This is a genomic window from Mesorhizobium sp. C277A (assembly GCF_040324395.1).
Classification (GTDB): Bacteria; Pseudomonadota; Alphaproteobacteria; order Rhizobiales; family Rhizobiaceae; genus Mesorhizobium.
Map to the genome: position 1 here is coordinate 1,178,424 of NZ_JAMYVW010000002.1, position 115,343 is coordinate 1,293,766.

Below are 115,343 nucleotides of genomic sequence, written 5' to 3' on the forward strand. Positions count from 1 at the left end.
TTCGCCGGCCTCCAGCGCGATCGCTTCCTGGCCGACGATGCGCGCGAAGCAGCGGCCGGCCGTACCACATGGTAGGAGATCAGATGGTCCGCACCGGGCAGGATCTTCGGCAGGATGGACGATGGCGCCGGCGAGCAGACGGCCCACGGCTCGTGGCCCTCAATGTCAAAAAACGTCGCGCCGGTAAGGCGTACCGTCCTCAACAGGTCAGACAGAGCATCCCCGGCCATTCCGTTTCGTCCCGCACCCGGCTAGCCGGTGAGCCATCCCTTTCGAGTTCCGGACGCGCTGTCAAGCGAGGCGGACGCCGTATCATTCAGTTCGCGGCCAGAACTCCTAAACCTGCACCGGTGCTCAAGCGCTGCCGAGAGTGGGCGCTGAGTGCTGTCGAAACCAACCAGGGACAAAAGTCATGACGGTACATAAGGGCGGGTGTTTTTGGCGCCGTGGAAATCGAAGTGCACGGAGCCGCCGAGGCAATGGGCTATTGCCATTGCGGTTCTTGTCGATCGTGGTCGGCGTCTCCCGTGAACGCATTCACGCTGTGGAAGCCTCAGAACGTCAAGGTCACCGGGGGCGCGGAGTTCCTGTCCGGGTTCGAGAAGACCGAAATGAGCGATCGCCAGTTCTGCACGAAATGCGGTGGTCATCTGATGACCGTTCATCCGCCGCTCGGCCTGGTCGATGTCTATGCGGCAACGATACCAGGCGTGAAATTCACGCCTGGGGTTCACGTCAACTACGCTGAGACCGTGCTGCCGATGAAAGACGGGCTGCCCAAGCTCAGGGACTTTCCGGCTGAGCTCGGCGGCTCCGGCATCGCGGTGCCGGAATAAGGGCCCGGCCACTGCTCGCCATTTTTGACAACGACAATTCAAGACAGGAGATTGTTCATGGAAATCGCAACATTTCGCGCCACGCAGGAGCCGATCAAGGATCTCTATCGCAGGGATGCGAAGGCCGCGTTCCTCACCTTGAAGGCCAAAGGCGTCGCCGACGCGTCCACCGTCACCTGCCAGGTCGAGACCGGACGCGGGCTGGCGCTTGCCGGCATCCATCCGATGGCCGGGGGCAGCGGCCAGGAACTGTGCTCCGGCGACATGCTGCTGGAGGCGCTGATCGCATGCGCCGGTGTCTCGATGCGCGCGGCGGCGGCCGTGCTCGAAATTCCGATCAGGTCCGCCGAAGTTTCCGCGGAAGGTGACGTCGATCTTCGCGGCACGCTCGGCGTGACTGCGGGTGTTCCAGTCGGCTTCAAGGAAATCCGCTTGCGGTTCGACATCGACACCGACGCTCCCCAAAGTCAGCTCGACCAACTGCTCGAACTCACGGATCGCTATTGCGTGATCTTCCAGACCATCCAGAATAGTCCCAGCACCACGGTGAAGCTGCACCGCGTCATCCAGTGACCAGAAAACCGGCCCGGAAACTCGACTTGAGCGAGATTCCGGGCTGGGAACGGGAGTGCCGGGCAACGCTTCTATCCTTTGACGTAACCCATCGCCTCGACGATCAGCTCGTCCGCGACACGCATCAGGTTGACGCCGCGGATGGAGTTGCCGTCGGCCATGAAGTAGCGCCAGCGGATCGTCGCCCGTTCACCGGCGACGAAGGTTTCCTCGAGGTCGAAGCGCGTGCCGGGCTGGGTGGCGATCGCCGACCATAGGTCAATGCATGCCTCTTTGCCGGCATGGCGGGCGCCGTCCGGCGCCGGCACGGTGTTTTCGATAACGCAATCCTGCGCCACCAACTCGGCAAGCGCGGACGGATCGTGCAACTGGAACACATCGTTGAAGCGACGCATGATCTCGGCCGTCTGCCGGGACAAATCATTCCCGACTGCGTCCATGATAAGCTCCTGTTTCATCATATTCTCCCGGTTTCATCGATCTTTGACGGCTTTGACCAGCACGGCCTTTAGGGTGATCTGAGGCACGCCGGCCAAGGCGCGCGAGACGAGGCAAGTCGCCTTGGCCGACTGCGCCAGGCGTTCGAACTCGTCTTCGGCGAGATCCGTGACCTCCGCCTCCGTTTCGAGCTCGATGCGGGTGATCGTCGGCCCGGCGGCGGTCGCGCCGAGATGCACCTTGGCGACGGTGCGGATGGTGCGGGCGACGTGGCCTTCCTGGCCGAGGATGAAGGTCAGCGCCATCGAGAAGCAGCCGGCATGTGCTGCCCCGATCAGCTCTTCGGGATTGGTGCCCGGACCGTTCTCGAACCGCGACGGAAAGGAATAGGCGCCTTCGAAGACGCCGCTGCCAAGCCGCAGACGGCCGCCGCCTTCCTTCAGCGTGCCTTGCCATTCTGCGGAAGCTTCACGGATGGTCATGGTCGTTCTCCTGGTTCGGGGTTGAAAAGCGGGCAATTGGGTCAGGCGCAGTCGATGACAACCTTCCCGAACACGTCGCCCTGCCGGAAGTGGCGGTACGCTTCGGGGGCTTCGGCAAAGGGGAAGACCCTGTCGATAACGGGCTTGAGGCGATGCTGCGACACGGCGCGCAGCATGGCCTCGAGATTGCTGCGGCTGCCGACGAACAGGCGGCTGATGGTGGCGAGGCTGCGCTGATAAAGCGCTGCCGGCATCTCGATCGATCTGCCACTGGCGTCCTGCAGCGTCAGCAGCACGATGTGTCCATAAAGCGTGCTGGCAATCAGCGACTGCGCGAAGGTGGCCGGGCCGCCGGTTTCGACGACGAGGTCGATGCCGCCTGTCTGCTCGCGCGCCCAGCCGCCCCATTCCGGTATGTCGGTGCTGGAGACAACGAGGTCGGCGCCCAGCGCCCGCAGCCTGTCGGCCTTCTCCGCGCGCGATGTGATGGCGACAACCCGGCAGCCGAGCAACTTGGCGAACTGCAGAGCAAACAGCGAAACGCCACCCGAACCGATGGTGAGAACCCATTGACCAGGCTTCGGAATCCGGGTCCCGGTCACCGCGTTCCAGGCCGTCACGCCGGCGCAGGTTAGCGTCGCCGCTTCGTGCCAGCTCAGATGATCGGGCAGTCGCGCCGCCCATTGTTCGTCGAGCACGGCAAACTCAGTCAGCATGCCGTCCAGCGTACAGCCGAGCTGGTCGATCAGACCGGCATTGATGCGGCCATCGATCTAGCGGGCGAAGTAGCTGCCGGTGACGCGGTCGCCGACGGCAAAACGGGTGACGGCATCGCCGATTGCGACGACGTCACCGGCGCCGTCGCTCAGCGGCACGATGCCTTGCCGCGCCGGCAACGGATAGGTGCCGCCAAGGATCATCGTGTCGCGCCGATTGAGCGAGGCGGCGCGGACTCGCACCACGATCTCATGCGGTTTCGGTTCCGTCCGCGCCTCGTCGCGCATCGCCAGGGATTCGGTTCCACCAAACCCTTCGAGCCGGTAGCTGCGCATGTCACTCTCCTTAATAGTATATAGACTGATCCACATATTATATAGACCGATTGTCATATTCTTGGCGAGGCCTATAATGCGTCACTGCTGACAGAGGTTGACATGGCCAACGACACCCGCACCCGCATACTCGAGACCACAGGCCTGTTGCTCAGGCAGCGCGGCTATCACGGCACCTCGCTCAACGACATTCTGGGCGCCAGCGGGGCGCCGCGCGGCTCGCTCTATTTTCATTTCCCGGGCGGCAAGGACCAACTGGTCATCGAGGTGACGCGCAACAGCGTTGCCGACGTCACGAAAAGGCTGGGCGAAGCACTGGCAGCCGAAAGCGATCCTGCAGTGGCCGTCCATCACATCTACCAGTCGGTCGGGCGCATGCTGGAGGACAATGATTTTTCGCTGGGTTGCCCCATCGCGCCGGTGGTGCTGGATTCACCCACCGATGTGCCGGAACTGGCGGAACTCTGCCGATCGGCTTTCGAGCAATGGATCGGCTTGCTGCGACAGGCCTTCGTCAGGGCAGGGGTGCCCGAACGCCGCGCGCACGCTTTGGCGCTGCTGATCGAATCGTCGCTGGAAGGGCTTATGGTGATTGCGCGGGCCACCCGCGACCGTGCACCGGTGCTGGTGGTGGCCGACGAGGTGGCGGCACTTGTCGAGCAGGCGGTGCTTGCAGGCAAGGTTGCGCGGCAGGCGGACAGCGCCGCCTAACCATCCGCTTTCCAAAACAAAAAAGGGCGCCTCTCGGCGCCCTTTCCGTATGCATAAGCCAGATAGCTTGGATTAGAAATCCATGCCGCCCATGCCGCCCATGCCGCCGCCGCCCATGCCGCCAGGCATGCCGCCGCCAGCCGACTCCTTCTTGGGAGCCTCCGCGATCATGGCTTCGGTGGTGACGAGCAGGCCGGCGACCGAAGCCGCGTCCTGGAGAGCGGTGCGAACGACCTTGACCGGGTCGACGATGCCCATGGCGATCATGTCGCCATACTCTCCGGTCTGGGCGTTGTAGCCGTAGGTCGCGCCCTTGTTGTCGAGGATCTTGCCGGCGACGATCGAAGCTTCAGCACCTGCGTTCGAAGCGATCTGACGGGCCGGAGCCTGCAGTGCACGACGAACGATGTTGATGCCGGCAGCCTGGTCGGCATTGACGCCGGTGACCTTGATGTTGGCCGAAGCGCGCAGGAGAGCGACGCCGCCGCCTGCAACGATGCCTTCTTCCACGGCCGCACGGGTCGCGTTGAGGGCGTCATCGACGCGGTCCTTCTTTTCCTTGACTTCGACTTCCGTCGCGCCGCCGACACGGATCACCGCAACGCCGCCGGCGAGCTTCGCCAGACGTTCCTGCAGCTTCTCCTTGTCGTAGTCCGACGTGGTCTCTTCGATCTGCTGCTTGATCTGGGCAACGCGGCCCTGGATCTCGGCCTTCTTGCCGGCGCCGTCGACGATGGTGGTGTTCTCCTTGGAGATCGACACCTTCTTGGCGCGGCCGAGCATGTTGAGGCCGACATTCTCGAGCTTGATGCCGAGGTCTTCCGAGATGACCTGGCCACCGGTGAGGATGGCGATGTCTTCCAACATGGCCTTGCGGCGATCACCGAAGCCCGGCGCCTTGACGGCGGCGATCTTCAGGCCGCCGCGCAGCTTGTTGACGACCAGCGTGGCCAGAGCCTCGCCTTCGACGTCTTCCGAGATGATAAGAAGCGGCTTGGAGGTCTGCACGACGGCTTCGAGAACCGGCAGCATGGCCTGGAGGTTGGACAGCTTCTTCTCGTGCAGGAGGATGTAGACGTCCTCGAGCTCGGCAACCATCTTGTCGGCGTTGGTGACGAAGTAGGGCGAGAGATAGCCGCGGTCGAACTGCATGCCTTCGACGACTTCCAGCTCGGTCTCGGCGGTCTTGGCTTCTTCAACCGTGATGACGCCTTCATTGCCGACCTTCTGCATCGCTTCGGCGATCATGGCGCCGACCGACTCGTCGCCATTGGCCGAGATCGTGCCGACCTGGGCAACTTCCTCGGAGGTCTTGATCTTCTTGGCAGCTTTGCCGAGAGCCGCGACGACTTCGGTGACGGCCAGATCGATGCCGCGCTTCAGATCCATCGGGTTCATGCCGGCGGCAACGGCCTTGTGGCCTTCCTGGACGATCGACTGCGCCAGAACGGTCGCGGTCGTGGTGCCGTCGCCGGCAATGTCGTTGGTCTTCGAAGCAACTTCGCGGACCATCTGCGCGCCCATGTTTTCGAACTTGTCTTCAAGCTCGATTTCCTTGGCGACGGTGACGCCGTCCTTGGTGATGCGCGGTGCGCCGAACGACTTGTCGATGACGACATTGCGGCCCTTGGGGCCGAGCGTGACCTTCACTGCGTCGGCGAGGATGTTGACGCCGCGCAGCATGCGCTCGCGGGCGTCGCGGGAGAATTTTACGTCTTTAGCAGCCATTTTTTAGCTCCTGGCAGGGGGCTTGCGATCAAGCCCGAAATTAGTTGACGGTGAGGCCGATGATCAGCCGATGATGCCCATAATGTCGGATTCCTTCATGATCAGAAGGTCTTCGCCATTGAGCTTGACTTCGGTGCCCGACCACTTGCCGAACAGGATGCGGTCGCCGGCCTTGACGTCCAGCGGGACCAGCTTGCCGGCTTCGTCGCGAGCGCCGGAGCCGACGGCGATGATCTCGCCTTCCTGCGGCTTTTCCTTTGCCGTATCCGGGATGATGATCCCGCCGGCGGTCTTGGATTCGGATTCGACCCGGCGTACGACCACGCGGTCATGAAGCGGGCGGAACTTCGACTTTGCCATTTTTTCTTCCTCGAATGAGAACGGTGAGAGCTGTTCCTCGATCCGGCGGTGCCGGATGTGCGTTAGCACTCACCTGGGGAGAGTGCTAACGTGCGCTGAAATAAGCGCGTGGCTTTCGAGAGTCAAGGCGAACGGTGAGCACAATTGTGCCAATTGGAGCCGTGCCGCGATCCGACGGCAGACCCTACCGGCGCCGCGGCGATATAAGCACCAGAAGCGGACAGCGTTCAGCCAGCCCATAGGTCCCTGTCGGCGCGAGGCGGACACTGTCAAAAAACCGGCTCGCCTCTTCGACCAGCGTCGCCGCCGGGGCGAAACTGTAGACAGTCTGCGAATTCGCATAGACATCGATGGTGCCGATGACCGGCATCTCCCATCCGGTCGTCGCGGCAAGGGCCTCCCGGTCGGCAAACAGCGCATCGAAGGCGTCGAGGATCGCCCGCACCGGAATGGCGCGGTCGGGATCGCCGCCGGCACAAGCCATGGCAATGCGCCATTTGAGTTCGTGGAAGGTCGCGACACCACCGGACAGCGTCAGCGCCCGGACCTCCTGCAGATCGTCCGGCACCTGAGGGCTTGCATAGGCGCGCAATGCAGCCCGCCCATCGGACTTCAGCACACGCGCGATCTCGGCAAGCAGCGCCTGCCGTGCAACCGAGGAGTCCAGCGCCGACAGACAGCCGTCGCCGATCACCGCCCCGGCGCTTTCGTCGCCCAGCGGCAACTCCAGCCAGTTGCCGATCACCGCCTTGCGTGAGGCGGTATCGCCCGGCCAGATGCCCGATATCATGGCAGTGGACTCGTCGATCGCGAGCATGGTCCTTCCGAGGCCGGCAAGCTCCGGCGTGACCCCGAGCAGCACCACATCGACTGATTGCAGGCTAAGTTCGCGCTCATAGGCGGCGACAGCTTCCGGGGGCGGACACAGCGGCGACCCGAGAAGCCGCCAATGACGGCGAATTGCGTCCCAATGCTCAGTCATGCGGAACGGTTTGGGGAAAGGCTGGACATATTTCCTTCCAGGCTGTTGGTTGCCTTGCGAGTTACCTCATGCAGGAAAGGCCATGGCCCGCATTGCCGTCATAACGCATGAATTTGACCGCTTCCAGAGCCGGCGGGGCCTCCTGCTGCGCCAGGACAGCCCCTACATGCTGTTCGACGTCCTGGCGGAGCTGAAACGGCGCGGTCACTCCGTGCAGATCATGCGTGGACCCTCGGCAAGTCATAACGCCGATATTGCCGTCCTGCATGTCGACGCGACAGTGACGCCATCGGACTATGTCGACTACGCGCGCGGATTTCCGATTTGTCTCAATCTTGGTGCAACCGACATTTCCAAGCGCCGCATCAGTGGTGCGATCCTCGAGGAGGGTGCCAACTGGAGCGGCCAGGTCATCGTCAAGAGCAACCTCAATCATTGGGGGACGCCCGAGGAGCAGCTCAACCGAAAATCCGTTCGCGCCGGCAAGGCAGTGCCTTTCCCGGGCGCGCAGACCTTCGGCCGTTATCAGGTGCATGCCTCGCTGGCCGATGTGGCGCCGGAGATTTTCAGGCGTGCCGACCTGATCGTGGAAAAATTCATTCCCGAAATCGAGCCCGACGGGTTTGCGGCGCGGTTCTGGATATTCTGCGGCGATCGGGAGCGCTGCACCCGCTATGTCTCGCCGCAGCGCCTGGTCAAGGGCGACGACACCGTCCGCCGGGAGCCGGTTGCGGTTCCCGACGAACTGCGCGCCTTGCGTCGGAAGCTGGGCTTCGACTATGGCAAATTCGACTTTGTCGTGCATGAGGGCAGGGCCGTGCTGCTCGATGCCAACAAGACCCCAGGTCGCGCCAGGAACCTGTCGAAGATTGTTGCCGCCGGCACAGCCAACCTGGCCGACGGCTTCGAAAACCTCATCCACCAGACCGGACGGGGTCGAATCGGGCGCTAGAGAAACAGTCCCAACTGCGTATGGATGATCGACCGGTAGTCCTCGATGGTGTGGCGGCTTTCCTCCTGGTTCTGGGTCAGCGCCATGCGCACGACGCCGCCGGCCAGCTGGAAGATCAGGAAAACCATACGGCCGAACTCATTGCGTCGCTCTGGCGCGAGAAAGGGGCCGACATGGTCGCAGAACATCGTCGCCTGGCGCCGGGTTTCGGCGATGTCGAGATTCTTCAGCGCCTTGTCAGCCTGGATGGCGTTTTGCAGGTCCTGAATGGCGGGGTCGCCGGCGACGCGCTCATAGTAGTCGTCGAGCAGCCGGTCGGCCGCAGCGATAACGTCGCTCAGCCCGCCGACGTCGGCAACGATCGCGGCAAGCCGGGCGCGGCTCACTTCGGAGAATCGCTCGTAGAGCATCGCCAGGATCGCCGACTTGTTGGGGAAGTAATGATAGACGGTGGCGATCGGCCCGCCGGCCTGTGCGCCGACTTCCTTCATGGTGACGGCGTCGATGCCTTTCTCGCCGATCAGCCGCATGGTCGTCGACAGGATGGCGTCGATGCGCTCGCGGCTGCGCTCCTGTTTGGGCCTGCGCCTCGGTTCGGTCGTCATCTGCACTGCTTCGTTCATGCCGCCATCCTCTCGATCGCCCAGACCATTCGATCGCCAAGACCATCCCCAGCCTTGTTGGTGCCAAGTCCCGCTACTGATTGACAAACGAATATGATCGAGTATCAGTTTCTAAATGCTGACAGACTGTCAGTTTTTTTGCCGTCAGGCAAGGACGTTGGGAGGCGACCGTGACTTCTGCTGGTAACGCGGATGCCGGGAACGGCGACTGGCTGGTCGGCAACCCCACTGGGGCGCAACTCGCCTCGGCATTGTGGATCGGCTCGGTCGGGCTGCTCATTCTCGGGCTGCAGCCGGTGCTTCTCGGCGCGCTCTACACCGAAGGGCATGTCAGCGGTGACGAACTCGCGCTGGTCGCCACGGCGGAGATGATCGCCATCGGCATCGGATCGGCGGCCATCGCCATGATGCTGTCCGCCCACAATATGCGCTTGAAAAGTGCCGTCCTTCTGCTCTTGCTGGCGCTGGCTAACTGCGCGACCGCCTATGCGCTGACCTCGACCTCGCTGATTGCCGCCCGCGCGGTGGCAGGCCTCGCCGAGGGTGGGCTGGTGGCGGTCGCCACGGAACTGATCGCCCGTTCACGCCGGGCCGAGCGCATCGGCGGCTTCTTCGTCACCCTTCAGACCCTGGCGCAATGCGCCCTTGCCCTGCTGCTGGCGCTTTACGTCATCCCGGCCGCCGGATCGGCGGGCGGCTTCATCGTTCTTGCCGTCGTCTGCATCGCCTCGGTGGCCGTCGCCTTCATCGTCCCGGATAGCTATGCCGACCTGCCCAAGGAGGAACAGTTCAGCAATGTGCTGACCGTTCCTTCGCTTGCCGCTTTGCTGAGCGTCTTCTGCTACTTCATGTTCTTCGGCTCGGTCTGGGCGTTTCTCGAGCCACTTGGCGCACAATACGGCATCGATGGCCGCACCGTCGGCCTGATCGTCTCGGCCAACCTCGCATTGCAGGTGCTGGGCGCAATGACGGCTACCGTCTTCGAGGCGCGCATCGATTACCGCTTCGCCATCGTGGCGATCGGCGTGGTCGCCGTCGCCAGTTCCGTGATGCTCGCCGGCAGCCCCGGCCTGACGGTTTTCTGGGTCGCGGCCTTGATCATGGGCTTCATCCTTCTGTTCATCGTGCCCTATCAGATCCGGCTGGCGATCACCGCCGACGAGACGCGCACGGCCGTGCTTCTGGTGCCGGCGGCCCAGCTTTTCGGTCTGGCGATCGGCCCGGTCGCGGCATCGCTGCTGATCGACGGCAAGGATTTTCGGCCGGTGCCGGAATTTGCCGCCGCCAGTGCTGCGGCCAGCGTTGTGCTGCTCGGCCTGTTCGTCCTGATCGCACGGCGCCGCCGCGCCATCGCCTGAGACACGACCGGGGGAGCATCTCCTCGATACTTGACTAAGTCAAATAAATGACCGATCGTTGAGGGGCAGGAGGCTTCCCATGACGATCCATCATCAACCCGGCAAGGAACGCATCGACGCGGTGCGGGCTTTCAACCGCTTCTACACCCGCCAGATAGGTCTGCTCGACGAAGGCCTGCTGAAAAGCGCCTTCTCGCTGACCGAGGCGCGGGTGCTCTACGAACTGGCGCATCGCGATGGCCTGACCGCCAGCGATCTCATCCGCGATCTCGGCCTCGACGCCGGTTATGTCAGCCGGCTCCTGAAGAACTTCGAGCACCTGCAGCTGATTGCGCGCGCGCCGCTGGCGTCGGATGCGCGGCAGTCGTCGATCACGCTGACGCCGGTGGGGCGGCAGGCCTTCGCGCCGCTGAACCGGGCTTCGCACGACCAGGTCGCGGCCTTGCTGGAGCGGCTTCCTGCTGCCGAACAGGACCGGCTGGTCAAGGCCATGCAGACGGTGCAGCAACTCCTGGGCGACAGCCCGGAGTCCAAAGTGCCGTATATGCTGCGCCCCTTGCAGGTCGGCGACATCGGCTGGGTGGTGCGCCGCCAAGGACAGATCTACGCACAGGACTATGGCTGGGACGAAACCTACGAGGCGCTGGTCGCCGAAATCCTCGGCGCCTTCGTAAAATCCTTCGATCCAGAATGGGAACGCAGCTGGATTGCCGAACGGCAAGGGGAGGTGGTCGGCTCGGTCTTCGTCGTGCGCAAATCCGACGCGGTGGCGAAGCTGCGCCTGCTCTATGTCGAACCATCGGCGCGCGGCCTCGGCATCGGCAAGCGGCTGGTTCAGGAGTGCATCGGCTTTGCTCGTGCCAAGGGCTACACGACGCTGACCCTATGGACCAACGACATCCTGACCGCCGCCCGCCACATCTACGAGAGTGCCGGCTTCAGGCTGGTGGACGAAGAGCGCCATCACGCCTTCGGCAAGGATCTGGTCGGCCAGAACTGGAACCTGGAGCTGTAGCGCCTTTTCACCGGAAGAAGGCAAGATCGCGCGCAAACGCTCTCACACTCTAACCGGAATCCATATCTCCAGCCCGCCATTGCCACTGCGCGGATCGAACTCCGGGCCGTAGCGTTCGAATTCGGGGCCGTCGGCTATATCGTGCCCCGAGGCCGGCAGCCATTTGTTCCAGATCGTGTTGACGGTGCGGCGGATCGTGGAGATGTGCTCGGCATGGGTGAACACGGCGTATTTCTGCGCCGGCACGCGCACCCGGGAAAGCTCCTTCGGCAGGTCGGAGAAATCCAGCACTTCGACGCCGGCGATGTAATCGAAATTGCCGGCATCGTCGCCATTGACGCAGACGCCATAGGCGACGTCGCCGGTCTCGCCCGGAATGTTGCCGATATAGGGACCGAAACGCTGCCACTGCATCGGAATGGCAGCGCTGGTCTCGCAGCTGTAGCGTTCACCGAGCCCGGCAATGAGGAAGGGGCGGCCGGTCTCGAAGCGCGGCGGCGGCAGTGAGGCGAGGAAGGACTGGTCCATCAGGATCGGCTCCACGAGGTCGAGATTGCTGAGGCTGCCCTGCGCGCGCACCAGTTCCGGCGTCGTGCCGAACTGGTCGCGGAAGGCACGGGTGAAGGCTTCGTGCGAGGCGTAACCGGCATCGAGCGCGACCGCGAGGATGTCGGGCGCGCCGGAGGCCAGCTTGCGCGCCGCTTCGGTCAGCCGGCGCGCGCGCATATAGCCCATCACCGAACGGCCGGTGGCGGCGCTAAAGGCGCGCGTCACATGAAAGCGCGAGACGCCGCTGCTTTGCGCGACATCTTCAAGCGAGATCGCTTCCGGCAGATGGCTCTCGACAAACCACAGCGCTTTCTCGGTCGGGTTCATAGGTCTCCTCGCATTTGGCGGCACATTTTGTCGGCTTTTTGCGAGGCCAGTTTGATCGAAATTGCGCCTGTCGTAAAATCGAAGGCGCTGGTCGACTGTGGCAGGTCACCATCGTGGAAAGCCGTTGCTGGGCGGCCTCGGCCTGGCTCGCTGGGACAATATCTGGGCGCGCTAGGTGCGGGCACCACCCTTGCCTATGCGCTGTGGAACCACCGCCGGCTCGATGCCTTCGCCGCCGGCGAAATGCCGCCGAAAGCCTAGGTGTGCCGGTGGCGAGGACGCGCAAGACGACATTTCTTCTCACGGCGTTCTCGACGGCAATTCACGTCTCGGTCGGGAGGTCATCCGCAACCGTCATTGCCTGTGCCATGACCGCATCTGCATGGCTGCCATCCCTCTTTTTCGGCTCTGGTGCAATGCGGCGCCTTGAATGGTAAGCACGCTTATAATATATACCGCTCATGATTTCCGACGGCATAGATAGATTGGGCTTTTTGATCCACGACGTGCAGCGCCTTATGCGCAAGCGCTTCGAGGCGCGCGCCAGCGGACTTGGCCTTTCCTCGGCACAATGGCGGCTTCTGGTTCGCGTTGCCAAGGAGGCGGGCGTCGCCCAGGCTCGCCTCGCCGAACTTCTCGAAATCGAGCCGATCAGCGTTTCACGCCTCGTCGACCGGATGGAGGAGGGCGGCTGGATCGAGCGGCGCTCCGACGCAACTGACCGGCGCGTGCGTATGATCTTCCCGACAGCCAAGGCGAACGCGGCCTATGCCGAGGTCAAAAGCCTTGCTGGCGAAGTTTATGAGGAATCGCTGGTCGGCGTTTCGCCGGACGACCGCCGCGTCCTTATCCGGGCGCTGGACACCATCGTGCAAAACCTGGCGGACGGCGAGACGTCGTCCTTGAAGAGTACGGAAGGGGCAGCAGCATGAACGCGGCAGCCAAGCTAGACGAGAATGTAACCAAGATCGAGACGCCGGCAAAGCCGGCCGCCGAAGCGCCTGCACAGCCGGCCGCAGCACCTGTCGCGGTGGCTCCCCCGGTGCAGCCCACTCCGGCTCCGGTCAAGAAGCGCCGCCTCGGCCGCTTGCTGCTGATGGTCGTCCTGCCGGCCGCGCTGGCCATTGGTGGCGGTTATGTCTGGGTGACCGGCGGCCGCTATCAGGAAACCGAGAACGCCAATTTGCAGCAGGCCAAGGTGTCGATCGCCTCGGACACCGCCGGCCGCATCGTTCAGGTCGGCATCTCGGACAATCAGCAGGTCAAGCAGGGCGATGTGCTGTTTGCCGTCGACCCCGAGCCCTACCGGATTGCATTGGCGCAGGCCGACGCGGCGGTCGCAGTCGCACGCGTCGGTATCGAACAGCTGCGCGCCGCCTACAGCCAGGCGCTGGCGCAGGAAAAGTCCGATGCCAGCCAGGTCGACTACGCGCAGTCGCAGTATGACCGCGCCGCCGACCTTGCCCAGAAGGGCATCAACGCCAAATCGTCGCTGGACGAGGCCAAGAACGATCTCGACAAGGCCAGGCAGCAACTGGCCGTTGCCGAGCAAGGCATCATCAGCGCCAAGGCGGCTCTCGCCGGCAATCCCGATATCGAGACCGACAAGCATCCGACGGTGATGGCCGCACTCGCCGCGCGCGACAAGGCCGCCTACGATCTGGCGCAGACCACGGTCAAGGCGCCGGCCGACGGCGTCATCAGCCAGGCCTCCTCGTTCAAGATCGGCCAGTATGTCGGTTCCGGCACGCCGCTGTTTGCGTTGGTCGAGACCGGCGACACCTGGATCGATGCCAATTTCAAGGAAACCCAGCTTACCCACATGGAGCCTGGCCAGAAGGCCGAGATCGTCGTCGACACCTATCCGGGCAGAACTTTCGAGGCCACCGTCAAGGCGATCGGCGCCGGCACCGGCGCGGAGTTTTCGCTGCTGCCAGCTCAAAACGCCACCGGCAACTGGGTCAAGGTCACGCAGCGCATTCCGGTGCGCCTGGAACTGACCGATGCCGACGCCAAAATGGCGCTGCGCACCGGCATGAGCGCCTCGGTTACGGTGGATACCGGCGTTGCTCGCGGGTTCCCCGCTATCTTCGGCCACGCCACCGCAGGCGAAGCACAATAGACTGTGAATGGACCGTGATCTCGAAAAGCAGGATCACGGCCCGGCAGAACGCCCGCCGCAGGCGAGGTGAAGTTGAGATGACAGGATCGGTCTGACGGCAGGTTGAACGAGGGGTGGATTGGACCGGGCCGCATCGCGGCCTGCCCAGAACCTGGACCATCTCGGCGCCCATCCTTCGGACCTTGGATTTCCGGGCGGCAAGCGCCTGATGTGTCGAGACCTTCGATCGATGTAACCCCCACATCGATAGATCGCGTCCCACCGCGATGAGGGTCTCTTCACCAGAGAAGGCCTCGCCGCCCGGAAACCTAATGTACACGTTTTTGTAACCTGTCGGAAGTTCCGCATCATGACCACACCAGAACCTTTCAAGGAAGTGCCGCATCGCGGCCTGATCACCGTGGCGCTGATGCTGGCGACGGTCATGCAGGCGCTCGACACCACGATTGCCAATGTCGCGCTGCCGACCATGACCGGCGACCTCGGCGCGTCGCCCGACAACATAAACTGGGTGTTGACCTCCTACATCGTTGCCGCCGCGATCATGACGCCGGTGACCGGCTGGCTGGCCGACCGCTTCGGCCGCAAGGAACTGTTCCTGGCGGCGGTTGTCGGCTTCACCGTGTTCTCGATGCTGTGCGGCATTGCCTGGAGCCTGGAGAGCATAGTGTTCTTCCGGCTGATGCAGGGCGTGTTCGGCGCAGCCATCGTGCCGCTGTCGCAGACCTTCCTGCTCGACATCAACCCCAGGGAACGCCACGGCCAGGCGATGGCCATCTGGGGCGCCGGCATCATGCTGGGGCCGATCCTGGGTCCGACGCTGGGCGGTTGGCTGACCGAGAATTTCAACTGGCGCTGGGTGTTCTTCATCAATTTGCCGGTCGGCATCATCGCCTTCCTCGGCATGGCAGCCTATTTGCCGGTCGTTGCCCGGCGGATCCGCAGCTTCGATTTCTTCGGTTTCGCCATGATTTCGCTCGGCGTCGGCGCGCTGCAGCTGCTGCTCGACCGCGGCGGCGAGGTCGACTGGTTTTCCTCGGTCGAAATCTGGATCGAGCTTGCTCTTTCGATCACCGGCTTCTGGGTTTTCATCATCCATACACTGACGGCGGAACGTCCTTTCATCGACCCCAAGATCTTCCTCGACCGCAATTTCGTCACCGGTCTGGCTTTCATCTTCGTCATGGGCGTGCTGATCCTGGCCTCGATGTCGCTGCTGCCGCCGATGCTGTCGACCATCTTCGGCTATCCGACCGTCACCATCGGCGTCGTCCTGGGGCCGCGCGGTGTCGGCACGATGATTTCGATGCTTGTCGTTGGACGGCTCATGAGCAGGATCGACGCCCGCATCCTCGTCGTCATCGGCTTTCTGCTCACCGCGCAGTCGCTCTACACCATGTCCTCCTTCACGCCGCAGATGGACAATTGGCTGATCCTCAGCTCCGGCGTCATCCAGGGCCTGGGCATGGGCATGGTGTTCGTGCCGCTGTCCACGGTGGCCTTCGCTACGCTCGACGTGCGCTTCCGCACCGACGCCACGGCCCTGTTCAGCCTGGTTCGAAATCTCGGTTCGTCGATCGGTGTGTCGGTGGTGACGGTTCTCATGGTGCGCAACACGCAGGTCAATCACACCGAACTGTCGGCTTTCATCAACCCGTTCAACCCCAATTTGTGGGCGGCCTCGCCGGCGGCAGCAGGCGGCGATCCGACGGCACTTTCGCAGGTGGACCGCATGGTCAACATCCAGGCGATGATGATCTCCTACGTCAACGACTTCAAACTGCTGATGGTGATGACGCTGGTTGCCATTCCGTTTGTCTTCCTGCTGCGCAAGCCGAAGACCGCTCCGGCCGGCGCGGCAGCTCCTGCCGCGCATATGGATTGAGGCGTGCGCCGGTAGCGCTGGCAGCAAGCTGGTTGCCCCTGATGATTTGTTGCTCGGATGATCGTCAAAACCCGCGTGTGCAAAAGAATATCGATAATGAGCCGTTGGAAGTTGATTTGAAATGACATTTGCACCTTTGGTATCTGGTTGCTGACGCCTCCAATTCCGTTACAGTTCATCTTGAATTAGCACATCTGTAACATTGTCAGTCGACTTTCGTCTGGCACGACAGAGGCCCTTTCTTGTTTCAGGTGCCAAACCGGAGGAGGTCTGTTTGGTCACGAAGTCATCCAGAAGATCCGTCGGGGCGCGCGGGCCGGTGGGCGTAGCCGCATTGGCAAGACTGGCTGACGTTTCCTACGATACGCTCGAGGGAGAACTTCGCACGACCATTGCGGGTCTCGAAGGGCAGACCCTGCGCTTCGAGACTGCGATCGAGAATATTTCGCAAGGCATCTGCTTTTTCGATGCCGATGAACGGCTGATCCTGAGCAACCGGCGCTATGCGGAAATCTACCGCATTGCGCCCGAGGAATTGCGGCCTGGCGTGACACTGAGCGAAATCGTCGAACGCCGCGTCGCCGCCGGCACGGCGGCGACGGCCGCCGACACCTATCTCGCAACGGCTCGCTCGATCAATTCGGGCAAGGCTTCGCGGCTCTGGACCGCCAAACTTGTCGATGGTCGCACAATCCAGATCCGTAACCAGCCCATGCCCGATGGCAGTTGGATCGCCACGCATGAGGACATCACTGAACTCCTCGCCAATCGGCAGATCGTCGACGAGCGCATTTCGCTGCAGGCGCTGATCGACTGGGTGCCCGATTACCTCTGGGTCAAGGATACGCAAAGCCGTTTCGTCGTGGTCAACAGCGCCCTTGCGACCGATAGCGGCCGCAACAAGACCAGCGACATGATCGGTTTGACCGATTTTGATCTCCACCCCCCGGAAGTTGCGCGGAAATTTCGCCTGGTCGAGCAGCGCCTGCTCAAGAGCGGACAACCAATGATCGACGCGGAAGAGTTTGTCGTCGATGCGTCGGGGAACGGCAAATGGCTTTCGTCGACGAAGGTGCCGTTGCGCAATCGCCAAAATGAAATCTTCGGCCTGGTTGGCATTGCCCACGACATCACCGCCCGCAAGCAGGCGGATGTCCTTCGCAGCGGGCAGGCGCAGATCCTCGAAATGATTGCCACGAGCGCGCCGCTGGAGGACGTGCTCGACCGCCTCATGCGCTTCGTCGAGGCTCAGTTGAAGGGGATATTCGGTTCCGTCCTGCTGCTCGACAAGGACGGCATTCATTTGCGTCACGGTGCGGCGCCGGGCCTGGCGAAAGCCTATACGAGCGCCATCGATGGGGCGGCCATCGGTCCCAAGGTGGGATCCTGCGGAACCGCCATCTACCGGCGGGAACCGGTCATTGTTACCGATATTCTGCAGGATCCGCTTTGGGACGATTACCGCGAACTGGCGGCACCCCATGGCTATCGTTCGTGCTGGTCAACCCCGATCCTGTCGCATCGGGGCGTCGTGTTGGGCGCCTTTGCCATGTATTCGATGACCGTGCGCGAACCCACCCATGCCGAGACCCGCCTGATCGAGTTCACCACACACATTGCCGGCATCGCGATCGAGCGCAAACTGGCGGAAGACCAGATCCACTTCATGGCCAACCATGATGCGCTGACCGGCCTGCCCAATCGCGCTTTGCTGGAGGATCGGCTTTCCCAGGCGGTCCTCTACGCGCAGCGATACAATCGCTGGATGACGGTAGTGTTCATCGATCTCGACAATTTCAAACTGGTGAACGATACGTTTGGCCACAATGCCGGCGACGAACTCCTCAAGACCGTCGCCAGCCGTTTGGTTGGATGCGTGAAGGCCACCGACACCGTCGTGCGGCTTGGCGGCGACGAATTTGTCATCGTCCTGTTCGACCAAACCACCAATGTCGATGTGGTCTCGGAAACCCTGCAGACGATCAGGGATGCGATCGCGGAACCGGTTCTTGTCGGAGAGCATCGGCTGAGAACGACGGCCAGCATCGGCATCGCAAATTACCCGAAGGACGGGACCAGCCCGGATACGCTGTTGGCCAATGCCGACGCCGCCATGTATCGCGCCAAGGAATTCGGCCGCGACAATTTCCAGTTCTATGCCCCGGAGTTCAACTCAACGGCACATGAAAAATTCCTGCTTCAGGAGGAATTGCGAAACGCGCTCGCCCGGTCGGAATTCGCTCTGCATTATCAGCCACAGGTGGATCTGCGATCGGGGCAGGTTTTCGCCGTCGAAGCGCTGGTGCGCTGGAACCACCCGACGCGAGGCCTGGTTTCGCCGGCGATGTTCATCCCGACCGCCGAGGAGACCGGGCTGATCGTGCCGCTCGGCGACTGGATCCTGCACGAAGCCTGCCGGCAGAACAAAGCCTGGCAGCGCGCCGGTCTGTCGCCCGTAACCGTCTGCGTCAACGTGTCGGCGCGGCAGTTCCGGGAGAAGAACCTGATCGACCGCGTCGTCAACGCATTGAAGGAAAGCGGCCTGGAGGCGAGGTATCTCGAGCTCGAAGTGACGGAAAGCCTGATCATGCAGGATTTCGAGCTGGCGGTCGCAACGATGAACGGACTGCAAAAGCTCGGCGTGCAGATATCGATCGACGATTTCGGAACAGGCTATTCCAGTCTCAGCGCTCTCAAGACGTTTCCGGTGGCGCGGCTGAAGATCGACAAGTCCTTCATCAACGATCTCGCGACTGACGAGAACGATCAAGCGGTCACTGGCGCCGTGATTTCCCTGGGGCAGAAGTTGAACCTTCGGGTGCTGGCCGAAGGTGTCGAAACGGAAGACCAGGTCGCCTTCCTGCGCAAGAACAATTGTGACGAGGTGCAGGGCAATTATTTCAGCAAACCCCTGTCGGCTGGGGATATCGGCGAGCTGATCGCGAAAGGCTGACGGCTGGCTCGCGCCGTAACCGCTGGCTGCTATTTTCCGAGCACCAGGCTCCAGTAGCGGATGGCGCTGTCGCGTCCGTCGCGTACATAGGCGAGGCCGAAGCGGCTGAAATCCGGATCGAGCATGTTGCGGCGGTGGCCAGCCGAATGCATCCAGATGTCGAACAGTTTCTGCTGGTCGAAGCGGCCCTCGGCGATGTTCTCGGCGGCGGCGCCCCGCACCCCATTGTCCTTCATCCGCGACGCGAAATCCTTTCCCCAGCCCGTCGTGTGGCTCATGCGTTCGCGTGAGGCCATATAGCCGGCCTGCTGCCGAGCGGCCTGCTCGAGCTGGGCGTCCGGCACCAGCGCCGGCAGTCCGGCCGAAGCTCGGATGCCGGCCAGCGTCGCGGTGGCCGAGGACGACACACCGGCGCCTTCGCCGGTCGGCACCGAGACCGTACTGCAAGCAGCGAGGCCGGCCATGGCTGCAAGGCCGATCAGCAGCAGGCGCCTGTTTGGTTTTGGACTTGCTGCGCCAGAGCGGGTTTGCGCGAGCGGATGATTGGTGGTGCAGATCATTGTCATGCCTGCCTGACTTAGCCGCGATCATGGCTTTTGCCGGGCAGGGCTGCGAAAATCTCAATCGCTGGCCTCCGTGCAGGTTCGGCCGGCCGATTCGAATGGGAAGGTCGGCGGCCGATGTAGTCTCGGCGCGCTGCGTCCGATCAGCGTTGCGCGTCGGTCGCCATTTTAAGCGCCAGCGCGGCGAGCACCGTGCCCATCATCCAGCGCTGGATGACCATCCATAGCGGCCGTCCGGCAAGGAAGGTGGCGATCGAACCGGCCGTTACCGCGATGATGGCATTGGCGGTCAGGCTGATCGAGATCTGCGTGGCGCCGAGCACCAGAAGCTGCGACAGCACATGGCCGTTGCCCAGCGAGATGAACTGCGGCAGCAGCGACAGATAAAGCACCGCCACCTTGGGATTGAGGAGATTGGTCATCAGGCCCATCGCGAACAGCTTGCGCGGCCTGTCCTTCGGCAGTTCGCGCACCTGGAATGGTGAGCGCCCGCCGGGCCGCACCGCTTGCCAGGCGAGCCATAGCAGATAGAGCGCGCCGGCAATGCGCAGTGCGTCATAGGCAAACGGCACGGCAAGCAGCAGCGCGGTGATGCCCAGCGCTGCCGATACGACATAGAACAGAAAGCCGGCCGCCACGCCGCCGAGCGAGATCAGCCCGGCCTTGGGGCCTTGCGACAGCGAGCGCGAGATCAGGTAGATCATGTTCGGCCCGGGCGTCAGCACCATGCCCAGGCAGACCAGCGCGAAGGCGAGATGGTTGGCGGTTTCGGGCACGGGCAATCTCCGGGAGGCGGTGACGATACCGAGCACGCGTTTTGACTCACCGCAAGAGCATGATGGCCGGAGACTTTGCGCCAGCGTCGAAAAATGTCGAAAGCGGCGAAGCCGTCAATTTCCCCCGCAAGGGGGAAGATCAGCAGCTTCAACCCTCAGCTCACCACGCGCAGGTTCGAGAGCTCGTTTGCGATTTCCTTGAAATTGTCAGACAGCGTGGCGCCGGTCGCGTTCCAGAACAGTTTTGCAGGCTTGCTCGGGTCGGTCGGATCCTTGCGGAAGCGCGAGTCCGACGAGCACGTCTTCAGTGCCTCCATCGCGCTCTTGTCGCCGGCGTCGGTCGTCGACATGTCGAGCGCCACCGTCATCACCATGATGTTGGCCGCCTTGGCGTTGTTGCACAGCGTCGCCATCTGCTCGTTGAGGGCGGCGGTGTAGTTGCTCGACGAATAGTTGAGCTGGCCGATGGCGCTCGACGTGCCGCCGAACAGGCGGGTGACCGCAGTGCCGTTGTAGCCGACGCCGGTATAGCCATAGCCGGCATAGGTCGACTTGTTGCCGGCGGGGTCGGAACTCACCGTCGAATAGGTGTTCTCGCCGTCGGTGAGCACGATGACCACCTTGTCATTGCCTCGTTCCGTCTCAGGACGTCCTCCTGTGAAAGGCTCCGTGCTGGAGACGGTGCGCCAGCCCCAGGCCATGCCTTCCGGCACATTGGTGTTGCCGTTGGGCGCCATCAGGTCGATTGCTGCCTTGATCTTGGTCAGCCCGGCGGCGTTGGCGACGTCGGTCAGCGGTGTGATCGGCGTGGTGGTGCAGCTGTAATTCGGACCTGCACCCGTCCCCAGCACCGGAGCATTGATCGGCCGTGGCTGGAAATACTTGGCCATGTTGGACTGCCTGGTCTTGCCGGTGGTGCTCGCCGGATCGTCGTTCCACCAGCTGTTGGCTGCGCCATAGGTCTTGGGGGCCACCTCGTCGGGGTCCTGCGTTATGTACCAATGATTGCCCGGCTCATCCGGCGCAAACATCGGCACGAACATGGTCGCGGGATCGCCGATGCCGGTGCCGGTGTTGTTCGGTCCGCCGGAGGCCGGCGCGTCGTTGACATTATAGGGATAGGGCCGCACTTCGACGCAGCCCTGCCAGCTGGCGAACGGTCCGTATGTGTCGTTGTAGTCGTATTCGTTGTGGCTGTCCGAGCATGTATGATTGGCGCGATATTTGTCGCAGACCACGCGTTTGCTGCCGACGATGCGCTCGTGGCTGGTGACCACCTTCATGTCGCGGTAGAGCGAGAAGCGGGTCAGCATCTGCCCCTCCTGCTCACCCCAGCCAGTGCCTTTCTTGTACCAGATGCCGCCGATCTTCTGGGCATATTTGTCGGCTGCGTTAAGCGTGGACCAGGCGAAATTCTCATTGTGGATGGGCGACAGCCCGTAGGCGTCGATCCACGACGCGTTGTCGTTGCTGGCGCCGACATTGACCGAGGCGGCGAACGGCACAAGGCTGAACTGGACCGGCTTGTCGATCTGCTTGATCATCGCGGCCTGCAAGGCAAGCGTGTCGACGAGCTGCTTGGCGGCTTGCTTGAGAAGGTCGATGCGCTTTTGTCCGGCACCCGTGCCCGTGTTCGACATCGACCCCGAATTGTCGAGCACCATGGCCACTTCCAGCGTGTTCTTCAGCCGGACTTGCGAACACACGGAGTAGGTGACGTTTTCCGACGTCCTGCCGATCAGCATCGCCGCTGCCGGCAGGAAATAGGGCTTGTAGACCAGGCTGGCGCACAGCTTGACGATGCCGCCGCCGGTCGTGCTGCTGGGCAGCGTAACGCTGAGCGTCGTGTCGGCGGGATCGACGTCGTTGAGGTTTGCCTTGAAGAAGTCGAGCGCATAGGCCCGCAACTGGTCGTCGGTGGCGCCTTCCACCAGCCGGCGCGCTGTGGCGAAGTTGGCGGCGTCGAGCGCGTTGACCACCCTCTGCTTCTCGCTGACCACGCCGGTGTAGTCGACAGCCATTGCCACTCCGCCCATCAGTGGCACCATCGCCACAACGGTCATCAAAGCGTAATTGCCGCGGCGGTCACGCCAGAAGTCACGCCGGAATGTGCGCCAGAGTTCACGCATGTGATGTAAGCGGCCCCGCCTGCGGATTCTTCAATGCCGCCACAGTTTCACAAAACGTTGAAGGATGGGTTTGGGAAACTGCTCGATTGCGCGGATAGCGCTTCACCAGGCGCTAACCAAATGCACGGACACGTGAGCAACGCCGCAACAAAACGCCCCGCCGAGGCGGAGCGCCGTGTTCGAAAGATCGCGCCGATCAGCTGACGATGCGCAGGTTCGACAGTTCGTCGGCGATTTCCTTGAAACTTTGCGACAAGGTGGCGCCGGTCGCGTTCCAATACAGCTTCGCCGGTTTGCTCGGGTCGGTCGGATCCTTGCGGAAGCGCGAATCCGAGGAGCATTTCTTGAGCGCGTCTATGGCGGTCTTTTCCGCCGGCTTGGTGGTAACCAGGTCAAGCGAGACCGTCATCAAGAGAATGTTCGAATTCTTCGCATTGGTGCAAAGCGTTTGCATCTGCTGGTCAAGCGCGGTTGTGTAGTTGGCCGCCGTATAAGTTGTCTTGGGGACGGTCGTGTTGACGAAAAGGCGGGTCGCGGTTTCCCCCGTTTTCGGGCCGGTATAACCATAGGCGGCGTAGGTCGATCCGTCCTTAGCATAGCTGCTGGTCATGTCGTTTGTGGGGCCGATGCTGTAGGTGTTGGCCCCGTCGGTCAGCACGATGACGACTTTGTCGTTGCCCCTTTCAGTGTTCGGCCGGCCTTCTGTGAATGGCTCGTTGCTCGACACCGTCCGCCAGCCCCAGGCCAGCCCTTCCGGCACGTTGGTGTTGCCCGTCGGGGCCATGGCATTGATGGCATCCGTCAGGATTTTCTTGCCTTCGGTGGTGGTTATGTCCTGCAACGGCGTGATCGCGGCGGTCGTGCATGCCGAATTGGGCCCATCATCGGCCGCAGTACTCGATGCGTCCCAGGGCTTTGTCAGAAAATACTTTCGCATATCCGCCTGGCGTTTGGTGACAGTCAGCGTGTCGGAATAATCGATCCACCAATTGTTGGCGTAACCCCAGGTCGATGTGCTGGTGCGAGTGGTGTCGGTCCAGAAATTGCCAGCTTCGTCCGGCGCGAACATCGGCACGAACATGGTGGCGGGCGTGCCAGTGGTCGGCGACGTGTCGTCGTCATTATAGGGATACGGCCTCGCCTCCACGCAGCCCTTCCAGGCTTCGTATTGGGCGGTCACAGAGGTCTTGCAACTGCCGTTCGAGTTCTTTTTCGTACAGGTCGTGGCCTTCATGTCGTTTGCAAAGAGACTGAACCGCGTCGCCGTGGTATTTTGGCCGTATTGCCCGGTGCCCCAGCCACTGCCGCGCTTCCAGTAAGCACTGCCGACCTTTTCAATGTATTTATTCGAGTCATAACCAGACGACGCGTTCTTGTACATGAACTGCCAATCAAAGTTCTCGTGATGGATTGGCGAAATGCCGGTCGTATCCATCCAGGTTGCGTCCTTGTTGGCTGGGCCAACATTGACCGAGGCGGAAAACGGGACCAGCGAGAACTGCACCGGCCTGGTGACCTGCCTCATTTGTGCGGCCTGGAGCGCCATCGTATTGACAAGCTCGGTAGCGGCCTTCTTGAGCAAATCTATTCGCGGCTGGCCGGTGCCGGAGCCGTTGATGCTCATGGAGCCGGAATTGTCGAGCACGAGAGACACTTCCAGCGTGTTCTTGAGGCGGATCTCGGAGCACGCGGAGGTTTTGGCATCGGTGGACGTTCTTCCGATCAGCATGGCCGCCACCGGCAGGAAATAGGGGTGGAACGTCAAACTGGCGCACAGCTTCAGCGTGCCGCCACCTGCGTTGTTGTTGGGCAGCGTCACCGTCAGGGCCGTATTGGCCGAGCTGACCTTTCCGAGATTGGCTTCGAAGAAATCCTTCGCATAGGCCTTGACTGCCGTGTCGGTCGCCCCGGTGACGATCTGCTGTGCCGTGGCAATCCCAGCGGCATCCAGCGCGTTCAGCATGTTCTGCTTCTGGCGCAGGAGATCGGTGTAGTCGATTGCAAGCGCCAGCGCGCCCATCAAGGGCACCATGGTGATCACTGTCATCAAGGCATAGTTGCCGCGTCTGTCGTTCAGAAATCTGCGGATCATGCCTTCAGCACCCCTGCCAGGACCCAATATCGGTCCGAAGATGCCCACAAAATCGTTAAATTTCAGGTTGCTGAACTGCGTTCAACATAGGCCCATCTTTTCAAGGCTCGTTAACCACTCGGCCCTGGTGATCAGCGGTGCGACATTGTTTCGATAGACCGAAGCTCGGAGAAGGGTGGTTCCTGCCTGTGCAACCTTCGATCAGCCCGTTGCGCAACAGCCTGGCAAGTGCCGAAAAGCTGGTGACAGGATGAAACGCTTCGGTTAATGCGGGGCCGGTTGCGGCGGACCGTCGGCTGCAGCTCTCGCAATGATCGTCACAGCAGGTAAACGGCATGGCGGATTCGCCTGATATCATCGGCTCGCTCGCGGATTTGTCGGGCGCCTACTCGGCCATCCTGTGCGATGTCTGGGGCGTGATCCACAATGGCGAATGGCATTTTCCGGCGGCTGCCGAAGCGCTTGCCGCCGCGCGTGCGGCGAAGGTCCCGGTCGTCCTGATCACCAACTCGCCGCGCCGCAATGCCGATGTGGTGGCGCAGATGAATGCGATCGGCGTTCCCGCCGCCGCCTACGACCGCGTCGTGACCTCAGGCGATGTGACCCGCGACCTTATCGCCGAAGGCCCACGAAAAATCTTCCATATCGGCGCCGACCGCGATTTCACCCTCTATGACGGTCTGGACGTCGAGCTCGTCGAGGAGTTCGAGGCCTCCGGCGCGGTCTGCACCGGGCTGTTCGACGACGAGGTGGAAACGCCTGAGGATTACGCCGATCTGCTGCGCCGGCTGCGCGCCAGGAACCTGCCTTTCATCTGCGCCAATCCCGACATCGTGGTCGAACGCGGCGAGCGCATGATCTGGTGCGCCGGCGCCTTGGCGCGCGACTATGCCCAGCTTGGCGGCCGCACGCTGATCGCCGGAAAACCTTATGCGCCGGTCTATGACGTAGCGCTGCGGGAGGTCGCCGTGCTTCTCGGCCGAGACGTCGCGCGCACCGAGGTGCTGGCCATCGGCGACGGCATGATGACCGACGTCAAGGGCGCCGCCGACAACGGCATCGACGTGCTTTACGTCTCGGGCGGCATTCACGCGCGCGACTATGGCGATCCCATGCAGCCGGACCCCGCCAGGCTTGCAGCCTTTCTGCAAAAGCACGGCTACCGGCCGGTCGCCGTCATTCCGAGACTGCGGTAGGGTTGCTGCATGAGCGCAGCTTTCGAACACATTTCAGCAACCGCGCCGCTGCCGCCGCATTTGCGCGGCGGCGTGGTGGCGATCGGCAATTTCGACGGCGTCCATCGCGGCCACCAGGCGGTGCTCGATCGCGCGCTTGCCGAAGCCGGGCGGCGCGGCGTGCCGGCGCTAGTGCTGACCTTCGACCCGCATCCGCGCAAGGTGTTCAGGCCCGATATGCCGCTGTTCGTATTGACGCCGCCGCCGATGAAGGCGCGGCTGCTGTCGCATCTGGGCTTTGCCGCACTCGTCGAACAGCCGTTCACGCGCGCCTTTGCCGGCCTGTCGGCCGAGGCTTTCGTGACCGATGTGCTGGAGACGAACCTCGGCATCACCCATGCCGTGACCGGCTTCGATTTTCACTTCGGCAAGGACCGGCAGGGCGGTCCTGCGTTTCTGATGGCGGCAGGCGAGCGCCATGGTTTCGGCGTCACCCTGGTCGACGCCTTTCGCGACGAGGGCGCCGAGGTGGTGTCGTCGAGCCGTATCCGCGAGCTGCTCTGCGAGGGAGAGGTCGCCGAGGCCGCAGGCCTGCTCGGCTACCGCTTCACCGTCGAAAGCGAAGTGATCGGCGGCCAGCAGCTCGGCCGCACGCTCGGCTTCCCGACAGCCAACATGAGGCTTTCGCCGGAAACGACTCTGAAGGAAGGGATTTATGCCGTCCGCTTTCGCCGCGCCGACGGCACGCTCTATGATGGTGTCGCCAGCTTCGGGCGTCGCCCGACTGTCGACGACAATGGCGCGCCGCTGCTCGAAACCTTCGTCTTCGACTTTGCCGGCGATCTCTATGGCGAGATCTGCGACGTATCGCTCTTCGGCTTTTTGCGTCCCGAGGTGAAGTTCGATGGGCTCGATGGGCTGGTGGCACAAATGAAGCGCGACGAGGCGGAGGCGCGCGCGCTGCTGGCCGGCGTCAGGCCGCTTTCGGATCTGGACGGCGCCATCGCTTTTTGAGCCTTCCGGCCGCTTACCTCTTCAAGCCCCTACTTCTTCAACGCCAGTCCGAGAGCGATGAAGCTCCAGCCCTGGAAGATCAGGTCGATGGCCAGGAACAGGCCGAGCACCCACAGGCTGTTGACCGGCCAGCCCATGGCGATGGTCAGCCCCGCCAGCACGCTGATCAGGCCCGCCGCGACGACCCAGCCCCAGCCCTTTTCCGGTCGGTGGCTATAGCCGACCCAGGCCCTGAGCGCGCCTGAAGCGACCAGCGCCACCGCCAGCAGCAAGGTCAGCACCGTCGAGGCCAGCAGCGGATTGTCGAAGGCAAAGAAACCGGCAACGGCATAAAGTAGGCCGCTGAGCAGCCAATAGAAGAAGCGACTCCAGGTCTTCACGCCGAAGGCATGCACGATCTCGATGATGCCGGCCATCAGCATCAGCCAGCCCACGACATAGACCGAGGCGACGGTGGCGATGAACAGATTGCCGAAGGCAATGCCGCCGAAGATGAGCAGCAGCACGCCGAGCGCGACGAACCATCCCCATTTGTCTCGTGTCCGGCCGATCGCGTCTTTCAGGGTGTCACCGTGCAGGGTCATAGCCGCATCTCCTCAAAGTCACTTGCATCAAAGATCGCCTGGCTTGTCGCCGTCGCTGAGGTTAATCCCGGCGTCGGCACCCGTCCAGCGATGCCGGGCAGCTCCCAAGCCGCGATCTCTGTCTCGGATTTAAATCAAATTTTACCAAACGGCCGTCAAAGCTGGGGCAGGGCGCGGCTGTGTTGTGTTAGTGGAGTGACCATGAGTCCGGTCAGGAAAATGTCTGCGGTTGTGGCGGCGATCATGCTGGGTGCGCCCACTGTGGCAAATGCGGGCGAGGGTACTTCCGGCTGGCTCTCGGGCGACTGGTACCTGACGCTTGGCGCCACCGGTATGGTCGCGCCGAAATTCGAGGGCTCCAACAGCTATCTGCTCAGCGCATCGCCGATCATCTCGCTGGGCAAGGCCGGCCCGGCCGCGCGCTTTACCTCGCGCAACGACAACATCTCGCTGGCGCTGGTCGACGATGGCGGCGTCCGCGCCGGCCTGACCGGAAAGTTCCTGTTTTCACGCGACAGCAAGGATGAACTCAAGGGCCTCGGCCCGGTGCGCTGGGGCGGTGAGGTCGGCGGCTTCTTCGAATTCTACCCGACGGATTGGTTGCGCGCCCGCGCCGAATTGCGCCACGGCATTCGTGCCCATAATGGCTTTGTCGCCGACATCGCCGCCGATGCCTTCTACGATATCACGCCGACGGTCAGGATTTCGGGAGGCCCGCGCGTGTCCTTTGCCTCATCGAGCTATTTCCACTCCTATTATGGCGTCAACGCCAAGGAGGCTGTGGCCTCGGGCCTGAGCGAATACCATCCTGGCGGCGGCCTGAAATCGACCGGACTCGGCGGCGCCATCACCTGGAAGGTCACCGACCCGATGACCGCCAGCCTGTTCGGCGAATATGCGCGCCTGATAGGCCCGGCCGCCGATTCCAGCCTGGTCAAGGAGCGCGGCGACCGTAACCAGTTCACGGTCGGCGTCTCGACCACCTATCGCTTCGACTTCGCGATGTAAGTGAATCGAACAAGAGACGCTTTATTCCTACGGCTTTCTCCGCTAAAAGCCCGGGAATGACGAGCTTTTCACGCGTTCGCGCGCTGACGATACGAATTACAGGCCCGGTGTTCCGGGCGGCCTGAGCGCCGCCGGAGCCGCCGGGAGTTTTGCGCGCCCCCTCGCGCTTTTCCAATCATGATAGTTCACGCCCGAGCTTTTACGCCCGCCGGGCAATGCATATGGCAGACCAATGACCGACACTGTTGAAACGATCGACTATTCCAAGACGCTTTATCTGCCGCAGACGGATTTCCCGATGCGCGCCGGCTTGCCTGAAAAAGAGCCGCTGCTGGTCAAGCGCTGGCAGGATATGGACCTTTACGCCAAGCTGCGCGAGGCGGCCGCCGGCCGCGAAAAATACGTGCTGCATGACGGCCCGCCCTACGCCAATGGCAACATCCATATCGGCCACGCGCTGAACAAGATCCTCAAGGACGTCATCACCCGTTCGTTCCAGATGCGCGGCTATGACTCCAATTACGTGCCCGGCTGGGACTGCCACGGCCTGCCGATCGAATGGAAGATCGAGGAACAGTACCGCGCCAAGGGCAAGAACAAGGACGAGGTGCCGGTCAACGAGTTCCGCAAGGAATGCCGCGACTTCGCCGCGAACTGGATCACGGTGCAGGGCGGCGAGTTCCAGCGGCTCGGCGTCGTCGGCGATTTCAAGAACCCCTATACGACGATGGCTTTCCACTCGGAGTCGCGCATCGCCGGGGAGTTGTTGAAGTTCGCCATGTCCGGCCAGCTCTATCGCGGCTCCAAGCCGGTGATGTGGAGCGTGGTCGAGCGCACCGCACTGGCCGAGGCCGAGATCGAATACCAGGACTATGAGTCCGACACGATCTGGGTGAAGTTTCCAGTTGTGTCAGGATTTTGGAGCGTTGAGCACTTTGCATCAGACGCTGCACCGTCCATGCGCGTTCCGGAAAGCGTTGCACTTTTGGACAACGCCCACGTCGTCATCTGGACGACAACCCCGTGGACGATCCCCGGCAACCGTGCCGTCAACTATTCGTCACGGATCGGCTACGGCCTTTATAAAGTTACAGCAGCCGAAAATTCGTTCGGTCCACAGCCCGGTGAAAAGCTGATCTTTGCAGATGCGCTTGCCGAAGACTCCTCGGCCAAGGCCAAGGTCACCTTGAATCGGCTTCGCAGCGTTTCGGTCGAAGAGCTTGGAAGCCTTACACTTTCACATCCCTTCAAAGGTCTCGGCGGCGGCTACGAATTCGCCGTGCCGATGCTGGCCGGCGATCATGTCACCGACGACGCCGGCACCGGCTTCGTCCACACCGCGCCCGGCCATGGCCGCGAGGACTTTGATGCCTGGATGGATGCAGCATCGGATTTGCGCGCACGTGGCATCGACCCTGCCATCCCCTTCACTGTAGACGACGCCGGCTTCTTCACCAGAGACGCGCCAGGCTTCGGCCCGGACCGTGAAGGTGGCGCCGCGCGCGTCATCGACGACAACGGCAAGAAGGGCAATGCCAATCAGGCGGTCATCGACGAACTGATCAAGCGCAACGCGCTGTTCGCGCGCGGCCGGCTGAAGCATTCCTACCCGCATTCCTGGCGGTCGAAGAAGCCGATCATCTTCCGCAACACGCCGCAATGGTTCGTCTATATGGACAAGGACCTCGGCGACGGCACGACGTTGCGCAGCCGTGCGCTGAAGGCGATCGACGACACACGCTTCGTGCCGGCGGCCGGCCAGAACCGTATCCGCGCCATGATCGAGGAACGCCCGGATTGGGTCTTGTCGCGCCAGCGCGCCTGGGGCGTGCCGATCGCCGTCTTTGCCGATGAGGATGGCAACGTGCTGAAGGACGAAGCCGTCAACCAGCGCATCATGGATGCTTTCGAACAGGAAGGCGCCGACGCCTGGTTCGCTGCCGGCGCCAAGGAGCGTTTCCTCGGCAATCATGATGCCTCCAAATGGAAGCAGGTGATGGACATCCTCGACGTCTGGTTCGATTCGGGCTCGACGCATGTCTTCACGCTAGAAGACCGTCCGGACCTGAAATGGCCGGCCGACGTCTATCTCGAAGGCTCCGACCAGCATCGCGGCTGGTTCCACTCCTCGCTGCTCGAAAGCTGCGGCACCAGGGGCAGGGCGCCCTACGACACCGTCGTCACCCATGGCTTCACCATGGATGAAGAGGGGCGAAAGATGTCGAAATCGCTCGGCAACACCGTCGTGCCGCAGGACGTCATCAAGCAGTCCGGCGCCGACATTCTGCGTTTGTGGGTGGTGACGACGGACTATTGGGAAGACCAGCGTCTCGGCAAGAACGTGCTGCAGACCAACATCGATGCCTATCGCAAGCTCAGGAACACCATCCGCTGGATGCTGGGCACGCTCGCCCATGACGATGGCGAGGAAGTGCCGCTCGAAAAGATGCCGGAGCTGGAGCGGCTGATGCTGCATCGGCTGGCCGAGCTCGATGAGGTCGTGCGCTCGGGCTACGACGCGTTCGAGTTCAAACGCATCACCCGCACTTTGCTGGACTTTATGGTGGTCGAGCTGTCGGCCTTCTATTTCGACATCAGGAAGGACGCGCTCTATTGCGAGGGGCCCGGCAGCGTGAAGCGCAAGGCCTCGGTGCAAGTGGTGCGCCACCTCTTCGACTGCCTGGTGAAATGGCTGGCGCCGATGCTGCCCTTCACCACGGAAGAAGCCTGGCTCGACCGTCATCCGGATGCTGTCTCGCTGCATCTCGACCAGTTCCCCGAGATTCCGGCCGAGTGGAAGAACGAGGCACTGGCGGAAAAATGGCGCAAGGTGCGGCAGGTCCGCCGAGTCGTCACCGGCGCGCTCGAGATCGCACGCGCTCAGAAGGTCATCGGTGCCTCGCTGGAAGCCGTGCCGGTCGTGACCCTCGACGATGCCGCGCTTGAAGCCGCGATCGCCGATGTCGACATGGCCGAAATGGCGATCACCAGCGGTCTCGTCATCGCCCACGGTAAGGCGCCGGAAGGCGCCTTTGCGCTCGACGATGTCAAAGGTGTCGCGGTGGTGGTCGAAAAGGCCGAGGACCGCGGCTTGGTCAAATGCGCGCGTTCGTGGCGCTATACCGCCGATGTCGGGCAGGACGTGGAATTCCCCGACGTGTCTGCCCGCGATGCCGGCGTGCTGCATGAACTCAAGGCTCTGGGACGTTTGTGAGTGCTCAAAGCCGGTGCACAAATGCCACGGCGGGCGGGTGAAAAGCGCCCGCGCGTTGCCCTTAACGAGTGGTTGAGATAAACACGCGAAACTCCGGAAGACAAATTGTCGCCGGAATTCCGTCGCAAGAGCGTGGACGATGGGGACCGGGCCTTCGGCCGGTGACGATCGAGAGGCTGTCTAGAGTGGGACTTTTTGGCATGATCGACAGAACTTCCGTGCGCGTTGCGCTGCTGGCGCCGCTTGTCGCGTCCGGCCTCGCTCTGTCCGGCTGCATGGGTTCGCCGACCTACGGCACCGACAAGACGGCTGGCGAGCAGCTTGCGGGCGACCTTTCCGGCGCCTTCGCGATCACGCCCAAGCACAAGGAACAGATCGACTACAGGCCGCGTCCGGAGCTGGTAAAGCCGGCGCCGGGGCAGAAGGAAGTGCTGCCGCCGCCTCAGGAAAGCATCGAGACGGCGAGCACCGATTGGCCCGAATCGCCCGAGCAGCGCCGCGCCCGCCTGCGTGCCGACGCCACTGCCCACCAGGACGACCCGTCCTATCAGTCGGGGATCGTCGACGACGTGCAGACCGATCCGGCTTCCGTGAAGAAGGCGCTGGCGGATTCGGGCTCAAGCCACCCCCCGGCCTGGTCGCCGAAGGATTCAGACAAGGGCCGCGCCGCCGAGATCCAGCGCCGCACCGCAGAGCAAAAGCAGGGCGATCCCAACACTCGCAGATACCTGAGCGAGCCGCCTCTGGCCTATCGGGCTGCCTCCGACACGGCGCCGCAGGGCGAACTCGGCGAGGATGAATACAAGAAGGAACGCCGCCTCAAGAAGGAAGCGGCCGCCAAGGGCAAGAGCGGCGGGCTCTTCGACTGGCTGCCCTCCTGGTAGGAACCGTCGCCTTCGGTAGCTGAAGGCTCTACGTTTCGCGTCTTTCCCGAAAGAATTCCCTGAGCAGCAGCGCCGCGTCGGCCTCGGCCATGCCCGGATAGATGTCGGGCTTATGGTGGCAAGTCGGCGAGGCGAAGAAGCGCACGCCGTTGACCACCGCGCCGCCCTTCTCGTCGGCCGCGCCGAAATAGAGCCGGCGCAGCCTGGCGAAGGAAATGGCGCCTGCGCACATGGCGCAGGGTTCCAGCGTCACATAGAGGTCGTGGCCGGTCAGCCGCTCGCTAGAGAGCGTTTGGCAGGCCGCGCGGATGGCCAGCATTTCGGCATGCGCCGTCGGATCGGCAAGTTCGCGAGTGCGGTTACCGGCGGATGCCACCACCGTGTCGCCGCTGGCGATGACGGCGCCAACCGGAACTTCTCCGCGCAAGGCGGCGGCTTGCGCCTCTTTCAGCGCCAGCGCCATGAAATCCGGCCGCTTCAAGCGGTTTCCATTCCGATTATCTCCTCGCCACTTGGCGGTGATCCTGTTATGGAGCGCGTCAACCCGAATATCGGAACAGATTTTCGGAAATGATCATGCGCCAAATCAAAGTGCTATAGCGTCCTTTGCGCGTCCGAAAGGATGCGCCACGCTGTAGCAGCGCAACAAGGCAAAGGCCACATGGACGACAACGACAAGAAATCTCCGCGCCACAAAGGCCCGGGCAAAAGCGGCCCTGGAGCCGCGGGGCCGCGCCGCGATGGCGCCGCCGGCAAAAGCGGCAAACCCTCCTTCGGGGCCAAGAAACCCTATTCACCGCGAGGCGCCCGGCCCGCAGCGGCTGAGGGCGAGCGGCCCAAGCGCGATTTCAAAAGTGGCGACCGGCCATTCAGCAAAGGTCCGCGTTCCGAAGGCAAGCCTTTCGAAAAGCGCGAGGGACCGCGCAAGCCATATGCACCACGCGGTGACCGACCGATGGCAGCCGAAGGCGAGCGCAAGCCGTATGAAAAGCGCGAAGGGCCGCGCAAACCCTATGCGCCGCGTGGGGATCGCCCTATGGCGGCCGAGGGTGAACGCAAGCCGTATGAAAAGCGCGAGGGGCCGCGCAAGCCTTATGCACCGCGCGGCGATCGGCCGGTTGCGGCCGATGGCGAGCGGCCAAAGCGCGATTTCAAGGGCGGCGATCGGCCATTCAGCAAGGGGCCGCGTCCCGAAGGCAAGCCTTTCGAAAAGCGCGAAGGGCCACGCAAGCCTTACGCACCACGCGGCGACCGGCCGGTGGCTGCCGAAGGCGAAAAGCGTTTCGACCGACCAAAGCGCGATTTGGGCGATCGCGCGCAGCGAGACGCCGGAGATCGTCCCAAGCGTGACTTCAGCGATCGTCCCAAGCGTGACTTCAGCGATCGCCCCAAGCGCGATTTCGGTGGTGACCGGCCGCAAGCATCTGGCGGCGCCTTCAAGCCGCGCCCGCGTCCGGCAGATGCGGAAGAAGCCGGCGAGCGTATCGCCAAGCGGTTGGCCCGCGCCGGCCTGGCGTCGCGCCGCGACGCCGAAGACCTGATCGCGGCGGGCCGTGTCAAGGTCAACAACCGGGCTTTGACCTCGCCGGCCTTCAACGTCATGCCGGGCGACATCATCCATCTCGACGGCATGGAGATCCCGCCGATCGAGCGCACCCGCCTGTTCCTGTTTCACAAGCCGGCCGGCGTCGTTACCACCAACCGCGACCCCGAGGGCCGCAAGACCGTGTTCGACGTGCTGCCGGCCGAATTGCCACGGCTGATGACCATCGGCCGCCTCGACATCAACACCGAAGGCCTGCTGCTGCTCACCAATGATGGCGGTCTGTCGCGCGTGCTCGAACTGCCTGCCACTGGCTGGCTGCGCCGTTACCGCGTGCGCGTTCATGGCAAGGTCGAGGAAAGCATGCTCGCAGGCCTGCGTGAAGGCATTGCCGTCGACGGCGTCTTCTACGGCGCCATCGAGGCGACGCTCGATCGTGAACAAGGCACCAACGCCTGGCTGACGATCGGCCTGCGCGAAGGCAAGAACCGCGAAGTGAAGAACATCCTTGGATCGCTCGGCCTCGACGTGACGCGGCTGATCCGTATCTCCTACGGACCGTTCCAGCTCGACGATCTCGCCGAAGGCCATGTGCTGGAGATCAAGGGCCGCGTCTTGCGCGACCAGCTCGGCGAGCGACTGGTCGAGGAATCCGGCGCCAATTTCGACGCCGAGATCATCAAGCCGTTTTCCAACCAGCCGGTGCGGCGAGAGCGTGACGCGGAGCCGGAACGGCCGAAAGTCACCCGCGAGGGTGACCATCGGCCGATCGGCGAGGGCGGTCTTATCAAGAACCGCAAGCGCCGCGAAGGCAGCCGCGACGAAGCGCTCGGCAAGCTGTCGACCAGTCCCGAAAGGGGCGCGAGGCCGGAAAAGAGCTTTGGCGAACGCGGCCCGAGACCCGAGCGCAGCGAGTTTTCGGACAAGCCGCGCAGCGAGTTTCGCGAAAAGCCGCGCGGCGATTTTGGCGACAAGCCCCGTGGAGGCTTCGGCGACAAGCCGCGCGGCGCCTTTGGTGACAAACCGCGCGGCGGCAAGAAGCCCGAGCGCGAGCAGCGGCCGATCGATCCGCCGGGCCAGCGCAAGGCTAATGTCTGGATGGCGCCGGGCGCGCGTCCGATCGGCAAGGGCAGGGCGGAAGCCGATGCCGCCAAGGCGGCTGAGGCCAAGGCGCGCAAGGCGTCGTTCAAGCCGTCCTATGGCAAGCCGTCCTATGGCAAGCCGGCCTATGGCAAGCCGGGCGGAGCCAAGCCGTTCGGCAAGCCGGGTGGCGAGCGTCCGGATGGCGGTCGGGGCGGCGAGCGGCCACGCAACGGTCCCAAGGGCCCGAGGACCAGATGATGCCGGGACTTAAATGAGATCCGGCCTTAAATGAGACCCGGGCATAAATGAGAATCGTCGGCGGCCAATTTCGCGGGCGTCCGCTGGCGACGCCGCGCGACCATGCCATCCGCCCGACGACCGACCGCGCCCGCGAGGCCGTCTTCAACGTGCTGGCGCACCGCTTTGCCGACAAGCTCGACGGCGCGCGTGTGCTCGACCTTTTCGCCGGCACCGGCGCTCTCGGCCTCGAAGCGCTGTCGCGCGGCGCTTCCTATGGCGTCTTTATCGAAGAATCGGCCGAAGGACGCGGCCTGATCCGCACCAATGTCGAAGCTTTTGGCCTTACCGGCCGCACCAAGATCTTCCGCCGCGACGCGACCGCCCTGGGTGAGGCCGGTACGCTTGCGGCATTCGGCCTGGTCTTCGCCGATCCGCCCTATGGCAAGGGCCTTGGCGAGCGCGCCCTGCGCTCGGCCAGGGATGGCGGCTGGTTGCTGCCCGGCGCGCTCTGCGTGGTCGAGGAAGCCGCCTCGGCGCCCTTCGAGATTGGGCCGGAATTCTCGGTGGTTGATGAACGAAACTACGGCGAGACGGTGGTCCGGTTCATCGAGCTTGCGTAAGGGTGGAGCGACCGGCGCCTTCAAAATGACGCACAATTCACTTTGCCTCCGCGGCTAACCTTGCCTATCGTCGCGCGATAACAACCGGAGCCATCAATGACATTTCATACTGAATGGCTGCGGAGAGCCTTGCTCGCCACCGCGCTGACCATGGCCGGCCCCGCCCTGGCCGCGGATGATGGCAAGGTGGCCAACTTCCTGCTCGACAATGGCATGGAGGTGGTGGTCATTCCCGATCATCGCGCCCCCATCGTCACCCATATGGTGTGGTACAAGATCGGCAGCGCCGACGAGCCCCCAGGCAAGTCCGGCATAGCGCACTTCTTCGAACACCTGATGTTCAAGGCCACGACCAACCACGCCGCGGGCGAGTTCGACCGCGCCATATCGGCCATCGGCGGCTCCAACAACGCCTTCACCTCATATGACTACACTGCCTTCCACGAGACGGTGGCGCCCTCGGCACTTGGTGAGATGATGAGCTTCGAGGCCGATCGCATGCGCAACCTCATCTTGACCGACGAGGTCATCAAGACCGAGCGCGACGTGATCCTGGAAGAGCGCCGCTCGCGCATCGACAGCAATCCGCAGGCGGTGCTCGACGAAGAGGTCGACGCGACGCTCTGGCAGAACCAGCCCTACCGCATTCCGGTGATCGGCTGGATGCAGGAGATGGAGCAGTTGAACCGCACCGATGCGGTTGCCTTCTATGACAAATACTACCGCCCCAACAATGCGGTGCTGATCGTGGCCGGCGATGTCGAGCCGGAGGTCGTGAAGGCGCTGGCCGAAAAAACCTATGGCAAGGTCGCGCGCGGTCCCGACCTGCCCCCGCGCATCCGCCCGGTCGAGCCGGAGCAGAACACCAAGCGCACGGTGACGCTCACCGATGGGCGCGTTTCGGTGCCGAGCTTTTCGACGCAATGGGTGGTTCCGTCCTACCACACGGCAAAACCCGGCGAGGCCGAGGCGCTCGACCTGCTGGGAGAGATCCTTGGCGGCGGCAGCCGCAGCAGGCTCTACCAGCAACTCGTGGTCAAGCAAGGCATCGCATCGGCGACCGGCGCCTTCTTCCAGGGTACGATGCTCGACGCCACCAATTTCACCGTCTATGGCGCGCCGCGCGGCGACGCCAAGCTGAGCGACGTCGAGGCGGCCGTCGACGCCGAGATCGCCCGCATCGTCAAGGACGGCGTCACCGCGGACGAGCTGGAGAAGGCCAAGGCCCGCTATATCAGGGCCATGATCTTCGCCCGCGACAAGCAGGACGAGATGGCCAATCTCTACGGCGCCGAGCTCGCCACCGGCGGCAACGTCAGGGATATCCAGGAATGGCCGGACCGCATTCGCAAGGTCACCGCCGATGAGATCAAGGCGGTCGCCGCACGCTATCTGCTGCTCGATCGTACGACGACCGGCTATCTCTTGCCGCAGCAACAGGCGGGGAATTGATGATGACGAGATTGAGCGTTAGCGCTGCCCCTCACCTGCCTGCCGGCATCCTCTCCCCCTATAGTGACAGGGAGAGGGGCGCTGTCATCGTCGAGTTCGCCAACCATCAGCGTCGTAAGAAGAGCGCCAGTGTCGCGGCGAGACCCTTTCTCCCCGTCACTATACGGGGAGAAGTGCCCGGCAGCGCGATGAGGGGCGGAGCTGACCTTGGCGATCAATGGCCTGATGCGATTACTCATAGGCGCATCGCGGTTCTCCACGTCTTCGCCACACTGTTCCTCGGCATCTTCTTCCTCATCCTGCCGGCGCTTGCCGCGCACGCGATGGACATTCAGCCGGTGACCTCATCGAAAGGCGTCAATGCCTGGCTGGTCGAGGACCACTCCATTCCGATCGTCGCCATCCGCTTCGTCTTCGATGGCGGCTCGACGCAGGATCCGGCGGGGCGGGAAGGGCTGGTCAATCTGATGACCGGCCTATTCGACGAGGGCGCCGGCGACCTCGACAGCGAGGCCTTCCAGATCAAGCTTGACGATGCCGGCGCCGAAATGGGCTTCGAAGCGGCGCGCGACGGCACCTATGGCGCGATGCGGATGCTGGCCGAGCAGAAGGACGCGGCCTTCGACCTGCTAAGGCTGGCGGTCACCAGCCCGCGCTTCGACCAGGCGCCGATCGACCGCATCCGCGCCCAGATCCTGTCCGGCATCATCGCCAATGAGCGTGACCCCAACACCGTCGCGCAAACCAAATGGCTGCGCGCGATCTATGGCGAACATCCGTATTCCAGGCCCGACCAGGGCACCAAGGACAGCATCGCCACCATCACGGCGGCGGATCTGGCTGCCTTCCACAAGGCCAATTTCGCCCGCAGCGGCCTGCATGTCGCGGTGGTCGGCGACATAGATGCCGCGACGCTGAAACGGAAGCTCGATGAGGTCTTCGGCGATCTGCCGGAAAAGCAGGTGCTGCAACCGGTTGCCGATACCGAACTGAAGCTGGGCCAGCAGCTCGAGGTCGACTACGACCTGCCGCAGACCTCGCTGCAGTTTGCCTACCCCGGTGTGAAGCGCGATGCGCCGGATTTCTTCCCCGCGGTGCTGATGAACCAGATTCTCGGCGGAGGCACCTTCACCTCGCGCCTCTATGACGAGGTGCGGGAAAAGCGCGGCCTGGCCTATTCCGTCGATTCCAACCTGGTCGATCACCAGCATTCCAACGCGCTGATCATCACCACCGCAACGCGTTCCGATCGCGCCGCCGAGACGCTCGGCATCGTCAAGGAGGTGGTCAAGAAGATGGCCGAGGAGGGGCCGACCGAGGCCGAACTGGACGCCACCAAGAAATACATGGTCGGCTCCTATGCTATCAGCAATCTGGATTCTTCCAGCGCCATTGCCGCGACCCTGGTGGAATTGCAACTCGACAATCTCGGCATCGATTACGTGCAGCGCCGCGCGGCGCTCATCAACGGTGTGACGCTCGATCAGGTCAAGGCAGCGGCGAAGAAGCTGCTGACGCCGGCGCCCGCGATCATGAGCATCGGGCCGAAGCTGGAGGGCAAATGACGAGCTCCACCTCGGGCCCCACCTTCGGTATCGCCTTTGGCGGCGGCGGCGCGCGCGGCCTCGCCCATATCCACATCGTCGAGGCGCTGAACGAGCTCGGCATCAAGCCCGTGGCCATCGCCGGCTCCTCGATCGGCGCCATCATGGGCGCCGGCATGGCCTCGGGCATGAGCGGCAAGGACATCGAGGACTACGCCCGCTCGATCCTCGGCCGCCGCGCCGAGGTGGCGGCGCGCATGTGGCGCTCGCGTCCCGGCACCATCGCCGAGGCGATGCAGGGCGGCATCCGCGTCAGCCAGTTCAACATAGAGCGCATCTTGAAGGCGTTCCTGCCGGAAGCCATCCCGGAAACCTTCGCCGAGCTGAAAATCCCGCTGAAGGTGACGGCGACGGACTATTTCGGTCACAAGCTGGCCGTCTTCGACGAGGGCGACCTGCATTCGGCGCTCGCCGCCTCGGCTGCCATTCCCGCCGTGTTCCGCCCAGTGACGCGCGACGACCGCGTGCTGATCGACGGCGGCATCTACAATCCGGTGCCGTTCGACCTCATCGAAAACGCCGCCGACATCATCATCGCGATCGACGTCGTCGGCGCGCCGAGCGAGGCCGAGCGCAAGCACCCGACCACGGTCGACCTGATGTATGGCGCCACGCAATTGATGATGCAGTCGATCATCGCCCACAAGCTGAACCAGCGCCCCCCCGACATACTGATCCGCCCGCCGGTGTCGAAATACCGCGTGCTCGATTTCATGAAGATCGACACGCTGCTGGCCGAGACGCAGGAGGTCAAGGACGAACTGAAGCGCGAGGTGGAAAGAGTGGTCGAGGCGCGTGGCAAGGGCAAGCGGGGGAAGAAAGCAGGGTGAGCTGCCGATCTCCCCCTTCGAGGGGGAGATGGCCGGCAGGCCAGAGGGGGTCGTCTCGCTTGAAGCTAGACCTCCTACGGTCGATAGGAGGTTGAGTCAGGACGGACCAACCGCCTCTGTCGCCTTCGGCGACATCTCCCCCAAGGGGGAGATTACACCACCAGCGTCTCACACCTTCCCAGCCGCATATTCCAGCGCCACCACGCCATTGCTGAACTGTACGGTCGAGATCGGCTCCAACGCCACCGGCATATCGGGCGGGAACAGCTTCTTGCCCTCCCCGACGGAGCCAGGGTAGCTCAGCAGCCTGACGCGATCGACCAGACCATGGCGCAGCAATTCCCGCGCGACGCTCAGGCTGCCATGCACATAGATGTTGCCGTCGCTGCCTTGCTTCAGCGCCCGAACCGCTTCCGGCAACACACCCTTCAGCAACTCGGCCGGTTTCCAGTCGAGTGCCTTCGGGCTTGTCGACGCGACATATTTCGGCAGCGCATTGAACCGGTCGGCGAAGTCTCCGGTTTCCTTGGGCCAAGAGCCGGCAAAAATCTCGTAGGTCGTGCGCCCCAGAAGCATGGCCCCGCTGTCGGCAAGCTCGTCCTCCTTGAACCTTTGCATCTCATCGTTCCAGGTCACGCTGGGCAGCTTCTCGACCTCGGCGATGCCATCGATGCTGATGAACTCGGTGATAATAAGGTTTCTCATGGCGCTCTCCTTCTTCTGTCAAAGGACGAACCGTGTGAGCCTTTTGCGACCGCTCTGCGAAAAAAGCGCTTTGTTGAGCAGGCGTTGCTGTCGGGCGCTGGCCCATCGCGCTTAAAGGGGGGCGCTTCGGACACCATCGACAAACGCCAGAACGACCACACACGGAGCAACGCAGTAAACCAGTCTCGCTCTGCGGCCCGTCTTCGTCACAGCGTCGCTTGCGTCGAGATCGACGGTGATGTCCTCATAGCCCAGCACTTCGCCATCAAGCGGGTAGGCGGCCTTGTAGACAGCTTCCTTGGCGGCAAAAAGGATGCGACCGGCAAGATACGGGTCGGTTGCGTCGATCCGGTCAGCGGGGACTGCAACCAGCGCGAAGATGTCGTCGGGCAGGGGCAAAGCGGGCTCGATATCGATGCCGAGCGAGGCGACGTGGGAGAGCGGCGCGACGGCCGCCACGGCTATCTCGTCGTCGTGAGCCAGCGACCCCGTTACTCCATGAGGCCATACCGGTGCGCCGGAGGAGCCGCGGAGGATAGCGACGTCGTTCAAGCCCATATCCGCCAGCAACTCGTGCGCGATCCACCGCGCCGCGCCACTCGCCCGCCGCATCAGCGGCAGGCGTGACGGGATGGAGCGTGCTTCCTGCGGCAGCAAATGGTTCTCATCGCCTTCGCGGATCGTGCGGCATCCGATCCGAACGCCGGCCGGCGTCATGGCGGCCATCGCCGCCAGCAGATGCGCCGACAGGCTGGCACCGGCATCGGGCGGGCGCGTCATGGCTGTTCGCCCCGCAGAGCGAGGTCGGCGATCATTTCCCCGTCCTCGTCGGGCCCTTCTTCGACGAAACCGGCAGCGCGATAGAGGCGGCGCGCCGCTTCATTCCCAGGTTCGTAGCAGATCGAAACGTGGCTGATGTGGCCGAGCCGCATGATTTCATCCAGCACTTCGCGCAAAGCGGCCTTGCCGTAGCCTTGGCCCTGATGGACGCGACCGATCATGAAGCGGTAGATCCGCGCCTCGTCGTCGTCCTGCGGCGCCTCGTACATCAGGAAACCGACGACGCGATCCCCTGTCATGACGACGCGCGGCCGAGCGTCCCCGTCGGTTTCGGCTTCGTCCAGCGACTCCGCATTGCTGGCGACGAAATCCATCTGATCCGGGGCCAGCTCCAGGGCCGCGACCACAGCCCGGTTGGCCGCAGTCACCGAAACGAGGCGGATGTCTGCGCTCATCAAGCCGTTGCCTTGACGCCATCCTCCGGCACCGGCTCGACGAAGCGATGCAGCTTGGCCGGGTTGCCCCGCCAGATCGAGTTGGGCTCCAGCTCTTCGCCCTTCATCACGAAGGAGTCCGCGTCGACCATCGAGCCTTTGCCCATCACCACGCCGTAGTGGACAAAGGCGGAAGGTCCGAGCGTGCAACCATCGCCGATGCGGATGAAATCGGACTTGAACGCGCCTTCTTCCAGCGAGTGGGCCTGAATGACGCAGCCCTCGTTGAGCGTGACGTCGTCGCCGATCTCGACCAGCGAGCGCTCGGTCAGGTTGCTGCCGCCATCATAGACCCGGCTGCCGACCTTGACGCCGAGCAGGCGCAGGATCATCGGCCGGAACGGCGTGCCGGCGAACAGGCGCACGATCGGCGAATCCGCCAGCTTCCAGTGGCGTTCGTGGCGCCAGAAGGCGACGTCGTAGATCGTCGTCATCTGCGGCTTTAACCGGCCAAAGCCAAGGCTTGCCCGCTCGACCAGAATGTAGAACGGAATGGTGATCGCCGAGGTCAAAAGCACGGCGGCGAACAGGGCGACCTCCGCCCATTCCGTATAGTAGTTTAGCGCCCGGTCCCAGATCGCCAGCGTGACGAACAGCATGACCCATTGCGTTGCCAGGAACAGAAGAATGGTCACCAGGTTGTGGCGGTTCTTGTGCGGGATGCGCCGGCGCCGGTCGGCCTCGTCGACGCCGGCGATAAGCTCCTTGTCGCGGTTCACCATGCGCGGGATTTCAAACGCAGGCGAACCGAGAAGGCCGACATTCTCGCGCACCGGCCCATCGATGGGGATCATCACCTTGGTGCCGAGCAGCACGTTGTCGCAGGTGCGGCCGTCCGGGGGATAATAGATGTTGTTGCCGAGATAGTTGCGTTCGCCGATGCGCGTCGGCTCGAGCCTGAAGGCCGAGGCGGACTTGTGCATGTTGATCATGAACAGCCCGTCCGAGACCATGGTCTCGGTGCCGATCTCGCACAGAAGCGGATTTTCGTGCTGCTGGTTGGAGCCGAAATTGGAGCCGGTCTGCACCACTCTGTTGAGGTTCCAGCCGATGGCGCGCATGTAGTGCACGACGGCCGAGCTGTCGCCGGCCAGGAGCCCGAGCACGCGGGAATTGCTGGCGAATTCGGCGACGGTCTGCAGCCAGTAGCGGAAACCGTAAAGCGTGTAGGTGCGGCCCGGCTTCAAGATGAGGCTGGTCAGGCGCGGCACCAGCGTCGCTGCCAGGAAAGCCGCCGCGATATAGCCGAAAAGCGTGACCGTGGTGCCGATTGCGACAAGGCCGATCGTCTCCTGATAGTCGTCGCCGACATATTCCCAGTAGCTGTGGAACAGGAGCGGCAGCGGGGTGACGAGGCCAAACAGGCCGATCAGCTGCAGCGCTTCATAGAGGAAGCGCCGGACCTGGTAAGGATTGACATTGCGCACCTTGCAATAGTCCGCCGTGGTCGGCACCGCCGGCGATCCATGCCAGTGCTCGCCGTCGGGAATGCTTTGCCCGCGATGCAGCGAGGACGAATGGCCGAGCTGGGCGCCGTTGCCGATCCTGGTGTCGATGTCGAGCGTGGAGCCGACGCCAACGAAGGCATCGCGGCCGATGGTCAGCGGCCCGGTGTGGATATAACCGGACTGGGCCCTGAAGCCGAGGATCATCGATTCCTTGCGCAGGATGGTGTTGGCGCCGATGGAAATAAGATCCGTGCAGACGGGCACGGACTTCGATTCGATGACGGCGTTTTTGCCCAGCTTGGTGCCGAGCAGCTGCAGATAGAGGCTGTAGAGCGGGCTACCGCGGAACAGCACGACGGGTGCGGTGCGGATCAACGTCTTGACCACCCAGAAGCGGAAGTAGCGCACGCCCCAGATCGGAAACGCCTCGGCCTTCCAGCGGCCGATGAGCACCCATTTCGCAATGACGGCAAAGCCCGACATGCCGAAGAACACGGCCGCCGAAAGCGCCACGCACCGGATATAGAGCTGCAGCGGATCGTCGAGCGCGTCATACATCCAGTTGAGGCCGTCATTGATCGCCCAGAGCGCCACGTAGCTGTAGAGGCCGTAGAACGAAAGCTGCGCCGCGCCGCAGGTCCAGTAGGCGAAATTCGAGGCCCGGCGGGTGAGGACCGGCTCGTTGGTGGCCGTCGTCATCTCCACGCCCAGATGCAGCGCCAGGCGCGCCACTGTAGGATAGAGATAGATGTCGCGCATCGACGTCGTCGCCCATTCCTTCCTGGTGCGCACGCGCGCGCAGAAATGCGCCATCAGCAAGGAATTGGCTCCGAGATCGTCGAAGAAGTGGTCCTCGACCGACACCGCGTCGAATTTCAGCACCGTTGCCAGCGCTTCCGCCAGGAAACGCTCGTCCTCATTGGCGGGCGGCACCATCGTGCGATCGGCCGAAAGCCGGATGCTCGTCGGCTTGGGCAGCTGGCGCAAATCCACCTTGTTGGAGACGGTCATCGGGATGGCGGGCAGCTCCTCCAGATAGGCGGGCACCATATAGTCCGGCAGCCGCCGCTTCATCGTCTGGGCGAGATCCCCTCGGGAAATCGCCGCTACGCCGGTTTTAAGCGCGTAATAGGCAACCAGTTCGACGCGGCCGGGCTCGATCTCCCAGGTGGTGACGGCGGCCTGCGCGATCTCGGGCTGGTCGAGCAGCACCGCCTCGATCTCGCCGAGCTCGATGCGATATCCGCGAATCTTCACCTGCGTGTCGATGCGCCCGGCATACTCGATCTCGCCGCTATCGTTGATCCGGCCAAGATCGCCGGTGCGGTAGATGCGCTGCGACGGGTTGTTCGGCAGGCCGACGAAATCGGCGATGAATTTCTGGTCGGTCAGGTCCGGCCTGTTCAGATAACCGACGGCGAGCCCGATGCCGGCAATGCCGATCTCGCCCAGTTCACCGGGCTCGGCAAGTTGCGGCAGCGAAGCGTCGAGAATGACGATCGAGTAAGTCGGCAACGGCGCGCCGATTGTGACGGGACGGTCCGGCGTCAGCGCCCCCATCGTTGCGGTGACGGTCGCCTCGGTCGGCCCGTAGGTGTTGAGGATCTGCCGGCCCGGCTTCGACCAGCGCACCACCAGATTGTGGGGGCAGGCCTCGCCGCCCACCAAAAGCGTGCGCAGGCTGGGCACATCCGATGTCATCGATGACAACAATGTCGGGCTGCAGGCCATGCAGGTGATGTCATGGAGGCGCAGGAAATCCGCCAGTTCCTCGCCCACCAGCGGCATCTGGCCAAGTGCCGGCACCACCGTCGCGCCGGCGACGAACGGCACCCAGATCTCTTCGGAGGAAAAGTCGAAGGCAATGGTCATGCCCTGATAGACCCGGTCGCCCGGCCGGTAGCCATAGGAGGCGGCGGCGACGTGTATGAAATTGACGAAACTCTGGTGCGTGATGACCACGCCCTTGGGCTTGCCGGTGGTGCCCGAGGTATAGAGGATGTAGCAGATGTCGTCGTTCGCCTGCTGCTTCAGCGGCGCGGGCGACTGTGTGGAGATGTCGGCGGCGGCGCTGTCGATCAGTACATGGGGAACGGGCAGTTGACCGGCGCGCGACGCATAGGCGGCGATGGTGACGATCATGCTGACGCCGGCGTCTTCGATGATCAGCGCCATCCGCTCCTGCGGAAACGCGGTGGCCAGCGGCACGAAGGCAGCCCCCGCCTTCATCACCGCCAGCAACGCCACATAGGTCTCCGCCGACCGGTCGAGAATGAGCCCGACCCGGTGGCCCGGCCGCACGCCGTGCTTGATCAGCATGCGGGCGAACTGGTTGGCGCGGCTGTTCAGCTCCTGATAGGTCCACACGCGCCCGTCGGAGATCACCGCCGGCAACGTGGCGAATGTCACGGCGAGCTGCTCGAACACCGTATCGAGCCGCTCACCCGGCTGCAGGGCAAAGTCGGCGCCCGTCAGGACCTGGCCGTCCCTTGTCGGGCCGCGAGCGATCCGTGCCAGCGCATCGATGCCTGGCAGGCCGCCGATCGGCATTGCCGCGTCGCTGTCCAGTTCGGCGATATCGTAGTCCATGTCCATACTTTCTCGTCCTCGCCGGGCATCGCCCGGCTGTTCATGCCGCCGCTGGAGCAGGCACTGCGCCGCCGCTGCGATTTTGTTGGTGGAGGGCTTCCAAAAAGGAAGTGCCCGGAATCCCGACGGGGAAGCTTATGCCACCCGATCTTTTCGCCGGTTTTTCCGAACTGTTGAATTTTGTTTCTGGAGTGTGTCTGGGCGGGGATTTGCCGGGCCTCGTTGACCCTTGCGGGGCAGGGGTTCAGCCTCAGTGGCGACCCGGAAAGAGACTATGAGCGAACCTCATGCGGACGGCGCCGGCGAGCTGTCTATAATGGAGCGCTACGGCGACCCAGCAGCAGAGCGATGCCCAACGCCGGAAGCGTCGCCGCCGCGACGGCGAAGAAGACGAATTGCAGCCCGGTCGACGCAGCGACCAGGCCGAGCGCCGGACTGCCGAAGCCGAGCGCCACGTCGAGGAAGACGGTGTAGAGTCCCATGGCCAGGCCGCGGCTGCGCGACGGAAGACGGCTTACGGCCTCGGCGCCGAGGCCGGGATAGACCAGCGAGTAGCCGAGGCCAGCCAGGCCCGCTCCGATCGCGGCGACAACAGGCCCGGTCGCAAGCCAGATCAGCATCAGCCCTGCCGCCTCGACCACAACGAAGATCACGGCGACGCGTGCGCCTCCAAGCCTGTCGGGCAGGTGGCCGAAGCACAGCCTTGCCACAATCAGAGACGCAGCATAGGCCGTGAAAGGAAGCCATACCGGCTGCCAGCCCTGCTCGGCGAAGAGCAGGGCGCCGAAGCCCAGAATAGCACCATAGCCGAGGCTGCTGAAAGCAGCTCCGACGCCAGGAAGCCAGACCGCTTTCGCCACGCTCCTCCATGACTGCGGCACGCTGCCCGAGGCGGCGCTGGTGCCGCGCATCGGCAGGATGGCAAGCAGCGTCGCCAGCGGCAGGATGATCGTCGCGAGCGCGATCGCGGTGAAACCGCTCGCCGCATAAAGCGCAGATCCGACCGGCGCCCCCAGCGCGAGCGCCGCAAACATCGCCGTGCCCACCCAGGCTATGACTTTTCCGGAGTTCTGTCCGCCCGCAACGGAGAGGCCCCAGGCGACGCCGCCGGTGATGATGAAGCTCTCGGACGCGCCCAGCACCGCCCGTCCGGCGAACAGCGCCGATGCGGACGCTACCGGCCGGTCGAGCAATGCCAGCGAGCCGAGGTAAAATAGCCCGGCAAGGGCAGCGGCAACGAGGCCGACGACGACGGCGCGCTTGCCGCCGCGTCCATCGGCATAGTTTCCAGCCCCGATGCGCGACAGCATCGAGGCGACGAACTGGCTGCCCGTCACCAGCCCGACTGCGAAGGGGCCGAAGCCGAGCTGCTGGTGAAGATGCAGCGGCAGGACGGGTAGCGCCAGGCCGATCAGCAGGAAGCCGGTGAAGACGGCCGCCATGATCGGCACCAGTTCCGCCATGACGCCATTTCGGTCTGACATCCGCGCCATTTTGGCCATCGGCAGCCCAACTGTTCGGATCAGTAGCGTTCGTAGGTTACGCGCCAGCCTTCGGCCGGGTTGTCAGGCGTGAGGACGAGTTTGTTGTCCGAGACCTCGAATTTGCGTTTCATGCTCTTCCCGACAAGGTTGCGGACCAGGGAGGACTCGATGGTGATGACGAAGGTCTTGTCCTGGTCGTTGATGGCGACCGGCCCGTAATAGGCTTCGTAGCCATTCGCCGTGTAAGGCGTGTCCGGCGCCTTGGGGTCGGGGTTCTGCGCCTGCACCGAGAGGGTGCCGGCCTCGGTGAAGATGACCTGGCCGGAATAGGACACGGGCTTCAGGTTTCCCTCGGAGCCGGCCTCGAGCGAAATCATGCGCCATGCGCCGATGATCGCGGATTCTTGCGAGAGAGCCGGCGTGGCGACCGAAAGGGCAAGCGCAAGGGCGGCAATCTTTAATCTCATAGTTATATGTCGTTGTTCCTTTTCTGAGTTGTGGGTGCGCACAGGCCGTCCGCCCGATCTTGCTCACACCGAAAGCATGACCTTGATGGCGCGACGCTCGTCCATGGCGCGATAGCCTTCAGCGACCTCGGCCAACGGCAGCTTGAGGTCGAAGACCTTGCCGGGCATGATCCGACCTTGCAGCACACGGTCCATCAGGTCGGGCAGGAAGCGGCGCACCGGCGCCGGGCCGCCCAGCATGCGTTTCTGGCCGAAGAATAGTTTTTGGCCGTCGAAGTTCACGCCGTGCGGCACGCCGACATAGCCGATGGTGCCGCCGGGGCGGGAGCAGGCCAGCGCCTGGTCGAAGGATTCTCCCGTGCCGACGCATTCCAGCACGGAGTCCGCGCCGACGCCCTTGGTGAGTTCCTTGATGAGGGCCACGCCTTCCTCGCCGCGCTCAGCGACGATGTCGGTGGCGCCGAACTCGCGGGCGAGCTTTTGGCGGCTGGCGTGCCGGCTCATGGCGATGATGCGCTCGGCGCCCATCTCCTTGGCCGCAAGCACGCCCATCAGGCCGACCGCACCGTCGCCGACCACCACCACCGTCGATCCTTCGCGGACCTCGGCTGCGTCGGCCGCATACCAGCCGGTGCCGAGCACATCGGACACCGCCAGCAGGTCAGGGATGAGGTCGGCCGGCGGCACCTCGGCGGTGGCGACCAGTGTGCCATCGGCCAAGGGTACGCGAGCGTAAGGCGCCTGCGCGCCCGACATGAACTCGCGCTGCACGCAAGACGACTGGAAGCCGAAGCGGCAATGCGGGCAGGTATTGTCCGAGAGGCAGAATGACCCGACGACGAACTGGCCGGGGCGGACCGTGCGCACCTCTGCGCCGACCTCGACGACGATGCCGCAATATTCGTGGCCCATATGCATCGGCCCGGCGACCGGCTGCAGCCCGCGATAGGGCCACAGGTCCGAGCCGCAGATGCAGCTTGCCGACAGCTTGATGATGGCGTCCGTCGGCCGCATGATTTTCGGATCGGCGATTTCCTCGCAGCGTATGTCGCCCGGTTTGTGAAGAACGGTTGCAAGCATGTTGGTTCCTTCCGAGGGGAGAAGATCAGCCGCCGTAGTCGGCGTCGCTGACATGTTCCAGCCAGTCCACGACCTTGCCGTCCTTGACCTCCTGGAGGGCGATGTGGGTCATGGCGGTCCGAGGCGACGCGCCGTGCCAGTGCTTTTCGCCGGGAGCGAACCAGACGACATCGCCCGGATGGATTTCCTCGACCGGGCCACCTTCGCGCTGCACGCGACCGAGGCCGGAGACGACGATCAGCGTCTGGCCGAGCGGATGCGTGTGCCAGGCGGTGCGGGCGCCGGGCTCGAAGGTCACCTGTGCGCCTTGAACCCGCTCGGCGTCGAAGGGATTGAAGAGCGGATCGATCCGCACCGTTCCGGTGAACCAGTCAGGCGGTCCCTTGCCGGAAGGCCTGGTGCCGGCGCGAAGAATGTCCATGGTGATCTCCTTTGCGTCCTCAAATGCGTTCGATGCGAAGCGGGAATTTGCCGCGAATGTGCAGGGCCTGCTCGCCCTCGTCGAAGCGGCCAAGCCTGATCAGCCCCGGATGGCGGTAGTCGGCGTAGAACATGGCCAGGTTGCCCCACGGCATGAAATAGCACAGGTCATAGGGCTGCTCGTCGGCGAACGGACCGCTTCCCTCCTCGGTCAGCTTGCGCGGCAGATAGGCGATCTTCTCGTTATGGGCGTAGTCCTCGATTTCGAGGTCGAGCGGCAGCATGGAGAAGAAGTCGTGCGCCGACGGATTGTCGTAGAGCGTGGCGGTCATGGTGCGGCCGTTGAAAACCATCCTGATCTTGATGTCGGTGGGCTCCTGGCTGACGGGAGATTGGCCTTCCTGGCCGGCGGCTGTGCGAGGCAGGGCCGCCGCCGCGAGCGCGGCGCCGAGCAATGTCCGGCGGCTGAGCGGCGCATGTTCGTTCGTCACGGCAAAGACCTCCGGGCCATATGCGCTGCGGCAAGGGCGGCGACCGCCGATCCGCAGAGCAGCACCGCGCCCAGAGTGAACGGTCCCCACCAGCCCACCGTATCGAACAGCGTGCCGCCGATCGCGGCGCCGCCGGTGATGGCGAACTGGATGACGGCTACCTGCAACCCGCCGCCGGCCTCCGCGTCGTTCGGCAATGTTCGGCTGAGCCACGTGCCCCAACCGACCGGCGCGGCCATGCCGAAGAAGCCCCAGGCAACGAGCAGCAGCGCTGTGGGACCCGGGAGTGCACCGAGGGCGATGAGCGCGGCGGCCAGCGCAGCCATGACCAGCGGGATGACGGTGAGGATGCTGAACAGACGCGTGCGCAAAAGCCGGCCGACGCACCATGTGCCGAGCACCCCGGCCAGCCCCATCGCCAGCAGGACCGCCGAGAGGGCGGCGATGTCGAGCCGGGTGACGTTCTCGAGGAAGGGCCGCAGATAGGTGAAGAGCGCGAACTGGCCCATGAACAGCATCATGATCGACGCCATGCCGGTGGCGACGGGAAGACGGCCGAGCAGCGCCAGCGGATTGCCGGCACGCTTCCTGCGGCGCGGCGGCAGCGGCGGCAGGCTTGTCCACTGCCAGGCCAGCGCCAGGAGACCAAACGGCACGACGAGGAAGAAAGCGCCGCGCCAGCCGACATAGGCGCCAAGAAAACTGCCCAGCGGCGCGGCGATGGTGGCCGCAATGGCATTGCCGGCGTTCAGCATGGCGAGACCCTTCGGAACCATGTCTTGCGGCACGAGGCGCATGACGATCGCGGTCGACATCGACCAGAACCCGCCGATCGCGATACCGAGCAGCGCCCGGCCGACCATGAGCAACGCGTAGTTCGGCGCGAAGGTGACAGCCAGACCGGACACGATGAGGAGGAGGGTGAAGCCGGTCACGACCAGTCGGCGGTCGATGTGGCGCGTGAGGCTGGCGACCAGCAGGCTGGTCACGACGGCGAAAGCGCCCGAAATCGAGATCGCCTGTCCCGCTCGGCCCTCGGTGATGCCGAGATCGGCCGCTAGCGGCGACAGCAGGCTGACCGGCATGAATTCCGACGCGATGAGCACGAAAACACACAGCGCCATCGACAACACCGCGCCCCATGCGGCGCGGTTTTCAACAAGCCTTGTGTCGTATGTGGTTTCCATGATTGGCATCCTGGCAAAGCGACCGGACGGATCAGCCGCAAATTCCCGTCGCTGCCAGAAGATATTGCAGTGGAACCCATTTAAGTAGACCAAGCAATCCGCATGGACTTATCTGCTCATGATATGAATGTCCGATGGGAGGTGCCCTATGCAGCGCGATGGCATGAAGGATCTGCTCTGGTTCGTGGCGGTCGCCCGGGAGCGCAGTTTCACCAGGGCGGCGGCAAAGCTCGGAACCTCGCAGTCGACCCTGAGTTCGACAATCAAGGAGCTTGAAGCTCATCTTGGCGTCCGCCTGCTGACGCGTACGACGCGGAGCGTCTCTCCGACCGAGGCCGGCGAGCGACTTTTCCAATCTCTCGTTCCCCGCTTCGAGGAAATCGAATCCGACCTCGCAAGCCTGGTGGCCTTCCGCGACAAGCCCTCCGGAACGGTCCGTATCACCCTGTCCGACCATGCGCTCCAGACGACCGTCTGGCCGAAGCTCCAGCCCTTGCTCAGCGACAACCCCGACGTGCGCGTCGAGCTCTACAGCGACAACGGCATGAAGAACATTGTGGAGGAGCGCTTCGACGCAGGCGTGCGGCTTGGCGAGAGCATCGACAGGGATATGATAGCAGTGCGCATCGGGCCGGATTGGAGGCTCGTGGCCGTGGCTTCGCCGGACTACTTTTCCCGCCATCCGGTTCCGACCGCGCCCCAGGACCTGGTCGATCATGACTGCATCAATATGCGGCAGGCGACGTTCGGCGGATTGTATGCCTGGGAATTCGCCAGGGATGGCCGCGACCTCCGTGTGCGGGTGGAAGGCCAACTTACCTTCAATTCGTCCATTCCCATGATCGAGGCTGCGACAAGCGGTTTCGGGATCGCCTATGTCCCGGAAAACCTCGTCAGCCATCACATCGCCGAGGGACGCCTCAGGCTCGTGCTTGACGACTGGAGCCCGCCTTTTGCCGGCTATCACCTCTACTATCCGAGCAGGCGACAGCTCTCCCCTGCGATGGCGGTGATCATCGACGCGCTCCGCCATCGCATCTGACCCGAGACTGTTTGGATCATGAAGCTGAGCTCGGTAATGGCAGGTTCTACCTGGGCACCGCCCGGCTGTTCATGCCGCCGCTGGAGCAGGCGCTGCGCCGTCGCCGCGATTTTGTTGGTGGAGGGCTTCCAAAAGGAAGAACCTGGAATCCCGACTGGGAAGCCTATGCCACCCGATCTTTTCGCCGGTTTTTCCGAACTGTTGAATTTTGTTTCTGGAATGTGCCTGGGAAGCCTTCGCGCTCATGGCGCGATGCAGCCATGCTGAGCATGGGCGGGCAGGCTGCTTCACAACTCGACGGCATGGTGCCGATGCACTTGCTGATGAGCGCCTTCCATTGGCGCCCTGGCTGGAGGCTGGCGGCAAGGTGGCGCCAGTCGGGGTGATACGGTGTCTGGCGACGAATACCGCGTGCTCGCTCTCATGAAGGAAGCGGGTGGCCAACTGAGCTAAAACGGCCGCTTCTGACCTAAAGCAGACTCGCACAGGTGAGGGCGCACATGACCGCATTGCGCCCTATTTCGGCCATTCCACATCCCTTTGCGTTCGCCCGAAAGTTGACATAAGTCACGGCAACCACGGGCGGTCATTTCGGTGTAGGGGCCACGGCCGTCCACTCTCGATATCAGGATGCCTAGGCTCATCCTCAGCTGCGCCATCGGCCTGCCGAAGCGCGTCGATGCGACTGAGATATTCCACGGCAAACGCCGCCTGATCTTGGTCGGGTGAGATCGTCAGCGCAAACAGTCGCTTCCTAAGCTCAGAAGCATTGCGCGGTCTGAGCTCGTAGGACGTGCCGTCAGGGCTATGTAGCTCTTTGGTATAAATCATGCCTTGTACGCCGGGCTCTCCTTGTCGGCGTAGGGTCTGCCGTCCCACCGGGGACTCTGTGGCGGCGAGCAGACCTTCTAACGAAGAGGCCTTCAAAATAACCGAGAAAACCAGCGCTTTTGCGCCCTCGGATCGCGCTGCAGCCAGCTTCTCGAAAGCGTAGGGCAGATCGTCGTCACCCATCGCGTATGCGAGCTGCTCTGGTAGCAGGAAATGACCGGCCTTGAGGTCGAAGCCCTTACCTAAATCACCTTCGGCCCCCTGCAGAAGCAAGTCCATTGCCGTGCGGAAGCCTAGCTTTCGTACTTGGTCGAACCACTCGTGTTCCGACAGCATATCGGGAGATATCAGGGCAAACTCACGCAACATGCTCGCTCTGGTTTCATCGTCGAGCAGCCTCAGTTGAGGCAGGATATCCCTGATCTGCCATCTCGAAACATTCTTTTCGGGAATCAGAGACAAGGCGTCAAAAACGGAGGCCGGACGATCGGTGTTCGGAAATACTTTCAGCCAGTTGAACATCGCGTAGGAGGTTTGGTCATCCCACCACCCGTTCTCCTTTTCAGCCAAGACCTTGCGGAATTCCCCAAGGACCAAATCGGCTGAAGGGACAAGTCCGCCGACAATCATGCCGTTGAAGAGGTCGAGCTTGTTGTGTGACCTGAACTCGAACCCGGCAAGTTTCGCCGTCAGTTCTGGTCGAGCTATGTGTGGCATCACCACCGCGATCGCGGCCAGCGCTACAGCACGACCATACGGCGGTTCGCCGGCGGCCAGCTCTTCCGCTACGTCCAGTATGCTTTCTGCGGCATCAAGCGACAGGTCGGGCTGGCTCGACCGCCTTTCAAGTGCGGCCTGAGCACGATCCAGATCAGGCCAGACGTTCGTTCTCTTCTCCAAGAGGGCAGGCATCGCGATGAGCCGCAGTGCAATCGCTGCGTCATGGCCAAACTCCGGATGCCGCAGGAGCGACTTTGCGATCTCGTACGCCTCGCCGGTACCAATCTCGTAGAGCGCCTGCCGATACGAGAGGGTATGGCTGGTGCGCCACTCATTCAGCGCCGCTTGGTCGCGACCAGCCTTGGCCAATTCCTTGAGAGCGTCCCGCTGCTGAAGGTCTTCCTGCAGGAAGACTGAGACCCACTTCATCTGGGATGGGTCCGGGACTCGCCGCATGGCATCTACAACCTCGGCCATATCATGCCGCGATGGCGGGCCTGGACTCAGAAGGCGAGCGGCCCACCCATTCAGCGCTTCAACGAGCTTGCGACGGCTTTCGGCCGAAACGTCGTCCATTTTCTCGTTTGTTCCGTGTTTGCCGTGGCAGGTGATGAGGTCGGCGAGGGCTTCAATGTCGCGATGTTCCTGGGCGGCGGAGAACGACACGACTGCTTCGACGAACGCTTCTGGGCGCGTTCTCGAGATTTTGTCCCGAAGTAGCCCAAGAGGTGCGTAGTCGACCGCAGTGGGCATCCCGTTCGCATAGACCTTCGGCTTCAGCGCCAGAAAGTCGCCAATCATTCCGGTAACAATACCGGCTCCGGCTAGGAAGAGAGCACCGCTCGTCTGCTCGTCGATGTCTTGACTGTCAGCGACGATCCTCGACAAGGCCGCTTCCTCACTCACAGGTTGCGGCGAAAGATATCCTTGGACCCGAAAGGGCAACGACAGGCCGGCCAAAATCCGTTCCTTCATCGCCGCTGCAACGACTTCCGGAAACACGCTATTCGCCTGATGAAATGCGGCCGCGGTATAGTCTGCGCGGAGGTCCAACTTTTCGTTGCCAAGGATCGCGGCGAGGTTCGTGACATCCCCCGAAAGCTGTGCCCTGTGGGCAATGCGATTGAGATTACGGGCTGGGCTGGGGTTGGCCTTCAAGTCGTCTTCCTGGAGCCCTATCAAGCGGCTCAGGACATGGGGGGCAGTCAGCCCGTCGAAATAATCCCGGTCGGCAACGCGGCGCCAAACTTCATCATCCGCACCATCGAGCACCGCTGTCGCCTGTCTTGGAGCGCCACGGAAAAGCAGGGCTTCAACCGCTTCTGACTTGACAGTGACGCTGGGGTCCTTCTTTGCGAGGTCGAACGCGGCTTCCAGACCTTCGATGCCCCCGCCGAAGATAAGGCCGGAAACCAGCCTTTCCCGCACCCGCTCCTCCAGATGCTCGTAATCGTCCCGCAGGTGGGTCCCGAAGACAGACGGCCGGATACGATCGCCCAAGTTCAGGGCCTCGCTTTGAATCTGGTCGGTTGAGTTGGAAACCAGTGGCCAAACCAGACCGGCGAAGACAGCCCGGCCAGTCTTCATCATGAATGCGACAGCCAAATCCACCTGATCAGGTTGGTGCCATGCACGTGCAAAAGCTTCCACGTCGGGCGCCACCAAGTTCCAAACGTCATCTCCTGCTCGGTACACAATTTCAGCCGCAAGCATCGGTCCCACAGACATCGCGAGCCTCACCACCTGTCCGACGACGGCGATACCGGGTGCATCCACGGCCAGTCGCTCACAGGCGAAAAGAATTGCCTCTTCCCACATGCGGTCGTTCAGAATTTCTTGGGCAAAGGTGCTTTCGAGGCCGGCTTCCTTGGGAAGCCCACGCGTCATTGCCACGACATGCCCAGCGGCATACCACTCTCGAAATTGCTGATGCTGGAATGAGTACTTGTCTCCTTCGCCATGAACAAGCACGTGCGTAGCGACGAGTGTGTCCAGGATGTTGACGGGTTCCGGAGCGGTCTGAACCAGCCCCTCAGTCAACAGGTTCGTATTGGTTGCCCGGAGTGACTGTCGGGCTTCGGTCTCATCCAACGCCGTCGTCCGCGCCCGCATCATGGAGACGGCCAAATCACCCAGATAGCGCCGGTGTTGCCCCAGCATGCCTTGTCGTAGCTGCTCCGCGCGTTCGGGAATGCCCTCGTGCTGTGCCACCAGCAGCGAAATCGTGCCTTCTTTGGTGGTAGTCAGGGTACCGGTGTCTCCCACCTGTAGGAGAGCCTGAAGATAAAAAGGCACTCGGGCAAGGTCCCGAACGCCCGAAGTTCTTCGGACGCGGTCAAGCAAATCCTGCCCAACGCTTCCATGTCGGGAGGCCAGCTCTTCCTGCTGATCGTCGGACAGGGTTTCAATGTGAATTGTCCGCGCCACAAACGGCACCGCCACGGCCTGAGGGCGCGTGGTTATGCAAATGACCACAAGCGGGAATTCGCGGCGAAGGGCTCGAAGGGTTTTCATGAGAGCCAGCCGGGCAGCCGGTGTCACCTCGTTCCAGCCATCCAATAGGAATGCCAACTCGCCGTGCGCTGCGAGAAACTTCAGGTCCTCGGATCGCACGCCTGCAAAGGCCTGGCGACTAGCCATCCACGAAAAGAGGTCGTCCACACTCGGGCCGACTTCGGCAAGCGGGACCAAGAGCGGAACGGGACCGCTTTCCAGTAGCTCGAAACCGAGCTGGATTAAGGTGGTCGACTTGCCCTGACCCGGTTCGCCTACAAGGTCCAAAATGCCACAGGACCGTAGCGCTGCGGCCATTTCGACGTGGGTGAACGATTTTCCTCGTGATGAGGCCGCCGTCAAAGAAAGCGATACGGCGTGCGCGGGACCCTGGTGAGAAAAGGTCTCAATGTGACGTTCAGCGGCAGAACGCGCCCTGTCCATCGAGGAGGTCAGGTCCTCACCCTGCGGAATACCAAGATGCCGGCGAAGATACTGAAGGGCCTCCGCGAGTTCTCCGCCCATAGGCTCAACACGGGCGCGACCACCCGTTAGCAGCTGTTCAAAAGCCCGGTCCTCCGCCTCCTGCTTCCATTTGTGGAGCAATTCAACAGGAAACGCTTTTTCGTCGTGGTCAATCTGGTGGGCATGGTCACTGCATAGCCAAATTCCGTTCTCCGGCGCTTTTCGTTCTTCCCGTGTCAGACGCGCGTCGTAACGTGCAAATCCCTCTGACGCGGCCGTTATGTGCGCAGCGATTCCCAGGTTCATGGTGCCAGGACCACCTTTTTGCGGTCCCACTGTAGGTTTCCTGCAATCCGGATTGGAGCATAGCCAGCCAACACGTTGGGCCATCAGGCGCTTGGTCGGCTCAGCGAAATTGTCGCGCTGGCTTGCGCTTGACGACACTATTGCTCTGGTTTTCTTGGCAGGTGGTTTCGGCATGACGCTCATCCGCGGACCTTAGCGTCTTACGCGCGTTGGGCAAAGAACAAAGAATGAACCAGCGATGCGAATGGAGGAGCCCAAGAACGTCTGGTCGTCAATGACAGCCTCTGGCGCAAAGCGGCTGTGACGAACAACCGCGTTGATCGTCGCCCACCCGCCGCACCCCCTTGCCATCCTCAAATTCTCATCCTAATCTCGCCTTGAGAAAACCTTTTCCCAGCCCGCGCAGCATCCGCGACCTACCCATATCGACACGCCAAAGGCCAGTAAGAGAAAACCTTTTCCCAAACCGAGGACCGACACCCGACCCATGCCCTCCGACACGCCACCAGCCGCCAAACAACCCGTCACCCTGCGTGAAGTCGCGGCGATGGCTGGTGTCAGTGTGGCCACCGCCTCGAAGGCGCTGAACGGGCAGGGGCGGATGACGGCCGAGACGCGGCAGCGCATTCGCGAGACGGCGCAGCGGCTCGGTTTTCGCCCCAACAGCCTGGCGCAGAGCCTGCTGCGGCGGCGTTCCTTCACCGTCGGGCTGTTGACCAACGACACCTATGGCCGCTTTTCGCTGCCGGTCATGTCGGGCATTTCCGATGCGCTGGTCGATGCCGGCGTTTCGGTGTTCATGTGCAATGTCGAGGACGATCCGCGGCTGGCGCAGCTGCATGTCGAGGCGATGCTGGACAAGCGCATCGATGGCATCATCGCCAGCGGCAAGCGCATCGACCGCCATCTGCCGGTCGACCTCGCCAATCTCGGCGTGCCCGTTATCTACGCGTTCAGCCAGCCCGATCCCGATGCCATCGCCTTCGTCTCCGACGATGCCGGCGGCGCGCGGCTGGCGGTCGAGCATTTTTGCCGCCTCGGGCGGCGGCGCATCGCCCATGTCAGCGGTCCCGCCAGTTTTGCCGTGGTGAATGAGCGGGCGCAGGCTTTTCGCGATGTGCTGGCCGCGCACGGCCTGCCGGTGACCGAGCCCTTGCTCGGCTCGTGGTCGGAAGCCTGGGGGCATGAAGCCGTCGGAAAGCTGTTCGACGGCCCAACGCTCTTCAACAAGAAGGGAGAGAAACCCGACGCCGTGTTTTGCGGCAACGACCAGATCGCGCGCGGCGTCATCGATGCGCTGCGCGAGCGCGGCTTAGACGTGCCTGGCGATGTCGGCGTCATCGGCTTCGACAATTGGGAGATCGTGGCCGAGGCAACCCGCCCGCCGCTGACCTCGGTCGACATGAACCTGGCGGCGCTCGGCCGCGAGGCCGGCCTCACTCTGCTTTCGCTCGTCGGCGGCCAACCCGCCGCGCCGGGCATTCGAAAACTGCCGTGCCGGCTGGTGGTGCGTCAGTCCTGCGGCCGTCCGCCGGACGGCTAGGAGAACGCGCGGCGCGATCCAAGAGCGCCGCAACAGGGAGGAGGAGAAAAACCATGAGGAGGAAAACCATGAAGACCATGATTACCGGGTTCGCGCTCGCCGCGAGCATCATTGCCTTGCCTGCAATGGCCGCCGACACCGCCAACATCTGGGTTCGCGCCGACGGCTCGAACTTCATGCCGCGCATCGTCGATGCCTTCAACAAGGGCCATGAGAACCAGGTCAAGCTGGACATCATTCCAAATGCCGAGATCATCCCGAAATATGGCGCCGCCGCCGCCGGCGGCACGGCGCCCGACGCGCTGTCGCTCGACCTGATCTACACGCCGTCCTTTGCCGCCGCCGGCCAGCTCGAAGACATCACCGACTGGGCGAAATCGCTGCCTTATTTCGCCAGCCTGTCGCCGGCGCATGTCAAGACCGGCACCTACAAAGACCACATTTACGGGCTGCCGTTCTCGGCCGACGCCTCGGTGCTGATCTGGAACAAGAAACTGTTCAAGCAGGCGGGGCTCGATCCCGACAAGGGGCCGGCCAACTGGGCCGAGATCGAGGCCGATGCCGAAAAGGTCAACGCGCTCGGTGGCGACATCAAGGGCTTCTACTTCTCCGGCAATTGCGGCGGCTGCAATATCTTCACCTTCACGCCGCTGATTTGGGCCTCGGCCGGCGACATCCTCTCCGAGGACGGCTCGAAGGCGACGCTGGACAGCCCGCAGCTGCGCGGCGCCATCGACCTCTACCGCTCGATGGTCAAGAAGGATCTGGTGCCGGCCGGCGCGCAGACCGACACCGGCGCCAACTTCTTTGCCGCCTTCGCCACCGGCAATATAGGCATTTCGCCGTCCGGCGCCTTCGCCATCGGCGCGCTCAACACGCAGTATCCGGATATCGACTATGGCGTCACTTTCCTGCCGGGCAAGGACAGCGGCTGGTCTTCGTTTGCCGGCGGCGACAATTTCGTCGTCACCAAGGGCACCAAGAAGCTCGCCGTGGTGAAGGAGTTTCTCGACTTCGCCTATTCGCTCGAAGGCCAGACCATCCTGGCCAAATACGGCAGCCTGCCGGTGCGCGGCGACATCGCCAAGGAGGCGCTGAAGGATCTCGATCCGCGCTACCAGATCGCCGCCGAAGCCATGGCCAAGGGCCGCACGCCCTATTCCGTGGTGTTCAACGACCTGATCAACTCGGCCAACGGTCCGTGGACGCAGATGATCAACGAGGTCGTCTTCGGCGACGACGTCGATGGCGCCATCGCCAATGCACAAGAGACCATGCAGTCGATCATCGACCAGGCGCAGAAATAAGGACTGGCCGGCGGCGAGGGCGGTGCAACGCCCTTGCCGTCGCGGGTCCTGATCCGGCCGGTCCGTCTCCCTGGACGGGCGGCCGGCGCTCCTTACCCTCCCCCTTGTGGGGAGGGTCGCTGCGAAGCAGCGGGGTGGGGGAGGTGTGTCCCACCGCCCTACGAGATCCAACGGAAGAGCAGCATGACCTCTGGCATTCTCAATCATCGCACCGACGCCCTACCTCTCCCTTGCGGGGAGGTCGGACCGCAGGTCCGGGTGGGAGGCCGGCGCCGCACCCCCACCCCGCTGCTGCGCAGCGACCCTCCCCACAAGGGGGAGGGTAAATGACCATCACCACCACCACCCCGCCACGCGCCAGAAAACTGGTCGGCGCCGGCCGCCGGCAGTGGATCGGCCTGCTCTATGTCGCGCCGGCCGTGGCGCTGGTCGTCGTATTCTTCATCATCCCGCTCGGCATGACGGCCTGGATGTCGCTGCACAACTGGCCGCTGATGGGCGAGCATTTTTACATCGGTTTCGACAATTACCGGGCGATCCTGCGCGACAACCGTTTTTGGAACGCGCTGAGCTTCACCGCCTACTACACCGTGATCGTCACCATCGTGATCTTCGCCGTCGCCTTTCCGCTGGCGCTGTTCATCGAAAAGCCCAGGCGGCTGACCGGCTTTTACCGGACATCCTTCTTCATGCCGGCGGTCGTCGGCTTCGCCTCGGCCAGCCTGCTGTGGTCGTGGCTGCTCAATGTCGATTCCGGCCTGTTCAGCCCTGCCGCCTACGATTTCGGCCTGACGGCGAAAAAGTTCAACTTGCTGGCGACCTTCCAGCCGGCCTTCTGGTCGATCATCGCCATGGTCGTCTGGAAGGTGGCGGGCTTCACCATGATCATCCTGATGACCGGCCTGCAGTCGATCCCGACCGATCTGCAGGAAGCCGCGATGATCGACGGGGCAGGGCCGTTCGCGCGCTTTCGCGCCATCACCCTGCCGCTGATGCGCCGCACGCTGGCGCTGGCGCTGATCCTGTCGATCGCCGGCTCGATCCTCGCCTTCGACCAGTTCTACATCATCCTGCGCGGCGGCCCGCGCAACCAGACGCTGACCGCCGTCTACTGGATCTTCAACCAGTCCTTCGTCTCGTTCAAGCTCGGCTATGGCGCCGCTTTGTCGATGATACTGCTCGCCATCCTGGTGGCGCTCAGCCTGGTTCAGCTGTGGCTGCTGCGCAAGCCGGAGGGCATCGACTGATGGCGCAGGCAAGAAGCCGCAGCAGCCGCCTCTGGCTCAGGATCGCCGAGCATTCGACCGGCATGATCGCCTCAGTGCTGTTCATCGCGCCGATCGTCTGGGCCGTGCTGTCGACCTTCAAGCCGGCGCAGGAGGCGCGCCAGCCGCCGCTGCCGCCATGGCCGACGACCGGCTTCTCGGTCGAGAACTATCGCACGCTCGACACCTTTGGCGACGGCCTCTGGCTGCCGGCGCAAAACAGCCTCTATGTCGCCTCGATGACGGTGATCCTGTCGGTCGTCGTCAGCGTGCTGGCCGGCTATGGCTTTTCGCGCTTCCGCTTTCCGATGAAGGATGTGCTCTTCATCGTCATCCTGTCGACGATCATGATCCCCTTCCAGTCCATCCTGACGCCGATCTTCCTGGTGCTGACCAAGGTCGGCCTGCACAACACGCTGACCGGGCTGGTCCTGGTCTACACCACGCTGCAATTGCCGTTCTCGATCTTCATGATGCGCAACGCCTTCGACGCGGTGCCGCGCGAGATCGAGGAGGCCGCGCGCATGGACGGCGCCAACAACGTCACCATGCTGTTGAAGGTGATGCTGCCGCTGGTCTGGCCGGGCATCGTCACCATCGCACTGTTTGCCTTCCTCGGCGCCTGGAACGAATTCCTGGCCGCACTCGTGCTGATGACCGATCAGTCCAAATTCACGCTGCCGATCATGATGACCGCACTTCAGTCCGGCCGCTTCGGCGCCATCGACTGGGGCGCGGTGCAGGCGGGCGTCACCGTGATGATGGTGCCGTGCCTGGTGCTCTTCCTCTTGCTGCAGCGCTTCTACATCCGCGGCCTGATGGCCGGCGCGGTGAAATGACCCGCCGTGAATGACCAATATCCAACGGAGTGACACGATGACCGTTCAACCATCCGCCAAGCCCGGCAAACTCGCCTTCCGCCCACTGCCGGTGCCGCAGGTCGATGTCCGCGGCTTCTGGGGCAACCGTGTCGATGCCGTGGCGTCGCGCACCGCCGACATCCTCTACGAGCGCTGCGTCGAGGCGCGCATGCTGGAGCAGATCGACCCGGACCGGCCCTCGCCGGGCGTCGTCATTCCGTTCCATTCGCCGTCGCCCGACGAGGCGGCCAGCCCCGGCTTCACCGGCTCGACGGTGACGACGCAGATGTTCTGGGACTCCGATTGGGGCAAGACCATCGAGACCGCGGCCTATTCGCTCTACCGGCGCAAGAACGCGGCGCTCGAGAAGAAGATCGATGCCGTCATCGACCTCTACGGCAGACTGCAGCAGGAAGACGGTTATCTCTCCAGCTGGTACCAGCGTATCCAGCCCGGCAAGCGCTGGACCAATCTGCGCGATTGCCACGAGCTCTATTGCGCCGGCCATCTGATCGAAGGCGCGGTCGCCTACTACCAGGCCACCGGCAAGCGCAAGCTGCTGGATATCATGTGCCGCTACGTCGACCATATCGCCGACACCTTCGGCCCGGAGCCGGGCAAGAAGAAGGGCTATTGCGGCCATGAGGAGATCGAGCTGGCGCTGGTCAAGCTGGCGCGGGCTACCGGCGAGCAGAAATACATGGACCTGGCCAGGTATTTCATCGACCAGCGCGGGCAACAGCCGCATTATTTCGACGAGGAGGCGCGTGCGCGCGGCGCCGATCCGAAGGCCTATCATTTCAAGACTTATGAGTACAACCAGTCGCACAAGCCGGTGCGCGAGCAGGACAAGGTCGTCGGCCATGCGGTCAGGGCGATGTACCTCTATTCCGGCATGGCCGACATCGCCACCGAATATGGCGACGATACGCTCAGGGTAGCGCTCGACCGGCTCTGGAACGATCTCACCACCAAAAACCTCTATATCACCGGCGGCCTCGGGCCATCGGCGCACAATGAGGGCTTTACCAGCGACTACGACCTGCCCAACGAAACCGCCTATGCCGAGACCTGTGCCTCGGTCGGCCTGGTGTTCTGGGCCAGCCGCATGCTCGGCATGGGTCCCAACGCCCGCTACGCCGACATGATGGAGCGGGCACTCTACAACGGCTCGATCTCCGGCCTGTCGCTCGACGGCTCGCTGTTCTTCTACGAGAACCCGTTGGAGAGCCGGGGCAGGCACAATCGCTGGAAATGGCATCGCTGCCCCTGTTGCCCGCCCAATATCGGCCGCATGGTCGCCTCCATCGGCAGCTATTTCTACTCCCTGTCGGATGATGCGCTGGCCGTTCATCTCTACGGCGACAGCACCGCGCGCTTCGACATATCGAACCGGGCGGTCAGTCTGATTCAGACCAGCAATTATCCTTGGGATGGCGCGGTCTCGATCCGGATCGAAGCCGAAGCGCCGGTCGAGTTCACCTTGCACCTGCGCGTCCCCTCCTGGTGCGGCAAGGCGGCGCTCAAGATCAACGGCGCCGCGGTCGATCTGGACGGCATCACCAGCGACGGCTATGCCGCGATCCGGCGCGAGTGGCGCCAGGGCGACCGGGTCGAACTCGATCTCGAAATGTCGATCGCCCGTCTGTTCGCCAATCCGGAAGTGCGTCAGGACATCGGCCGCGTCGCACTTGCGCGCGGTCCGCTGATCTATTGCGTCGAGGAGACCGACAATGCCGGCCAGTTGCATCGGATCGCTCTGCCGCGAACGGCAAAAATCGAGGCGCATGCCGAGCCGAACCTGCTCGGCGGCATCGTCACGCTTTCGGCACTTGCCAGCAAGGAAGCCCAGGAAAACTGGGAAACCGGGCTCTATCGCACCGATCCGCCGGCGGTGAGCGAGACGAAAATCACCGCCGTCCCGTACTTTGCCTGGGACAACCGTGAACCCGGCGAGATGCTGGTCTGGCTGCGGGACGGATGAGTTAGAGGCTGACAAACGCAGTCAGCGGCAAATGATCCGACGCAACCCGCGACAGCGGCGTATCATGGGCTTCCACCGACGAGACCATGCCGTGCCGGTTGGCCATGATCCGGTCGAGCGCCAGCACCGGCAGGCCTGAGGGAAAAGTCGGCACCGCCGCCGGCGTGAAACCAAAGGTGGCGTGCAGCGTCTTGAGCGCCGAGCGGTTGCCCAGCCGCCATTCGTTGAGGTCGCCGAGCAGCAAGGTCGGCCTTTCATCCTGGTTGCTCATGATGTCGAGCACGACGCGGGCCTGCTCCGAACGCGAGCGGCGCAACAGGCCGAGATGCGCGGCGATGACGCGCAGAGTGCGCGTTTCGTCGAGGTCGATCTCGGCTACCAGCGCGCCGCGGGGCTCCAGTCCCGGAAGCTTGATCTGATGGACGCCGCGCACGGTGCCGCGCTTGAACAAAAGCACGTTGCCGCGCCAGCCATGGCCCTTGCCGCTTCCGGAAACCGGCACCGGCACAAGCCCGGTTTCATGTTCGATCCGGGCAAGGTCGAGCAGCCCGGCGCGGTCACCGAAGCGATTGTCGGCTTCCTGCAGCGCGATGACGTCGGGGCCGATCTCGCGGATGACGCGGGCGGTCCGTTCGGGATCGAACCTGCGGTCGGTGCCGATGCATTTGTGGACGTTGTAGGAGGCGACCACCATCTGGGCGCCTTCAATGTGCTTGCGCGGCGTCGCGTTCGCCTTGCGCGCTTTCCTGCCGCGGATCGACAGGAGCACTGTTTCAGGAAGGCTGCGTCCGTTTATGTCCATAGGCCTGCGTTCAATCTGTCCTGATTCTAAAGATAGGGCGATCCCAGCCATAACAACCGGTCAAAAACCCGGATGACAAATGGCCGCGCTCTTAGGGTTGCGAGTGTGACGGGTTTGGCGGAAGCGATTGCCGCTCCGATGCGCCCTTCGATCTCGGCGGCAAAGCCGGTATCCAGCACCTCCAGGTCGATTTCGAAATTCAGCCGCAGCGACCGGGCGTCGAGGTTGGAGGAGCCGACATAGGCCCAGACGCCATCGACCGACAACAGCTTCGAATGGTCGAACGACCCCTCATGCCGCCAGACGCGGCAATAGTGCTTCAGCACCTGGTCGTACTGCGCCGTCATGGCGCGGCCGACCAGGAAGAGATTGTTGACCGCGGGCACGACTATGTCGATCTCGACGCCGCGCCGGGCCGCCGTGACCAGCGCGCTGACAAATTCCCGGTCCGGCAGGAAATAGGGCGACATGATGCGGATCGATTTGCGGGCGACGGAAAATGCCCCCATCAGCAATTTGTGGTTGGTTTCGATGCTGGCGTCCGGCCCCGACGCCACGGCCCGCACCAGGATCGGCTGACCGGGTGGCGGCGAGGGCTTTTCTACGTGCCAAACCTCGTCCTTGAGGGCCTCGTTGCCGGCAAAACGCCAGTCTTCGGCGGCAACCGCGAACAGGTCGGCCACGACGGGCCCCGTGACCTGGAAATGCGTATCCGCCGAACTGGCGCTGCCGGCGAATTCGGCCGAGAATCCCTTGCGGATGTTCATGCCTCCCGTGAACGCCACCACACCGTCGACGATCAGGATTTTCCTGTGCGTCCTCAAATTCGCATAGGGAAGTCTCAGGCCCATGACGATGTTGCCGTTGAAGAGATCGACGGTGACGCCGGCTTCCCGGAGTGTCCCAAGGATGCTGGGCACGGAATAGCGCACGCCGACCGCATCGATCAGCACGCGAACCGTCACACCGCGCCGGACCGCGCCGGCCAGCGATTCGACAAAACGTCGTCCGATCTCGTCATTGTCGAAGATGTAGGTCTCGAGCAGAATGCTGCGCTGTGCGCTGTCTATCGCCCGGCACATTGCTGCGTAAGCTTCGTCGCCGGTCCTGAGGATCGTGATCGTGTTTGCCGACGTCAGTGCGCGCCGCGCCACCCTGTCGCCTAGCGTCTTCAGGCCGGCAAAGCGCTGGCCGAATTCGGCTGAGATGAGTGTTTCGAGCGCAATGTCGTGGTCGTGTTTGGCTGTCTCGGCTTCACCGGCGACGGGCCGCATGGCGCTGATCGTGGCGCGGCGGATGCGGTTGATGCCGGCAATGGCATAGATGATCGCGCCAAGGAATGGCGACAAGATCATCACGCCGACCCAGCCGGTGGCGGCGCGCACGTCTTCCTTGGTCATGATTGCGTGGACGATGCCGATGGCGGCCATCAGCATCGGAATGATCACAAGGATCAGAGGCCAGTAGGTCACAAAGGTCTGCCACATCGGCAGGACTATCGAGCCAGCGGCCGCAGAAGGCAATGCAACGGATCAACCAGGACGGAGGCGCTCGCGCCTCAGTCCTTCGCCCGCTCCACATAAGCGCCATCGGCCGTCATCACCACCACGCGGGTACCCGGCGCGATGTGCGGCGGCACCAGCGTGCGCACGCCGTTGGAAAGCACGGCCGGCTTGTATGACGAGGACGCCGTCTGGCCTTTGGTCGTCGGCTCCGTCTCGACCACTTCGAAAGTAGCGCGCTGCGGCAGCACCAGGGCTATGGCGATGCCGTTGAACTGCGAGATCTGCACCGCCATGCCTTCGAGCAGGTAGGGCGCCATGTCGCCGACCACGCTTTCCGGCACCGCGACCTGGTCGTAGCTTTCCGGGTTCATGAAGTGATACCCCTCGGCGTCGGCATAGAGGAAGGTGTGCTCGCGCTCCTCGACATAGGCGCGCTCGACCTGCTCGGTGGTGCGGTAGCGCTCCGAAACCTTCACCCCGTCGGAGATGCGGCGCATGTCGAGCTGGGTGACCGGCGTACCCTTGCCAGGGTGGATGTTTTCGGCAAAGAGGATGACGTAAAGCTTGCCGTCCTTGTCGACGACATTGCCTTTACGGAGCGAACTGGCGATGACCTTCACCACGGTTTTCAATCCTAGACTTCGTTGGCCTGAAACGATCGTTCGGCGCAAATCGGCTGCGAGAGCCGTCGCCGTAGCGCATCTTGGCCCGAACCGCCAGCCCTGTCAGCAATTCCGTTGCCCGGCAAACCCATGACTGGCGCTTCGCCCTGGTGGACGCCGGATGTTCACGCCGACCGCCGGCCGCGGCTGATGGCGCGCAACGCCATAGCTGCCGCCATGCGCGGCTGGTTTGGCGAGCGCGACTTCATCGAGGTCGAGACGGCGGCGCTGCAGATATCACCGGGCAATGAGGCGCATCTCTCAGCCTTCGCCACCGAGGCGATCGGCGCCGACGGCGCGCGCCGGCCGCTTTACCTCCACACCTCACCGGAATTCGCCTGCAAGAAGCTGCTTGCCGCCGGCGAACGGCGCATCTTCAGCCTGGGCGCTGTCTGGCGCAACCGCGAGCGCGGCCCTTTGCATCACCCGGAGTTCACCATGCTCGAATGGTACCGTGTCGGCGAAACCTATGAGAGCCTGATGGCTGATTGCGCCGAGCTGCTGAAGCTGGCAGCTGAGCGGGCCGGCGCCAAAACCTTCCGCTTTCGCGGCCGCGAGGCCGATCCGTTCGCCGAACCGGAACGCGTGAGCGTGGCGGAAGCTTTTGCGCGTTACGCCGGCATCGATCTTCTTGCCACCGTTTCTGCCGATGGCGGCACAGACCGCGCCGCACTCCATGATGCTCTGGTCAAGGCCGGCCTGCGCACGGCCGGCGATGACAACTGGGCCGATTTGTTCAGCCGGGTAATGGTCGAGAAGGTCGAACCGGTGCTGGGGCAGGGGCGGGCCACCATCTTGTACGGCTATCCGATCTCGGAAGCGGCGCTCGCCCGGCCGAGCGCGGAGGACCAGCGCGTGGCCGAGCGCTTCGAGCTCTATTGCTGCGGCGTCGAGCTCGCCAATGCTTTTGGCGAACTGACCGATCCGGCCGAGCAGCGCCGGCGCTTTGCCGCCGAGATGGACGAGAAGGAGCGCGTCTATGGCGAGCGCTATCCGCTGGATGAGGATTTTCTCGCCGCCCTCGCCATCATGCCGCAAGCCAGCGGCTCGGCGCTCGGCTTCGACCGGCTGGTGATGCTGGCAACGGGCGCGACGAGGATCGATGACGTGATCTGGACGCCGGTCGCCACTCCTTGAGTGGAAATCGGCCTTGGTTAAACTCACAAACCGTCAAGCCGCGCGTCTGTGGCGGCCGCTGCCGCGGATAGCTTTCGCGCTCCGCTTGGGCGCTATGCCGCAGCGGGACAATTGCCCGTGCGCCATTGCACAAGCCGCATTGGGACAATAGATGGTGCAACAGCCGCTACCGCCCGGCGCGGCTTCAGCCAGGACCACGCGCATGACCGATACATCAGAGGCAGCGAAATTGACCGACCGCGTCGCGGCACTGGTCGAGGCTGCCAAGCGGGCCGGCGCCGACGCCGCCGACGCGGTTGCCGTGCGCGGCCGCTCGATCGGCGTGTCGGTGCGGCTGGGCAAGGTCGAGAACACTGAGGCGTCCGAGGGCGACGATGTCTCGCTGCGCGTCTTCGTCGGCAACCGGGTGGCGAGCGTCTCGGCGACGGCGGCATCGGACCCCAGGGCATTGGCCGAGCGCGCCGTGGCCATGGCCAAAGTCTCGCCCGAGGATCCCTATCAGGGTCTCGCCGATCCGGCTTTGCTGGTCGGCAAGGTGCGCGACCTCGATCTGTTCGACGCCACCGAGGTTTCGGCCGATCAGTTGAAGGAAGCGGCCCTTGCCGCCGAGGAAGCAGCCCTTGCCGTCAAGGGCGTCACCAATTCGGCCGGCAGCGGCGCCAGCGCAGGCCTCGGCGGGCTGGTGCTTGCCACGTCGAACGGCTTCGTCGGCCACTATGTCGCGTCGCGCTTTTCGCGTTCGGCCAGCGTTATTGCGGGCGAAGGCACCGGCATGGAGCGCGACTACGAATACTCCTCGAACCAGCATTTTTCCGATCTGGACGCACCGGAATTGATCGGCCGCAAGGCCGGCGAGCGCGCCGTGCGCCGCCTCGGCGCCCGCAAGGCGGCGACCGGTCCGGTCAACGTGGTGTTCGATCCGCGCGTCGCGCGCGGCATTGCCGGTCATCTCGCCGGCGCCATCAACGGCGCTTCGGTGGCGCGCAAGACCAGTTTTTTGCGCGAGATGATGGGCAAGCAGGTTGCGTCGGCTGCCATCACCGTCACCGACGAGCCGCTACGGCGTCGCGGCCAGGCCTCGCGCCCGTTCGACGGCGAAGGCGTCGAGGGCGAAAAGCTGTTGATGGTCGAGAACGGCGTGCTGAAGCACTGGTTCCTGTCGACGTCCGCCGCGCGGGAATTGGGGCTGACCACCAACGGACGCGGCGCGCGCAGCGGCTCGTCGGTATCGCCGTCTTCGACCAATCTCGCCATCGAGCCGGGCGACAGGACGCCGGAAGACCTGATCAGGTCGCTAAAATCCGGCTTTTATGTCACTGAAGTGTTCGGCCAGGGCGTCGACATGGTGACCGGCGAATACAGCCGTGGCGCATCCGGCTTCTGGATCGACAATGGTGAGCTTGCCTATCCGGTGGCCGAGGTGACCATCGCCTCGAATTTGAAGACGATGTTCCTCAATATGGTTCCGGCGAGCGATCTTGACCGCGATTTCGGCACTGCCGCACCGACGCTGCTGATCGAAGGAATGACCCTTGCCGGAGCGTGACCCGGTCATATCGGCCGGGGCCTCGGAAGACCTCGATCTGCTGCGCGACGCCGCCCGCGAGGCGGGCGCGATCGCCATGCGCTATTTCGGCAAGAACCCGCAAGTGTGGATGAAGGGCGGCACCTCGCCGGTCAGCGAAGCCGACCACGCGGCGGACGCCTATCTGCGCGAGACCCTGCTTGCGGCGCGGCCGGACTATGGCTGGCTATCAGAGGAAACGACTGACGATCCGGCGCGGCTTCTGGCGCGGCGCACCTTTGTCGTCGACCCCATAGACGGCACCCGCGGCTTCCTCGAAGGTCTGCGCTCGTGGTGCGTCAGCGTCGCGGTGGTCGAGAATGGCCGCACGCTCACCGGTGTGCTCGAATGTCCGGCCAAGGGCGAAACCTATTGGGCGCTGCCTGGCCATGGAGCTTTCCGCAACGGCAAGCCGATTGCCGTGCGCGGCCTGGGTAAGACGGTCGAGATCGGCGGGCTGAAGCAGTTGATCGACCTGATGCCGGCGCAATGGCAGGGCCGGGTGCGGCGGGCGGCGCACATTCCCTCTCTCGCCTACCGGCTGGCGATGGTCGCCAACGGCACGCTCGACGCAACCTTCGTCAAGCCCAACGCGCATGACTGGGATATCGCCGCCGCCGATCTCATCTTGCGCGAGGCTGGCGGCGCCGTGCTCGACGGCCATGGCCGCGCGCCGCTCTATGCCGGGGAGATCATCCGTCACGGCGCGCTGGTCGCCGGCAGCGGGCAGTTGCTGACCGTGCTTGCCGGCGTCATTGCCGATACGGAAGCGTGATCGAAGGTTCCAAAGTCGGCAGCTTTGGGCTAGACCTGTCGCAAACTCACAATATGTGAAGGACCGAAATGGCCGCGGAAGACGGAAAGAAACAGCTTTTGCACCTGGTGTTCGGCGGCGAGCTGAAGAAGCTGGGAGGCACCGAGTTCCGCGATCTCGACGCGCTCGACATCGTTGGCGTTTATCCGGACTATCAAACCGCGCACACCGCGTGGAAGGCAAAGGCGCAAGCCAGCGTGGACAATGCCCATATGCGCTATTTCGTCGTCCATCTGCACCGGCTGCTCGACCCTGAAAGCAAGGCCGCCGGTTGACAGCGATGGAGCATGAAGCGGTGAAAGGGCAGCCCACCGGCGCCGCGGTCCGAAGAAGACGCGGCGGCAGTTCGAAGACATTCTGGCGCAAGATCCGCGAGCCGTTGGCGCAGTCGCGAATCGTCAAGAGCATGATCGTCAGCCTGCTCGCCCAGTTCGTCCGCCTGGTGCGCCTGACCAACCGCGTGGTCGAAGGCTCGGCTAAATTTTCAGGCGGCGACTACGCCGAATTCGAACCCGGCATCATCGCGCTCTGGCATGGCCAGCATCTGCTGACCCCAGCCTATTATCCCAAGGGACGGCCGCTGGTCGCCATGGTCTCGCGCAGCGCCGACGCCGAACTCAACGCGCTGATGATCGAAAAATTCGGCATCGAGGCGGTGCGCGGCTCCGGCGGGCGTGAAAGCACGAAGCATCTCGACAAGGGCGGCGCCAAGGCGCTCATCGCCCTGAAAAAGTCACTCGTGGCCGGCAAGAACGTCGCCATGATCGCCGACATTCCCCACGGCACGCCGCGCGACGCGGGGCTTGGTATCGTTCTGCTGGCACGCCTTTCCGGCCGGCCGATCATGCCTGCCGCCATCGCCACCAGCCGCCGCAAGGTGCTGGAAAGGAGCTGGGACAAGACCACCATCAACCTGCCGTTCGGCCGCTCCTCGATCGTCATCGGAACGCCGGTGTTCGTGCCGGCCAATGCCGACGAGGCCGAAATGGAGCGCAAGCGCCAGGAAGTCACGGCCGCGCTCAATGCCGCAACCGCCGAGGCCTATCGGCTCGTGGACGGCAGGCCATGAGCGTCGGCTGGGCGCGCGCCTTCCTGGCGGCCTACCGCCTTGCCGGTGCAGCCGCCTATCCGCTGATGGGTCCCTATGTCGCCTGGCGCACATCGCAGGGCAAGGAAGACCGCAGCCGCAGCCGTGAGCGCTACGGCGTTGCCGGGCGGCCGCGCCCCGAAGGGCCGGTGATCTGGATCCATGCGGCAAGCGTCGGCGAGACCCTTGCGGTCGTGCCGCTGGTGCAAAGCATCCTCGACTACGGTGTCAACATCGTGCTGACGACGGGAACAGTGACCTCGGCGCAGGTTGCCGACGAACGGCTGGGCGACCGCATCATCCACCAATATGTTCCGCTCGACCTCAAGCCGGCCGTCAGCCGCTTTCTCGATCACTGGCGGCCGGACCTGGCTATCATCGCCGAATCCGAGATATGGCCGATGACGATCCTCGAGCTCGGCGCCCGCCACGTGCCGCAGGTGCTGGTCAACGGCCGGCTCTCCGACCGTTCGTTCAAATCCTGGAAGAAGCGCGCCAACATCGCCGAGGCGCTGTTCGAGAACCTTGCACATGTCGTTGCCCAGTCGGATGTCGACGGCGAACGGTTTCGCGCGCTTGGCGCCCGGCCGGTCACCGTGTCCGGCAACCTCAAGGTCGACACCTTGCCGCCGCCCGTCGACGAACGGGCGCTGGCGACGCTGAAGCGCCAGATCGCCGGCCGCCCGACCTGGGCGGCAATTTCGACCCATGACGGCGAGGAGGTGGTCGCGGCGGAAGTCCACGCCACGCTCTACAAGCGCCACCATGGCCTGCTGACGATTATCGTCCCGCGCCATCCCGACCGCGCCGAAGCGCTGGCCGCACAGATTTCCGGCATGGGCCTGAAGCTGGCGCGGCGCAGCAAGGGCGACCGGATCACCGCCGACACCGATATCCTCCTTGGCGATACGATCGGCGAGATGGGGCTTTATCTCCGGCTGACGGAAATCGCCTTTGTCGGCCGCTCGCTGACCTCGGAAGGCGGCCAGAATCCGCTGGAGCCGGCCATGCTCGACACCGCTGTGCTGGCCGGCCGCAACGTCCAGAATTTTCGCGAGGCCTATCAGCGCCTGCTCGACAGTGGCGGCGCCAAGCTGGTGCGCGACCGCGACATGCTGGCCGGCGCCGTCAATTTCCTGCTGAGCAATGAAGTTGCGCGCCATGAGATGATGGCGGCCGGTGCCGCCACAGTCGACCAGATGCGCGGTGCGCTGGCGCACACGCTGAAGTCGCTCGAGCCTTATATCCAGCCATTGATCGTCAAGTCGCGCCTGAAGGGCGCCGACGGGCGATAGGTGGCGTCGGAAGCACCACCTTTCTGGTGGGAAGCGCCGGACTGGCGGGTCTTTGCGCTGTCGCCGCTATCAGCCGTCTATGGCATCGTCGCCGGCCGCCGCATGCATCGGGCGGTACGTGAAAAGATCGACGCGCCAGTGCTTTGCGTCGGCAACTTCACCGTCGGCGGCAGCGGCAAGACGCCGATCGCCATCGCGCTGGCCAAGCAGGCCCGGCGCATGCAGCTCAATCCCGGATTCCTGTCGCGCGGCCATGGCGGCTCGTTCGCGCAGCCGCATGTCGTCGATGCCAGTCACGACGCTGCAAAGCATGTCGGCGACGAGCCGCTGCTTTTGGCCGAGCACGCGCCGGTTGCGGTGAGCCCCAACCGCGCCGCCGGCGCCAAGCTGCTCCTGAAAGCCCATGGCTGCGATTTCCTGATCATGGATGACGGTTTTCAGAGCGCGCGCATCCATATCGACTATGCGCTGGTCGTCGTCGACGCCCGCTACGGCATCGGCAACGGCCGCGTCATTCCGGGTGGACCGCTGAGAGCCAACATCGTCGACCAACTGGTGTTCACCGATGGGCTGTTGAAGATGGGCGAGGGCGCTGCCGCCGACCAGGTCGTGCGCCAGGCGGCGCGCGCCGGCCGGCCAGTCTTCGAGGCGCATGCCGAGCCCGCGGCCAAGGAGCGGTTTGCCGGCCGGCGGTTCCTCGCCTTTGCCGGCATCGGCCATCCCGAAAAATTCTTCGACACGCTGCGCGGCACAGGCGCTGAGGTGGCGCTGAGCCGGTCGTTTCCGGACCATCACTTCTATGCCCCTGATGAACTCGCGGAACTGGCGGCAACCGCGCGCCGCGATGGACTAGGCCTCGTCACCACCGCCAAGGACGCCGCCCGGCTGCGCCATGGCGCTGCCCCGGCCGATTTCCTCGCTGAACTCGACGTGCTGGAGATCGACGCCACGTTCGAACTCGACACTGTGCCGGAGCGCATCATCAACGAGACGCTTGATGCCTGGAGGCAGCGCAGGCTGCGGGGGTAGGGCGTGCAGCGTCACGCGGAGATGCTGGCGGGACAGCACCCCCCTCTGGCCTGCCGGCCATCTCCCCCGCAAGGAGGGAGATCAGCAGCTTTGCCAATGGCGCTCATTCTGCAACGCTGGTGATTTGGCGAAAGCAAAGATGACATCCAATCTCCCCCCTTGCGGGGGAGATGTCCGGCAGGACAGAGGGGGGTGTGAAGGAACGCGACCAACGGCTCTGTGCGCGCCTTTAACCCCGGCTGCGCAGGTCCGGATGCATCTCGATCTCGCGGCGCAGCGAGGCGGCTGCGCTGACATAAGGCTCCTGCCTGGCGACGCTCCAATATTTGAGCTCGTCCAGCGGAATGCTCTCGCCGGTCACCGCGCAGCGCACGAAGGCGCCGGGGCTGGTGACCTGGAAGTCGCCGTCGAGATAGCGGATACGGGCTTCCTTGCCGCCGGGGCCTTCGAAGCGGTTCATCATGGGGTGGTGCCAAGGTTCATGCTGATTTCATCGCCATAAATTGCCGGCAAGGTCAAGCTTGACGCAATGCTGAGGCGCTATTGTCGCTCCAAACCATTCTTATGGGACCGGCATGGACATTTCATCCGCCCGCCTGACCGCGCTGCTGCGTGAGGCCATGATGTTGGCAGCGTTGCCGTCGGCGAAGGCCGATCCGGCGAAAGCAGCACTTATGAAGGCGCTGGTGCAGCCGCCGGCGCCGTCCGGCGCGCCTTTGAAGCCGGCAGCGGCGCCGGCGCTGCAGGCGCTGTTGTCCGCAGCCACCGCAAAGGGGCAGCAGACGGGTTCTGCCGAGATCCTCCAGGCCTATCTGGCCCTTGCCGAACCTGGCGTCGAGGCGCCAGACGAGGTCGCGCCGACCAGGGTCGTTGCGGGCTCGCCGGCAAATGACGACACACAGCGCGGTCTGCTTGTGCCGCCGGCCAAGGCCGAAGATGGCGCTGCCGCAAAGCCCGCAGGACTGCCCTGGTTTGCGCTTCTCGCACCCGTGGTTTCGCCGCAGCGCCGCGCTGCCACCGCCGATATGCCAATGAAGCGGGAGCAGGCGACGTCTGGGCCGAATGATGCGGCCCAGCCGGAAGGCCGACAGCAGACGCGTGTCGGTCTGATGGCGCTGGCAACCGGGTTTCTGGCCGTCGCCATTGTCGGGCTAGCCTTGCTGGTGCTTCGCTGAGCACCGAATGATCGCCGCTATCGCTCGGCTTCGAGGAACGCTTCCATCTTTTCCATCGCCAGCCCCGCCTCGACGGCGATTCGGCGAGAAAGTTCGGCGGCAGCCGTGCGCGGCCTCCCCAGCGGCCGGTCGAGCCAGTACGACACCGGGTCCAGCGCCGTGCGCTCGTCGACGGCGACGATGCGGCCTGCCTCCAACTGGTGTCCGGTCAGCGGCGGCCGTGCCAGCGCGATGCCGAGCCCGTAAGCTGCAGCGTCGAGCACCAGATTGTAGTCCTCGAAGCGGCGATCCTGCGGGCGCGGGCGGTAGTCCATCCCTTGCGCGGCAAACCAGGCACGCCACCCCGAAGCGTCGGAATCGTTGATCAGCGGAAATTTGAGCAGCCGGGCCGGGTCGCCGCGACCGATCTCGTGGGCAAGGCCGGGCGCGGCGACGGGAAAGACATGTTCCTCGAACAGCTTCACCGAGATGCGGCCCGGAATGCCGCCGCGGCCGCAGCGGACCGACAGGTCGATGCCTTCATCGGCAAGGTCGGCCTGGCGGATGTCGACGTCGAGCACGATGCGCAGCTTGGTGGGATTGTTCTCCAGCGCCGCCATGCGTGGCATCAGCCACAGCCCGCTGACGGAGGGTATCGAGGTCAGCCGCACCACGGCGGTGCCGCGCGGCTCGACCCAGCGGTCGGAATGGCTGGAGATCAGCGCAAAGGCTTCCGCCGTGCGCAGATGCAGGCGGTTGCCCTCGATGGTCAGCGAGACGCCGCGCGCGCCGCGGTCGAACACTTTCAAGCCCAGCCAGTCCTCCAGCTTGGCGATCTGCCGGCTGACGGCGCCGTGGGTGATGTTGAGCTTCTCGGCCGCGGCCGAAAAGCTCCCCGTTCGCGCCGCCGCATCGAAGGCGCGCAGGGTCTCGAGCGGCACCATTGTGTCTGAGCTGTGATCCATAGTCACAGGTGATCCTCGATTTGATCGTTTGTCAACGGCGCCGAAAAGGCGCTTTCTGCCTTTCAACACTCTGAGAACCCGAGGACAGGCAGATGAGCGCAACGACCAGCACGTCGAATCCGACACAGCGGATGGACACCACGGCGGCCATCGCCGTGGCCTTGACGGTGGTTGGCTGGGCCTCGGCCTTTCCCGCGATCCGTGCCGGCCTCGCCGCTTTCGGGCCGCTGGAACTCGGTGCGCTGCGCTTTGCCATTGCCGCGGTGCCGGCGGCGATCTTTCTTGCCGTCAAGCGCCCGGCGCTGCCGAGGCTCGACGAAGTGTGGCGCCTGGTGTTTGGCGGCGCCATCTTCGTCGCGCTCTACACTGTCATGCTCAATTTCGGCGAATTGACGGTTTCGGCGGGTGCCGCCGGTTTCATCATCAATGTCAGCCCGATCTTCACCGCCATTATGGCAATGGCATTGCTCGGCGAGCGCTTCTCAAGCTGGGCCTGGTTCGGCACGGCGATTTCTTTCGCCGGCATCGGTATCATCGCTGTGGCTGACGGCAATGGCTTGAGTTTCGACACCGGCGCGCTGCTGGTTCTTGGCTCCGCGCTGTGCTCGGCCGTCAACACGATCGTCCAGAAGCCGCTCTTTGCCCGCCATCACCCGCTGACCATTTCGGCCTCGAACATGATCCTTGGCGCGCTTTGCCTGGCACCCTTTCTGCCGAGCGGCTTTGCGCAGGCCGCGGTCGCCAACACGGCCGGTATCGGCGCCGTGATCTTTCTTGGCATCGTGCCCAGCCTGATCGCCTATGCCGCCTGGGCAACCGCACTGTCGCGTCTTCCGGCAGCGCGCGCCTCGAACTTCCTCTATCTGGTCTCGCCCATGTCAGCCCTGATCGGCTTCTTCTGGCTGGGCGAAGTGCCGACGCTACTTGGTATCCTCGGCGGCGCACTGGCGCTGGGCGGCGTGATCGTGGTGAATTTAAAGCGTTAAAACAAATGATTTGAGCTGTTTTCGGACTCAAACCGAGAACCGCTTCCATCAGAATGCAGACACCCAGAGGAAGGACAGCTATGGTACGCTGCGTTCACTGGGGGACGGAATGGGAAGACTGTTCATATCGGCAATTTTTTGCGTTTTGCTGCTGACCGGGAAAGCCGCCGCGGGCTGGTATCAGGTCGAAAACTACGAAGGCTCCATCGGACCTAACCCCGTCCACCTATCGCTGCAGAGATATGACAGTTTCGGCAGGGGGATTACGGTCGAGGGGAGCTATTTCCATGACGCGAAGCAAAGCCCGATAGCGGTGTACGGCAAGATCAGTGGCACCAGCGTCTTCCTTTGCGAGATTGCGGACGACCGGGTGCTGGTCATGGGATCGAAAACGCCCGTTGGCACCACCGGATGTCCGTTTTCTCTCGACCTTGGCGAAAGCGGCGCAACAGAGACTTGGAGCAAGGGCTCGGACAAGTTCCCGATCACGCTGAAGAAGGTCGCAAGCCTCGACGATACCGGTGAGGCGAAGGTTGACGGCACCGTCGAGATTCCCTTCTGGGCGCAGACAGCAACCCACAGATTTGCCGGGGTCTACGAGAAAGCGGGCTTTCTCGTCTGCATGAATAAGCTGCGGGTCATCGATAAGAAGAAAAAGAAGGTCGTTCAGGAGATCGCTTTCGATGACGACGATTGCGATGCCGGCATGCTGATGACTCCCATCTACATGAATGTTCAAAAACAGGTTGGGAGAAGCTTCGAGACAATCTCCGTGAATTTTCGCGGCGGTAGCGCCGGTTACTCACGGGATTACGTTTTCTCTCATAGGTTCAAGGATTATCGCCTGTTGGTGAATTGAGCGTGTGGCCTGACCTGGCTTGTGCTCACCGCCGCCCAAACAGCCGCTCTATGTCGGCGAGCTTGAGTTCGATATAGGTCGGGCGGCCGTGGTTGCAGGTGCCGGAGCCCGGCGTTGCTTCCATCTGGCGCAGCAGCGCGTTCATCTCCTCAGGCTTGAGCAGGCGGCCGGAGCGGACCGAGCCGTGGCAGGCCATAGTCGCGGCGATCTTGTCCAGTCGTTCCTTCAGCGTCTCGATCGTGTCGTTGTCGGCGATCTCGTCGGCAAGATCACGCACCAATTGCTGGACATTGGTTTCGCCGAGCATCGACGGCGTCTCGCGCACCGCCACCGCGCCGGGACCGAAACGCTCAATGGCGAGGCCGAACCGGGCCAGCGTTTCGGAATGCATGGCCAGCCGCTCGGCGTCCTCCTCCGGCAGGTCGACGATCTCCGGCAGAAGCAGCATCTGCGAGGGCACCGCGCGCGAGTGCAGGGCATTCTTCAGCGCCTCGTAGACCAGCCGCTCATGCGCCGCGTGCTGGTCGACGATGACAAGCGAATCCCTGGTCTGGGCGACGATGTAGTTCTCGTGCACCTGCGCGCGGGCGGCGCCCAGCGCGGTGCCGAGCAGCGTCTCGGCCGGCTCGGCTAAGCCGGCACGCGCATCGGCGCTGGCGAGCGGACCGGCGTCGAATGCAGCCTGGTCGTTTTCGCGGAAGCCGGCGCCGTCAAATCCCATATCCAGCGGCCGCTGTGGCGAGCGGTCAAAGCCCGAAAAGCCCGAGGCCCGGTAGGCCGCGTCATAACTGCGATGACCGTTGGCAGGACCCGCATGGGCGTAGGAGGCGGCTCCCGGCCGGAACGCCGCCACCATCCCGGCGGCCCCGCTGGTGGCGGCGCGGATGCCGGCATTGGCCAGCGCCTCGCGAATGGCGCCGACGATCAGCCCGCGCACCAGGCCGGGGTCGCGAAAGCGCACATCGGCCTTGGCTGGGTGGACGTTGACGTCGACGGTCGCCGGATCGAGCGTCAGGAACAGCACGGTCACCGCGTGCCGGTCGCGCGGCAGCACATCGGCGAAAGCGCCGCGAATGGCGCCGGCAATCAGCTTGTCGCGCACTGGCCGGCCGTTGACATAGGCATATTGCTGCAACGCGTTGGCGCGGGTGAAGGACGGGATCGAGACGTGGCCGGTCAGGTGCACGCCGTCCCGGCTGGCGTCGATAGCGATGGAATTGTCGGGAAACTCGGCGCCCATGACTTGCGCGACGCGGCGCAGGCTGCCTTCCGCCGTGTCGTCGGTCGCCGGCAATTCCAGCGTCGAGCGGTCCGAGCCGGCGAGCGTAAAGCGCACGGCGGGGAAGGCGATAGCGATGCGCTTGAGCACGTCGCTGGTGGCGGAGCTTTCGGCGCGCTCGCCCTTCATGAATTTGAGCCGGGCCGGCGTGGCGAAGAACAGGTCGCGCACCTCGACCGTGGTGCCGCGGTTGGCCGCCGCCGGTTTGACCGCCGAAACGCGGCCGCCTTCGATGGCGATCTCGGCTGCAGCGTCGCCTGCGGCCGTGCGCGAGCGAACCGACAGTCGCGACACCGAACCAATCGACGGCAATGCCTCGCCACGGAACCCGAGCGAGCGGATATCGCGAATGTTGTCGGCAAGTTTCGAGGTGCAGTGGCGCGCAATGGCCAGCGCCAGTTCCTGTTCGGGGATACCGGAGCCGTCATCGGTGACGCGGATCAGGTTCAGCCCGCCGCCGGCAGTGACGACCTCGACGCGGGAGGCGCCGGCGTCGAGCGCGTTTTCGACCAGTTCCTTCACCACGCTCGCCGGACGCTCGATGACTTCGCCGGCGGCGATCTGGTTGATCATCGTTTCGGAAAGCTGGCGAATGGGCATGGGGGTATTATAGGCGGATTCGAAGGGTGTGCGGAAGGCTTCAATGAATGCCGGACATTGGAGACGCCAGCGGGACAGCACCCCCCTCTGGCCTGCCGGCCATCTCCCCCGCAAGGAGGGAGATCAGATGTCACGACGGCTTTCGCCAATCTTCAATGCCTGAAGGGTGACGCGACGTATGAACTGCCAATCTCCCCCCTTGCGGGGGAGATGTCCGGCAGGACAGAGGGGGGTGTGAAGGAACTCCGCGATAGTGACTACGCTGCAACCGATTTCAAGCCTGCGCCGCCAGCCAGTCCCTGACTTTCCGCGCATTCTCGCTCAGCTCACGGTTCTTAGGCCAAACCACGTAGAACGCCTTGCCGGTTCTCAGCACATGGTCGGTCACCGGCACTAGCAGCCCCGAAGCCAGGAGCCGTTCGGCCAGATGCCGCCAGCCGAGCGCGATGCCCTGGCCCTCCATGACGCCCTGGATCACGAGGCCGTAATCGTTGATGCGCAGGCCGCGCGCGGTGTTGTCGAGGCTGCCGCCCGCCGACTGGAACCATTCGTCCCAGCTAGCCGCCTCGCGGTAGGGCTCCTCGAGGTGGATCAGGCGATGCGTCGCCAGCTCCGCGACGCTCCTTGGCATGCCGAATTTCGCGAGATAGCTGGCGCCTACGACTGGAAAAATCTCCTCGTCGGCCAGCGGCAGCGAATGATAGTCGGCCCAGTCGCGCGGCTCGCCGCCGCGCACGGCGAGCGGGATGCCCTCGGCGATGATGTCGAGATCGCGGTCGGCGGTCTGGATGCGCAAGTCGATGCCCGGCAGTTCGTCGCGGAACTGCTGCAGCCGCGGCATCATCCAGAACGAGCCGAAGGCGGTCGACGCCGCCAGCGTGACATGACCGCCGGTCGCCTGCAGGCGCAGATCCTCCGCCGATTTGCGGATATGCGACAGGCCGAGTGAGACGTCGGCATGGAAGCGTTCGCCCGCTTCTGTCAGGACGACCTGGCGGTGGCGGCGCTGGAACAGCTGGGCGCCAAGCTGTTCCTCCAACCCGCGCACCGCATAGGAGACGGCGGCCTGCGTCATGCCAAGCTCGCGCCCGGCAGCGGTGAAGCTCGACAGCCGGCCCGCCGCCTCGAAGACGATCAGGCTGCCGGCCGAGGGCAGGAGGTGGCGCAGGCTTCGCATAAGCTGAGCTTATACAAGAGATCAGGATTTTCCAGCATCACATCCATATTTCCTCTCGCTAACTTGGTTGGACGGAATGAGGAGGCTCCATGAACGCACCGGCCACTGAACTGACCGAGCAAACCCACCGCCGCGGCGGCGGTCGCCTCGGACGCAAGGCGCTGAGGAGCGCCCCCGTCACCTCGTTCCCAACGCTGGTCCGCGAGATCCCCACCTACCAGATGGTCCCGGACGAGGCGGTGGAACTGATCCAACAGGAGTCACTCGCCATCCTCGAAGAGGTCGGTTGCGAGTTCCGCGACGACGAGGCGATCGCCATGTGGAAGGCGGCGGGCGCCGACGTGTCCGAGACACGCGTCCGCATCGACCGCGGCCTGCTGATGGAACTGGTCGCGAAGGTTCCGTCCGAATTCACCCTCAATGCGCGCAATCCCGAGCGCACCGTGCGCGTCGGCGGCAAGAACTCCATCTTCGCGCCGATGTATGGCGCGCCTTACGTGCGCGACCTCGACAACAACCGGCGTTATGGCACGCTTGAAGACCTCAACAATTTTCACAAGCTCGCCTACATGGCCCCGGCGCTGCATTCGTCGAGTTCGATCATCTGCGAGCCGATGGAGATCGCGGTGCCGAAACGGCATCTCCACATCATCCATTCGGCGCTGAAGCATTCCGACAAGCCGTTCATGGGCATCGTTACTTCCAAAGACCGCGCCGAAGACACGATGGCGATGGCGGGCATCGTCTTTGGCGAAGATTTCGTTCGCGACAATCCGGTGCTGGTGTCGATTACCAACTGCAACTCGCCGCTGGTGTGGGACGCCACCATGCTGGACGCGATGAAGGTCTATGCCCGCAGCAATCAGCCGCTGATCCTGGCGCCCTTTGCGCTGTGCGGCGCATCGACTTCGGCCTCGGCCGTCGGCGCGGTGGCGCAGGTCAATGCCGAAGCATTGGCCGGGGTCGCTTTCACCCAACTGCTGCGCCCGGGTTCGCCCCAGATCTACGGCCAGTTCATGGTGACGGTTGACATGAAGACCGGCGCGCCGATGGGCGGCACGCCGGAGGCCGCCCAGATGATGTATCTGATGGGCGCGTTGGCGCGGAAATACAAACTGCCCTGGCGAACCTCCGGCTTCCATGTCGGCTCCAAGCTCAACGACGCCCAGGCCGGCTATGAATCCAACATGCTGATGCATGCCGCCATCCTCGCCGGCGCCAATTATATTTGGCACTCCGCCGGCTGGTTGGAGGCCGGGCTGACCTGCGGCTATTCGAAATTCGCCACCGACTGCGAGCAGCTTGTCGGCTGGTACAAATATGCCGGCGGCCTGTCGTTCGACGACTTCAAGGAGGCCATGGCGGCGATCCGCGAAGTCGGGCCGCAGGGCCATTTCCTCGGCACCCAGCACACGCTCGATCACTACGAGTCGGCATTCTTCATGCCCACCATCATGGATTTCAACTCCTACGAACAATGGAAGGCTGGAGGGGCGAAGGACCACGACACGCGCGGCCGCGAGAAAGCCCGCAACATGCTGGCCGACTATGAAGAGCCGAAACTCGATGAGGGCATTGCCGAGGGCCTCAGGGACTTTATCGCGCAGCGCGAGGAGAGGCTGCCCGACAGCGTTAGCTAAGAGAACGACGAATGAGTTGATAACGGGCGAAGACCCGATGGGAACCGCAAGGGAGAAAGACATGACACTTTTCAAAAGCAATGGCGATCGCGTGCCAACGGCCATCGAGGCGATGGCGCAAGAGACGCGTGCTGGCCGTATGGACCGGCGCGAGTTTCTTGCATTGGCAAGTGCGTTCGGCGCATCGACGGCGCTGGCCTACGGCATGATCGGCCTTGCCGCGCCGGGACAGGCTTTTGCCGAGGAGCCGAAGAAGGGCGGCACGCTGCACATATCGATGTCGGTCAAGGCCCAAAAAGATCCGCGCACCTATGACTGGGTGGAACTCGCCAACATCTCGCGCTGCTGGCTGGAGCCGCTGGTCCGCTACACCAGGGAATTCACCTTCGAGCCAGTGCTGCTCGAAAGCTGGGACATCAATGACGACGCCACTGAATACACGTTGCATGTGCGCAAGGGCATCACCTGGAACAATGGCGATGCTTTCAACGCCGATGACGTGGTCTTCAATGTTACCCGCTGGTGCGAGAAGAAGGTCGCCGGCAACTCCATGGCCGCTCGCGTCGGCGGGCTGATCGACGAAAAGTCGGGCAAGGCCAGGGAAGGCGCGATCGCCAAGGTCGACGACAATACGGTCAAGCTGACGCTCAGCGCGCCCGACATTTCGCTGATTCCGAACCTCACCGATTATCCCGCGCTCGTCGTCCACCGCAATTTCGACGCCGAAGGCGCCGACCCGGTCAAGAAGCCGATCGGCACGGGCCCGTTCGAACTGGTCTCCTACGATGTCGGCCAGAAGGCGGTGGTCAAGCGTCGTGAAAACGGCAAGTGGTGGGGTGGTGAAGCGCCGCTCGACAGCGTCGAGTTCATCGACTACGGCACCGACTTCAACGCTTCGATCAACGCCTTCGAATCCGGCGAGATAGACCTCAATTTCGAGACTCCGGCCGACTTCATCGACATCCTGGATAAGATGGGGCTGGAGAAGTCCGAGGTTGCGACGGCAACCACGCTGGTTGCCCGCACGAACGTTACCCACAAGCCCTATGACGACCAGCGGGTGCGCAACGCGCTGCAGATGGCGGTCGACAACAATGCGGTGCTGGAACTCGGCTATGCCGGGCGAGGGACGGTCGGTGAAAACCACCATGTCAGCCCTATCCATCCTGAATATTTCGCGCTGCCCAAGAAGACGCGCGACGCGGCCGGCGCCAAGAAACTGATGGCCGACGCTGGGCAGGCCGATTTCGAGCACGAGCTGATCACCGTCGAGGACGATTGGCAGAAGAACACCGGCGACGCGATTGCCGGCCAACTGCGCGACGCCGGCATCAAGGTCAAGCGCACGGTGCTGCCGGGCTCGACCTTCTGGAACGACTGGACGAAATATCCCTATTCGATGACCATCTGGTACATGCGCCCGCTTGGCGTCCAGGTCCTGGCGCTTGGTTATCGCACCGGCGAGGCCTGGAATGAATCGGCCTATTCCAACCCGGACTTCGACGCCAAGCTGAAGCAGGCGCTGTCGCTGATCGATGTGGAGAAGCGGCGTGAGGTGATGAAGGATGTCGAGCAGATCCTGCAGGATTCCGGCGTCATCATTCAACCCTTCTGGCAGAAGCTCTACAGCCACATGAACAAGAAGGTGAAAAACTACGGCGTCCACCAGACCTTCGAGATGGACCTGCAGAACGTCTGGCTGGATGGCTGAGAGGGTGTAAGCCGGGGCTTCATGAGCCGCAAAAAAGCCGATATGCAGGATGTCTGGTATTGCCGCCTTGCCGCCAAACGTCCGGAGATCCCGCATGAAACCGATAGTGCTTGCCGCTGCCTTTTCGATTGCCTTGCCAGCGACGGTGCTGGCCGGGCCGGCTTCCAACGCCGTGAAGTTCTTTTATGTGCCCGAGGTGAAATTCGAGGGAGATGCAAAGTACCGCGACCGCTTCACCGAGCCGGTGACCAAGCTGTTCGATCTCAACGACCAGGCAACGAAGAACAAGCCCGACGAAGTCGCCTGCCTCGACTTCGATCCCGGCCTCGACGCCCAGGATTTCGACCAGAAGTCGATTGCCAAGACATTGAAGCTGGCCGAGACCGTCAATGGCGATACGGCCGAAGTCACCGCCACCTTCAGCCTTTTTGCGGAAGGCGATGATTCCAAACGCGAAATGCTGTGGTCGCTGAAGGAAATCGACGGCAAATGGAAGGTCGCCGACATCACCTCCAAGACCAGCAACTGGACGCTAAGCGCGCTGGAATGCATGCCCGACAAAGCGCCGGAGTGATCCCGTGCTCCGCCGTCTTGCCTTGGCGCTGTCGCCCATGTGCGTGCTGTCGGTGGGTATGAGCGCAGCCGCAGCACAAGGCCTGTTGGGCCCGCCGCCAGCCAATGCGCCGGCCGTGACGGCACCGGCCGGCGCAGCACCGCCCGCAAATCCACCCGGGACAGCGGTGGAACCGGCGACACCGCCGGTTGGGTGGCCGCCGGCCGACGCCCCACCGGCCGCACCCATTCTGCCGGGATCCCCGACGGCGGTGGTGCGGCCATTTTACGATCAGGTGGGACTGGAGATCGATCCCGCGCAGCGCAGCCACTTCATCGACCCGGCAAAAACCGTTCTCGACAAGAGCGACGCGTTGCGCACATCCGGGCAGGGAGAATGTCTCGACCCCAACATGGCGCTCGACAATGCCGACTATGACAAGACCGAGATCGATAAGAGCCTGAAGACACTCGAAGCGATCAATGGCGACCAGGCCAAGGTCATTGTCGCCTTCGTCGTCGCCGGCAACCCGCATCGCCTTGAATGGAAATTCAGGAAAGTCGACGGCGACTGGAAGATATCCGATCTGCTTTCGGTGACCGGTGAATGGGCGCTCAGCCAGTATCAGTGCGAATAATGTTGATTGAGGGTCAGCGCCTGCGATCCTTCGCGCCCCCCTCTGTCCTGCCGGACATCTCCCCCACACGGGGGGAGATCAGCAGTTCCAGCGTCTCGCCCGCTCCGCATCATTTGAGATTAGCTAAAGCCTATGTGGCGGCCAATCTCCCCCGTGTGCGGGAGATGTCCGGCAGGACAGAGGGGGGCGCTGTCCCGCTAAAGTTCCGCAAAATAGCTTCAGCCCCTTCCGCGATAGGGGGCAACGCCGGTGTCGGGCAACCAGGCGCCTTCGGGCGGAGCGCCGGTCTGCCAGAAGACATCGATCGGAATGCCGCCGCGCGGATACCAATAGCCGCCTATGCGCAACCACAGCGGCTTCGTTGCCGCCACAATGCGGCGGCCGATCATCACCGTGCAGTCTTCATGGAAAGCGCCATGGTTGCGAAACGAGGTCATGAACAGTTTGAGCGACTTCGATTCCACGAGCGTGGCATCGGGTGCGTAGTCGATGACGATATGAGCGAAATCCGGCTGTCCGGTTACCGGGCAGAGCGAGGTGAATTCCGGGCAGGTGAAGCGCACGATCGCCGGCGGTCCGTCGCCGCGCTGGAACGGCACGGTCTCCAGGACCGCGGTCTCCGGGCTCTGTGGCGTCTCGACGTGGGCGCCGAGCTGGGTGAGGGTTTTGGTATCGATCATCGCGGTTTTCCTGGGGATTTTCCGCGCTCATTAGCACCGGACCGAAAAGTGTGCAGCGATTTTCGAATAAATTCGATGCTTAAGACAAGAACTGGAGCAGCACGCGCTGCTCCGACACAAATTGGAATGGCAGGAAGATGATGACCAGCAACGACCCGCTTCTCCAGCCTTACCAGCTCAAACACCTGACGCTGAAGAACAGGGTGATGTCGACCAGCCACGAGCCGGCCTATTCCGAGGACGGCATGCCGAAACAGCGCTACCGGCTCTACCACGCCGAAAAGGCCAAGGGCGGCATGGCGCTGACCATGACGGCGGGCTCGGCGATCGTCTCGCGCGACAGCCCGGCCGCCTTTGGCAATCTGCATGTCTATGACGACCGCATCGTGCCGTGGCTGGCCGAACTGGCGGACGCCTGCCACGAGCATGACTGCAAGGTGATGATCCAGATCACCCATCTTGGTCGCCGCACCGGCTGGAACAAGGCCGACTGGCTGCCGGTGCTGTCGGCTTCGCCGGTGCGTGAGCCGGCGCACCGCGCGTTCCCCAAAACCATCGAGGACTGGGACATCGAGCGCATCGTCGCCGACTATGCGTCGGCTGCGCAGCGCTGCCAGGCGGCCGGCCTCGACGGCATCGAGTTCGAATCCTACGGCCATCTGATGGACGGCTTCTGGTCGCCGGCCACAAACCATCGCGACGACGAGTTCGGCGGTTCGCTCGACAACCGGCTGCGCTTCACCGACATGGTGCTGGATGCCGTGCGAGCGGCCGTCGGTGAGAAGTTCATCGTCGGCATCCGCATGGTCGCCGATGAGGACTTTGACAAAGGCCTGTCGAAGGCCGAGGGCGTCGAGATCGCGAGACGGCTCGCCAATTCTGGCAAGGTCGATTTCCTGAACATCATCCGCGGCTCGATCGAAAGCGACGCGGCGCTCACCAAGGTTATCCCGGTGACCGGCATGCGCTCTTCGCCGCATCTCGATTTCGCCGGCGAGGTGAGGGCGGCAACAAAATTCCCGACCTTCCATGCGGCGCGGATTTCCGATGTCGCCACGGCGCGCCACGCCATCGCGACCGGCAAGCTCGATATGGTCGGCATGACCCGCGCCCATATCGCCGACCCGCACATCATCAAGAAGGTCATGGAAGGTCGCGAGCACGAGATCCGGCCTTGCGTCGGCGCCACCTATTGCCTCGATCGTATCTATGAAGGCGGCGAGGCGCTGTGCGTCCACAATGCCGCGACCGGCCGCGAGGCCGAGATTCCGCATATCATCCTGAAGACCGTAGGGCCCAGGCGGAACGTCGTCGTCGTTGGCGCTGGCGCTGGCGGGCTCGAGGCAGCTCGCGTGATGGCCGAACGCGGCCATCATGTCACGGTGCTTGAAGCCTCCGGTCAGGCCGGCGGCCAGGTTCGGCTGGCGACGCAGAACCCGCGCCGCAAGGAGTTGATCGGCATCATCGACTGGCGGCTGGCCGAACTCGACCGGCTCGGCGTCGGGATCCGCTACGACACCTGGGCCGAGCGGGACGAAGTGCTGGCGCTGTCGCCCGACGTGGTGGTGATCGCCACCGGCGGCCTGCCACAGAACCCGCCGCTGACATCAGGCGACAATCTCGTCACGTCGAGTTGGGACATCATGGCCGGCAGCATCAAGCCGGCGGAGAACGTGCTGCTCTTCGACGACAATGGTGGCCACCAGGGCATGGGCGCGGCGGAGCTGATCGCCAATGCAGGGTCAAAACTGGAGCTGGTTTCGCCGGAGCGCTTCTTCGCCCCCGAAATGGGCGGCATGAACCACGTGCCCTATATGCGCGTATTCCAGGAGAAGGGCGTCACCATCACCATCAACACCAGGCTGCGCTCGGTACGGCGCGAGGGCAACCAACTGGTCGCCGAACTCGCCTCCGACTTTGCCGATGGCTGGCGTGGCGAAAGGCGGGTCGACCAGGTGGTGGTCGAGCACGGCACGGCGCCGCTCGACGATCTCTATCTCCAGCTGAAACCGCTGTCGAAGAATGGTGGCGCGGTCGATTACGAGCGGCTGGTCGGCGGCGGCGATATTTTTCCTTCACGCAACCCCGAAGGCGGCTTCGTGCTGTTGCGCATCGGCGATGCGGTCGCCTCGCGCAACATCCACGCCGCCATCTATGATGGCATCAGGTTCGGCTTGCGGGTTTGAGCCTACAAGCCGGCCTACGGCTTGTTCCAAAGCTCGATCTCACCCTTCCGGCGGGCGCATCTCGATCGATCAAAGTGATGGGTGGCGCGCAGCCAAACCTCTGTGCGGAGAGCCACCTTGCACATCCGTCCGAACTGCGCGCCGCGGACGCCACCAGCCGAGAGCCAGGCGACGCACGATGCGGAATGGTCTTCAACCGGGAGGCGACGTGCGGCAGGGCTCAAATCATCCTGGCGGTCGCCATGCAAAGCACGGTGAGCACCAGCAGCCAGGCGGCGATGCGCTCGCCGCGGGCCATTTTGGTGCGCAGCGCCGCTTCCGTTGCGACGTCCGCGCCGGCAAGCTGCCGGCTGGTCTTGCGGACGACGACGCTGAGAACGCCGGCAGCGGCGAAGGCGGCCAGGATGCCTAGCGCCAGCACCATTTCCATCGAGCCGAAATAGGCGCCGTGGAAGAAATACCAGAGCAGGGCGCCGGTCACGAACACCATACCGGCCGAGCCCATTTGCGGTCCAATAAAGCGCTCCGCCCTGATCTCGGGGTCGCGGGCAAGCGTGATGGTGGTGCCGGCCCAGAACACACCGGCCATGACGTGAAGGCCGATAACGACGATGTAGACATATTGCATGACCGCTTCCTCCTTGCCCGCCGCCCGTCCTCGGATTCCTGTCGAATGCGGGATAATACGAACTCGGTAGATCGACACGCATGATAGTTAGCTATCAAATGGTTCGATGTCAATGTATAATGCCGCGTTCCATCGGCCGGCGCCTTGTTCTACTGTCGGCGCATGACTCCCTTTGACCGTCCGCCAATCGGCATGAATCTCGCGCGCACCTCCAAGCTGGTGGCGCAGGCCTTTGACGCCGCTTTGGTCGAGGCCGGCGGCACGCTGCCGGTGTGGCTGACCTTGCTTTCGGTCAAGTCGAGCGAGCTTGCCAACCAGCGCGAACTTGCCGGCATGATCGGCATCCAGGGCGCCACGCTCACCCACCATCTCAACGCCATGGAGGCGCAAGGCTTGCTGACGCGCCGCCGCGATCCGGACAACCGCCGGGTTCATCTGGTCGAGCTGACGCAGGCGGGCGAAACGATGTTCCTGAAGCTGCGGGCGGCGGCTCTCATCTTCGACAAGCGGCTGCGCGCGGGATTGCCGGACGACAGGCTGGCGGAGTTCGCCGAGGTGCTGGCGGCATTGCGGGCGAATGTCGCGCCGGCCAAATGACCGGCACCGGTGGGCAATAGTCTAGGCTAAATTGCCCTGAAGCACCTTCAGCTTGGCTTTCTTCGGGCTGCGCGCCAGCAGCCATTCGCGCGCTTTGTCCTGCGGCATCGGGAAGGCGATGGAATAGCCCTGCACCTGATCGCAGCCGATCGCCATCAGCGAATCGAGCTCGGCTTCGGTTTCCGCGCCCTCGGCGACGATCGAAATGCCGAGACCGCGCGCCAGCTCGGTGATGGCGCGCACGATCTTGGTGTTGTCGCCATTCTCGTTGATGTTCTGGACGAAGCGGCGGTCGATCTTCAGCCGGTCGATCTCGTTGGGATTGACATGGCTGAGCGAGGCGTAGCCGGTGCCGAAATCGTCGAGCTCAAGATGGACGCCGGCAGCGCGGATGTGGCGCAGCTTCGCCGCGATGCCCGTCTTCTCGTCGTCGAGAATGACGGATTCGACGATTTCCAGCGACAGTTTCTGCGGAGCAAGGCCCGCCTTTTCCAGCGTCGCGAACAGGAAGCGGTCGAAGTCGGGTTCGCGCAGCTCGGTGCCGGACACGTTGACGGCAAGCCGGCCGAAGGCAATGCCGGCGCGATCCCATTCGGCTGCTTGCTCGATTGCCTTGGTAAAGACGATGCGGCCGATCTCGGGCATGAAGCCGCATTTTTCGGCGACCGGAATGAACTCGCCCGGCGCAATCATGCCGCGCTCGGCATGCTTCCAGCGCACCAGCGCCTCGATGCCGCTGATGGCGCCGTTGCTCAGCGACACCTGCGGCTGGAAATAGACCTGGAAGGCGTTCTCCGAAATCGCGACCTTGATGTCGTGCTCGAGCTGCTTGCGGTAGTCTAGCTCGCGCCTGAGTTCCTCGGAGAAGAACGAGAAGCTGCCGCCGCCGAGCTTCTTGGCGGAATAGAGCGCGAGGTCGGCGTGGACGAGGAGATCCTCGGCATTGTCGGCGTCGATCGGATAGACGGCAATGCCGGCGCTGGCCCCTGGAAGGATGGTCGTGCCCTGGAAGGTAATCGGCTCGTTGATCTCCTCCAGGATGCGCCGGGCCAGCATGTTGATGTCCTCGGGGCCGCCGGCGCCATTGAGGATCATCACGAATTCGTCGCCGCCAAGGCGAGCGCACAGATCCGACGCACGGCAGGAATCGCGCATGCGCTGCGCGGTGACGACCAGAACATAGTCGCCGGCGGCGTGGCCGAGCGTGTCGTTGATCTGCTTGAACCGGTCGAGGTCGAGCTGGATCACCGCCAGCCTCTCACGCCGGCGATGCGCGCCCTTGATCAGCGTTTCGAAGTGATCGGTCAGGAAGGTGCGGTTGTGCAGGCCGGTCAGCCCGTCATGTACGGCGATGAAGGCCATCGAGTTGCGGGCATCGACAAGCTCATGGGTCTTGCGCAGGATCGCCTTCGACATCGGCCGGAAGATGAAAAGCGCCACCAGCACGATGACGCCGATGGTGGCGTAGAACAAGGTGCGATGGAGATCGAGGAGCTTTTCCGACCGCTCGTCTGCGAATGCGGCGATGCGTTGGCCGAGCGCGGCATAACCCGACAGCGTCGCATTGGCGACGGAAGCATCGAGATTGACGCGCTCGCCGCCGCCCTTGTAGGCGGCATTGCCGGAGAGCTGGGATTCGAAGGACGAGATCAGCCTTTCGCCATTGGCGACCAGCCCGACCGAGAAATAGTCGAGGTGGAACGGCTTGCCGTAAAGGACGCTCTCGATCGACTTTGGGTCGGACAATGCCGGCGACAGCGGGTCGGCTCCCGTCTGTTTGAGGAGCAGGTCGTAGTTCGCCTCGAACTCGGCGGTCGCCTGTTTCAGCGCGGCAACCAGGGCCGGCTGCTTGTCACGCGCGGCGGAGCCGGTTGCGCTGGTCAAAAAGACGATGCGCTGCGACAGCGCCTTCTGGGTGCTGACGATGTCGAGCAGAGTATGGTTGTGCTGTTGCGCCGCCATCATCTGCTGCAGCAGGATGAAGGAGGCCATCACCATGGCGGCGATGATCAGCAGCGCCAGCCAGTAGCCGCTCTTGATCAACAGGATGAGTTTGCCCGAGACGGTTTGCGCCGGCTGCTGCGACATATTCTAGGTGACCCCTCGGTCGAACTGATTCTGCCACCGATTCGTGGCGAGAAGACCATTGGCTTGAAAGGGTTAACAGGTCTGGAAGCCGGCGGAACTGTTGCTTCGGCAGTAAACGAAAGCTGCCGAGATGGTTATCATGTTCTTTCGCGGCATGGCCGTATTCGCGTGCCTGCTACTCCAGCATGCGGGCCATGCGATCGGGTCGCGCCAGGGTTGAGCCCGCCGTGCCACCGAAACGGTCGCTTTTGCGATGGATTTTTAGTGCGCGTAGCGCGACAGTCGCGCCAATCTCAACAGGACCTGATCATGAGCGCGGCATTCCTCTCCCATATCGACAACGAACTGCAAGGGCTGAAATCCGCCGGGCTCTACAAATCCGAGCGGGTGATCACCTCGACCCAGTCGGCTGAGATCGAAGTCGGCGGCGACAAGGTGCTGAACTTCTGCGCCAACAACTATCTCGGCCTCGCCGACAGCGCCGAGTTGCGCACCGCGGCCAAAGGCGCGCTCGACCGCTACGGTTACGGCATGGCCTCGGTGCGCTTCATCTGCGGCACGCAGGAAGAGCACAAGCAGCTTGAATCAACGATTTCATCCTTCCTCGGCCTGGACGACACCATCCTTTACGGCTCCTGCTTCGACGCCAATGGCGGCCTGTTCGAAACGCTGCTCGGCGAGGAGGATGCGATCATCTCCGATGCGCTGAACCATGCCTCGATCATCGACGGCGTGCGGCTGTCGAAGGCCAAGCGTTTCCGCTATGCCAACAACGACATGGCCGACCTCGAAGCGCGGCTGAAAGAGGCGAAAGACTGCCGCTTCCGCCTGATCGCCACCGACGGCGTGTTCTCCATGGACGGCATCATCGCCAATCTGAAAGGCGTCTGCGACCTCGCGGAAAAGTACGGCGCCATGGTGATGGTCGACGACAGCCATGCCGTCGGCTTCGTCGGCAAGAACGGCCGCGGCTCGGCCGAGCATTGCGGCGTCGAGGGCAGGGTGGATATCATCACCGGCACGCTCGGCAAGGCGCTCGGCGGCGCCTCCGGCGGCTACACCTCCGGCAAAAGCCAGGTCGTCGACTGGCTGCGCCAGCGTTCGCGGCCTTATCTCTTCTCCAACACGCTGATGCCGGCGATTGCCGGCGCTTCCATCAAGGTGTTCGAGCTGATCCGCAATGGCGACGCCCTGCGCGAACGCCTCTATGCCAATGCGGCGCGCTTTCGCTCCGAAATGGGCAAGCTCGGCTTCACGCTGGCCGGCGCCGATCATCCGATCATTCCGGTGATGCTGGGCGATGCCAGCCTGGCGCAGGAAGTGGCGGCGCGCATGCTGAAGCGCGGCATCTATGTCATCGGCTTTTCCTTCCCGGTGGTGCCGAAAGGCCAGGCGCGCATCCGCACGCAGATGTCGGCGGCGCATTCCAGCGCCGACATCGACCGCGCCGTGGCAGCGTTCGCGGCGGTCGGCAAGGAACTGGGCGTGATTGGCTGAGAGTTTTACCCTCCCCCTTTGTGGGGAGGGTCGACTTTCGACCGCTTGCGAAGCAAGCGGGCGGGAGGCGGGGTGGGGGTCTGCAGGGTCACGACCTCCGCCAGTTTTTGACCCCCACCCGGCCCTTCGGGCCACCCTCCCCACAAGGGGGAGGGTAAGGAGTTGTAGCATGTCGAACATGATGAAGGCGCTGGTGAAGGCCAAGGCCGAACCGGGCATCTGGATGGAAGAGGTACCGGTGCCGGAGATCGGCCCCAACGACGTGCTGATCAAGGTCAAGAAGACGGCGATCTGCGGCACCGACGTCCACATCTACAATTGGGACCAGTGGGCGCAGAAGACCGTGCCGGTGCCGATGGTGACCGGCCATGAATTCGTCGGCACGGTGGCCGATTTCGGCGCTGCGGTCACCGAATACAAGGTCGGCCAGCGTGTCTCCGGCGAAGGTCACATCGTCTGCGGCCATTGCCGCAATTGCCGCGCCGGCAGGGGGCATCTCTGCCGCAACACGCTCGGCGTCGGCGTCAACCGCCCCGGCGCCTTCGGCGAATATCTGGCGATCCCGCAGCACAATGTCGTGCCGATCCCCGACGATGTGCCCGACGAGATCGCCGCGATCTTCGATCCCCTGGGCAATGCCGTCCACACCGCTCTGTCCTTCGACCTGGTCGGTGAAGACGTTCTGGTCACCGGCGCCGGGCCGATCGGCATCATGGGCGCGCTCGTTGCCCAATGTGTGGGGGCGCGAAAAGTCGTCATCACCGACATCAACCCGGTGCGGCTGGCGCTGGCCAAAAAGCTCGGCGTCCAGCATGTCGTCGACGCCTCGAAGGAAAAGCTTAGGGATGTCATGCCGGCGCTCGGCATGACCGAAGGTTTTGATGTCGGCCTGGAAATGTCGGGCGCCGCGCCCGCCTTCCGCGACATGATCGACACGATGAACAATGGCGGCAAGATCGCCATTCTGGGCATCGCGCCGACCGGCTTTGAGATCGACTGGAACAAGGTCATCTTCAAGATGCTGCACTTGAAGGGCATTTACGGCCGCGAGATGTTCGAGACCTGGTACAAGATGATCGCCCTGGTGCAAGGCCCGCTGAATGTCAGCGGCCTGATCACGCATCGCATAGGTATCGATGATTTTCAGGCGGGGTTCGATGCGATGAGGAGCGGCAGTTCGGGTAAGGTGGTGATGGATTGGTAGGCGCAGAGGCACGTTCTAGCTGGAGAAGCCGGCGCGAGGCACCCCCCTCTGGCCTGCCGGCCATCTCCCCTGCAAGGAGGGAGATTGGCAGCTTTGACGCCTCGCCAACCTCTGCAACATTGGAGATTGGCGAAAGCCTTCGCGACATCTGATCTCCCCCCTTGCGGGGGAGATGTCCGGCAGGACAGAGGGGGTGTGAAGGATCACGGCGGAGCAGATTCTTTATTCACCCAACGCTCCCTCCAGCGCCGCCACGCCGCTCACAATCGCTGTCCGCTCCTCCGTGCTCAGCCTCTCCAGCAACTCCCGTTCAAACGCCTTCGCCAGCGGCACCATTTCGCCATAGGCCGCCAGCCCCGCCTTCGTCAGCGCCAGATGCTCCACACGTCGATCATTCTCGTCGGTTGTGCGTACCAGCCAGCGCCGCCGCTCAAGCTCCGCCACCGCCCGCGAAACCTTGGTCTTGTGCATGGCCGACTGCTCGCCGAGCGCCGTCGCGGTCATCGTGCCGCGCTGTCCGAGCCCAGAGAGTGTGCGCCATTCCGGCCGCGTCAGGCCGTGGCGGTCGCGGTAGATTTTTGAAAATTCGCGGCTGACGGCGTCGGCCAGCCGGTAGAGCCGATAGGGCAGGAAGCTTTCGAGTTCGAGGATTTCCATCTGCACCATGGATGCGGCATTCGCCCGTTGATAGTTACATTTTCGATGGTTACAAATGAAACCAGTTTGGTCAACATCGCCGGCAAGCAGCGCTTCGCGGGGCCGGGATCAGGGAGGATCGGATGACCTTTTCCTACATGCCGGGCTTCGGCAACGACTTCGAAACCGAGACGCTGCCCGGCTCGCTGCCGCAGGGGCGGAACTCGCCGCAACGGCCGGCTTACGGGCTCTATGCCGAACAGCTATCGGGCTCGCCCTTCACCGCGCCGCGCGGCACCAATGAGCGCTCCTGGCTCTATCGCATCCGGCCGAGCGTAAAACACACCGGCCGCTTCAAGGCGGTGAGCTATCCCTTGTGGAAGACCGCCCCCAATGTCGGCGACCACGAACTGGCGCTCGGGCAGTATCGCTGGAGCCCGGTGCCGATGCCGAGTGAGCCGACCGACTTCATCGCCGGCATGCGCACCATCACCACTGCCGGAGATGTGCTGGGCCAAAGCGGCATGGCCGCGCATGTCTATGTCGCCAACCGATCGATGGTCGACGATCATTTCTTCAATGCCGATGGCGAGTTGCTGATCGTCCCCCAGGTCGGCGCCTTGCGCTTCGTCACCGAGATGGGTGTCATCGAGCTGCGGCCCGGCGAGATCGCCGTGCTGCCGCGCGGGCTGGTGTTCAAGGTCGAGCTCATCGACAAGGAAGTGCGCGGCTATGTCTGCGAAAACTACGGCGCCAAGCTGACGCTGCCCGACCGCGGCCCGATCGGCGCCAACTGCCTGGCCAATCCTCGCGATTTCAAGACGCCTTGCGCCTGGTTCGAGGAGAAGGAAACGCCGTGCCGGCTGACGGTGAAATGGTGCGGCAATTTCAACGTCACCGAGATCGGCCATTCGCCGCTCGACGTCGTCGCCTGGCACGGCAACTATGCGCCCTACAAATATGATCTGGCGACGTTTTCGCCGGTCGGCGCCATCCTGTTCGACCATCCCGATCCGTCGATCTTCACCGTGCTGACGGCGCCGAGCGGCGAGGAGGGCACCGCCAATATCGACTTCGTCATCTTCCCGCCGCGCTGGCTGGTGGCGGAAGACACGTTCCGGCCGCCCTGGTACCACCGCAACATCATGAGCGAGTTCATGGGCCTGATCCATGGCCAGTACGACGCCAAGGAAGAAGGCTTCGTGCCCGGCGGCATCAGCCTGCACAATCTGATGCTGGCCCACGGCCCCGACGCACCTGGCTTCGAAAAGGCCTCGCGCTCCGAGCTGAAACCGGTCAAGCTCGACAACACGATGGCCTTCATGTTCGAGACCCGATTCCCGCAAATGCTGACCCGCTACGGCGCCGAGCTTGAAACAAGGCAGGACAATTACATTGACTGCTGGACCGACCTGAAGAAGCGCTTCAATGGCACGCCGGAGGGCGACTGGTCTTGAGATCAGCTCGATGAGCGACCGGCTGGTGCTTCTCGGCTCGAAAGGCGGCCCGGCATTGCGGTCGGGCGGGCCGTGGCCGAGTTCGTCGCTGCTGGAGCTTGGCTGGCGGACCATCGTCGTCGATTGCGGGCTGGGTGTCACGCGTGGCCTGGTCGATGCCGGCGTCAGCCTGAAGGCGCTCGACCTGATCTTCGTCACCCATCTGCATTCCGATCATGTGCTGGAACTGGGGGCGCTGCTCCACACCGCCTGGACCGCCGGTCTGGCCAATCCGGTGACGTTGTTCGGACCGCCCGGCACCGGGCATTACTGGCGGCGCTTCTGCCAGGCGATGGAGTTCGACATCGAGATCCGAATCGTCGACGAAGGCAGGCCGGACATTCGCGAAATGGCTTCGATCGTGGAATTCGGCGAGGGCGAGATTTTTGCGCAGCGCGGCCTGAAGGTCTCGGCACTGCGCGTCGACCATCCGCCGGTCACGGACTGTTTCGCGCTGCGTTTCGACCACGCTGGCAAAAGCATCGTCTTCTCGGCCGACACAGCCTTCTTTCCGCCGCTCGCAGGCTTTGCCCGAAATGCCGACATTCTCGTCCATGAGGCCATGCTGGAAGAAGGCATCGAGCGGCTGGTCGCCAGGACCGGCAACGGGGCGCGGCTGAAAGAGCATCTGCTTGCCAGCCACTCATTTGCCGAGCAGGCAGGTCGCATCGCCAGCGATGCCGGGGTGAAGAGGCTGGTGCTCAACCACCTCATTCCGGCCGATGATGCCGCGATCGGCGAGGCCGACTGGGAGGCGGCCGTCAGGAAATCGTGGGCGGGTGACTTGACGATTGCCCGCGACGGCCTTGTTGTGAACTTAGACGGCGCCAAAGCCGCATCAGGAGAGGAAACCGCATGAAGCTTGCCACATTGAGGGACGGGACGCGCGACGGAAAGCTTGTCGTCGTCTCGCGCGACCTGACGCGCTTCACCGACGCCTCGTTCCTGGCGCGCACGCTGCAGGCGGCACTCGACGACTGGCAGCGGATTTCGCCGCACCTGGCGACGATCGCCGAATCGCTGGAGAACAATGCGGTGCCGTCGGCACGCTTCCATGAGCATGACGCCCATTCGCCGCTGCCGCGCGCCTATCAATGGGCCGATGGTTCTGCCTATGTGAACCACGTCGAGCTGGTGCGCAAAGCCCGCGGCGCCGAGATGCCGGCAAGCTTCTGGACCGATCCGCTGATCTACCAGGGTGGCTCGGATTCCTTCATCGCGCCGCGCGAGCCGATCCGCACGGCGGACGAAGCCTTCGGCATCGACATGGAGGCGGAAGTCTCCGTCATCGTCGACGATGTGCCGATGGGCGCCAGCCTCGACCAGGCGCGCGCCGCCATCCGGCTGGTCATGCTGGTCAATGATGTGACGTTGCGCGCGCTCACCGGACCCGAGCTCGCCAAGGGGTTTGGCTTCTTCCAGTCGAAGCCGTCCTCGGCTTTTTCGCCGGTGGCGGTGACGCCGGACGAACTCGGCGACGCCTGGGATGGCGGCAAGGTCAACCTGCCTCTGCTCGCCGACGTCAACGGCAAGCCGTTCGGCCGTGCCAATGCCGGCGTCGACATGACCTTCGACTTCCCGGCGCTGATTGCCCATGCCGCAAAGACACGGCCGCTGGTTGCCGGCACCATCATCGGCTCCGGCACCGTCTCCAACAAGCTGGATGGCGGGCCGGGCAAACCGGTGGCGGCCGGCGGCGCCGGCTATTCCTGCATCGCTGAACTGCGCATGATCGAGACCATTGAGTCTGGCGAGCCCAAGACGCCGTTCCTGCGCTTTGGCGATACAGTGCGTATCGAGATGAAGAATAAAAGCGGAAACTCGATCTTCGGCGCCATCGAGCAGAAGGTCGAGAAGTCCCAGGCATAAGAGGGGCAATGCAATGACGGGCGAGGCGTTCTACCTGCTGGCCGGCGTCTGGGCGTTGGCCATTCTGGTGGTCTTCATCCAGGCGATCCGGCTGAGCTACCGCATCGAGGCGCGCTCGCCCGATCTGACCAACCACAGTGGCTACCCGCGCAAGGCGATGATGTTTCACACCATCACCAACACCAACGTGGCGCGCGACGAGGAGACACAGGCCATGCGCCGGCGCATGAACCGGCTGCTGCTGATCGTCGTCGCCGGCTTCGCGGTGATGGCGGCAGGCATTGGCCTGATCAGACGAATGAACGCGTGACCCTGCTCGAGCATTTCAGCCGCATGGCCGGCAACAATCTCTGGTCGAACGACCGGCTCTATCGCGCCGTGCTGCAGCTAAACCCCGGCGAATTCGAAGCCGAACGCACCAACTTCTTCCCGTCGATCAAGGCAACGCTCAACCACATCCTTGCGGTCGATCATCTCTATCTCGATTTTCTCGAAGAAGGCGGCGTCGGTGCGGCCGCCTATGACGACTACGTGCCGTTCGATGTGCCGCAGGCGCTGTTTGCCGCCCAGGTCGCAGCAGATCGACGCCTGATCGCCTTTTGCGAGAAGCTGTCGGAGGCGGATCTCGACCGTCAGGTCATCACCGACCGGCGCGAGGATGGCATGATCCCCGAAAAAATCGGCGACATTCTCGCCCATGTCTTCCTGCACGACATCCACCATCGCGGCCAGGTGCACGCGATGCTCTCCGGCACGTCAGTCGCGCCGCCGCAACTGGACGAGTTCTTGCTCGATTATGATTTGAAGGTGAGGAGGGAAGAGGTCGTGCGGCTGGGCCTCTGACCTTTATCTGGTGTACTCGTTCCATTCAGGGCCGAGTTTGTCGAAATCGTCAGAAATCCAAATCTTGCCCTTCAGGGCACCTATGCGCGACAACAAGTCTTCTCGAACTGGTGGCACGAGCCGCGCCGCGATCTTGCCGTGATGAGTGATGACTATCTCCTCGCCGGCCTCCGCGCGGCCGACGAGTTCCGATAGTTTGGCCTTTGCTTCGGTTATGGAGACGTTCACGGCTTGACCCTTGTGATCGAAATTTAGATCAAAGCCGATCGAGCCGCAAACGGGGTTTCAGGCCGCTTTCCCGTCGACCTTGATCACGCCGCGCTTGATCTGGTCCTGCTCGATCGACTCGAACAGCGCGCGGAAATTGCCTTCGCCAAAACCTTCGTCGCCCTTCCTCTGGATGAATTCGAAGAAGATCGGGCCGATCACGGTTTTGGAGAATATCTGCAGCAGGATCTTGGTCATGCCGCCGTCGACCACGCCTTCGCCGTCGATCAGGATGCCGTGCTTCTTCATCCGCTCGATCGGCTCGTCATGCCCGTTCACCCTGTTGTACGACATGTCGTAGTAGGTCTCCGGCGGACCGGGCATGAACTTCAGCCCATTGTCGGCAAGCTTGTCGGTGGCGGCGTAGATCTCGTCGGTGCCGACAGCGATATGCTGGATGCCTTCGCCATTGTACTTCTTCAGATACTCGGCGATCTGGCTGGTGTCGTCCTTGGACTCGTTCAGCGGGATACGGATCTTGCCGCAGGGCGAGGTGATGGCGCGGCTGACGAGGCCGGTGATCTTGCCGTCGATGTCGAAGAAATGGATCTGCTTGAAGCCGAACAATTCGCGATAAAAGTCCCACCATTTGTCCATCTGGCCGCGATAGACATTGTGGGTGAGGTGGTCGAGGAAATAGAAGCCGACGCCTTGGGGCCGCGGGTCGCGTTCGCCCAGCCACTCGAACTCGGCATCATAGGCCGAGCCCTTCTTGCCATAGGCTTCGATGAAATAGAGCAGTGAGCCGCCAATGCCGACAATGGCCGGCACGTCGAGCGCCTTGTCGTTGCCGTCGTAGGGCGTGGCGCCTTTCGATACCGCATGCTCGAACGCATGCTTTGCATCGACCACGCGCCAGGCCATCGAGGCGGCGCAGGGGCCGTGCTTGTCGACGAATTTCATCGCATGCGAGCCGGGCTCGGCATTGACGACATAGTTGATGTCGCCCTGGCGCCAGATGGTGATGTCCTTCGTGCGGTGCTTGGCCACCGCGACATAGCCCATGCGGGTGAACAGCTCGGCGAGCTTCTGCGGCTCCGCATGGGCGAACTCGACGAACTCGAAACCGTCGGTGCCGGCGGGGTTTTCCTTGCTGATCTTGGCGGGCGGGGCGTCGTGCAGAAAGGGACCCATGGCATTCCTCCAAACGGATGGTGGCCGCATCGGACCACGAGATGACGCATGATAGTGCGAAGCAACCGCACGGTGCTTGCATTCAAACGCTTGAAATGATCATCTCGTGCGCAATTCATGCATGATTGGAGATGAATCGATGAATGAAGCGCGCATCGATCAATTTGACCGCAAGATAATGGCTCTCTTGCAGGGCGACGCGCGGCTCACCAACAACGATCTCTCGGAGCGCGTGAACCTGTCGGCATCGCAATGCTCGCGCCGCCGCCAACGGCTGGAGGAGGACGGCTTCATCACGGGCTATCGCGCGGTGCTCGACCGCGACAAGCTTGGATTCTCGCTGGTCAACGTCATCTCGGTGACGCTCGCCACCCACAACCGCGACAATGCGCGGCGCTTCGGCGAATTGCTGGCGCGGCTGCCGGAAGTGCAGGAGGCGCACGCGCTGACCGGTGAGATGGACTACATCTTGAAAGTGGTGACCCCCGATCTGAAATCGCTGTCGGAATTCGTCAACGGCGTGCTGTTGCCGCACGACTCCGTGCAGCATGTAAAGACGGCGATCGTGCTGGAGACGCTGAAGGAGACCGGGGCGCTACCGATCTAGTTTGAGAGAGTTTCAGTTGATACGTCGGCGGGACAGCACCCCCCTCTGGCCTGCCGGCCATCTCCCCCGCAAGGAGGGAGATCAGCAGCTTTGTCGATAGCGCTCATCCTGCAATGTCGGCGATTGGCGAAAAGCGAAGGCGACATCCGATCTCCCCCCTTGCGGGGGAGATGATGTCCGGCAGGACAGAGGGGGGTGTGAGGGATCGCCAGCGCCTCAGATGCTCACCCCTTGGACTGCTGAATCAGCCCGTAGAGATTGGTGCAGCGCGCGCCCGAGCGGCAATAAGCAAACACCGGGCCTTCGAGCGCGTCGAGCGCTTCGGCCTGATCTTCGACATTCTCGGCTGTGATCTGGCCGCTGATTACCGGGATGTAGCGGAAGGCCAGCCCCGCGGCTTCGACCGCCGCCTTGACGCTGTCGGCCGAAGGCTGGTCGGGCTGCTCGTCATCCGGCCGGTTGCAGATCACGCTCTTGAAACCGGCTTCCTTGATGGCGGCGGCATCTTCGGGCTGGATCTGGCCCGAGACCGAATAGTCCTCGCTGATTTCTCGATATTCCATGGCTCTCATCCTCTCAACCTGGTTTGGCGCGAAGTCTTGCCACTCTCACACGAGGTCGGCAATCCGCGCCGGAAAGAAATACCTCGGCGCAGATAGACATTTGCGGCCCAAGATCCAACCCAGGCTCAAGAGGTTTCGCGCTGTTGGCCTTGCCCGGAGGCGGCAGCGACTCTAAACAGGCGCACCGACAAACGAAGGAACCATCCCATGAGCATTCGTCGCATCGATGTTGGCCCGCGCATGAGCCAGATCGTCATCCACGGCAACACCGTCTATCTCGCCGGCCAGGTCGGAACGCCCGGCGCCAGCGTTGGCGAACAGACCAGGTCGATCCTCGCATCTATCGACGAACTGCTGGCCAAGGCCGGCACCGACAAGACCAAGATCCTGCAGGCGATCATCTGGCTGGCCGATATGGGCACCTTCGCCGAGATGAACAAGGAATGGGACAAGTGGGTCCCGCAAGGCAACACGCCCGCCCGCGCCACGGGCGAGGCCAAGCTTGCAGGGCCGGAATATGTGGTCGAGATTATTGTTACGGCGGCGATTTAAAGTGCAGCCTTCTACCTCCCCCTTGTGGGGAGGTCGGACCGAAGGTCCGGGCGGGGGGCTGGCGCCGACCCCCACCCCGCTGCTTCGCAGCGACCCTCCCCACAAGGGGGAGGGTAAAGGAGCTACCCCTGCGAAGGCCTGAACCGCGCCACCAGCGTGTGGCTCTCCGCGGCGTAGGTGAACCTCACCTGCGTCACTGGGTGCTCGGCGCTCCAGGTCCGGCGCTCGACCACCAGGCAGGGCGCGCCGGTTGCGATGTCGAGCGCTTCGGCAATATGCCTGTCGGCCGCCACCGCGCGGATACGGTGCTCTGCCTCGCTCCATGGCACGCGGCCGATCAGCCAGGGGCCGGGGGCGATGTCGAGAAACTCCTCCTCGGCGGCTTCCGCGACGGCGGCGAGATTGATCAGCCGCTGTTCGTGCGCGAACGGCCGCTTGCCGGCGAAATGCCGGCATTCCAGCGCCAGCACCTGTCCAGCCGCTCCCAATTCCAGCAAGGCGCGATCCTCGGCGCTGCTGCGCCTTTTCTGCCGCGCCACGCGCTCGTAGCGATAGGCCAGCCCAAGCGCCTCGACCTCGATCCTGATGTCGTGGATTTCCAGCACCGCGGCCTGCGATTGCGGCTGGCGCACGAAACTGCCCGAACGGCGGCGGCGCTCGATCAGCCCGGCCTTGGCCAGTTGCGACAGCGCCTTGTTCACCGTCATGCGCGAGCAATGATACTGCGCCGTCAGCTCGTGCTCGAACGGGATGCGGTGGCCCGGCGCCCAGGCGCCGGACATTATTTTCTCGCTGATGTCGGACAGGATGCGCTGGTGCAGCGAGCCGCCTTCTACCACCGCTGTCTCTGAAATGCTCATGCCGAAAGCGCTGTCATCACCTGACGAAAGCGCTCGGCGATCGTCTCACGCGCTACATGCCGGCCGCCGCTGACTTGTTTTTTTCCGTGCACCCAGACGCAATCGACCTTGCCGCCATTGGCAAAGATCCAGGCGTCGAGGATCGCATCGCCACTTTTTCCGGCCAGCGAAGGATGGTTTTCGTCGAGGGAGACGAAATCAGCCGCGGCGCCGGCGGCGATCCGCGACGGGCCGGTGCCGAGTGCGGTGCTGCCGCCATCGAGGGCGGCGTCGAACAGAGCCCGCCCGGTCGAGCCGCCGGCCACCGCCAGCACATTGCGGGCGCGGTGTGCGAGGCGCTGCGAATATTCGAGCTGGCGCAATTCATCCGGCAGGCCGATCAGCACGTTGGAATCCGAGCCGACGCCGAAGCGGCCGCCATGTTCGATGAACAGAGGTGCTGAAAAGGTGCCGTCGCCGAGATTGGCCTCGGTGATCGGGCAAAGCCCGGCAATGGCGCCGCTTCTGGCCATGCCGGTTGTCTCAGCCTCGGTCATGTGGGTGGCGTGGATCAGGGACCAACGCTTGTCGATCCCGGCATTGGCGAGCAGCCATTCGACCGGTCGCGCACCCGACCACGCCAGGCAATCCTCGACCTCCTTCACCTGCTCGGCGACGTGGATGTGGATCGGTCCGTCCGGCGCAATGGCGGCAACAGCGCTGAGTTCCTCCGGCGTCGCGGCGCGCAGGCTGTGCGGGGCGACGCCAACGACAGCCTGATTCAACGCACGAACCGATTCGCGGCTTTTCTCAAGCAAGCGTTCGAACCGATTCACATCGTTGATGAATCGCCGCTGGCCTTCGTTGGGCGCAGCGCCGCTGAAGGAGGAATGGGCATAAAACACCGGCAGCAGCGTCAGGCCGATCCCGGTTTCGCCGGCGGCCGCGGCAATACGTTCGGCCATCTCGGCAAGGTTGGCATAGGGTTTTCCGTCGCGATCGTGGTGGAGATAATGAAATTCGCCGACGCGCGAGAATCCGGCCTCCAGCATTTCGACATAAAGCTGGGCGGCGACCGCCTCGACCTGGTCCGGCGTCATCGACAGCGCAAAGCGGTACATCACCTCGCGCCAGCTCCAGAAGCTGTCGGCGGAGGGACCGCGCAGTTCGGCAAGCCCGGCCATGCCGCGCTGGAAGGCGTGGCTGTGCAGGTTCGGCATGCCGGGCACCAGAATGGCGTGGCGTTCGTCACCGCTCCGCGGCGAAGAACCTGGCTCCACCTTCGCGATCTGACCGCCGCTCAGCGAGATCCGCACCTTGTCATGCCAGCCATCGGCCAGCAGCGCCTGTTCCGCAAAGATCGCCGTCACGTTTTTCTCCGCATTCCATCAACAATGCACTTGCAGCGCGTTTCAATATGTATATACATAATCGCCATCCAAGCAACGGAAAAAGATGATGGCGGCACAAGACAAAAGCCGGGCAGGGGGCCTTCAGCTTTGGCGCGATGCGCGCCTGGCGACCATGGCCGAAGGCGTTGCCGGAGTTGGCATCGTCGAAAAGGGCGCGATCGTCGCCCGTGACGGCGTCATCGTCTATGCCGGTCCGGAAGCCGACATGCCGTCAGCGTTGGCTCAGGGCGGCGAGACTACCGATTGCGAAGGCCGCTGGATCACGCCCGGCCTGATCGACTGCCACACCCATCTCATCCATGCCGGCAACCGTGCCAACGAGTTCGAGATGCGGCTGGCCGGCGCCACCTATGAAGAAGTCGCCCGTGCCGGCGGCGGCATCGTCTCCTCGGTCAAATCCCTGCGTGCCGCGAGCGAAGACGCACTGGTTGCGCAGACGCTGCCACGCCTCGATGCGCTGATGGCCGAGGGTGTCACCACGGTAGAGGTAAAGTCGGGTTACGGGCTCGATCTCGAAAATGAACAGAAGTCGCTTCGCGCCGCGCGGCAGCTGGACAAGCAACGCCCGGTCACGGTCCGCACCACCTTCCTCGGCGCGCATGCGCTGCCGCCGGAAGCAAAAGGCGACAAGGACGCTTTTGTCGATCTCGTCGCCAACACGATCCTGCCCGCAATCGCCGCCGAGGGCCTGGCTGACGCCGTAGACGGCTTTTGCGAGGGCATTGCCTTTTCGCCGGAACAGATTGCCCGCGTCTTCGACAAGGCTAAGGCGCTTGGCCTGCCGGTCAAACTCCATGCCGACCAGCTGTCCAATTTGCATGGCGCCGAACTCGCCGCCCGCTATGGCGCGCTGTCGGCCGACCATCTCGAATACACCGACGAGGCCGGCGCCGCAGCGATGGCCAAGGCCGGCACCGTGGCGACCATTCTGCCCGGCGCCTACTATTTCATCCGCGAAACCAGGAAGCCGCCGGTCGGCCTGTTCCGCCAGCACGGCGTCAAGATGGCGGTCGCCACCGACAACAATCCCGGGACGTCGCCGCTGACCTCGCTGTTGCTGACCATGAACATGGCGGCGACGCTTTTCGGCCTGACCGTCGAGGAATGCCTGGCCGGCACCACTCGCGAGGCTGCCCGCGCGCTTGGGCTGCTTGGCAAGACCGGCACGCTTGAGGCAGGAAAATCCGCCGACCTGGCGATCTGGGACATCGAGCGTCCGGCCGAACTCGTCTACCGCATGGGCTTCAACCCGCTCCATGCCCGCATCTGGAGAGGACAATGACCGAACTTAACCTGAAGCCCGGCAATGCGACGCTGGCCGACTGGCGCGCTATCTATCGTGGCGCCATGCCGAAGCTCGACGCCTCCTGCCGGCCAAAAATCAAGGCCAGCGCCGAGGCTGTCGCCCGCATCGTCGCCAAGGGTGAGCCGGTCTATGGCATCAACACCGGCTTCGGCAAACTGGCCAGCGTCCGCATTCCGGCCGAGGATCTAGAGACCCTGCAACGCAACATCGTTTTGTCGCATGCCGCCGGCGTCGGCGAGCCGATGCCGGTCGCTGTGGTTCGGTTGATGATGGCGCTGAAGCTCGCCAGCCTGGCGCAGGGTGCGTCGGGCGTGCGGCCGCAAACCATCGAATTGCTGGAAGCGATGCTGGCCAACGACGTCATCCCCGTCGTGCCGGCGCAGGGCTCGGTCGGCGCCTCCGGAGATCTCGCGCCGCTGTCGCACATGACTGCGGTGATGATCGGCGTTGGCGAATGCATTACACCGCATGGCCGCTTCCCGGCCAAGGTCGCTTTCGTCTCGCACGGCCTGGAGCCGGTGACGCTTGGCGCCAAGGAAGGTCTGGCGCTGCTCAACGGGACGCAGTTTTCCACCGCCTACGCGCTGGCCGCTCTGTTCGAAGCCGAAGTGCTGTATCAGTCGGCGCTGGTCGCCGGGGCGCTGTCGACCGACGCTGCCAAGGGCTCCGATGCACCCTTCGATCCGCGCATCCATCTCCTCAGAAAACACCCGGGCCAGATCGAGACGGCGGCAGCGCTGCGCAATCTGATGGCCGGCAGCGCTATCCGTGAATCGCACCGCGTCGGCGATGAGCGCGTGCAGGATCCGTACTGCCTGCGCTGCCAGCCGCAGGTGATGGGTGCGGCGCTCAGCGTGCTGCGCCAGGCCGCCGATACGCTCGGCACCGAGGCCAATGGCGTCACCGACAATCCGCTGATCTTCGCCGAGGACGATACTGCGCTTTCAGGCGGCAATTTCCACGCCGAGCCGGTGGCTTTCGCAGCCGACATGATCGCGCTCGCCGTCTGCGAGATCGGCTCGCTGTCGGAACGCCGCATCGCCATGCTCGTGGACCCGGCGCTGTCCGGCATGCCGGCATTCCTGACGCCGAAGCCCGGCCTGAACTCCGGCTTCATGATCCCGCAGGTGACGGCGGCGGCACTCGTTTCCGAAAACAAGCAGAAGGCCTATCCCGCGAGCGTCGATTCCATCCCGACCTCGGCCAACCAGGAAGACCACGTCTCGATGGCCGCACATGGCGCGCGCCGGCTGATCGGCATGGTCGAGAATGCTACAGCCGTCATCGGCATCGAACTCTTGGCCGCCGCGCAGGGCTGCGATTTCCATGCACCGCTGGCGTCGAGCGCGGCCCTTGAAGCCGTGCGCAAACTGGTCCGCGCAGAAGTGCCGCATCTCGACAACGACCGACATTTCCATCCCGATATGGAAAAGGCCATCGCCATGGTGCGCAGCGGCGCTGCCATCAAGGCTGCCGGCGCGGTGACACTGCCTTCGATTTCGGGAGTCTGACATGACCGACTGGCTGACAGTAACGGAAGGCACGGCACCCCTGTTGGTGTCGATCCCCCACACGGGTATCGATCTCGCCGGCATCGACAATCGGCTGGTCTCGCCCTGGCTCGGCCGCCGCGATTGCGACTGGTGGATCGACAATCTCTACGATTTTGCCGCCGGCCTTGGCGCGACTGTCGTGCACACGTCGATCTCGCGCACCGTCATCGACGTCAACCGCGATCCCTCCGGCGCCTCGCTCTATCCCGGGCAGACGACAACGACGCTATGCCCGACCGAGACCTTCGACGGCGATCCGCTGTATCTGCCCGGCGCGGAACCGACGCCGTCGGAGATAGACCAGCGCCGCATAGCGTATTTCGTGCCCTACCATGAAATGCTGGCGGCCCAGGCCGTCAGGCTGCGCGGCCTGCATGAGAAGGTCGTCATTTACGATTGCCACTCGATCCGGTCGGTGCTGCCGCGCCTGTTCTACGGCACGCTGCCGGTGTTCAATCTCGGCACCAATGACGGCCAGACCGCGGATCCTACGCTGCAGGCGCTGGTTGGTCAGATCATGGCCGAGAGCGGTGAAAGCAATGTCATCAACGGTCGTTTCAAGGGCGGCTGGATCACCCGCTATTTCGGCAATCCGCAAGGCGGCTACCATGCGCTGCAGATGGAACTTGCCGATCGCGGCTATTTGCGCGAGCCCGAGGGCAAGGGCGAACCGGACAATTGGCCGGTGCCTTATGATGCCGAGTTCGCCGCGCCGATGCGCGCCACACTGACGAAAATCCTCCAATCCGCCATTGACTGGGCCGGGCGCTGAGACGCCGCCTTACTCCAAAGGGACAATGATGAACAATCCTCGCCACAACATCCGCGAAGTGCGCGCGCCCCGCGGCGACAAGCTCAACGCCAAATACTGGACGACCGAAGCGCCGCTGCGCATGCTGATGAACAACCTCGATCCCGATGTCGCCGAAAACCCCAATGAGCTCGTTGTCTATGGCGGCATCGGCCGGGCCGCGCGCACCTGGAACGATTTCGACAGCATCGTCGCCTCGTTGAAGACCCTCAATGAAGACGAGACGCTGCTGGTCCAGTCCGGCAAGCCGGTCGGCGTCTTCCGGACGCACACCGATGCGCCGCGCGTGCTGATCGCCAACTCCAACATCGTGCCGCATTGGGCGACCTGGGATAAATTCAACGAGCTCGATAAAAAAGGCCTGATGATGTACGGCCAGATGACGGCCGGCTCCTGGATCTATATCGGCACGCAAGGCATCGTGCAGGGCACCTACGAGACCTTCGTCGAGGCCGGCCGCCAGCACTACAATGGCAACCTTACGGGCAAATGGATCCTGACCGGCGGCCTCGGCGGCATGGGCGGCGCCCAGCCGCTTGCCGCCGTCATGGCCGGCGCTTGCTGCCTGGCCATCGAATGCAATCCGGACTCGATCGATTTCCGGCTGCGCACCCGCTATGTCGACGAGAAGGCCGAGACGCTCGACGAAGCGATGGAAATGATCGAGCGCTGGACCAATGCCGGCGAGGCGAAGTCGGTCGGCCTGCTCGGCAATGCGGCCGACATCGTGCCGGAAATGTTCAAGCGGGGCATCCGCCCCGACATGGTCACCGACCAGACCTCGGCGCATGACCCGATCAACGGCTATCTGCCCAAGGGCTGGACGATGGCTGAGTGGCGCGAGAAGCGCGTCTCCGATCCCAAGGCTGTCGAGAAGGCCGCCCGCGCCTCGATGCGCGAGCATGTCGAGGCGATGGTGGATTTCTGGAATGCCGGCGTGCCGACGCTCGACTATGGCAACAACATCCGCCAGGTCGCCAAGGACGAAGGCTTCGAGAACGCCTTTGCCTTCCCGGGCTTCGTGCCGGCCTATATAAGGCCGCTGTTCTGCCGGGGCATCGGCCCGTTCCGCTGGGCCGCCCTTTCGGGCGATCCCGAGGACATCTACAAGACCGACGCCAAGGTGCGCGAACTCACCCCTGGCAACACCCATCTGCACAACTGGCTGGACATGGCACGTGAGCGCATCGCCTTCCAGGGCCTGCCGGCGCGCATCTGCTGGGTCGGCCTCGGCGACCGCCACAGGCTGGGCCTCGCCTTCAACGAGATGGTGGCCAGGGGCGAACTCAAGGCGCCCGTCGTCATCGGCCGCGACCACCTCGATTCCGGCTCGGTCGCTTCGCCGAACCGCGAGACGGAAGCGATGAAGGACGGCTCCGACGCCGTCTCCGACTGGCCGCTGCTCAATGCGTTGCTCAACACCGCGTCGGGCGCGACCTGGGTGTCGCTGCATCATGGCGGCGGCGTCGGCATGGGCTTCTCGCAGCATGCCGGCATGGTCATCGTCGCCGACGGCACGCCGGACGCCGCAAGGCGCCTGGAGCGCGTGTTGTGGAACGATCCGGCGACAGGCGTCATGCGCCACGCCGATGCCGGCTACGACATCGCCATCGAGTGCGCGAAGGAGCACCAGCTCAATCTGCCCGGTATTTTAGGCTGATTGGCTTAAATGATGCGCATCCTACGGGCCGCCGACTACCGCGTCATGCCGTGGAAGAATGGCGGCGGCACGACCACCGAGATCGCCGTCTCGCCGGACGGCGCCGGCCTGGACGATTTCGACTGGCGCGTTTCGATGGCGCGAGTCGAGGATAGCGGGCCGTTCTCGGGCTTTGCCGGCGTCGACCGCACGCTGGCCGTGCTGGAAGGCGAGGGCATCGTCCTCGACATTGCTGGCCGGCGGCCGGCCGAAGTGACGGCGGCTTCCGCCCCGCTGTCCTTCCCGGCCGATGTGCCGACCTCGGCGGCGCTGATCTCCGGTCCGATCACCGACCTCAACGTTATGACCCGCCGCGGGCGGGCCATGCACACGGTCGAGCGCCTGGTGGTCTCGGTTCCGACCGATATCCGGCCGACCAGCGCTATGACCCTGATCCTGCCGTTCGACGGCGAGGTCGGCCTCAGCGGCCCGACATCGTCTCGTCTTGGACCCCTCGACACGCTGTTGCTCGGTCCGCAGGCGAAACTACGGGTTGAACCGGTACGGCCGACGACCGTGTTCGTCATCCGGATAGCCAGGCTGGGCCAGCCGCACCGCCAGCACAACGATTAACGCCTGTTGCCAAACATGATCGCACGCCGGAGAAATCTGGCGTAAGCTGTTGTCTGGATCACGAAAAAGCCCGAATCCTTCCGTCGTTCCAAGGCGGACGGGAGGGCAGGGGTGCTCGTCCTTGAATTGTCGAAAGCCCCACTTAAAATGTCGAAGGGATAACGCCTCTGGCGTGGTGCGAAGCAAAACTTTCGGCCAGTGTAATCATGCAACCAATTGCATTTGAATCGGTTTTAGGGACATTGCCGTGGCGGTGGCGCCGCATCGCGTCCCCCATGCGGAATTTTCAATGAATATCCAGACAAATCCTGCCCATATCGAAAAGTCCAGCGCCGGCTTCCCGGTCATCACCGAAGAGCCGATACGCTCCAATTTCCTGCCCGAAGAGCGGCTGCGCGCGCTGGGCGAAAGCCTTGCCAAGGGCGACATCAAGGACCTGTTCGGCCTGACGCCGTTCGATTTCCAGGCCCGCATCCGCGACAGCGCCAAGAAAATCCTCGAAGTCTACCGCTCGACCAATGCCGCCCAGGCCAAGGGCGAAACCATCACGCCTGCCGCCCAATGGCTGCTCGACAACAATTATCTCGTCGAGGAGACCATTTTTCAGGTGAAGCGCGACCTGCCGCGCCGTTTCTACCGGCAGTTGCCGACCCTGAAAGTGGCCGATCGCGCCGCGGTGCCGCGCGCGCTGGCCCTGGCCTGGAGCTATGTCGCCCATTCCGACAGTTCGGTTTCGGCGACCATGTTCAAATCCATCGTCGAGGGTTTTCAGTCGGTCGAGCCGCTCAAGATCGGCGAGCTCTGGGCGCTGCCGTCGCTGCTGCGCTTCGTTTTGATCGAGAATCTGCGCCGCATCGCCGTGCGCGTCGACCGCACCAGGCAGATGCGCCATATCGCCAACGAGGTCGCCGACCGCGTGCTGGCGACCGACGACAATGCAGACCGCCGGAAGATCCTGTCGGGCTACGGCGCGCATGCGCAGGACACCACCTTCGCCACCCAGTTGCTCTACCGCCTGCGCGACGGCTCGCAGAATGCCGGCAGGGCGCTGGAATGGCTGGAGGTCGAGCTCGAGAAAACCGGCTCCGACGCCGAGGAAATCATCATTTCCGAGCATCGCACGCTGTCCAGCGGCAATGTCACCACCGGCAATATCATCCGCGGCCTGCGCCTCATCAACGACGTCGACTGGACGGTGTGGTTCGAGGGCGTCAGCCGCATCGACACGCTGTTGCGCGAGCGCACCGATTTCGCCGCGCTCGATTTCTTTTCGCGCGACCAGTACCGCACGTCGATCGAGCAACTGGCGCGCCGCTCCGACCTGTCCGAATTCCGTGTCGCCGAAAAGGCCATCGAGCTGGCCAGCCATGTTCCCGGGGTCACCGATGCCTCCGGCGTGCCGGATGCATCAGCCGATCCGGCCATGCATACCGATGTCGGCTTCTTCCTGGTCGGCCCGCGCCGGCCGGATCTGGAAAAGGCGATCGGCTATCGGCCGCCCTTCCATGTGACTTTCAAGCGCGCCTTCACCGCCACGGGCTGGCTCGGCATCGTTGTGCCGGTCTTCCTGCTGACGGTGCTGCTGCTGGTTGTCTCCGGCAATGCGCTTGCCCATCTCGGCCTGTCGGTGGAATCCATCACGCTGATGCTGGCGCTGTTTGCGGTGCCTGCCAGCGAAGGCGCGCTCGCCTTCTTCAACACCGTTGTTTCACTGTTCCTGAAGCCGACGCGGCTCGTCGGCTATGATTACAAGCACGGCATTCCGGCGGCATCACGCACCTTGGTCGTGGTGCCGTCGCTGATCGGCTCGCGCGATGATGTCGAGGAAAACATCCGCAACATCGAGGTGCATCACCTCGCCAACACGGCCGAAGAAATCCATTTCGCGCTGCTGTCCGACTGGCCGGATTCCAAGACCGAGATCGACGCCGCCGACATCGAGATCCTGCAATATGCGCGCGACGAGATCGCCAGGCTCAATGCCCGTTATCCCTCGGAAGGCGCGCCGCGTTTCTATATCCTGCATCGCCGCCGGCTCTACAACCAGGCGCAGGGCGCCTGGATGGGCTGGGAGCGCAAGCGCGGCAAGCTGCATGAGCTGAACCTTCTCTTGCGCGGCGACAGCGACACCACCTTCCTGCCGCTCGACGTGCCGCTGCCGGAAAAGGTCGTCTATGTCATGACGCTCGACGCCGACACGCGCACCACGCGCGACGCCGTGTCGTCACTGGTCGGCAAGCTCGCCCATCCGCTCAACCGCCCGCATTTCGACGCGACAAAGCGCGTCGTTACCGCCGGCTACACCATTCTGCAGCCGCGCATCACAGCCTCGCTCACCAGCGGCGACGACGCTTCTTTCTTCCAGCGCGTCTTCTCGTCCAACAGCGGTCTCGATCCTTACGTCTTTGCCGTCTCGGATCTCTACCAGGACGTCTTCAGCGACGGCTCCTTCACCGGCAAGGGCCTTTATCACGTCGACGCTTTCGAGGCGGCGCTGCAGGGCCGCATCGAGGAAAACACCGTCCTCAGCCACGATCTGCTCGAAGGTGCGCTGGCGCGCGCAGCACTTGTCACCGACGTCGAACTGGTCGAGGACTATCCTACCCGCTACTCGGTCGACGCCTCGCGCCACCACCGCTGGGCGCGCGGCGACTGGCAGCTGCTGCGCTTCATCTTCTCGCCGCGTTCCGGCGTGCCGGCGCTGTCGCGCTGGAAGATGGTCGACAATCTGCGCCGCTCGCTGACCCCGATCTTCTGGGTGATGGCGGCGATCGCCGGCTGGACGCTGCTGCCCTTCACGCAGGCCGCGCAGTGGCAGGCGCTGCTGATCCTGTCGCTGTTCATGGCGCCGACCTTCGATGTCGTCAACGCCATCCTGCCCAAGAGCGGCGACCAGACGCCGCGCGGCCATTTCTCCGCGCTGGCGCACGACACCGTCTTCGGCACGGCCCTTGTGGCGCTGAAAGTGCTGTTGATGGCGCACAATGCCTGGATGATGGGCGACGCCATCGTGCGCACGCTCTACCGCCTGTTCGTCAGCCGCCAGAACCTGCTGGAATGGCGCACCGCGTCGCAGGCGCACAAGGGCGGCGACAACGATATCGGCTCCTATTACAGCATGATGTATGGCGCCGTGATCATCGGCGTCGTCGGTCTCGCTATCCCCGTGCTGGCCGATTCCACCGGTGCCTTCGTCGCCTTCTTCTTCGCTCTGTTCTGGATCGGTTCGCCGGCGGTTGCCTGCTGGATCAGCCGCTCGGCCGAGACCGAGGACCGCCTGCGCATATCGCAGGCCGACATCCACGCGCTGCGCACCGTGGCGCGCCGCACCTGGCATTATTTCGAAACCTTCGTCACGGCCGAGCACCACAATCTGCCGCCCGACAATTTCCAGGAAAGCCCGGCGCCCGTTGTAGCGCCGCGGACGTCGCCGACCAATATCGGCGTCTACCTGCTGTCGGTGGTGTCGGCACGCGATTTCGGCTGGATTGCGCTCTCCGACGCCATCACCCGGATCGACGCCACGATGACGACCATCGAGAGCATGCCGCGCAACCGTGGCCACCTCTTCAACTGGTACGACACCACGACGCTCAAACCGCTCTATCCGCTCTACATCTCCGCCGTCGACAGCGGCAATCTCGCCGGACATCTGGTCGCGGTGGCGGCTGCCTGCGCCGAATGGGCGGAAGCCCCGTCCGTTCACCTGCAGGGCGATTTCGAAGGCGTCCTCGACACGGTGAGTATCCTCGACGAGAGCCTCGAGGAATTGCCTGACGACCGCCGGCAACTGCGGCCGTTGCGCCAGCGTCTGGCCGATCGCCTCGATGGCATGCGGCGCGCCGTCATGACCATCAAGGCGCAGCCGGAGATGGCCTCGATCCGCACGATCAACCTGGCCGTGCTTGCCGGCGAGATCCGCAAGCTCGCCACCGCCATCCACACTGAGGCCGGATCGCAGCGGAGCGACATTATCGCCGACTGGGCGGCCCGGCTGGAAGCGACCTGCGAGGCGCATGTGCATGACTCGCACAGCGACGAAAACGCCGTCGAAGCCTTGCGCGCCAAGCTGCTGGCGCTGCGCGAACGCTGCCGCCGCTATGCCTTCGAGATGGATTTCTCTTTCCTGATGCGTCAGGAGCGCAAACTGCTCTCGATCGGCTACCGGGTCGAGGAGCACCAGCTCGACGAGAGCTGCTACGATCTGCTCGCCTCCGAGGCGCGGCTGACCAGCCTGTTCGCCATCGCCAAGGGTGACCTGCCGACGGAGCATTGGTTCCGGCTTGGAAGGCCGATCGTCGAGATCGGCTTCCAGGGTGCGCTGATGTCCTGGTCGGGCTCGATGTTCGAGTATCTGATGCCGCCTTTGGTAATGAAGGAGCCGCAGGGGTCGATCCTCAACCAGACCAGCAAGCTGATCATCAAGCGCCAGATCCAGTACGCGCGTTCGAAGAACGTGCCCTGGGGCATTTCGGAAGCGGCCTACAATGCCCGCGACCGCGAACTGACCTACCAGTATACCAATTTCGGCGTGCCCGGACTTGGTCTCAAGCGCGGCCTTGGCCAGAACACGGTGATCGCGCCTTACGCCACGATCCTCGCGGCGCAGTTCACACCGCGCGAATCCGTCCAGAATCTGGCCAGGCTGCGCTCCATCGGCGCTCTCGGCCGGCATGGCTTTTACGACGCCGTCGACTTCACGCCGCAGCGCGTGCCGGAAGGCACCGACCATGCCGTTGTCCTGAACTACATGGCGCATCACTCCGGCATGTCGATCGCCGCCGTTGCCGACGCCATCTTCGAGGGCCGGCTGCGCGACCGCTTCCACAGCGATCCGGTGATCGAGTCTGCCGAACTCCTGCTGCAGGAGAGGGCGCCGCGCGACATCCCGACCGCCACGGTCAGGACCGAAGCCGACGAGCGTTCGAAGGACGAGACCGAGGTCGAGAGCCCGGACTCGCGCATTATCCTCGACCCGCTGAGGGCGTTGCGCGCCACCAGCGTCATGTCCAATGGCCGCTACTCCGTCATGGTCTCGGCCACCGGTTCCGGTTACAGCCGCTGGGGCGAACTCGCCGTCACCCGTTGGCAGCCCGACCCGACCGAAGACCGGCTCGGCTCCTACATCT

99 protein-coding genes and 3 pseudogenes (2 of these 102 cut by a window edge) are annotated in these 115,343 nt (G+C 63.5%); 59 read left to right on the plus strand and 43 right to left on the minus strand.

The features are described from left to right. Positions 1–230 (minus strand): annotated as a pseudogene (locus NKK52_RS05890) (cupin domain-containing protein); its annotated part reaches 318 nt to the left of the window's first position; the annotation flags it as partial. A 182-nt stretch (positions 231–412) separates the two neighbouring features. Between NKK52_RS05890 and NKK52_RS05895 the strand changes: the two are divergent. After that, positions 413–836 (plus strand): annotated as a pseudogene (locus NKK52_RS05895) (GFA family protein). Positions 837–893: 57 nt separating this feature from the next. Further along, the gene (locus NKK52_RS05900; RefSeq protein WP_023684308.1) at positions 894–1,409 is read left to right on the plus strand and encodes an OsmC family protein; all 516 of its coding nucleotides are present in this window, start codon (positions 894–896) and stop codon (positions 1,407–1,409) included. A gap of 71 nt (positions 1,410–1,480) precedes the next feature. On the opposite strand, the gene NKK52_RS05905 is transcribed toward NKK52_RS05900, so the two are convergent. Genes NKK52_RS05905 through NKK52_RS05920 form a run of 4 tightly spaced genes read right to left on the minus strand, consistent with a single transcriptional unit; the run spans position 1,481 to position 3,381 of the window. Beyond that, entirely contained in the window at positions 1,481–1,867 is a 387-nt protein-coding gene (locus tag NKK52_RS05905) for a nuclear transport factor 2 family protein (RefSeq protein WP_023712744.1), read from the minus strand. Between the two features lie 15 nt (positions 1,868–1,882). Next, positions 1,883–2,329, minus strand: a complete 447-nt coding sequence (locus NKK52_RS05910; protein ID WP_023684306.1) for an OsmC family peroxiredoxin — start codon at positions 2,327–2,329, stop codon at positions 1,883–1,885. A 41-nt stretch (positions 2,330–2,370) separates the two neighbouring features. Beyond that, entirely contained in the window at positions 2,371–3,045 is a 675-nt protein-coding gene (locus NKK52_RS05915; protein WP_023684305.1) for a zinc-dependent alcohol dehydrogenase family protein, read from the minus strand. A 57-nt stretch (positions 3,046–3,102) separates the two neighbouring features. Further along, positions 3,103–3,381, minus strand: a complete 279-nt coding sequence (locus NKK52_RS05920) for an alcohol dehydrogenase catalytic domain-containing protein (protein WP_023684304.1) — start codon at positions 3,379–3,381, stop codon at positions 3,103–3,105. Positions 3,382–3,483: 102 nt separating this feature from the next. On the opposite strand from NKK52_RS05920, the gene NKK52_RS05925 reads away from it, so the two are divergent. Further along, positions 3,484–4,092, plus strand: a complete 609-nt coding sequence (locus tag NKK52_RS05925; RefSeq protein WP_023684303.1) for a TetR/AcrR family transcriptional regulator — start codon at positions 3,484–3,486, stop codon at positions 4,090–4,092. Between the two features lie 72 nt (positions 4,093–4,164). Here NKK52_RS05925 and groL read toward each other — a convergent pair whose 3' ends face one another. The 3 genes from groL to NKK52_RS05940 form a co-directional block, all read right to left on the minus strand. Continuing rightward, positions 4,165–5,820 carry a chaperonin GroEL gene (groL, locus tag NKK52_RS05930; protein WP_023709705.1) on the minus strand — a complete coding sequence of 552 codons (1,656 nt, stop codon included), beginning with the start codon at positions 5,818–5,820 and terminating at the stop codon, positions 4,165–4,167. A 63-nt stretch (positions 5,821–5,883) separates the two neighbouring features. Continuing rightward, a complete protein-coding gene (groES, locus tag NKK52_RS05935; RefSeq protein ID WP_006203049.1) occupies positions 5,884–6,180 on the minus strand; it encodes a co-chaperone GroES in 297 nt (98 codons plus the stop codon). A gap of 184 nt (positions 6,181–6,364) precedes the next feature. Beyond that, positions 6,365–7,162, minus strand: coding sequence for a class I SAM-dependent methyltransferase (locus NKK52_RS05940; RefSeq protein WP_023682988.1), 798 nt, complete (start codon positions 7,160–7,162; stop codon positions 6,365–6,367). Positions 7,163–7,244: 82 nt separating this feature from the next. Between NKK52_RS05940 and NKK52_RS05945 the strand changes: the two genes are divergently transcribed. Continuing rightward, a complete protein-coding gene (locus tag NKK52_RS05945; RefSeq protein WP_023682987.1) occupies positions 7,245–8,114 on the plus strand; it encodes a hypothetical protein in 870 nt (289 codons plus the stop codon). Here NKK52_RS05945 and NKK52_RS05950 read toward each other — a convergent pair. Continuing rightward, on the minus strand, positions 8,111–8,737 hold the full coding sequence (locus NKK52_RS05950) for a TetR/AcrR family transcriptional regulator (protein WP_023682986.1): 627 nt from the start codon (positions 8,735–8,737) through the stop codon (positions 8,111–8,113). The genes NKK52_RS05945 and NKK52_RS05950 overlap by 4 nt on opposite strands. Before the next feature lie 170 nt (positions 8,738–8,907). Between NKK52_RS05950 and NKK52_RS05955 the strand changes: the two genes are divergently transcribed. After that, positions 8,908–10,095, plus strand: a complete 1,188-nt coding sequence (locus NKK52_RS05955) for an MFS transporter (protein WP_023682985.1) — start codon at positions 8,908–8,910, stop codon at positions 10,093–10,095. A gap of 79 nt (positions 10,096–10,174) precedes the next feature. Then, complete coding sequence (locus NKK52_RS05960; protein WP_023682984.1) at positions 10,175–11,110, plus strand: bifunctional helix-turn-helix transcriptional regulator/GNAT family N-acetyltransferase; 936 nt, start codon at positions 10,175–10,177, stop codon at positions 11,108–11,110. Between the two features lie 42 nt (positions 11,111–11,152). On the opposite strand, the gene NKK52_RS05965 is transcribed toward NKK52_RS05960, so the two are convergent. Further along, positions 11,153–11,986: an AraC family transcriptional regulator gene (locus NKK52_RS05965; protein ID WP_023682983.1), complete on the minus strand. Its 834-nt coding sequence runs from the start codon at positions 11,984–11,986 to the stop codon at positions 11,153–11,155. A 127-nt stretch (positions 11,987–12,113) separates the two neighbouring features. Here NKK52_RS05965 and NKK52_RS05970 point away from each other — a divergent pair. From NKK52_RS05970 to NKK52_RS05990, 5 genes and pseudogenes are all read left to right on the plus strand, one after another. Next, positions 12,114–12,321, plus strand: a pseudogene (locus NKK52_RS05970) (iron chelate uptake ABC transporter family permease subunit); the annotation flags it as partial. 126 nt (positions 12,322–12,447) lie between these two features. Then, positions 12,448–12,918 (plus strand): MarR family winged helix-turn-helix transcriptional regulator, encoded by a 471-nt coding sequence (locus tag NKK52_RS05975; protein ID WP_023682981.1) that lies wholly within the window; start codon positions 12,448–12,450, stop codon positions 12,916–12,918. Further along, complete coding sequence (locus NKK52_RS05980; protein WP_023682980.1) at positions 12,915–14,108, plus strand: HlyD family secretion protein; 1,194 nt, start codon at positions 12,915–12,917, stop codon at positions 14,106–14,108. The genes NKK52_RS05975 and NKK52_RS05980 overlap by 4 nt, the downstream gene beginning before the upstream one ends. 349 nt (positions 14,109–14,457) lie before the next feature. Further along, on the plus strand, positions 14,458–15,993 hold the full coding sequence (locus NKK52_RS05985) for a DHA2 family efflux MFS transporter permease subunit (protein ID WP_023671527.1): 1,536 nt from the start codon (positions 14,458–14,460) through the stop codon (positions 15,991–15,993). Between the two features lie 334 nt (positions 15,994–16,327). Then, on the plus strand, positions 16,328–18,946 hold the full coding sequence (locus tag NKK52_RS05990; protein ID WP_245263080.1) for an EAL domain-containing protein: 2,619 nt from the start codon (positions 16,328–16,330) through the stop codon (positions 18,944–18,946). Between the two features lie 29 nt (positions 18,947–18,975). Here the strand turns inward: NKK52_RS05990 and NKK52_RS05995 are convergent, their stop codons facing one another. The 4 genes from NKK52_RS05995 to NKK52_RS06010 all read right to left on the minus strand — a co-directional run bounded on the left by NKK52_RS05995 (position 18,976) and on the right by NKK52_RS06010 (position 24,506). Continuing rightward, positions 18,976–19,506 carry a CAP domain-containing protein gene (locus NKK52_RS05995; protein ID WP_023671529.1) on the minus strand — a complete coding sequence of 177 codons (531 nt, stop codon included), beginning with the start codon at positions 19,504–19,506 and terminating at the stop codon, positions 18,976–18,978. Positions 19,507–19,652: 146 nt separating this feature from the next. Beyond that, positions 19,653–20,285: a LysE family translocator gene (locus NKK52_RS06000; protein ID WP_023671530.1), complete on the minus strand. Its 633-nt coding sequence runs from the start codon at positions 20,283–20,285 to the stop codon at positions 19,653–19,655. 155 nt (positions 20,286–20,440) lie between these two features. Next, a complete protein-coding gene (locus NKK52_RS06005; protein WP_023682978.1) occupies positions 20,441–22,414 on the minus strand; it encodes a pilus assembly protein in 1,974 nt (657 codons plus the stop codon). A 196-nt stretch (positions 22,415–22,610) separates the two neighbouring features. After that, positions 22,611–24,506, minus strand: a complete 1,896-nt coding sequence (locus tag NKK52_RS06010; protein WP_023682977.1) for a TadE/TadG family type IV pilus assembly protein — start codon at positions 24,504–24,506, stop codon at positions 22,611–22,613. 335 nt (positions 24,507–24,841) lie between these two features. Between NKK52_RS06010 and NKK52_RS06015 the strand changes: the two genes are divergently transcribed. Together NKK52_RS06015 and NKK52_RS06020 are read left to right on the plus strand one after the other, a co-directional pair. Beyond that, positions 24,842–25,702 (plus strand): TIGR01459 family HAD-type hydrolase, encoded by an 861-nt coding sequence (locus NKK52_RS06015; protein WP_023671533.1) that lies wholly within the window; start codon positions 24,842–24,844, stop codon positions 25,700–25,702. 9 nt (positions 25,703–25,711) lie between these two features. Continuing rightward, positions 25,712–26,695 (plus strand): bifunctional riboflavin kinase/FAD synthetase, encoded by a 984-nt coding sequence (locus NKK52_RS06020; RefSeq protein WP_023682976.1) that lies wholly within the window; start codon positions 25,712–25,714, stop codon positions 26,693–26,695. Between the two features lie 29 nt (positions 26,696–26,724). Here the strand turns inward: NKK52_RS06020 and NKK52_RS06025 are convergent, their stop codons facing one another. Beyond that, positions 26,725–27,279 (minus strand): HdeD family acid-resistance protein, encoded by a 555-nt coding sequence (locus NKK52_RS06025; RefSeq protein ID WP_023671535.1) that lies wholly within the window; start codon positions 27,277–27,279, stop codon positions 26,725–26,727. A gap of 201 nt (positions 27,280–27,480) precedes the next feature. Between NKK52_RS06025 and NKK52_RS06030 the strand changes: the two genes are divergently transcribed. The 3 genes from NKK52_RS06030 to NKK52_RS06040 all read left to right on the plus strand — a co-directional run bounded on the left by NKK52_RS06030 (position 27,481) and on the right by NKK52_RS06040 (position 32,385). After that, on the plus strand, positions 27,481–28,287 hold the full coding sequence (locus NKK52_RS06030; protein WP_023682975.1) for a MipA/OmpV family protein: 807 nt from the start codon (positions 27,481–27,483) through the stop codon (positions 28,285–28,287). 232 nt (positions 28,288–28,519) lie between these two features. Continuing rightward, the gene (ileS, locus tag NKK52_RS06035; RefSeq protein ID WP_023682974.1) at positions 28,520–31,501 is read left to right on the plus strand and encodes an isoleucine--tRNA ligase; all 2,982 of its coding nucleotides are present in this window, start codon (positions 28,520–28,522) and stop codon (positions 31,499–31,501) included. Between the two features lie 200 nt (positions 31,502–31,701). Beyond that, positions 31,702–32,385, plus strand: a complete 684-nt coding sequence (locus tag NKK52_RS06040; RefSeq protein WP_023682973.1) for a hypothetical protein — start codon at positions 31,702–31,704, stop codon at positions 32,383–32,385. Between the two features lie 28 nt (positions 32,386–32,413). Here NKK52_RS06040 and NKK52_RS06045 read toward each other — a convergent pair whose 3' ends face one another. Further along, the gene (locus NKK52_RS06045; RefSeq protein WP_023682972.1) at positions 32,414–32,866 is read right to left on the minus strand and encodes a nucleoside deaminase; all 453 of its coding nucleotides are present in this window, start codon (positions 32,864–32,866) and stop codon (positions 32,414–32,416) included. Positions 32,867–33,046: 180 nt separating this feature from the next. On the opposite strand from NKK52_RS06045, the gene NKK52_RS06050 reads away from it, so the two are divergent. The 5 genes from NKK52_RS06050 (at position 33,047) to NKK52_RS06070 (ending at position 39,757) form a co-directional block, all read left to right on the plus strand. Next, positions 33,047–35,269: a pseudouridine synthase gene (locus NKK52_RS06050; RefSeq protein ID WP_023682971.1), complete on the plus strand. Its 2,223-nt coding sequence runs from the start codon at positions 33,047–33,049 to the stop codon at positions 35,267–35,269. 47 nt (positions 35,270–35,316) lie between these two features. Beyond that, positions 35,317–35,871, plus strand: coding sequence for a 16S rRNA (guanine(966)-N(2))-methyltransferase RsmD (rsmD, locus tag NKK52_RS06055; protein ID WP_023671544.1), 555 nt, complete (start codon positions 35,317–35,319; stop codon positions 35,869–35,871). A gap of 96 nt (positions 35,872–35,967) precedes the next feature. Continuing rightward, on the plus strand, positions 35,968–37,323 hold the full coding sequence (locus NKK52_RS06060; protein WP_023682970.1) for a M16 family metallopeptidase: 1,356 nt from the start codon (positions 35,968–35,970) through the stop codon (positions 37,321–37,323). Between the two features lie 188 nt (positions 37,324–37,511). Further along, positions 37,512–38,888, plus strand: a complete 1,377-nt coding sequence (locus tag NKK52_RS06065; protein ID WP_084633954.1) for a M16 family metallopeptidase — start codon at positions 37,512–37,514, stop codon at positions 38,886–38,888. Then, the gene (locus NKK52_RS06070; protein WP_023682968.1) at positions 38,885–39,757 is read left to right on the plus strand and encodes a patatin-like phospholipase family protein; all 873 of its coding nucleotides are present in this window, start codon (positions 38,885–38,887) and stop codon (positions 39,755–39,757) included. Before NKK52_RS06065 ends, NKK52_RS06070 begins: the two co-directional genes overlap by 4 nt. A gap of 168 nt (positions 39,758–39,925) precedes the next feature. Here the strand turns inward: NKK52_RS06070 and NKK52_RS06075 are convergent, their stop codons facing one another. From NKK52_RS06075 to NKK52_RS06120, 10 genes are all read right to left on the minus strand, one after another. Next, positions 39,926–40,462: a dihydrofolate reductase family protein gene (locus NKK52_RS06075; RefSeq protein ID WP_023682967.1), complete on the minus strand. Its 537-nt coding sequence runs from the start codon at positions 40,460–40,462 to the stop codon at positions 39,926–39,928. 111 nt (positions 40,463–40,573) lie between these two features. Next, on the minus strand, positions 40,574–41,242 hold the full coding sequence (locus tag NKK52_RS06080; protein WP_023682966.1) for a 4'-phosphopantetheinyl transferase family protein: 669 nt from the start codon (positions 41,240–41,242) through the stop codon (positions 40,574–40,576). Further along, positions 41,239–41,697 carry a GNAT family N-acetyltransferase gene (locus NKK52_RS06085; RefSeq protein ID WP_023682965.1) on the minus strand — a complete coding sequence of 153 codons (459 nt, stop codon included), beginning with the start codon at positions 41,695–41,697 and terminating at the stop codon, positions 41,239–41,241. Before NKK52_RS06085 ends, NKK52_RS06080 begins: the two co-directional genes overlap by 4 nt. Further along, complete coding sequence (locus NKK52_RS06090; protein ID WP_023682964.1) at positions 41,697–45,779, minus strand: Pls/PosA family non-ribosomal peptide synthetase; 4,083 nt, start codon at positions 45,777–45,779, stop codon at positions 41,697–41,699. The genes NKK52_RS06085 and NKK52_RS06090 overlap by 1 nt, the downstream gene beginning before the upstream one ends. Before the next feature lie 305 nt (positions 45,780–46,084). Beyond that, a complete protein-coding gene (locus tag NKK52_RS06095; protein ID WP_245263079.1) occupies positions 46,085–47,266 on the minus strand; it encodes an arabinose transporter in 1,182 nt (393 codons plus the stop codon). Positions 47,267–47,295: 29 nt separating this feature from the next. Continuing rightward, entirely contained in the window at positions 47,296–47,724 is a 429-nt protein-coding gene (locus NKK52_RS06100; RefSeq protein WP_023682962.1) for a lipocalin-like domain-containing protein, read from the minus strand. A gap of 63 nt (positions 47,725–47,787) precedes the next feature. Further along, positions 47,788–48,804 (minus strand): zinc-dependent alcohol dehydrogenase family protein, encoded by a 1,017-nt coding sequence (locus NKK52_RS06105; RefSeq protein WP_023682961.1) that lies wholly within the window; start codon positions 48,802–48,804, stop codon positions 47,788–47,790. A gap of 25 nt (positions 48,805–48,829) precedes the next feature. Beyond that, a complete protein-coding gene (locus tag NKK52_RS06110) occupies positions 48,830–49,225 on the minus strand; it encodes a (R)-mandelonitrile lyase (protein ID WP_023682960.1) in 396 nt (131 codons plus the stop codon). A 19-nt stretch (positions 49,226–49,244) separates the two neighbouring features. Continuing rightward, positions 49,245–49,715, minus strand: coding sequence for a cyclophilin-like fold protein (locus tag NKK52_RS06115; protein ID WP_023682959.1), 471 nt, complete (start codon positions 49,713–49,715; stop codon positions 49,245–49,247). Beyond that, positions 49,712–50,902 carry an MFS transporter gene (locus NKK52_RS06120; protein WP_031203944.1) on the minus strand — a complete coding sequence of 397 codons (1,191 nt, stop codon included), beginning with the start codon at positions 50,900–50,902 and terminating at the stop codon, positions 49,712–49,714. Before NKK52_RS06120 ends, NKK52_RS06115 begins: the two co-directional genes overlap by 4 nt. 148 nt (positions 50,903–51,050) lie before the next feature. Here NKK52_RS06120 and NKK52_RS06125 point away from each other — a divergent pair, with 148 nt between their 5' ends. Together NKK52_RS06125 and NKK52_RS06130 are read left to right on the plus strand one after the other, a co-directional pair. Next, positions 51,051–51,944: a LysR family transcriptional regulator gene (locus tag NKK52_RS06125; RefSeq protein ID WP_023682957.1), complete on the plus strand. Its 894-nt coding sequence runs from the start codon at positions 51,051–51,053 to the stop codon at positions 51,942–51,944. Positions 51,945–51,955: 11 nt separating this feature from the next. Continuing rightward, positions 51,956–52,330: a hypothetical protein gene (locus NKK52_RS06130; RefSeq protein ID WP_023682956.1), complete on the plus strand. Its 375-nt coding sequence runs from the start codon at positions 51,956–51,958 to the stop codon at positions 52,328–52,330. A 181-nt stretch (positions 52,331–52,511) separates the two neighbouring features. Here NKK52_RS06130 and NKK52_RS06135 read toward each other — a convergent pair whose 3' ends face one another. Further along, on the minus strand, positions 52,512–56,933 hold the full coding sequence (locus NKK52_RS06135) for an NACHT domain-containing protein (protein WP_352628472.1): 4,422 nt from the start codon (positions 56,931–56,933) through the stop codon (positions 52,512–52,514). Positions 56,934–57,246: 313 nt separating this feature from the next. Here NKK52_RS06135 and NKK52_RS06140 point away from each other — a divergent pair, with 313 nt between their 5' ends. The 5 genes from NKK52_RS06140 (at position 57,247) to NKK52_RS06160 (ending at position 63,718) form a co-directional block, all read left to right on the plus strand. Then, positions 57,247–58,302, plus strand: a complete 1,056-nt coding sequence (locus NKK52_RS06140; protein ID WP_023682954.1) for a LacI family DNA-binding transcriptional regulator — start codon at positions 57,247–57,249, stop codon at positions 58,300–58,302. 68 nt (positions 58,303–58,370) lie between these two features. After that, entirely contained in the window at positions 58,371–59,609 is a 1,239-nt protein-coding gene (locus NKK52_RS06145; RefSeq protein WP_023682953.1) for an ABC transporter substrate-binding protein, read from the plus strand. A gap of 326 nt (positions 59,610–59,935) precedes the next feature. After that, a complete protein-coding gene (locus NKK52_RS06150) occupies positions 59,936–60,856 on the plus strand; it encodes a carbohydrate ABC transporter permease (protein ID WP_023682952.1) in 921 nt (306 codons plus the stop codon). Beyond that, complete coding sequence (locus NKK52_RS06155; RefSeq protein WP_023682951.1) at positions 60,856–61,713, plus strand: carbohydrate ABC transporter permease; 858 nt, start codon at positions 60,856–60,858, stop codon at positions 61,711–61,713. Before NKK52_RS06150 ends, NKK52_RS06155 begins: the two co-directional genes overlap by 1 nt. 37 nt (positions 61,714–61,750) lie before the next feature. Then, positions 61,751–63,718 (plus strand): glycoside hydrolase family 127 protein, encoded by a 1,968-nt coding sequence (locus NKK52_RS06160; protein WP_023682950.1) that lies wholly within the window; start codon positions 61,751–61,753, stop codon positions 63,716–63,718. 1 nt (position 63,719) lies between these two features. Here the strand turns inward: NKK52_RS06160 and NKK52_RS06165 are convergent, their stop codons facing one another. The 3 genes from NKK52_RS06165 to efp all read right to left on the minus strand — a co-directional run bounded on the left by NKK52_RS06165 (position 63,720) and on the right by efp (position 66,648). After that, entirely contained in the window at positions 63,720–64,520 is an 801-nt protein-coding gene (locus tag NKK52_RS06165) for an endonuclease/exonuclease/phosphatase family protein (RefSeq protein ID WP_023682949.1), read from the minus strand. Positions 64,521–64,546: 26 nt separating this feature from the next. Beyond that, positions 64,547–66,007: a phospholipase D-like domain-containing protein gene (locus NKK52_RS06170; RefSeq protein ID WP_023682948.1), complete on the minus strand. Its 1,461-nt coding sequence runs from the start codon at positions 66,005–66,007 to the stop codon at positions 64,547–64,549. A gap of 71 nt (positions 66,008–66,078) precedes the next feature. Next, positions 66,079–66,648: an elongation factor P gene (efp, locus tag NKK52_RS06175; RefSeq protein WP_023682947.1), complete on the minus strand. Its 570-nt coding sequence runs from the start codon at positions 66,646–66,648 to the stop codon at positions 66,079–66,081. A 129-nt stretch (positions 66,649–66,777) separates the two neighbouring features. On the opposite strand from efp, the gene epmA reads away from it, so the two are divergent. From epmA to lpxK, 7 genes are all read left to right on the plus strand, one after another. Next, a complete protein-coding gene (epmA, locus tag NKK52_RS06180) occupies positions 66,778–67,824 on the plus strand; it encodes an EF-P lysine aminoacylase EpmA (protein WP_023682946.1) in 1,047 nt (348 codons plus the stop codon). 202 nt (positions 67,825–68,026) lie between these two features. Continuing rightward, complete coding sequence (locus NKK52_RS06185; RefSeq protein ID WP_023682945.1) at positions 68,027–69,370, plus strand: TldD/PmbA family protein; 1,344 nt, start codon at positions 68,027–68,029, stop codon at positions 69,368–69,370. Beyond that, positions 69,357–70,163: a 3'(2'),5'-bisphosphate nucleotidase CysQ gene (locus NKK52_RS06190; RefSeq protein ID WP_023682944.1), complete on the plus strand. Its 807-nt coding sequence runs from the start codon at positions 69,357–69,359 to the stop codon at positions 70,161–70,163. Before NKK52_RS06185 ends, NKK52_RS06190 begins: the two co-directional genes overlap by 14 nt. A 68-nt stretch (positions 70,164–70,231) precedes the next feature. Further along, positions 70,232–70,477 (plus strand): DUF4170 domain-containing protein, encoded by a 246-nt coding sequence (locus NKK52_RS06195; RefSeq protein ID WP_023682943.1) that lies wholly within the window; start codon positions 70,232–70,234, stop codon positions 70,475–70,477. A gap of 5 nt (positions 70,478–70,482) precedes the next feature. Continuing rightward, positions 70,483–71,271 (plus strand): lysophospholipid acyltransferase family protein, encoded by a 789-nt coding sequence (locus NKK52_RS06200; RefSeq protein WP_023682942.1) that lies wholly within the window; start codon positions 70,483–70,485, stop codon positions 71,269–71,271. After that, a complete protein-coding gene (gene waaA, locus NKK52_RS06205; protein ID WP_023671577.1) occupies positions 71,268–72,584 on the plus strand; it encodes a lipid IV(A) 3-deoxy-D-manno-octulosonic acid transferase in 1,317 nt (438 codons plus the stop codon). The genes NKK52_RS06200 and waaA overlap by 4 nt, the downstream gene beginning before the upstream one ends. After that, positions 72,585–73,613 (plus strand): tetraacyldisaccharide 4'-kinase, encoded by a 1,029-nt coding sequence (gene lpxK / locus NKK52_RS06210; protein ID WP_023682941.1) that lies wholly within the window; start codon positions 72,585–72,587, stop codon positions 73,611–73,613. Between the two features lie 229 nt (positions 73,614–73,842). On the opposite strand, the gene NKK52_RS06215 is transcribed toward lpxK, so the two are convergent. Next, a complete protein-coding gene (locus tag NKK52_RS06215; RefSeq protein WP_023694434.1) occupies positions 73,843–74,076 on the minus strand; it encodes a DUF2093 domain-containing protein in 234 nt (77 codons plus the stop codon). A gap of 112 nt (positions 74,077–74,188) precedes the next feature. Between NKK52_RS06215 and NKK52_RS06220 the strand changes: the two genes are divergently transcribed. Beyond that, positions 74,189–74,788 carry a hypothetical protein gene (locus NKK52_RS06220; RefSeq protein WP_023682939.1) on the plus strand — a complete coding sequence of 200 codons (600 nt, stop codon included), beginning with the start codon at positions 74,189–74,191 and terminating at the stop codon, positions 74,786–74,788. Positions 74,789–74,805: 17 nt separating this feature from the next. Here the strand turns inward: NKK52_RS06220 and NKK52_RS06225 are convergent, their stop codons facing one another. Beyond that, a complete protein-coding gene (locus tag NKK52_RS06225; protein ID WP_023682938.1) occupies positions 74,806–75,732 on the minus strand; it encodes a LysR substrate-binding domain-containing protein in 927 nt (308 codons plus the stop codon). A 92-nt stretch (positions 75,733–75,824) separates the two neighbouring features. Here NKK52_RS06225 and NKK52_RS06230 point away from each other — a divergent pair, with 92 nt between their 5' ends. After that, positions 75,825–76,718: a DMT family transporter gene (locus tag NKK52_RS06230; protein WP_023671583.1), complete on the plus strand. Its 894-nt coding sequence runs from the start codon at positions 75,825–75,827 to the stop codon at positions 76,716–76,718. 109 nt (positions 76,719–76,827) lie between these two features. Next, the gene (locus NKK52_RS06235) at positions 76,828–77,577 is read left to right on the plus strand and encodes a hypothetical protein (protein ID WP_156932408.1); all 750 of its coding nucleotides are present in this window, start codon (positions 76,828–76,830) and stop codon (positions 77,575–77,577) included. A gap of 25 nt (positions 77,578–77,602) precedes the next feature. Here the strand turns inward: NKK52_RS06235 and mutL are convergent, their stop codons facing one another. Together mutL and NKK52_RS06245 are read right to left on the minus strand one after the other, a co-directional pair. Further along, positions 77,603–79,456 (minus strand): DNA mismatch repair endonuclease MutL, encoded by a 1,854-nt coding sequence (mutL, locus tag NKK52_RS06240; RefSeq protein ID WP_023739251.1) that lies wholly within the window; start codon positions 79,454–79,456, stop codon positions 77,603–77,605. A gap of 274 nt (positions 79,457–79,730) precedes the next feature. Further along, entirely contained in the window at positions 79,731–80,633 is a 903-nt protein-coding gene (locus NKK52_RS06245; protein WP_023682936.1) for a LysR substrate-binding domain-containing protein, read from the minus strand. Between the two features lie 89 nt (positions 80,634–80,722). Here NKK52_RS06245 and NKK52_RS06250 point away from each other — a divergent pair, with 89 nt between their 5' ends. From NKK52_RS06250 to NKK52_RS06265, 4 genes are all read left to right on the plus strand, one after another. Then, positions 80,723–82,273, plus strand: coding sequence for a trimethylamine methyltransferase family protein (locus NKK52_RS06250; RefSeq protein ID WP_023682935.1), 1,551 nt, complete (start codon positions 80,723–80,725; stop codon positions 82,271–82,273). Between the two features lie 61 nt (positions 82,274–82,334). Then, on the plus strand, positions 82,335–83,984 hold the full coding sequence (locus tag NKK52_RS06255) for an ABC transporter substrate-binding protein (RefSeq protein ID WP_023682934.1): 1,650 nt from the start codon (positions 82,335–82,337) through the stop codon (positions 83,982–83,984). A 94-nt stretch (positions 83,985–84,078) separates the two neighbouring features. Beyond that, complete coding sequence (locus NKK52_RS06260; RefSeq protein ID WP_023682933.1) at positions 84,079–84,558, plus strand: DUF3828 domain-containing protein; 480 nt, start codon at positions 84,079–84,081, stop codon at positions 84,556–84,558. Between the two features lie 4 nt (positions 84,559–84,562). Next, positions 84,563–85,174 carry a hypothetical protein gene (locus NKK52_RS06265; RefSeq protein ID WP_023682932.1) on the plus strand — a complete coding sequence of 204 codons (612 nt, stop codon included), beginning with the start codon at positions 84,563–84,565 and terminating at the stop codon, positions 85,172–85,174. Between the two features lie 218 nt (positions 85,175–85,392). Here the strand turns inward: NKK52_RS06265 and queF are convergent, their stop codons facing one another. Continuing rightward, complete coding sequence (queF, locus tag NKK52_RS06270) at positions 85,393–85,854, minus strand: preQ(1) synthase (protein WP_023682931.1); 462 nt, start codon at positions 85,852–85,854, stop codon at positions 85,393–85,395. Positions 85,855–85,994: 140 nt separating this feature from the next. On the opposite strand from queF, the gene NKK52_RS06275 reads away from it, so the two are divergent. Continuing rightward, positions 85,995–88,040 carry an oxidoreductase gene (locus NKK52_RS06275; protein WP_023682930.1) on the plus strand — a complete coding sequence of 682 codons (2,046 nt, stop codon included), beginning with the start codon at positions 85,995–85,997 and terminating at the stop codon, positions 88,038–88,040. 220 nt (positions 88,041–88,260) lie between these two features. Here the strand turns inward: NKK52_RS06275 and NKK52_RS06280 are convergent, their stop codons facing one another. After that, positions 88,261–88,668, minus strand: coding sequence for a hypothetical protein (locus NKK52_RS06280; RefSeq protein ID WP_023682929.1), 408 nt, complete (start codon positions 88,666–88,668; stop codon positions 88,261–88,263). A 192-nt stretch (positions 88,669–88,860) separates the two neighbouring features. On the opposite strand from NKK52_RS06280, the gene NKK52_RS06285 reads away from it, so the two are divergent. Beyond that, a complete protein-coding gene (locus NKK52_RS06285) occupies positions 88,861–89,265 on the plus strand; it encodes a MarR family winged helix-turn-helix transcriptional regulator (RefSeq protein WP_023672921.1) in 405 nt (134 codons plus the stop codon). Between the two features lie 21 nt (positions 89,266–89,286). Here NKK52_RS06285 and NKK52_RS06290 read toward each other — a convergent pair whose 3' ends face one another. Further along, positions 89,287–91,353: a putative bifunctional diguanylate cyclase/phosphodiesterase gene (locus NKK52_RS06290; protein WP_023682927.1), complete on the minus strand. Its 2,067-nt coding sequence runs from the start codon at positions 91,351–91,353 to the stop codon at positions 89,287–89,289. A 309-nt stretch (positions 91,354–91,662) separates the two neighbouring features. On the opposite strand from NKK52_RS06290, the gene NKK52_RS06295 reads away from it, so the two are divergent. Further along, entirely contained in the window at positions 91,663–92,850 is a 1,188-nt protein-coding gene (locus NKK52_RS06295) for a glycine C-acetyltransferase (RefSeq protein WP_023672919.1), read from the plus strand. A 169-nt stretch (positions 92,851–93,019) separates the two neighbouring features. After that, on the plus strand, positions 93,020–94,054 hold the full coding sequence (gene tdh / locus NKK52_RS06300) for an L-threonine 3-dehydrogenase (protein ID WP_023682925.1): 1,035 nt from the start codon (positions 93,020–93,022) through the stop codon (positions 94,052–94,054). 222 nt (positions 94,055–94,276) lie between these two features. On the opposite strand, the gene NKK52_RS06305 is transcribed toward tdh, so the two are convergent. Then, the gene (locus tag NKK52_RS06305; protein WP_031203942.1) at positions 94,277–94,711 is read right to left on the minus strand and encodes a MarR family winged helix-turn-helix transcriptional regulator; all 435 of its coding nucleotides are present in this window, start codon (positions 94,709–94,711) and stop codon (positions 94,277–94,279) included. 122 nt (positions 94,712–94,833) lie between these two features. Between NKK52_RS06305 and hmgA the strand changes: the two genes are divergently transcribed. The 5 genes from hmgA to NKK52_RS06330 are packed head-to-tail and all read left to right on the plus strand — an operon-like array spanning position 94,834 to position 98,898. After that, positions 94,834–96,147 carry a homogentisate 1,2-dioxygenase gene (gene hmgA, locus NKK52_RS06310; RefSeq protein ID WP_023682923.1) on the plus strand — a complete coding sequence of 438 codons (1,314 nt, stop codon included), beginning with the start codon at positions 94,834–94,836 and terminating at the stop codon, positions 96,145–96,147. 10 nt (positions 96,148–96,157) lie between these two features. After that, a complete protein-coding gene (locus NKK52_RS06315; RefSeq protein ID WP_023682922.1) occupies positions 96,158–97,045 on the plus strand; it encodes an MBL fold metallo-hydrolase in 888 nt (295 codons plus the stop codon). Then, entirely contained in the window at positions 97,042–98,055 is a 1,014-nt protein-coding gene (locus NKK52_RS06320) for a fumarylacetoacetate hydrolase family protein (RefSeq protein ID WP_023672913.1), read from the plus strand. The genes NKK52_RS06315 and NKK52_RS06320 overlap by 4 nt, the downstream gene beginning before the upstream one ends. 13 nt (positions 98,056–98,068) lie before the next feature. Continuing rightward, positions 98,069–98,365: a hypothetical protein gene (locus NKK52_RS06325; protein ID WP_023682921.1), complete on the plus strand. Its 297-nt coding sequence runs from the start codon at positions 98,069–98,071 to the stop codon at positions 98,363–98,365. Beyond that, positions 98,362–98,898 carry a DinB family protein gene (locus NKK52_RS06330; RefSeq protein WP_023672911.1) on the plus strand — a complete coding sequence of 179 codons (537 nt, stop codon included), beginning with the start codon at positions 98,362–98,364 and terminating at the stop codon, positions 98,896–98,898. Before NKK52_RS06325 ends, NKK52_RS06330 begins: the two co-directional genes overlap by 4 nt. A 3-nt stretch (positions 98,899–98,901) precedes the next feature. Here the strand turns inward: NKK52_RS06330 and NKK52_RS06335 are convergent, their stop codons facing one another. Then, positions 98,902–99,126, minus strand: coding sequence for a type II toxin-antitoxin system Phd/YefM family antitoxin (locus tag NKK52_RS06335; RefSeq protein ID WP_023672910.1), 225 nt, complete (start codon positions 99,124–99,126; stop codon positions 98,902–98,904). Between the two features lie 57 nt (positions 99,127–99,183). Continuing rightward, a complete protein-coding gene (hppD, locus tag NKK52_RS06340; RefSeq protein WP_023682920.1) occupies positions 99,184–100,299 on the minus strand; it encodes a 4-hydroxyphenylpyruvate dioxygenase in 1,116 nt (371 codons plus the stop codon). A 139-nt stretch (positions 100,300–100,438) separates the two neighbouring features. On the opposite strand from hppD, the gene NKK52_RS06345 reads away from it, so the two are divergent. Continuing rightward, entirely contained in the window at positions 100,439–100,906 is a 468-nt protein-coding gene (locus NKK52_RS06345; protein WP_023672908.1) for an Lrp/AsnC family transcriptional regulator, read from the plus strand. 224 nt (positions 100,907–101,130) lie between these two features. On the opposite strand, the gene NKK52_RS06350 is transcribed toward NKK52_RS06345, so the two are convergent. Beyond that, entirely contained in the window at positions 101,131–101,469 is a 339-nt protein-coding gene (locus NKK52_RS06350) for a protein tyrosine phosphatase family protein (protein ID WP_023672907.1), read from the minus strand. Positions 101,470–101,676: 207 nt separating this feature from the next. Between NKK52_RS06350 and NKK52_RS06355 the strand changes: the two genes are divergently transcribed. Continuing rightward, positions 101,677–102,021, plus strand: coding sequence for a RidA family protein (locus tag NKK52_RS06355; protein ID WP_023682919.1), 345 nt, complete (start codon positions 101,677–101,679; stop codon positions 102,019–102,021). A gap of 122 nt (positions 102,022–102,143) precedes the next feature. Here NKK52_RS06355 and hutC read toward each other — a convergent pair whose 3' ends face one another. Together hutC and NKK52_RS06365 are read right to left on the minus strand one after the other, a co-directional pair. Further along, the gene (hutC, locus tag NKK52_RS06360) at positions 102,144–102,881 is read right to left on the minus strand and encodes a histidine utilization transcriptional repressor HutC (RefSeq protein WP_023682918.1); all 738 of its coding nucleotides are present in this window, start codon (positions 102,879–102,881) and stop codon (positions 102,144–102,146) included. Next, positions 102,878–104,230: a formimidoylglutamate deiminase gene (locus NKK52_RS06365; protein WP_023682917.1), complete on the minus strand. Its 1,353-nt coding sequence runs from the start codon at positions 104,228–104,230 to the stop codon at positions 102,878–102,880. Before NKK52_RS06365 ends, hutC begins: the two co-directional genes overlap by 4 nt. 88 nt (positions 104,231–104,318) lie before the next feature. Between NKK52_RS06365 and hutI the strand changes: the two genes are divergently transcribed. From hutI to NKK52_RS06395, 6 genes are all read left to right on the plus strand, one after another. Next, on the plus strand, positions 104,319–105,554 hold the full coding sequence (gene hutI / locus NKK52_RS06370) for an imidazolonepropionase (protein WP_023682916.1): 1,236 nt from the start codon (positions 104,319–104,321) through the stop codon (positions 105,552–105,554). Continuing rightward, positions 105,551–107,089, plus strand: coding sequence for a histidine ammonia-lyase (gene hutH, locus NKK52_RS06375; protein ID WP_023682915.1), 1,539 nt, complete (start codon positions 105,551–105,553; stop codon positions 107,087–107,089). The genes hutI and hutH overlap by 4 nt, the downstream gene beginning before the upstream one ends. Position 107,090: 1 nt before the next feature. Then, positions 107,091–107,903, plus strand: a complete 813-nt coding sequence (gene hutG / locus NKK52_RS06380) for an N-formylglutamate deformylase (RefSeq protein WP_023682914.1) — start codon at positions 107,091–107,093, stop codon at positions 107,901–107,903. Positions 107,904–107,931: 28 nt separating this feature from the next. Continuing rightward, positions 107,932–109,602, plus strand: a complete 1,671-nt coding sequence (gene hutU / locus NKK52_RS06385) for a urocanate hydratase (protein ID WP_023682913.1) — start codon at positions 107,932–107,934, stop codon at positions 109,600–109,602. Between the two features lie 12 nt (positions 109,603–109,614). After that, a complete protein-coding gene (locus NKK52_RS06390; RefSeq protein ID WP_023682912.1) occupies positions 109,615–110,214 on the plus strand; it encodes a HutD/Ves family protein in 600 nt (199 codons plus the stop codon). Between the two features lie 289 nt (positions 110,215–110,503). Then, a protein-coding gene (locus NKK52_RS06395; protein ID WP_352628494.1) for a glycoside hydrolase family 94 protein crosses the window boundary here: on the plus strand, positions 110,504–115,343 show its 5' portion. 3,740 nt of this gene lie beyond the right edge of the window; only the first 4,840 of its 8,580 coding nucleotides appear in the window; its start codon is at positions 110,504–110,506; the stop codon falls past the right edge of the window.

Excerpts from the sequence above, each read along its gene's own strand:
- hutU (WP_023682913.1), top strand. The coding sequence starts at position 107,932 with ATGAACAATCCTCGCCACAACATCCGCGAAGTGCGCGCGCCCCGCGGC.
- NKK52_RS06050 (WP_023682971.1), top strand. The coding sequence starts at position 33,047 with ATGGACGACAACGACAAGAAATCTCCGCGCCACAAAGGCCCGGGCAAA.
- NKK52_RS06085 (WP_023682965.1), bottom strand. The coding sequence starts at position 41,697 with ATGAGCGCAGACATCCGCCTCGTTTCGGTGACTGCGGCCAACCGGGCT.
- hutC (WP_023682918.1), bottom strand. The coding sequence starts at position 102,881 with ATGAGCATTTCAGAGACAGCGGTGGTAGAAGGCGGCTCGCTGCACCAG.
- NKK52_RS06005 (WP_023682978.1), bottom strand. The coding sequence starts at position 22,414 with ATGCGTGAACTCTGGCGCACATTCCGGCGTGACTTCTGGCGTGACCGC.
- NKK52_RS05900 (WP_023684308.1), top strand. The coding sequence starts at position 894 with ATGGAAATCGCAACATTTCGCGCCACGCAGGAGCCGATCAAGGATCTC.
- NKK52_RS06095 (WP_245263079.1), bottom strand. The coding sequence starts at position 47,266 with ATGGCGCGGATGTCAGACCGAAATGGCGTCATGGCGGAACTGGTGCCG.
- NKK52_RS06020 (WP_023682976.1), top strand. The coding sequence starts at position 25,712 with ATGAGCGCAGCTTTCGAACACATTTCAGCAACCGCGCCGCTGCCGCCG.
- NKK52_RS06345 (WP_023672908.1), top strand. The coding sequence starts at position 100,439 with ATGAATGAAGCGCGCATCGATCAATTTGACCGCAAGATAATGGCTCTC.
- mutL (WP_023739251.1), bottom strand. The coding sequence starts at position 79,456 with ATGCCCATTCGCCAGCTTTCCGAAACGATGATCAACCAGATCGCCGCC.
- NKK52_RS06105 (WP_023682961.1), bottom strand. The coding sequence starts at position 48,804 with ATGCTTGCAACCGTTCTTCACAAACCGGGCGACATACGCTGCGAGGAA.
- NKK52_RS05920 (WP_023684304.1), bottom strand. The coding sequence starts at position 3,381 with ATGCGCAGCTACCGGCTCGAAGGGTTTGGTGGAACCGAATCCCTGGCG.
- NKK52_RS06010 (WP_023682977.1), bottom strand. The coding sequence starts at position 24,506 with ATGATCCGCAGATTTCTGAACGACAGACGCGGCAACTATGCCTTGATG.
- waaA (WP_023671577.1), top strand. The coding sequence starts at position 71,268 with ATGAGCGTCGGCTGGGCGCGCGCCTTCCTGGCGGCCTACCGCCTTGCC.
- NKK52_RS05945 (WP_023682987.1), top strand. The coding sequence starts at position 7,245 with ATGGCCCGCATTGCCGTCATAACGCATGAATTTGACCGCTTCCAGAGC.
- NKK52_RS06075 (WP_023682967.1), bottom strand. The coding sequence starts at position 40,462 with ATGAGAAACCTTATTATCACCGAGTTCATCAGCATCGATGGCATCGCC.
- NKK52_RS05980 (WP_023682980.1), top strand. The coding sequence starts at position 12,915 with ATGAACGCGGCAGCCAAGCTAGACGAGAATGTAACCAAGATCGAGACG.
- NKK52_RS05910 (WP_023684306.1), bottom strand. The coding sequence starts at position 2,329 with ATGACCATCCGTGAAGCTTCCGCAGAATGGCAAGGCACGCTGAAGGAA.
- NKK52_RS06025 (WP_023671535.1), bottom strand. The coding sequence starts at position 27,279 with ATGACCCTGCACGGTGACACCCTGAAAGACGCGATCGGCCGGACACGA.
- NKK52_RS06255 (WP_023682934.1), top strand. The coding sequence starts at position 82,335 with ATGACACTTTTCAAAAGCAATGGCGATCGCGTGCCAACGGCCATCGAG.
- NKK52_RS06290 (WP_023682927.1), bottom strand. The coding sequence starts at position 91,353 with ATGTCGCAGCAGCCGGCGCAAACCGTCTCGGGCAAACTCATCCTGTTG.
- NKK52_RS06170 (WP_023682948.1), bottom strand. The coding sequence starts at position 66,007 with ATGTGGCAGACCTTTGTGACCTACTGGCCTCTGATCCTTGTGATCATT.
- NKK52_RS06275 (WP_023682930.1), top strand. The coding sequence starts at position 85,995 with ATGACCAGCAACGACCCGCTTCTCCAGCCTTACCAGCTCAAACACCTG.
- NKK52_RS05905 (WP_023712744.1), bottom strand. The coding sequence starts at position 1,867 with ATGAAACAGGAGCTTATCATGGACGCAGTCGGGAATGATTTGTCCCGG.
- hutH (WP_023682915.1), top strand. The coding sequence starts at position 105,551 with ATGACCGAACTTAACCTGAAGCCCGGCAATGCGACGCTGGCCGACTGG.
- NKK52_RS06080 (WP_023682966.1), bottom strand. The coding sequence starts at position 41,242 with ATGACGCGCCCGCCCGATGCCGGTGCCAGCCTGTCGGCGCATCTGCTG.
- NKK52_RS06065 (WP_084633954.1), top strand. The coding sequence starts at position 37,512 with ATGAGGGGCGGAGCTGACCTTGGCGATCAATGGCCTGATGCGATTACT.
- NKK52_RS06090 (WP_023682964.1), bottom strand. The coding sequence starts at position 45,779 with ATGGACATGGACTACGATATCGCCGAACTGGACAGCGACGCGGCAATG.
- hutG (WP_023682914.1), top strand. The coding sequence starts at position 107,091 with ATGACCGACTGGCTGACAGTAACGGAAGGCACGGCACCCCTGTTGGTG.
- NKK52_RS06100 (WP_023682962.1), bottom strand. The coding sequence starts at position 47,724 with ATGAGATTAAAGATTGCCGCCCTTGCGCTTGCCCTTTCGGTCGCCACG.
- NKK52_RS05960 (WP_023682984.1), top strand. The coding sequence starts at position 10,175 with ATGACGATCCATCATCAACCCGGCAAGGAACGCATCGACGCGGTGCGG.
- tdh (WP_023682925.1), top strand. The coding sequence starts at position 93,020 with ATGTCGAACATGATGAAGGCGCTGGTGAAGGCCAAGGCCGAACCGGGC.
- NKK52_RS06260 (WP_023682933.1), top strand. The coding sequence starts at position 84,079 with ATGAAACCGATAGTGCTTGCCGCTGCCTTTTCGATTGCCTTGCCAGCG.
- NKK52_RS06060 (WP_023682970.1), top strand. The coding sequence starts at position 35,968 with ATGACATTTCATACTGAATGGCTGCGGAGAGCCTTGCTCGCCACCGCG.
- NKK52_RS06145 (WP_023682953.1), top strand. The coding sequence starts at position 58,371 with ATGAAGACCATGATTACCGGGTTCGCGCTCGCCGCGAGCATCATTGCC.
- NKK52_RS06390 (WP_023682912.1), top strand. The coding sequence starts at position 109,615 with ATGCGCATCCTACGGGCCGCCGACTACCGCGTCATGCCGTGGAAGAAT.
- NKK52_RS06200 (WP_023682942.1), top strand. The coding sequence starts at position 70,483 with ATGGAGCATGAAGCGGTGAAAGGGCAGCCCACCGGCGCCGCGGTCCGA.
- NKK52_RS06185 (WP_023682945.1), top strand. The coding sequence starts at position 68,027 with ATGACCGATACATCAGAGGCAGCGAAATTGACCGACCGCGTCGCGGCA.
- NKK52_RS06040 (WP_023682973.1), top strand. The coding sequence starts at position 31,702 with ATGATCGACAGAACTTCCGTGCGCGTTGCGCTGCTGGCGCCGCTTGTC.
- groES (WP_006203049.1), bottom strand. The coding sequence starts at position 6,180 with ATGGCAAAGTCGAAGTTCCGCCCGCTTCATGACCGCGTGGTCGTACGC.
- hutI (WP_023682916.1), top strand. The coding sequence starts at position 104,319 with ATGGCGGCACAAGACAAAAGCCGGGCAGGGGGCCTTCAGCTTTGGCGC.
- NKK52_RS06315 (WP_023682922.1), top strand. The coding sequence starts at position 96,158 with ATGAGCGACCGGCTGGTGCTTCTCGGCTCGAAAGGCGGCCCGGCATTG.
- rsmD (WP_023671544.1), top strand. The coding sequence starts at position 35,317 with ATGAGAATCGTCGGCGGCCAATTTCGCGGGCGTCCGCTGGCGACGCCG.
- NKK52_RS05940 (WP_023682988.1), bottom strand. The coding sequence starts at position 7,162 with ATGACTGAGCATTGGGACGCAATTCGCCGTCATTGGCGGCTTCTCGGG.
- NKK52_RS06160 (WP_023682950.1), top strand. The coding sequence starts at position 61,751 with ATGACCGTTCAACCATCCGCCAAGCCCGGCAAACTCGCCTTCCGCCCA.
- NKK52_RS06030 (WP_023682975.1), top strand. The coding sequence starts at position 27,481 with ATGAGTCCGGTCAGGAAAATGTCTGCGGTTGTGGCGGCGATCATGCTG.
- NKK52_RS06070 (WP_023682968.1), top strand. The coding sequence starts at position 38,885 with ATGACGAGCTCCACCTCGGGCCCCACCTTCGGTATCGCCTTTGGCGGC.
- NKK52_RS06125 (WP_023682957.1), top strand. The coding sequence starts at position 51,051 with ATGCAGCGCGATGGCATGAAGGATCTGCTCTGGTTCGTGGCGGTCGCC.
- NKK52_RS06225 (WP_023682938.1), bottom strand. The coding sequence starts at position 75,732 with ATGGATCACAGCTCAGACACAATGGTGCCGCTCGAGACCCTGCGCGCC.
- ileS (WP_023682974.1), top strand. The coding sequence starts at position 28,520 with ATGACCGACACTGTTGAAACGATCGACTATTCCAAGACGCTTTATCTG.
- NKK52_RS05965 (WP_023682983.1), bottom strand. The coding sequence starts at position 11,986 with ATGAACCCGACCGAGAAAGCGCTGTGGTTTGTCGAGAGCCATCTGCCG.
- NKK52_RS06215 (WP_023694434.1), bottom strand. The coding sequence starts at position 74,076 with ATGATGAACCGCTTCGAAGGCCCCGGCGGCAAGGAAGCCCGTATCCGC.
- NKK52_RS05950 (WP_023682986.1), bottom strand. The coding sequence starts at position 8,737 with ATGAACGAAGCAGTGCAGATGACGACCGAACCGAGGCGCAGGCCCAAA.
- NKK52_RS05975 (WP_023682981.1), top strand. The coding sequence starts at position 12,448 with ATGATTTCCGACGGCATAGATAGATTGGGCTTTTTGATCCACGACGTG.
- NKK52_RS06155 (WP_023682951.1), top strand. The coding sequence starts at position 60,856 with ATGGCGCAGGCAAGAAGCCGCAGCAGCCGCCTCTGGCTCAGGATCGCC.
- NKK52_RS06325 (WP_023682921.1), top strand. The coding sequence starts at position 98,069 with ATGACGGGCGAGGCGTTCTACCTGCTGGCCGGCGTCTGGGCGTTGGCC.
- NKK52_RS06015 (WP_023671533.1), top strand. The coding sequence starts at position 24,842 with ATGGCGGATTCGCCTGATATCATCGGCTCGCTCGCGGATTTGTCGGGC.
- NKK52_RS05925 (WP_023684303.1), top strand. The coding sequence starts at position 3,484 with ATGGCCAACGACACCCGCACCCGCATACTCGAGACCACAGGCCTGTTG.
- NKK52_RS06355 (WP_023682919.1), top strand. The coding sequence starts at position 101,677 with ATGAGCATTCGTCGCATCGATGTTGGCCCGCGCATGAGCCAGATCGTC.
- NKK52_RS06280 (WP_023682929.1), bottom strand. The coding sequence starts at position 88,668 with ATGCAATATGTCTACATCGTCGTTATCGGCCTTCACGTCATGGCCGGT.
- queF (WP_023682931.1), bottom strand. The coding sequence starts at position 85,854 with ATGATCGATACCAAAACCCTCACCCAGCTCGGCGCCCACGTCGAGACG.
- NKK52_RS06305 (WP_031203942.1), bottom strand. The coding sequence starts at position 94,711 with ATGGAAATCCTCGAACTCGAAAGCTTCCTGCCCTATCGGCTCTACCGG.
- NKK52_RS05995 (WP_023671529.1), bottom strand. The coding sequence starts at position 19,506 with ATGATCTGCACCACCAATCATCCGCTCGCGCAAACCCGCTCTGGCGCA.
- NKK52_RS06140 (WP_023682954.1), top strand. The coding sequence starts at position 57,247 with ATGCCCTCCGACACGCCACCAGCCGCCAAACAACCCGTCACCCTGCGT.
- NKK52_RS05985 (WP_023671527.1), top strand. The coding sequence starts at position 14,458 with ATGACCACACCAGAACCTTTCAAGGAAGTGCCGCATCGCGGCCTGATC.
- NKK52_RS06295 (WP_023672919.1), top strand. The coding sequence starts at position 91,663 with ATGAGCGCGGCATTCCTCTCCCATATCGACAACGAACTGCAAGGGCTG.
- NKK52_RS06165 (WP_023682949.1), bottom strand. The coding sequence starts at position 64,520 with ATGGACATAAACGGACGCAGCCTTCCTGAAACAGTGCTCCTGTCGATC.
- NKK52_RS06350 (WP_023672907.1), bottom strand. The coding sequence starts at position 101,469 with ATGGAATATCGAGAAATCAGCGAGGACTATTCGGTCTCGGGCCAGATC.
- NKK52_RS05915 (WP_023684305.1), bottom strand. The coding sequence starts at position 3,045 with ATGCTGACTGAGTTTGCCGTGCTCGACGAACAATGGGCGGCGCGACTG.
- NKK52_RS06320 (WP_023672913.1), top strand. The coding sequence starts at position 97,042 with ATGAAGCTTGCCACATTGAGGGACGGGACGCGCGACGGAAAGCTTGTC.
- NKK52_RS06150 (WP_023682952.1), top strand. The coding sequence starts at position 59,936 with ATGACCATCACCACCACCACCCCGCCACGCGCCAGAAAACTGGTCGGC.
- groL (WP_023709705.1), bottom strand. The coding sequence starts at position 5,820 with ATGGCTGCTAAAGACGTAAAATTCTCCCGCGACGCCCGCGAGCGCATG.
- NKK52_RS06245 (WP_023682936.1), bottom strand. The coding sequence starts at position 80,633 with ATGCGAAGCCTGCGCCACCTCCTGCCCTCGGCCGGCAGCCTGATCGTC.
- NKK52_RS06220 (WP_023682939.1), top strand. The coding sequence starts at position 74,189 with ATGGACATTTCATCCGCCCGCCTGACCGCGCTGCTGCGTGAGGCCATG.
- NKK52_RS06230 (WP_023671583.1), top strand. The coding sequence starts at position 75,825 with ATGAGCGCAACGACCAGCACGTCGAATCCGACACAGCGGATGGACACC.
- NKK52_RS06110 (WP_023682960.1), bottom strand. The coding sequence starts at position 49,225 with ATGGACATTCTTCGCGCCGGCACCAGGCCTTCCGGCAAGGGACCGCCT.
- hppD (WP_023682920.1), bottom strand. The coding sequence starts at position 100,299 with ATGGGTCCCTTTCTGCACGACGCCCCGCCCGCCAAGATCAGCAAGGAA.
- NKK52_RS06285 (WP_023672921.1), top strand. The coding sequence starts at position 88,861 with ATGAATCTCGCGCGCACCTCCAAGCTGGTGGCGCAGGCCTTTGACGCC.
- NKK52_RS06120 (WP_031203944.1), bottom strand. The coding sequence starts at position 50,902 with ATGGAAACCACATACGACACAAGGCTTGTTGAAAACCGCGCCGCATGG.
- NKK52_RS06135 (WP_352628472.1), bottom strand. The coding sequence starts at position 56,933 with ATGCCGAAACCACCTGCCAAGAAAACCAGAGCAATAGTGTCGTCAAGC.
- NKK52_RS06195 (WP_023682943.1), top strand. The coding sequence starts at position 70,232 with ATGGCCGCGGAAGACGGAAAGAAACAGCTTTTGCACCTGGTGTTCGGC.
- epmA (WP_023682946.1), top strand. The coding sequence starts at position 66,778 with ATGACTGGCGCTTCGCCCTGGTGGACGCCGGATGTTCACGCCGACCGC.
- NKK52_RS06250 (WP_023682935.1), top strand. The coding sequence starts at position 80,723 with ATGAACGCACCGGCCACTGAACTGACCGAGCAAACCCACCGCCGCGGC.
- hmgA (WP_023682923.1), top strand. The coding sequence starts at position 94,834 with ATGACCTTTTCCTACATGCCGGGCTTCGGCAACGACTTCGAAACCGAG.
- NKK52_RS06235 (WP_156932408.1), top strand. The coding sequence starts at position 76,828 with ATGGGAAGACTGTTCATATCGGCAATTTTTTGCGTTTTGCTGCTGACC.